This is a genomic window from Moorena sp. SIO4A5 (assembly GCF_010672005.1).
Classification (GTDB): Bacteria; Cyanobacteriota; Cyanobacteriia; order Cyanobacteriales; family Coleofasciculaceae; genus Moorena.
In genome coordinates, this window is record NZ_JAAHHZ010000002.1 from 115,343 (window position 1) to 202,445 (window position 87,103).

Here is an 87,103-nt window from a genome sequence, read left to right on the forward strand (position 1 = left end):
ACAACAAAAAATCCCCCACCGGAAGGCAGGAGATTTCAATTAATTACCTACAATTCAAATACCTAAAAAGCTAGTTTCAGCAACCATTAGCCAAACGCACCAGCTGTCGAGGCAATCAAGAATGCCGCGTAGGTAAGTATATAACCAACCGTGAAGTGGGTTAAACCAACCAGACGAGCTTGAACGATGGACAGCGCAACAGGCTTATCCTTCCAGCTAACCAAGTTAGCCAGAGGAGTACGCTCGTGTGCCCAGACCAAAGTTTCAATTAGCTCTTGCCAGTAACCACGCCACGAGATCAGGAACATGAAACCAGTTGCCCAAACTAGGTGTGCCAATAGGAACATCCAAGCCCAGACAGAAAGGTTGTTCGTTCCAAACGGGCTGTAACCATTGATCAACGGAGCAGAGTTAGCCCACAGGTAATCCCGGAACCAGCCCATGAGATAAGTAGAGTTCTCATTGAACTGAGCCAAGTTACCTTGCCAGACGCACAGATGCTTCCAGTGCCAGTAGAAGGTCAACCAGCCTAGGGTATTGAGCATCCAGAACATGGCGAGGTAGAAGGCATCCCAAGCAGAGATGTCGCAAGTACCGCCACGACCAGGACCATCACAAGGGAAGGCATAACCGAAGTCCTTCTTATCGGGCATTAGCTTGGAACCACGGGCATCCAGCGCACCCTTGACTAGAATCAGGGTGGTGGTGTGCAAACCTAAAGCGATCGCATGGTGTACCAAGAAATCGCCAGGACCAATGGTCAGGAACAGGGAGTTAGTTCCGCTGTTGATGGCATCCATCCAGCCAGGTAGGTAAGCTGCACCAGCGCCAGAAGCTAAGCTATCGGGATTGGACAGCAGAGTATCAAAGCCGTATAGCAGTTTACCGTGAGCCGCTTGGATGAACTGAGCAAATACTGGCTCAACCAGGATTTGCTTCTCGGGGGTGCCGAAAGCAACCACGACGTCGTTGTGGACATAGAGTCCTAAGGTGTGGAAACCTAAGAACAGAGTTACCCAGCTCAAGTGAGAAATCAGAGCTTCTTTGTGTTCCAGCATCCGGGCTAACACATTATTCTTATTAGCCTCTGGGTCATAATCCCGCACAAAGAAGATGGCACCATGAGCGAATGCTCCAACCATCAGGAAACCAGCAATGTACTCATGGTGAGTAAACAGTGCTGCCATGGTGGTGTGATCCTTGGCTATGAAAACATAGGACGGCAGCGCATACATATGATGGGCTACCAAGGAACAGACCACAGCCAAACAGGACAGAGCTAACCCTAACTGGAAGTGGAGAGAGTTGTTGATGGTGTCATATAGACCCTTGTGACCCTCACCTAACATGCCCCCAAAGGGAGTACCTGCCGGAGGATTGTGGGCACTATGAATCTCCTTGATGCTGTGACCAATACCCCAGTTGGTGCGGTACATATGACCGGCAATGATGAAGATCACTGCGATCGCCAAGTGGTGATGGGCGATATCGGTCAGCCACAAGGACTCAGTCTGGGGATGGAAGCCACCCAAGAAGGTCAGAATCGCTGTCCCTGCACCCTCAGAGGTACCAAAGATGTGTCCAGCGGTATCTGGGTTCTGGGCATAGACTCCCCAATTCCCGGTAAAGAAAGGTCCTAATCCAGCTGCATGGGGTTTGACACTCAGGAAGTTATCCCAACCAACGTGCTGTCCGCGAGATGCGGGGATAGCCACGTGAATCAAGTGACCTGCCCAAGCTAAGGAGCTAACACCCAACAAACCTGCCAAGTGGTGATTCAGCCTAGACTCTGCATTCTTGAACCAGCTCAAGCTGGGGCGGAACTTAGGCTGTAAGTGCAACCAACCTGCAAACAGTAATAGGGATGACAACAATAACAAGAACATGGCACCACCATGCAGTTGGTTATTGGTTGTCATGCCAATGGTGTAAAACCAGTGGTAAACACCAGAGTAGGCGATATTTACGGGGTTAGAAGCACCAGCTTGGGTGAAGGCATCAATTGCCCCTGAGCCAAATTGGGGATCCCAAATCGCGTGGGCGATGGGCTTGACAGTTTCAGGATCTTTAATCCACTCTTCAAAGTTACCTTGCCAGGCGACGTGGAACAGGGTGCCAGAAGTCCACAAGAAAATGATTGCAAGATGGCCGAAGTGAGAAGCAAAAATCTTTTGATATAGATTCTCCTCGGTCATGCCATCATGGCTTTCAAAGTCATGGGCTGTGGCAATCCCGTACCAGATTCGACGTGTTGTCGGATCTTGAGCGAGGTCCTGGCTAAATTTTGGAAATTTTGTTGCCATATGCTTTAAGGAAATTCTCCTCGCTGACCTATGAGACTTATGCAATCATGCTGCTCATTGTTTTTTGTTAATTAACTCCCTGGAACCGAAGTTCCAGGTTGCTTAGGGTATCGACAGGCGAGACACAGGTTATGGTATCCCACTCAAGGTTTGGCATCGATTCCTGGTAACCAGTTATCCCACTGACAGGATTCGTGCCAGGAAGAATGACCAGGTAACGACGATTCCTCCCAGGAGGTAGTGAGCTACCCCCACAGCCCGACCCTGAGTGATGCTCAGAGCACGAGGCTGAATCGATGGGGCTACTTTCAATTTATTATGGGCCCAAACGATGGATTCGATCAGTTCTTGCCAGTACCCACGACCACTAAATAGGAACATCAGGCTAAAGGCAAAGACGAAGTGACCAGCTAGGAACATTATGCCGTATGCCGACAGAGCTGAGCCGTAAGATGTGATTACATTTGAGGCTTGTGCCCACAAAAAGTCCCGTAACCAGCCATTGATGGTGATCGCACTTTGGGCAAAGTTGCCATTGGCAATGTGAGACACAGTCCCATCCGGGAATACTGTTCCCCAGACATCAGATTGCATCTTCCAGCTGAAGTGGAAAATAACCACAGAGATGCAGTTATACATCCAGAACAAGCCTAGGAACACATGATCCCAACCAGATACTTGGCAGGTACCGCCACGACCTGGACCATCGCAGGGGAAGCGGAAGCCTAGCTCAGCTTTATCGGGGATCAGACGTGACGAACGGGCAAACAGTACCCCTTTGAGCAGAATTAGTACAGTGACATGGATGGTGAAGGCATGGATATGGTGAACCATAAAGTCCGCAGTACCCAGCTCAATCGGCATCATTGCCACTTTACCGCCTACTGCTACAACGCCTCCGCCAAAGGCATAGCTAACGGTTTCCAAAGCATTGGGAGCAGTTCCTCCCGGCGCTAGGTTGTGGATGTTTTGAATCCACTGGGCAAAGATTGGCTGTAGCTGAATCGCCGTATCAGAGAACATATCCTGAGGGCGACCCAAAGCCCGCATCGTATCGTTGTGAACGTACAGACCAAAGGCATGGAAACCCAACCAGATACACACCCAGTTCAGGTGAGAAATAATTGCATCCCGGTGACGGATAGCCCTGTCTAATAGGTTGTTCACATTCTTGGCTGGGTCATAGTCCCGCACCATGAAAATAGCACCATGGGCTGCACCTCCCACAATACAGAAGGCACCAATCCACATATGGTGGGTGAATAGGGACAGCTGAGTACCATAGTCTGTGGCAATGTACGGATACGGAGGCATCGCGTACATATGATGAGCCACAATGATGCTCAGAGAGCCTACCATGGCTAGGTTAATCGCTAGCTGGGCATGCCAAGACGTAGTCAGGATTTCATAAAGACCTTTGTGTCCTTCGCCAGTGAACGGACCCTTATGAGCCTCTAGAATTTCCTTCATGCTATGACCAACACCGTAGGTATTACGGTACATGTGGCCAGCAATGATGAATAGGACTCCTAGAGCTAAGTGATGGTGAGCGGTATCTGACAACCACAATCCACCGGTTACTGGATTGAGACCACCATGGAAGGTGAGGAAGTCAGAGTAGACGCCCCAGTTCAGGGTGAAGAAGGGGGTTATGCCCTGAGCAAAACTGGGATAAAGATCTGCCATCAAGCTCTGATTGAATAAGAACTCATGGGGCAGTGGAATCTCACTAGGAGCCACCCCAGAATCCAAGAGCTTGTTGATGGGCAAAGACACATGGATCTGGTGAGCTGCCCAACTTAGGCAGCCGCAGCCCAGCAGCACAGATAAGTGGTGGTTCATCATCGACTCCACGCTCTGGAACCATGACAGTTTCGGAGCTTTCTTGTGGTAGTGGAACCAGCCAGCAAATAGCATCAGGGCTGCCATTACCAGACCACCAATAGCTGTTGCGTACAGTTGGGTGCTATTGGTGATACCGGAAGCACGCCACAGCTGGAAGAAACCAGAGGTGATTTGGATGCCGTGGAAGCCCCCACCAACATCGCCATTTAAAATGCCTTGACCAACCACAGGCCAAACCACTTGAGCACTGGGCTTAATAGTAGTGGGATCACTCAGCCATGCTTCGTAGTTGGAAAAACGAGCACCATGGAAGTACATGCCGCTCAACCACACAAAGACAACGGCTAGGTGACCGAAGTGTGCACTAAAAATTTTGCGAGAAACGTCTTCTAAGTCACTGGTATGACTATCGAAATCATGAGCGTTAGCGTGAAGGTTCCAAATCCAAGTGGTGGTTTTGGGACCTCTCGCTAGGGTTCGATCAAAATGACCTGGCTTACCCCACTTCTCAAAGGAAGCTGGTACCGGGTCTTTATCGACCTCGAGTGGCATGAGGAATCTCCTCTCTAGACAAGGAACGACTAATACCCCTAGGGGAGTTTTATTTTTATGGATAAGAAAGCACTTTTCTAATCACTGCTTTCTAACGGCAGCAAGGACCTGTTCTGAATTTACGTCAAAACGGATACCTCCCTTAGAAGATAATAGGTCTTGCTTCAGGGGATTTTTGAATTTAGTTAAAAATAGTTAACAATTTTTTTGGCAATTGTCAATTATTCTCAATTAGCGGTATTACTATATATACCACTGTTTGTGTCTAAGCCCTCATCAGAAAAAATCAAAATTAACTATAGAAGAATTCAATGATATTTTTTTCACAATGTTACAAATTGCAAAGAAATGCTAAATATTTTTTGAAAAGAGTGTCCCCGATCTATAAAGAGGACCCTCAAAGGTTAAACGTCTAGGGATATGGTTAATACAGAAGCGGAATATTTATAAAAAAGCGGAAGACTTGAAACAGGGGTTCGACCCCGGGGAGATCCCCTAACCAAGGGAACGGGCACCAAGAGGGAAAAAGTGAGAACACACTTGATCATCCTGCCAATAGGCAACCCCAACGCTCATAGACCAACACCATTAGACAAGCAGCAAGACTAGAGGTCAACCTGTAAGTTAAGATTAAAGGCTGGTGATCAAAGGAGATGGCTTGTTGGGTAGGAACAGCCAGATAATCATGGTGAAAAGACTTTTTTTCTTCCTAATCACAACGATTTTAGTTTGGGGTCTGGTGGCCTGTGGAAGCGATCGCATCAAGACATCGAAGGGGTTTGGCATCGATGGCAGCTCCCAAACCAAGCAAGTTAATCAGTTATCAGAAGTAGGGCCACCCCTAGCTATTCAAGAACTTAGTCAGAGCCTAGAGGCTTACCGGCCTCAAGTCATCATTGTCAGACCTGGTGATGACATGGTGCTCGAAGATACAACAGTATCAGTGAAATTTCAGGTTCAGGACTTGCCAATTTTCCAAGATCCCGATCTAGGTATAGGTCCTCATCTGAACCTCATCCTGGACAACCAACCTTTCCAAGCCATCTATGACCTAGACCAACCTCTAATCCTAGAGGATTTATCCCCTGGCACCCATACCTTGCGGGCATTTGCCTCTCGCCCCTGGGATGAGAGCTTCAAAAATAAAGGTGCCTATGCCCAGACCACATTTCATATCTTTACTAAAACTGACGACAACAACCCAGATCCAGCCCTGCCACTGCTAACTTACAGCGTTCCAAAAGGCGACTACGGAGCCGAGCCCATTATGCTGGACTTCTATTTGACGAATACGCCCTTGAGTAATACCCCTCTGCAGCTAGTGGCTCAAGACAATCTAGATGATGATAGTGTTGATTGGCATATTCGGGTTACTGTCAACGGTCAAAGTTTCCTACTCGACCGTTGGGAATCGATTTATCTGACAGGGTTTAAAGAGGGCAAAAACTGGGTAGAGTTAGAGTTTCTGGATGAACAGGGCAACCCAGTCAAGAATGTTTTCAACAACACAGTAGAGGTGATTAACTACCAGCCTAACGGTGAAGACACCCTTTCCCAGCTAGTACTAGGTCAACTCTCGGCTGAGCAAGCTGGTGGTATTGTAGACCCGAACTATCAGCCACCGCCAACCCCAATACCTGTACCAGAAGTCACACCAGCTCCGAGTCCATCACTGACTACTTCACCTACAGTAGAGCCAACACCAGAGCCAACACCAATACCCTCGGTTGTTCCTATAGTTGAAGAACCTCTAACCTCTGAACCGACTTCCCTAGAACAAGAAACTACAGAAGAAGACACTACACCACCAGGGGAATTAGACACTACTGAAACAGAGCAAATACCAGAACTAGAGGAATCTGTAACACCCAGTGAACTGCCAATAACTCTGGAGGAAGCAACCCCTGGCGTTGAGCCCAACCTACCTGAGGTGGAAACAACTTTGGAAGCAGAAGAGCTGGTTCCTGCCACTGAAACCCCAGTACCAGTTGAGGAAGCAACTACTGGCGCTGAATCAGTAACCCCTCTACCTGAACCGTCAGAAAAGCCAAAATTAAACATCTGGAGTCGCTTTGGCAGTTTCTTCGGACGTTCCGCTGTCACCCCTAGCCCCTCACCTGAAGCGCTAGAGGAACTGGACATTACATCAGAGGAACCTGTGGTAGCTCCGAGGGAATCTGAGTCCACTAGTGTGGTTGAGGAGATATCGGCAGAACCGGCAGTAGAGACAGGGGAGGATGAGTCCACTACTGTGGTAGAAGATAGTTATGAACAACCGGCGGTAGCTCCAAAGGAATCTAATTCAACTAGTGTGGTTGAGGAGATATCGGCAGAAATGGGAGTAGAGACAGGGGAGGATGAGTCCACTACTGTGGTAGAAGATAGTTATGAACAACCGGCGGTAGCTCCAAAGGAATCTAATTCAACTAGTGTGGTTGAGGAGATAGCGGCAAAAGCGGCAGTAGAGACCAGGGAGGATGAGTCCACTACTGTGGTAGAAGATAGTTATGAACAACCGGCGGTAACTCCAAAAGAATCTCAGTCCACTGCTGTGGTTGAGGAGATATCGGCAGAAGCGGCAGTAGAGACCAGGGAGGATGAGTCCACTACTGTGGTAGAAGATAGTTCTGAACAACCGGCGGTAGCTCAAAGGGAATCTAAATCCACTAGTGTGGTCGAGGAGATATCGGCAGAAGCGGCAGTAGAGACCGGGGAGTATGAGTCCAACACCAAAGTCGAAGATAGTTCTGAACAACCGGCAGTAGAGACAAGGGAATCTGAGTCCACTACTGTGGTTGAGGAGATATCGGCAGAACCGGCAGTAGGGAATGGGCAGTCTGAGTCCAACACCAAAGTCGAAGATAGTTCTGAATAACCGATAGTGGCAACACTTGAGTGCGATCGCACTATCACAATAGACAGTTAGCCCATTGCTAGATCAACTGTTTGAGCACCAAAGGCGATCGCTTTTAGCGTGGCCTACGGCCAATCGCGTAGCGTGCGCCAATGCGCAATCCCTGAACCAGTGGGGATGGCTGGTCGATGCTCGATGTGCAGCTGGCGGTGGCTCCCCAAGCCGCCCTGCATCGATTTCAGTACTCAAAGTCGATTGTTATGACTTTCTTTATTAAGTTTTTTTGTAATAGTGCCAGCTATCAGCATAACTCCCCAAACTTTTCCCGATAACGAGCCAACAACGATTCCCTATCTGCTAATTGATTTATTACCGATTAGCTATTATTAAAGTGTATCTATAAACTCTGTCTAAGAGTAGTGTTGGTTTAAAAGTTTCCCTGGGTAATCTAGGATTAGGCGATAAGTGCCGATTCATCCTTCAGCCTTAATCCTTCCTAAAAGTTTGTACTAATCAAAAATTATGGAGTAGATAAATCAGGTGAAACCCTATTTACCAATCCAACTATTAACAACATTATTTGTAATCACAACCAGCACCCTCACTCCTGCTGTTTCTAACGCTCAAATCGATTTAGCCTGTTTCATGCGGGATGCCAATGGCAATCTGATTGACCTTGGCAAACTTTGCGGCATATCAAAGCAAAACAGTTCAGGGGTGATTACAATCCCGATCAAACGCCGAGTCTATAACACTCCTGTGATTGATGTCACCTTTAATGGTAAACGAACCTTTGAAATGGTGGTTGATACAGGAGCATCCGTCGTGACAATTACCCCAAAAATGGCAAAAGCTTTGGCATTGAAACCAGAAGGAACTGCCACGATGGATACAGCTAATGGTACAGTAGATGTACCCCTGGGTCGCTTGGCCTCCGCTGCCGCAGGAGGTATTGTGGCTAACAACCTATTGGTTGCTGTGAGTCCATCCCTGTCAATTGGACTGCTAGGACACAATTTCTATCAAGATTATGATCTGACGATTAAGCAAGATGTCATTGAGTTGCACCTTCGTTAATCCGTAAGGTTAAACACACGCTCTTTACACAGGTTTGGGGAACTCGCCAACAAGAAAGCGATCGCTTAATCAAATCAATCATTTGGGATTCCGTCAGGGTAGAGGCTGCTTCATCCCACATCACCCTGATCACGCGACCTCTACGCACTAGGAACTCGAAGACAATTTCACCAGCTACCCCTAGGGGTAGGTTCAACCGTTGCAGATGTTGGGTTAAACAGGTTGTCCCTATTTCATCTAATCCCTTAACTCTGACCAACTGTAACCTGTGATGGCTGATTGCCGCTGAGCTTAATATCTCTGACTTCACCTTTTGAATCAATCTAGGACAGACCAAGGTCAATTCAAAATTATCTGGTGATTGAGTACCGAAATAGTCCTCAGTGATTATTTCTGATTCCTGATCGCCAGAATATGGATTATCATTATCATTGTTCCTATCCTGAAGTGTCTTAGAAGTAATATACTCCTGAGGGATAATTTCTGATGCCTTACCGGGAGCATATGGATTATCATTATCATTACTTAGCTTAGATTCCTTGGACCTGTTTTGCCTATACTCTGACTGTTGAATCCAAGCTTTGGTTTTAACCCCTAATTTCCTATATTCACTTATTGGTAGGACAGACCTTGGGATAGGAGAAGACCAGGCGGTGGGAGAAGACAAGGCAGAGAGGGAAAACAGTAAAGATCGGTTAATCTTAGAGTTCTTAGGTGTCCCCTTTTTCCCCTGGTCATGAGGAAATGGTTTTGAATTGATGTCAATTCCTGCTTGTCTGCGGCTCCCCTTATCCCCTGCTCTCAACCCTGAACGCCACTTCTGTAGCCTGAGTCTATCCTGAATTGCACTAGCAAAAGTACTTTTGATCATGCCTTCCCAGTTAACTCCTTCTGGTATTGTTACTGGTACTTGCATCGATATCAGGTGGCTTTCTCCTGCAACCGTTACCTGATCACTGACAGCAACAAAAGCGGTGTACTGGCACAATAGTTGATAACTCAACGCTGTTGCGGTCACTGCCTCTACCCCAGCTTTGGTTTCACAGCTCAACATTTGCTGCATCAGGTGTTTAATCCTTGCTCTACCCCACAGCTGGGCAATGGCTGGATTGTCGGCTTGATCAAAATTGAGGTTAAATCTTTTCTCGTAGTAACTACCATCCGCCCTAGTACCGGTAATCCTGAGAGTACCAGTAGGGATTGTTCGGGTAGCGTAGCCTTTTGGCCAAGGTTGGTTTGGGGTTAGGGTTGAATGTTGTTTGGTTGAAAGTTCTAAGGCCGTAGGCCACGCTACGCGATCAGCTGTAGCATTCGAGTCGGGTTGGTTATTCTCCAAACCTTTAACCTTCAACTTACTAACCTGCAACTGTTCTGCCTGGAACTCTGGACTCAGAGAAATGCGTCCACAGATAACCAAAGGCTGCTGGGTAAATAGATCCGGAGTGGGATTGGGATAAATTATCGCTTCCCCTGGGCCTTCCCAAGTAACGTGAATATTGGTTAGCACTGGGTTATTAATTTGACGGAAAAACTGTTCCGCTACTGCTTCAGTTGGTTCATCCTGACGCACCATTCTAGCTATTCCCCGTCCAATTTCAGCTAAGCGATTGAGCAGAAAGCGGTTCGGAGAACTGCCGACACCAAAGCTATAGATGCGATTTCCAGGTTTAAGCTGTTGCTGTACTTCTGCTAGTACCTGATTCTCATTGCTAATGTAGCCATCACTTAGCAGTACAATACTCCGTAGTCGTCCCTCTGGTGCAGCCGGTAAATTCAGCAAGTTACGAATACCTTTGAGTAAATAAGTACCACCGTTGGCTTTTAATTGATTGATGTAGTTAATCGCCTTTCTACAGTTTTGGGGGGTATTCGATAAGGGTTTGGTAGATAGCTGGGTAGCAGTATCTGAAATATCAATAATGGTAAAGGTATCCTTCGGATTGAGTCCATTAATAAACCGACGCATCAATTCCTGAGACTTTAGCAGAGGATCCCCCATTTGAGAACCAGAGGTATCGATCAGGAACACCACATCCTTTGGCACAATCTCATCGGTGCTATAGTCCAACGCGGGGATAAGATACACAGCAAAATGATTGCCCCGTTGATCTGCGTGGGTAAGTACTGTTGTCTGAGTTTGCTCCTTGGCAATCCCATAGCGTAGAATCAGGTCTTTGTTGGGAATCGTGTCTTCCTGACTCAGTTTTACCCGCAGGATTTGCCCCTGTTGTTCAATGTTAATCTGATGGGAGGTAGAATAAACCTCTGTAATTGCTACTCCAGCGTCAATCTCGACGGTTACCCCAATGTCATGACCTGAGCGCATGTCTGGCGGAATCAAGGGTGGAGTGATCCGGGAAGCATCGGGAACGAAGTCAGTATCCCCACTCTCATCAATGGGAGTACCAGGTATGAAACGGGGGCCAACTACCATTGGGAAGACAAATTCATAATTACCCCCCTGGAACTGTAGCTGATCGGTATAGCGAATGGTGACCTCAATTTGCTCCCCTGGTTTAATGTGAGCTAGAGATTGAGTAAAAATATTATCCCGTTCTTGCTCTAAGAGTCCCGCAGTCCGCCCCTGACTGCAAGCTTGCTCGTAGATAGTTTGAGCCTCTTCCCGTTTTTTGATATTGCCCTCAATTATGCGATCGCTTAATTTAATCTCCATCTCATCCACCGCCGCTTCATCCGGTAGTGGAAAGATATAGACCGCTTCTAAGGGTTCGCTAAATGGATTGTCAAAGGTCTGTGTCACCTCTACCCGTGACAGGTGACCGGTGATTTTGGCGTAAACGTCTGTATGTTTCAGAGGAAATACCGAATGTTGCTCCTCTTCGTTAACGTATAGTCCCCCTAGCAACTGCTTGGAGCATAATAGTGCATGAGTGGGCATGGGCATTTACCTTAAGATTGAGCAAATGGGTGAGCTTCGCCACTGTCCCTATCAGTAGCAAGGTCTTGGGTAGACGCACCATGCTAGCCACAAATCTAATGATAAATCCTTACCAAGAGTGAACTTGGGTCAATCTGCCTTTTAGTTAGCCATCATAATCGCTGTCAATCTCAATATCGAGAGTTTCTTGATCTACCCTTACATACAAAATGTTTGGACGACAGCACACTTGACAATCTTCGATATAGGATTGCTGTTCACCAGCGCTTAGATCAACAAAGGTCAAATTGGTTTCACCACAATAGGCACAGGAATATTGAGCAGTCTCTTGCATTCACTCAGAATTTTCTTTGAGTGTAGCAATAATTTTATTGGGTCAGGGCTGACGGAGATCACAACTGACCTATGAAATTGGTAACTGATAAATTTACAGGCTGACGGTCTGTTGTGGAGTCGTTTTTTGTGGAGTCGTTTTTTGTTGAGATTTGACGGTTGACGGTTGACGGTTGACGGTTGATGGTCAACCATAAACAAAAATTCAATTTACAACAGCTGATGACTAAACCATCTCCATCGTTACCACCAGGATGCATTTTCCGCCCTGCCTGTGCTAAGGATACCTGGGCAATTCTGAAATTAATTCTGATTGCTAAACTAGAGCCTACCCAGTTACGTTGGACCCAGTTTCGGGTGATTGAATTTGAGGGGCGTGTGGTGGCTTGTGGACAATTGCGCAACTTTCCCGATGCCCAAGAATTGGGGAGTTTGGTTGTGGCACCTAAGTGGCGCAATCGGGGCTTGGGGAGTTATCTGATGGAAAATCTAATCAAAGAGGCAACTCAGCCTCTTTATCTCGAATGTATGGGTTGGCTGACGGCATTTTACAACCGTTTCGGTTTTGTGTCAGTATCCTGGCAAGACTTACCCAAATCCCTTAAAGTTAAGTTTGGCTTGTCCAAACTAGCAACTACAGTATTGGGTATTCCTCTATCCATCATGACCTACCAACGAAAGGATGAAGGATGAAGTATGTTCCCGTAGCGTGGCCATTCGCGTACCGTGGCCTTTTGGCCTTGGCCTTGGCCAAGGCTGAATTTTTTGGGATCCATGCTTTTTGTCTTCAGACTTTATACTTGGTATCGAGCTATTGTATGGAGCTATAAAATAAGCAGTATTGGAAGCAGCCAGCCGCCTATGGCAACCGCCGCATTTTTTCAAGGTATATTAGGAGCTTCGAGTTTGGCATTGGGAGCCTTAGTTGGGGTTTTCTGGCAGCCAAACCGCACTGTTTCTGCTGCCATCATGGCATTTGGTAGTGGGACCTTAATTTGTGCGATCGCATTTGAAATCACCATCATTCAACTCCAATTACCCAACGGGCGCGTTGCTGAATTTCGGTATTGATTGGTTTTGTATTTTGCCTTCAACCTTGGCCTTTCGGCCACGCTACGCGAACAACCTTCAACCTTCAACCTTGGCCTTTCGGCCACGCTACGCGAACAACCTTCAACCTTTAACCTTGGCCTTTCGGCCACGCTACGCGAACAACCTTCAACCTTCTGGACTTGGTGATGAATCACTAGATTTGACATCCAACCAAGCTCGGATTTCTTCAACTAACCAATTCAATTCAGCTTCTGGTAATTGTTCGCCAAAGATGTAAGTTTGGGATTTTTGACCAAAGGGTGATGGTCGTTCTACCTGAGTAGTGATCGCAATCCCCCGATGGTATCTGCCTTGTGCATCCCGATAGGCAGTAATATAAACTTCTTTAATTTGTGAGTTTTCTCCTCGATCCCATTTTTTGCGGCTCAAGGATGCCTTAATAATTTCAAATTTTTTGTTATCAAAACAAATACGAACTGCCTCAGAAAAGTCTTTTTCAGAGTTTAATGATGTTATCCACATCACTAAAAAAATTGGGATAGCTAAAGGCAGTAATGATACTGGAATTGCTAATAAAATTACTAATATTTGAAGAATAAGGTGCTTAAATAAGTCAAGTAAAATTGCTACGACTACTCCCAACCCAACACCAACTAATATCCGGTTTTGCCTAGACTTTTCTAAGGTCTTGAATCGCTGTAGGGAGTAAGAAAATACCCCCTTTACCACCCCTCTAGCTTGTTTTAGGGCATGTTTGAAGGGTTTCATCACTATCATTTCCCAGTGAGAGGGGATATCAATGATCAGTTGTTCTGCTGATTTATGAATACGGACAACAGTGTCTGGCAGACCAGTTGGGGAGGTGTTGTTTGATGGAACCACTGGGTTAGTGTATAGGGCTTCAGTAGCTTGTTTAGCATCACTGAAGCGGCGCTCCACAGCTGGTTCTGTAATTTTTTCTAGCCAGGTCACCAAGCCAGGCTCAACAGTAGAACCGAGTAGTTGACGAAATTGAATCCGCAAATTTTCCTGAGGTAACTCAGCAGGTGCCACTCCAGTCAGCAGTTCAATCAAGGTCACCCCTAAGGCATACAAATCAGAAGCAGGCACAGCTTGACCCCCAAACTGTTCCATGGGAGTATAACCATAGGTTCCCACCACTGTAAATGTGGCACCCGCAGTAGTTGGTTGAGCCTGCACTGCTCCAAAATCGATTAAATATACCTGCTCGTCCTCACCCCAAATTAGATTGCTTGGCTTGATATCTCGGTGTAAGACTGGGGGGTTGAGCTGATGTAAGTACTGAAGAATTTCTAAAATATCAGCTGCGATAGTATTTACCTGCTGCTGAGAGAATCTAAACCCTTGAGACTGTTGCTGTTTCAGGGATAGACCAGGGATATACTCCTGAACCAGTCCAAACCATAGGATACTCTCATCGAGGGAAAAATAATCCCGATACTTGGGAATCCGAGGATGATCCAGTTGTTTGAGAACTTGCGCTTCCCGCTCAAATAGTTTCAAATCGTCCCATTGTACGGGACCACCTAAAGCCAAAAGCTTGACTACGACTTGTGTGTCAGACTCGGAATCCAGTGCTAGCCAAGTCTGGCGCACTGGATTGTCATTCAGCTGCTGCTGGAGGTAATAGCGATTTTGGAGGACTTTTCCAGATTCTAGCATAGTGTAGTAGGCGTTGAAGCCAGTTCTTTTACTATAGCTTTTGGTGAATACAACATAGTATAAAGAAGGATCCTTGTGAATAAGAGCAATCAACCATGTCCTGTAGTAGTTACAGAAGTATTGGGGTTGTTGCTAATAGATTGTTTGTCAAAAAATTATGATTACCCTAAATCCCTCTGGTAAGCTATCAGCTATCAGCTATCAGCTATCAGCTATCAGCTATCAGCTATCAGCTAAAGGCCTGTGGCCACGCTACTTGAGATGCTTAGGTGCGCTTTCCGCATCTAATTATTAAATTCGCCACGGGTCGCACTTGAATAAAATAAGCTGACCGCTGAGCGCTGACCGCTGAATGCTTACTCCCTCTGCCTAATTAACCCCCTTCCATCCCCCTTAAAAAAGCCGAGTTGTTTCAAGGGGTGCTAGGAAGGAAATCAAAGACACGAAGCTCTTAGTTTTTAAAATTTGTTTTATACACAGTACAGTCTATATTCAATAGAATAGTAATTACATTTTAGGTAATTTTATTGATTGTTTAAATTGAACTTGAAATTATAACGAAGTGAAGAATTAAACTAGATAAAAATTAAATTATTGCTCCAGAAAAGATTCCTAAATACCTATTTTAATTGATAACTACAGATGATAAATCATAAGTTTTACCCTGGCTACTTTTTTGACAAGGACATTGAATTAGCTTTAATAAAGCAAGTTTAAATTATGGATTATATATTTCTATAAACAACTAGTATTGAAGATAAGTATAACAATGATAATTACATAAACATAAATCCCTGGTTTCAAGCGGGAAGTGATTACAATATCGATAAAAAATTGGTTATGGTAAAACTAAGTTGATTACAATTTTTACCAATCATGATCTGGAATGTTCAAGTTTTAACTATTTGCCAGAGTAGCTTTTTGGTTAGATTTATCTAACTATAAACTCTGTCAATGAGATGTAGCAACTCTTGTGGAGCATCATCCTTTCCCAGACCGATAAGATAGTTATAGTCTCAAGGAGTTTAATTCAGTAGGTGTTGCAATTGCTGTTGTTGTAGTTGCCCAATCCCAGTGGTTGCCCAATCCCAACTTGAACCTTTTCTGTAATCCAGGCAGACTACCACCAGCCTGTGATGGGATAAAGTCTCTCCCCATCCCTGTTTTTGGCGGAACGGTTTTTGAGCTGGTGGAGCTGTTGCTTGAATAGTTCTATCTGTTGCGTTCTATCGGTTGCGGCTGGGCGGAGATTTGTCAATCTAATTTATTTAGATGTGTTTGCCCTGGGGGGAAAGCCAAACACACAAACAACCACCGTCACGGTTATTCAGTTTTTAAGGCGCGAAACTTTGACACTTGTCCCTAAGTGTGATACTTTCATTGAGTGCTTATCGATACTGATTTAAAGCCAGCAAATCCCACACCATTTACCCCAGCATAACCTCTGGGGGGTGTTGTAATTTGTTTTTACCTGGTAGTCGGTGTCGCACCGCTATCTTCAATGGCCTAAGACTTGGTTTCTTAGGAACCGATTCTTGTCGGGGTCGAGAAGACAAAGATACTGAAGACAATGTGAAATTATTCTTATGATTACTCAGTCACCACCAAGTAACTGGCGACTCAAGCCAGGTTATCTGAGCTATAGTGGCTCTCAGTTTGAGTCCGTTCACATTCTTTTGGGAGGGTTTTTGGCCGATCGCCATTCCTCTAATCCTCTATCGACTGGCTCTTTACTGTCCGACAATCCCAGCTGTGAATGGGGCAAGGGGCAGCCATTCGAAAAAGTGATCGACTCTCCAGAAGCTTTTGCGGCGTTGATAGCAAATCCTCAGTTGTTTCGACATGCGATCGCAATTATTGAACCCTGGAAACATGTGGGCTGTAACCCCCTAGGTGAGGAGGTCCGTGCCTCGGTTAATGTGGCTTATTTGGCGCAAAAAGTTGCTGACTGTGATTCAATTCTCTTTCCCTATTGGGCCTCAGGTCCGTTAGATTTGGAGCGACTGATCCCCGTCATCAGCTCAGGATTGGCAATTGTGGTAGAGGGGGGGGATCCATCTCTCCGGAATCCCTCTACCTTTGCAGGGGCAAGTTGCTCCCATCAGGATCTTCTCCGTCTATCTGAGCAAATTCTCCTGTCTCGGACTCCTGCAAGCGCACCTGCCATATTTATTTGTTTAGGGCACCAGCTTGCGGCTCAGGCTCACATCAGCCTGATTCGTCGGGCAGTCAGGGAAGTGTTAGCTCTAGATGTTTTGGAGGGGGATGGCAATGGCAAGGCTTTGAGGGCTTTACAACGTATCTGTCAAGAAATCCAGGCAGTAGGGCAATCCCTGGTCATCAAGAAGCGGGATGGCCGTGTGGTGGCAGACAATTGGGAGCATCAGGAGTTTGCGGTGGCTCACAACGAAGCAAAAGAGATTGGTGATCGCCAGCTGCGGCAGTATGAATCCCCTGACCATGAGACCTCCGGTGTTCCTGAGGCACTGATTGTTGCCCATGAGATTACCGCTGATGAGCACGAAGGGGTGATTGATACGTCGATTGCCTATGAGCATGAACTCAACATTGCAATGTTTCATTCGGACGAGGTGAACGAAGAGGCAATCTTATTTGCAAACTGGGCGTATCGGTTAATTCATGATGCTCTCATTCCCAGCCGTCACATTGTGGCGAATAGTGCTTTGTCTTGGCTTATCCAGCTCCCTGATGCTGTTGAAATTTTGTGCTCGACGGCGGATGATGATGATGAGGTGTTGACAGAGTGTTCTGCCACTTGCATCAATTACAGAGATTTTGAAAGTAAAACCGTTCGGCGATCGTTTACCTGTCAGTTTCATCCGGAATTGCTGGCAGATCTGCGGGTGGTGGGTTTGCGGCAGCCCCCTTCCTATGAAGAGCTGAAGCAGGATGATGGGGTACGGCTATTTGCACGTTTGTTGTATGCCGGGATGCAAGAATAGCGATCGCAATTTTACAGGCACAGAGTTAGATTGGTGTGTTAGAGGCAGCATAACGCGCCCTAAGGGAGGCCGATCGAGCTGAAAAAGGGGTGGCTGTTTAATTAGTAAAGTGTTAGGTTTCTTTTGATAGTGGCTAAAACGAACATGAACCAGGTAGCGGTACCTGGTTCATGGCTATACTTATTCAACAAAATATCTAGCTAGGGTTTACACAGTCTTACAGCCGACGCTCAACAAAAAAGTATATTCCTCCATTACTTACTTTCCTGAGTGGTTTGGCTTTTGATGTTTTAGCAGTTTGGCTAGCCTAAAGATACTGAACAAAGATGCTTCAGATCATTACCACTAGCTAGTTAAAACATCTACCAATTAGGGCTAGACATGGTTTCAGTTGTCTAGGGTAGGTGGTAATTAAACTCAATTACTCCCATTCATGCTGATTTAACGCCTACCTTACCCTACATGTCTTGTTAATCTCTACGACTAAGTTTTTAGGGCTGTAAGTTCTTCAGGACAGGAGGCACAGTCCTGAATTCCGATTGGTTTGTGTGCCTATGATTAATGTATCAACTTGGCTGAACTTTTGGTAGACTCTGTTCAGAGAAATTTGCTAAACTTAAAATTTGTTTAAAAAGCCTATGAATTCGTAACGTTCGAGAAATCCTATAGGACTTACGGCGCAAACCCGTTTATTGAGGGTCATTACACCGATTTCAGCCTTTGACTTATAAGAGAAACCTGGTTTTAAGGGTCTTGCTGTGTAAGCCCTGTACTAATTATTGATTCGAGAATATCCCACCCTCAGTAACTCTTCCGCAATCCAATTTGAGCCTAGGTATAGGGATAAATGGGTAAATTAGGGCATGGGATGATATGGATTTTTTTTTTGATTTATATGTTAAGCATTTTGTTAGCTTGCATTACTTGACAAATCCTTTAGATCTGATGTGCATTCTGTATTTTTTGCTACTATACTCGAAGAAAATCTTAGAGCTGACTTAGGGATTAAAAAGACTCTGATGAAGAAGTTGTTAATTACGCTATTGGTAGCACTGTGCTTGGTTACAACACTATTTCTAACCAGCCCTGCCACTGCACTAGCTAAAACTACACTTTACCCAGGTGAAGAACTCAAAAGAGGTGATTTCATAACCTCTCCGAATGGTCAATACAAGTTCATTCAGCAAGAAGATGGAAACCTCGTTCTCTACAACGGTTCTGGACTCCCTTTGTGGGCTAACGGGCAACATGGCAAAGCAGTGAGTAGAACCATCATGCAGGATGATGGCAATTTTGTTACCTATGGATACCCTGAGGCACTTTGGTCTTCTGGTACTAGTGGGAGTCTAGGTGCTTACCTCATGCTCCAGGATGATGGCAACATTGTAATTTATCAGCCCCATCCCGATCCAATATGGACTACTAATACTGTTGAGTAAATTACTGATTAATATGAGGGGTGACACCCCTCATATTAATGGCTATATTTTGATTATGTAGATGCACCCTGATGATCAAGAGAGCTTGAAGACGGCTCTCTTATTTTTTTTTAGGGAAAGGGATCGATGCAGGAGATCTCAAAAGCTGTGTGTACTCATTCAAAAACAACGGAAAACAAACAACGCAAAATAAACAACGCAAAATAAACAACGCAAAACTAGCGAATGCGATTGGCCTAAGGCCACGCTTCGCGATCGCATACTCTGTCGGACATGATCTTACCAGCAATATTAAATCAATACGTCTTCTACCATAATTTCATTTAAAGTTTTCAATAACTCCCGCTCATTGTAAGGCTTATAAAAATAGGCAGATGCCCCTAAAGTCATAGCTAGTTGGCGATGCTTAGAGCCACTCCGGGAGGTGAGCATAATAATGGGTAAAGTCTTTAAGCTCGGCTCTACTTTGACCCGAGTTAAAAAGCCGTAGCCATCCAGCCGGGGCATTTCGATGTCACAAATAATGGCTTTCACCTCTAATCCCCGAAGCAGTTTTTCTATCCCATCCTGACCATCTTTGGCATGTTCTACAATATACCCAGCTTTTTCTAACCCCAATGCCAACATCCGGCGCACGTTAATCGAGTCATCAATGATTAAGATGGTGTCTTTGGTACTTGGTTGTATACCGATTGAGGGAGGTTGTTGCTCCACAAATCCCTTTGAGGTGGGGCAATGTTGTGGGGATAAACTCTCTAGGTTAGTGGTGCGCTGACAACTGATTATCCAGCGTAGCATGGCGTTGGCGTCTACCAGAGGAACCACTCGACCGTTGCCGAGAATGGTACAGCCGCTAAATCCATCAGGTAACCCTAGGGTTCCTTCTACTTGACGCACGGTGACTTCTCGCTCTCCCCAGGAGCGGTCTACACACAGGCCGATTAATTGCTCGGCTTGATTGATAATTAGAATAGTAGGTTCGTTGATGCTCGGGGTTTCTTCTAGGGTGGTGACCCGACGGCGACAGTAAAATTTCAGCCACTTTTTCATGCGAATCAGGGACACCATTTTCCCTTGCCAGTTGATGACTTCGTTGCCTAGGGTGGTTATGATTTGCTGGGATTTGAGCATCAGCATCTCTTGAATCACATCGATGGGAAATGCCAAGAGCATGCCGTTACTTTCCACTAGCAGGATGCGTGCTACCGATAGGGTAAAGGGGACGGTGAGGGTAAAGGTGGTTCCCCAACCGGGTTGGGTATCGACTCGGATATTCCCCCGGATTTGCTTGAGGTTGTTGCGCACTACATCCATCCCCACACCACGACCAGATAGGTCGGTGACTTGATCAGCCGTACTAAATCCGGGTTCAAAAATCAGAGACAGCAATTCCTGGTCACTGGCGCTGGCGAGCAGCTCCTGGTCTAATCCCATTTCCTCTGCTCTGGCTCGGATTTTAGTTAAATTAATGCCTTTGCCATCATCACGGAGGGTAAGCTGGGTCTGGTTCCCCCTGTGGATGGCTTTGATTTCAATAGTTCCCTTTGGCGGTTTCCCCATAGCCTGACGGGTGCTAGGGTCTTCAATGCCGTGGTCGAAGGCATTGCGCAATAAATGCATGAGGGGGTCACTCAGGGTTTCCAGGATGGTGCGGTCAATCAGGGTACCTTTCCCCACTACCTTGAGTTCTACTTGTTTGCCATGCTCCACACACAAGTCCCGCAAAGCTCGGGAAAATCGTCCCACTAAATCAGATAAGGGACGCATCCGAACCTGAGTCAGATTGGTTTGCAGCTGCTTGGCAGTTTTGTTTAATTCATGGGCAATGCTATCAGTATCGTCTAGGGTCAATTCCAAGTCGCTGGTGACTTCTTCGATTTGAACAATGGTTTCCATCACCTCCCTTGATAGCAGGTGCAAGTCGCTGTAGGAATCCATCTCTAAGGCATCAAACCCTTGAACAGTAATAGCTAGGGAAGTAGAGGAAGCAGAGGAAGCGTCAGAAGCGGCGGGAGAAGATACGGAAGATGGCAGCAACAGTCCCTCGGATTTGCTGGTTTCCCCATCCCCCTGTCTTCCTGTCATTCCTCTTGGGGTGGCAATCTGGTCATAAGATGTGCGCAGCTTGTGATTGGAGGCTTCGAGAATCTTGACCCGGCGGCTGAGGTTGTATACTAGGGTGCGCAGTCGTCCCAGTTGCAGGGAAAGACCATTGCGCTCGATAGTCAGTTCTCCAAACAAGTCATTGAGTCGATCCAACTGTCGCACAGGAATGCGCACAGTATTTTCCTGGTGTGGGTCTTTTGAGGAGTCTTCCTGATTGTTCTCCCTCACGAAGATGGGTTCAGGGCAAGGGGGGGAAGACAAGGGAGGGGGAGAAGACAAGGGAGAGGGGGAAGAAATCTTGGGATTGCTATCCACCCATTGAAATACCTTTACTTCCCCTTGATCTGGCTGGTCTGGCTGGTCTGGCTGGTCTGGCTGGTCTGGCTGGTCTGGCTGGTCTGGCTGGTCTGGCTGGTCTTCCTGGTATGCCTCATCCCCTTGTCCGAGTAGTTCTGGCTGATCGGTTTCCAATTCCCCAACTAATATAGCTTCCTCTGGCACCCCTGGGTCTGTAGCTCCTCCTTCATTCTCCTGAAACTCCCTAGCTTCGAGGCGGCGGGGTAAATGAGTCAGTTGACCCACCAGTACCAACGCCTGGGATTGCCGCCACAGCATTAGAGCTTGTTGGGCGATCGCTTCCACTTGGTCTGGGGCAGCTTCTAGCTGGTGATTGATGTCTTCGCACAACTGGCTAAAAGCCTCAAGCTGCAGCATTTCTCCTAACCCGCCTAATTCTTGAGCCATGATGGACACTTCTTCTAGCAAGCAGGGCTTTTCGGGGTCTGCTAATACCCCTTCTAGGCGAGCTAGACACCCTTCCACTTCTGTTTCAAACAGCATGGCAGTCACATTAGTGCCATCCTCTGCTCCCAGCATAGTAGTTGCATCATCTGCGACCGGGTCCCCTAGAATATCGTGCAGTTGATCAAATACTGGGTTAGCTATGGTTTCTAGCCACTGGGAGTCTACCCGATTGCCCTGGCGGTTGATCTCGAGTACCTGGCGCAGACAGTCTACCCCCTGTAGGAGTAGACTTTCGAGTTGGTTTTCGATTGCGATCGCATTTTTCTTAGCCTTGAGAACTTTAAATGAATCCTCTAAACGGTGAGTTAGGTGACTCAAGGTGCCATATCCCATCATCCCAGCTCCCCCTTTGACAGAATGAACCGCTCGCAGAATCCCATCCATTTTCTGACTATCAATGGCAGCGCTGGCTAAACCCAGCAGCACCGATTCAATGGTATCTAAGTATTCCTTTGCCTCTTCGAGAAACTGTAGCTGAATTTCCAGTTCTTTGTCCTGTGACATGTGTAGTGGTTAGTGGTTAGTGGTTAGTGGTTAGTGGTTAGTGGTCATTAGTCATAATTCTGATCAACTTTAAACTTGCCAACCGATGTTTGTAATTCTTCAGCAATACTGACAGTGTCTTGGAGGGAGTGGGAGATATGTTCTGTTGACTCGTAGGTGCGTTCTGAGATTTGGGCAATGTCTTTCATTACGTTGGTCACAGCGCTTGAGGTTTCCGCTTGGGAAACGGTAGCTTGGAATATGGATTGAATGAATTGGTCGATTTGGGTGGAGACGTTGAGGATTTGACCAAAACTGTCTTTGGCTTCTTGAACTAGATAGGTGCCTTCGACCACTTGGGTAGTCCCCAGTTCCATGGCTTCCACCACTTCGGAGGTGCCTTGTTGGATGTTATCTACAATTTGTTCAATTTCTTTAGTGGCCGTGGCAGCGCGAGCAGCGAGTTCTCCAACTTCTTCGGCAACCACTGCAAATCCTTGCCCCTCTTCTCCAGCTCGGGCAGCTTCTATGCCAGCGTTGATCGACAATAGGTTGGTTTGCAGGGCAATTTGGTTAATAAATGCCACCACTTGGGAAATTTGCTGGGAGGATTCCCCGAGGCGCTTGACTTTTTTGGCAGTTTCTGCTATTGTATCTCTCAAGATTAGGATACTGGCAACAGAGCGCTCAATAGCGTAGGTGCCGCTTTGGGCGGTGTTGGCAGCGGTATGGGCGACAGCAGCGGCTTGGCGGGCATTAAAGGCTACCTCTTGAATAGAACCAGTCATTTGAGCCACAGAATCTAGGGTGTCGGTGATTTCCTGGGTTTGTTGGAGTGCGGCTTCAGACAGTTGATGAATAGCTCCAGCATTGTCCCCAACAGACTGGTGTACCTCAGTAGCAGCAGTTTTGACTTGGGTAACAATCCCTCTTAGACTTTCGATGACGGCATTGAAGAAATCAGCCACAGTGCCAATTTCCCCACTGAGGATCTCAGCCCTTACCGTGAGGTCACCTTGGGCAGCTCCTTCCACTTTATTAACCAGTTCTAACAGTTGCAACTGTAGGGCTTCCCGTTGTTGCTGTTGTTCCTGGGAAACTACTTCCGCAGCAATGCGGGCTTGTTTGAGCTGGTCCACTAGCTTGGCTTGCTCAAGGGCAAAGCCCAATTGAATCGCCATCTGCGTGAAAAAGTTGATGTCTGATTCTTGCCAATGCCGGGTACCGGAACACTGATGGGCGACCAACAGTCCCAGTAATTTGTCCTCCCCTAAGATGGGGGCGACTAGGTGAGCTTTGACTTTAAACGGTTCAAGTTGACCAAAGTAACACTCACTCAAGTCTGCCTGGTAAATGTTATCCAAGGCAGTAACTCTACCCTGCTGATACTTTTCCACATATTGGTGGGCAAAGCAGGGGTCAGCAATTTCTGCTCCTAGGGATTTCGGCCAGCCATGACCCACGGATTCGGCGACAATGGTTCCTTGCCAATTTTCGTCAAACAGATAGACTAGGACTCGGTCGGTTTTCAGAGCTTCTCGGATGCCACTGATGGCTGACTGGTAGATTTCCTCGACTGTGAAGGATTTCCGGATACCGGAGGTAATCTCAATGACTTGCCCAGCTCGGTCGGCTTCGGCGGTCTTCACTGTGGCGAGACTGGCACTGCTTAAGGCTAGTCCTAAGTGGGTGGCTAATTCCTGTAGAAAGTCAATCTCATCGGTGCGCCATACTCGAGTGTTAGAACACTGATGGGCTACCAATAAGCCAATTAGATTATCCACCCCCACAATCGGGACGACCAGGTTTGCCTTGACTTGCAGTCGGTTCAACAACTGCATATGGCCCGAGGAATATTTCTGTGCTTGGACATCACTGGTGGGCACAACCCTTCCCTTGCGATAGGCTTCCAGCAATTTTCTGGGAATACAAGCATCGGTGATTTCGTTGGCGATTGCTTTTGGCCAAGGGGAGTCTACCGCTTCAGCCACAATGGTTCCCCGATAGCCTGGGTCAAAATAATAGATCACCACCCGGTCGGCGGCTAACTTTTCCTTAGCAGCATTTACCACTAAATCAAAGGCATGGGCTTTCTGATCAGGTTTGGCAGCATGGGTGACAACATCAGCAAATAACCGAGCCTTGTCTAGGGAAGCTTGTTGCTTAGCAACTAGGGTCTGTAGCTGAGATGCCATACGGTTGATATTTGACCCAAGTACCCCCAGCTCATCGGTTCCCACCAGCTCCAAACGGGTATCCAGTTGCCCTTCCCCGAGGGCTTTCACTGCCTTGGTAGCTGCTAACAAGGGACTGGTCAACCGGTTAGCGAGATAGACAGCTACTGCAGCAACTAATAAGGTGGTCAGGGAGATTCCCAGGGTCAGGGTGAGGAGTAATTGTCGCTGGGGCAGAAATGCGATCGCATCTGGGGTGGCCATGACTGCTACCCAGGGAAGGTCGGGTAAGTCGTTGATTTTACGAAAGGGGGTATAGGATAGCAGATCCTGATGCTTTTTGACCCGATCAGACGTGACGAGACTATCAGGTTTGTCAGCAGTTTGCAGTTCCTTGGCGTCCGGGAATACCTTGGTTAGGGGCTGATTAACGATATTGCTTTGGTTGGAGAGAAAAATTTTACCGTTGCTGGTATTGATTAAGTAAAGTTCTTCGCGATCGCTGCCCATCAGGTTGATCGAATCTTGAAGGTGTTGGATGGGCATCCGGGATTGGATAACTGCGACCAGCTCTTTTGTATTTTCGTCAAGTACCGGTGCAGCTAAGTAAAGGGATAACTGACCAGACGCATCCGAGTTTATTGGTTGACTAATCACCGGTTGTTTGGTCTTGATCACCTGCTCAAAATAAGACCGGGAGCTGGGATTATCTACAGGAGTCTGATTAGATTTGGCAATGACTTTGCCGGTTAAGTCGAAAACAGCTATACTGTCGTAGACCTGGTAAATGTCTAGGTAGCGGTTTAATAATAGGGCTTGTCTTTCCGAAAGGGAGATGGTCTGCTGTTGACTGGAATTAGTAAAAACTGGGAGCGTAGCTAGAAATCGAATATCGGCATAGCGGTCTTGTATGAAGCCCTTGAGGTTGTCTTCTAGGCTAACTACCCTAGCAATGTTTTTTTGGTAAATTTCTTGGGTAATAGATTGGTTGGCTAAGTGATAGGCAATAGAGCCAATCAGCAGTACAGGAATAGTGCCTAGGGTGATGAATAATGATGTTACTTTAGTTTTTAAGCTGAGTTTAAGACCCCCAGAGCTTTTGGAACTGCTAGGTGGTTCAGTGGAGCCTATAAGCTCAACCCCATCCTGATCGGAGTTTTGGGTTGGTTCTGTGCTAGTCACATTTATAACTGAGTCCAATTCGGCATGGTGACGATACCTGTCTTTGGTTACCCCTTGACTATTTAAATCCTGATTAATTTCATTATTATATATTGATTTATCAAATTGTTTCACCATAAAAAAGCACCATTACCTGGCTACCAACTTATTTTTTATCAAAGCATTGATATATCTATTATCTAAAAAAAAAGTATCGTTTGAGGGTAGTTTTAAATTAACAATCAACAATTCCCAGCTGGCATTGAGTTTAAGTCAATTCCCGTTAAATTAGGTGTTGTGTAAAAGAGATGAAGCCATAATTGCCAAACCATCTAGTACTAACAAAATTTCTTGCTCTTGCAAAGCGCATCCCCGTAAGTAGGGAACCAAACCCGATGACACTTGTCCCAGTGGAGATTGAATACAATCGGGTGTGAGTCGCAACACCCCTTCAATGCTTTGGACTGCAACCCCTAAAGACGCTGACTGATTACGGAGCGTCACTATGTTGTACTGTTGAACATTAGTTTCTACGGTCGGTAAACCTAGCATTTGAGCTAGATCAATTACCCACAAAACACGAGAACGCCGATTCATCAACCCCTGTACGTACAGGGGCATATTTGGCATGGGGGTCAGACGCTCTTGGGGCAAGACTAGAACTTCCTGGGCTTGATGCATAGATATAACCGCAGGGGTTTGTTCATTTAACAAAAATTTAAGATAAGCATCCCCGATATTATTGTGTTCTTCAGATGGTTTGGTTATACTAGCTAACTGAGACCAGGTTTGGGGGGTATGGGCTAGTGCTGACGTATTCATTAATTCACAAGTAAACCTATGTTAGGAGACCGATCATTGGTGAGTTGATATATAATTGCTGAGTTTGCCAAGATATTGGTTAAGTAAAGTCTAACCAATAGACTAACCTATAATAGTAACCTATAACAGAGGGATATGTTTTTATAAAACCACCCTAAATGTCTGAATAAATCAACACCGAATTCAGCTTTTTATCCTTCATAGATATAAAGTAGATAGATACCCAATGATTAGTTGAGATGTTTAAACACTATCTTGAGGAGATCGGATTGGTTAAACGGTTTAGTCAAGTAACCAGATGCTCCAACAAGTTTAGCCTTAGCTCGGTCTAGGAAACCAGTATTGCCAGTTACCATAATAATTGGGGTATGTTTAAAAAGTGAATGCTTTCGTAACAGAGAACATAGCTCATAACCATCTAAGTTTGGCATGGCAACATCGAGTAAAATTAGGTCAGGCTTAATGCGGATAACTTGCATTAATGCCCTAACTGGGTCATTAATCATGACAACAGAGAAACTTTTATCTTCCAAGAAGGAGTTAATGGCATTTAAAACACTTGTACTATCATCAATGCAAGCAATCTTGTAAGTTTTACTGGTAGACGTTGGTTGTTGATTAACCGAGGTATGATGCTGAAATCTCTGCTCTAATGGAGCCGAGTTATTTAGAGAGGATTCGTGAATTGAGTTCAATGGTGTAGAATTTCCGATTGGGACTACAGAATGAGAGCTATAGGGATTATTCACTGGCTTTGATTGAGAAGAGGCCTGATTTTGTAACTGTTCGTAACAGTGTTCAACAATTGTGCGAAGGTCAAGCCTACAAAATTTAGGCAAATCCTCAGATGGGTTAGTCTCAAGTAATTGGTAAGTTCCTTCTTTCTCTGACAGCAGAGAACCTATTACCTCTTCAGCCAATTCTTCGATTAGACTTGCTGCCTGAACGGAATTCAGATAATGTTGATTGACCAACCAACAAATTGCTTGGTAATCTGAAGGATAACTTGAAGTACTGTTTAAGTTGGCTTCAAAGAGCAGACGAACCTGAACCCGAACGGCACTAACAAGGGTAGTAATTCTACGACTTAGACGAGATAAGTAATGGTCTAGGCGATCAAAGGGGTTGATGGAGTTTGAGGCATAGATTAATTTACCATTTTCTAGATAGATTGACCAAGAAACTGAACCACTAGATACTTGTAAACATCCATTGGCATGACGACTGGATAATTGAGCCAATAAGGAAAGGGGGTTTAGTTTTTTATCATGCCTGTAGCTATTGATGTAGGTGGAGTTCATTTTTCTCTAATCCGCTGTAAATCAATTGATGAAAAAAATCAATACTAATGATTGATTTCCTTGGCGTAATAGTTAGCTACATCCTAGCTAGGGTAGATTCCGTAAAGTTTTATTGAAGTGAAATTATTTTTTTAACTAAAAATCGATTTTCCAAACAAATAACAGCCATACCCTAACTAAAACTGTACAATAGGTTATGTGACTAGTAAAGATTACCTAATCAACTTAGGTAGTAGCTGCTTCCCTGAATTTGATATCTCAGAAATGAATGGGAGCTGAGATTCAAAAATTAAACGGTTTTAAGTTATTTGAAAAAAAATGAGGGGTGGATTCTCATTTGCATTGCACCATGACATCCAAGAGTGAAGGGTAACTATAGTCAGCTTGCATACACCCTCTAGGGACAGAAAAACTTTCCCAATACTAGATTAACCAAAAATTCACTCGTTGCCCATTATCTTAACAAGCTTGTCTATCATTATGTGTAAAGCTTACATAAATTAGTTTTCACAATGGATGAAGTTAGTGTAATTACTTAGTGACTATTTAGTGGCTGGGAGAGAATATTACCAAACAATGGGTCATGGGAAAAATTTCGTAATTTATCCTGATAGTCGGCAGTACTGGCCTAATAAATAAGAAGCTTAGCTAAAATTACTTTAAGATTTGGCTAATGACATTAACGACAAGTTAGTTAATATAACCAAAATTGCACTTGTCAATATCCTTATTTGAAAGTTATAATCGATGGAGCTCGAATAAGGTGTTACACACTTAACTTGCGCACTGAAGTCAGACTAGCCTACGGCAAGTCGAAGAAAGCGTCTACGTTTATATAGCCCCTATATAACCCTACTATGCACAGGTTTGGGGGGCTAGTGCAAGATATGAGGTATATTAGTATACTACTATAATAATTACTTTGTGTGATTGCTAGCAAAGAAGTGCTTTCCATCACCAGGGTGATTTGCTCAAAACGTTTCCCGCTCTACAGGGAGACGCCAAAAAATAGTTAGCTTAGATAAGACGTTACTTCGGCAATCTACCCTGGGAGAAATTGTCCCCTACTCTAGGAATAACGTTAGGAATAAACTCATCTGGATGCTAGCTACCATTAACAATTAACAATCAGCGCTAGTAATGCTGCGAAAGCAGTTCGTACAGCCATATTTTGTCGTTTTATCGATTGGTTAGACAAGTATCGGAAGCTATTCATCCCTTACAAAGCCAGTTAAGGTTACATTTGGGTTCAATTTTTTATCAAGTCCCATTAAATCGCGCTATAGCTATAAACTCCATTCAAAACGTCTTTTGCTGATCAAATATCATGACTCATTTTGGCATAATTTGTCCTGCTGCTTCTGGTCATCTTAATCCTATGACTACTTTAGGTTACGAACTGAAACAGCGTGGTCATCGCGTCACCGTATTAGGAATTGAAGACGTTCAAGCAAAAGTTCTAGCCGCAGGATTAGAATTTCAAGTGATTGGCAAGTCTGATTTTCCCAAAGGAACAACAAAAGACTTATTTATTAAACTAGCTAATCTGAGTGGATTTAAGGCATTCCAGTATACAATTAATAGGATTGTCAATGTAGCCAAAATATTTCTTCGAGATGCTCCAGAAGTAATTAAAGCAGAAGGTATAGAGCTATTGTTAGTCGATCAAGTTTCTCCAGAAGGAGGAACTATCGCTGAGTATCTAGACATTCCTTTTATTAGTGTATGCAGTGCCTTAATGCTGAATCGGGAAATAAGTGTTCCTCCCTGTATAACCTACTGGCATTATGACCCTTTATGGCGGGGAATTCTACGTAACCGATTGGGTTACGCACTGCTTTCTATTATGGTTATAAAATCTATGCAAAAAGTTCTTAATCAGTATCGTAAGCAGTGGAATTTATCTCCCTATAATAAGCCCAATCAAAACTATTCCCAGTTAGCTCAACTAAGTCAACAGCCTGCTGAATTTGAATTTCCTAGAAAAGAACTACCGTCTTGTTTTCATTTCACAGGGCCTTATAGTAATCCAGCGAGTCGAGAACCTGCCTCTTTTCCTTATGAAAAGTTGACTGGAAAACCATTAATTTATGCTTCTATGGGAACTTTACAAAATCGGCTCCTTTGGGTTTTTAAAATGATTGCAGAAGCTTGTGTGGGATTAGATGCTCAATTAGTGATTGCTTTAGGTGGGGGTGCTAGTCCAGAATCTTTGCCAGAATTGCCCGGAAATCCCATAGTTGTTGGCTATGCACCTCAATTAGAACTTTTACAAAAAGCCAGTCTTACCATCACTCACGCAGGAATGAATACTACCCTAGAATCCTTGAGTAATGGAGTACCAATGGTAGCTATTCCCATTACCAACGATCAACCTGGAGTGGCGGCGCGGATCGCTTGGACAGGAACAGGGGAGGTAATACCTTTGGGAAAAGTCAGGGTGGAGAAGTTACAAAAGGCTATCAAACGAGTCTTAACCGAAGATTCCTATAAAAAGAATGCTTTGAGGCTACAAGAGGGAATTAGACGAGCAGGGGGAGTGAGTCGAGCTGCTGATATTATCGAGCAGGTTGCTGCTACAGGTAAACCAGTTTTTGTTTCAACAAAACAATAATACAATTATTAAACGGAATAATTTTATGTCTAATCAGGATAACCCATCAGAAGTAATAATAAATCCTAATTACAATTCCAAAAGTGAGACAGACAGAGTATTTGGTGTTTTAGATAGTTTAAAAACAGATTATGATGACACTCAATCCTCTTTGGCTAACGAAGATTTATCTGATGCTAATAAGCCAGTGTTAAGTATGTCATCTCTTGGAAAATTTGGACGTTTTGGTAATCAATTTTTTCAATATGCTTTTTTAAAAATTTGTGCAGAAAAGAGTGGATCAAAAGTAGAATGCCCTGCTTGGATTGGTCAGACTATTTTTGGACATAACGATCCACCAATTTCTAAGCAATTACCTCCTGCCATTGAGTATGAATATATGGCAAAAAGTCTATGTGATGCAGTTCCAGAATTAATTCATTACCTGGAAAAGATAGGAGAGGCTAAGAGTTATTTATTTGGTTCAGAAGTATTAGAAATAGGTCTAAGTAATTTAGATATTTGGGGCGTTTTCCACTTCCACACTCGATGCCTAAAACCTTATCGGCAATATTTTCGCTCCTTGTTTGAACCCGTAAGCGATCTTAAATTTACTTTAGAGGATGGTTTAAATAGTCTTCGTTCCAAAGGCAAAACAATCGTTGGTATTCACATTCGACGAGGAGATTACATAACAGAAACACGGTTAGGTTCCACATTCGTGTTTCCCACAAAATGGTATTGTGAATGGCTCGAAGGGATATGGGAACAATTGGAAGATCCGGTTCTTTTGGTATGCAGTGACGATATTGATAGTATAATTTCCGGTTTTGAAAAATTTTCTCCTGTAACTACACGGGACTTAAATATTCGGTTGCCAGAAAGAATGAAAGACTTAGACTTAGACTTCTATATCGATTTCTTTATGTTAAGTAAATGTGATGTAGTTTGTACTAGTAATAGCACTTTTAGCTTTTCTGCTTGTATGCTTAACGATCGTGCCAAAATGTTTGTCCGTCCACATTGGGATTTCTCCACGAAATTTAAAGCATTCGATCCTTGGGATAGTGACCCAATTTTATGGATAGGAGATAAACAACCAAAAATGTACAAAAATTTCGCTTAAATTTTATACGTTACGTACTCTAACCAAGGCATTTGGGTGATGCTTAAGTCTATATTTATCTACTTACCTAAAAGCTTGATCAGAGCATGGGCAATCCGAGTTTATCTTGGTTACCAAATCGAAAGTATAATTGGTGTAGTTAAAACTCTATTGTCTATATTAAGTTGGCCTTATGCTTACATAGTAAGCACAAGAAAAAGAGAGTATTAAGATGGTAAGGGTAAAACAATCAAAAAAATCAAGTCAAATACAGCGGTTGCATCCCACTTTGAAATAAAAATACCGCAAATAACTGATCGTGATTATAACGCCCACATAAAAAGATATATTTGCAAAAATGAGATGCTCCCCATCGATAGGGTGCATCTCATTTTTGTAAAAAATAAAGGAAGTGTGGGTTGTGTTCGCGAGAGTTTTATTAAAATTTTTGCCTAATTTTAAAAGTGATATGCACCCCACGCTTAGTCCCATGACCTGATTTTGGCAGAGTTATGGTAAGATTTTCAATAGGTAGATATTGTTGCACATTAGAGACCTATTTTTTTCTAATACACAATGCTATTAGCTTTACATACCCAATATTTAAGCCTGTTTTTTTGCCTCTTTATAACCTTCCGCATATGAACCCGAAATTTCCCTCATGTAAGGTTCTAACTTATGGAAAAGTTTATCATATTTTTTGGTAACTTCTGGCAATAAGTTTATGGGACGTGGTTCGATGACGCTTTTATAATCAAAATTTGATTTTGATTTTAAGTTTAGAAAATCCAGACTCTTTAAAAGAGGAGTTTCAGGGGCATGACATAGTTCTTCGTATGTGATATAAATATAGTCTGTTTTTGGTAATGAAATAATATTATTGAAGTAGTAATCATGGAATTGAACAGTCTTTTGAGTAACTTGGCTTAATGCGAGGTTAAAGTAAGGTGAATATAAAATTCGAGAGATTAAACGTCGAACAGGTTGGTTTAATATATTTCTGTAATCTCTGGAAATTAGAGCAGTGTATTCGCACCTAGTAGATAACATCAGACGTATTGCTTTTAGTTTAGAATTGATTATATGAATCGGATTACGGTGAATGAAAATAAACTTAGCTGCCGGAAAAACACTCTTCACATACATATAATTTGGAAAATCCCATGGATTCTTCAGCAACAGAGGTTTATCTGGATCGGATACCAATTGAATTTTGCGGCATAACTCTTTTAAAATAGGTAAATTATTAGGGGTAAGACGTGCTCTTTTTCCGGTTTTATTATTAATAATAAAACCATACTCTTCTGGTAAATTTGGAGTTACAATTACTTTATCAATAGTGCGATTGATTATCCCCAATGATTTAAAAAGTTCCGCTAATTCTTGAATAGCCTGTTCCTCAGTTTGATTCATATGATTAAACAAAAGCTCATCATATTTCATGATATGATAAGCTTTGACAAAGTTAAAACACTCCGTCGCCACCAATAGTTTGTATAATAAAGTTGTACCAGACCGATGATCTCCCATAATAAAAATCGGATTAAAATCTACTTTTTGCAGTAAATTTAGGTAAGGTTTGTCAGAAACAGTATTATTAGTTTTAGATTGCATATTCTCTATCAGCCTTATTTCTATGTTTGATCAAAAACTGGGTTACCTGTAGATACCACAAATGTCTTTAAGGGTTTGTGGCTCCCGTTTATTGTTATTTATAGTTTATTGTTATTTATAGTTTATTGGTGATCTGGTCAAATTTGTACTCCTGATAAACAAATGAAAGGTCTTTCATAATCTGCTCTCTTGTTAAGTTAAATTCTTCAAGATTTCTGACACGATGTTTGCGTTTATAGTTTTTCTGTTGTTGCGCTTGTTCTTTGATAGAGTATTTTAATTGCTCGCTGGGATTAATTCCCGTAAAATCAACTATTTCTTCTAAGGCTTTATCTAAATCAGATATTAATAAATAATAATGCAGAATTCTGACGTTAGCTTCTGGTATTTCTTGATTTTTTTTAAGCTTATAAAAATAGCGATAAAGGTCTACATTATAGCGATATCGCCTTTGTTCATATCGTTTTATTTTATCTAGTGGTATATTTTTTATCCCCCATTGGTTATCGATAAAATTTCTATCCAGGGAAAGATGAGAAGGAATTGTTTCGTGAGGTGAACGAACTAAATAGATAAATTTGGCATCTGGAAATATTTCTAGCAATGTTTTAATACGGTGAGTAGAAAAATGAATTTGGGCAATTACTTGTTTTTTCCCTGTGTAATAGATATGCCGCTTTAAACAACTTTCAAAAAATTTTACTGAACTTCGACGACGAGATGCTGGTTGCTGATCATGGAAGCGAAGCTCGGGATGCTCCTGATCATCAAAGGCTAGGGGTGTTGTTAAAAGCACAAATTGAGTATCGGCTTCGTGAAGAAATAATAGTTCTTCTTCTTCTACTTTGTCAAGATAAATTCCATGTCCAATATCATCAGGTATCAGGGAGTTTAGATTGTGTTTAACTAAATAGTCAACCAGAGGTTTAACTAAAATACGAGCTGTAAGTGATGGCACAAAAATATGCCAAGCTTTGAATGTGCTAAATTCTTCTGTCTGGGTTAATACATGATGGAGGAAAGTAGTTCCACTCCGAGGGTGTCCAATGATAAATATCGGTTTCACCACTTTAATGTCACGATACTTAGAAAATAAAATTTCATCTAAAGCCAGGGTTAGTCTAACCAAAATAAAAGCTAAGGGTGGCAAAAATACCCATAAAAAAAACCAGTGGCTGATCCCAAAGGTTTTCCAACAGGAAATAATAATTCTGTAATAAACTTTTAACATGTTTTATGTCCCAATTATGGTAAATAATTTTTATTAAAAATAGACATATATAGCAGTTCTCAATATTTGAGAACTGCTATAATAACTAATTAGTGTGTCTGTGGAACAGGCTTAGGGCTTTACTGCCACCTGTTGACCACTGGCTGGTGTTCGCCGGAACTGAATCGGTTTGCGGGGAACTAAACCTGCCTTTTGTTGCCATTGAGCGATCTCAGAGAACGACCAGTTACTACCAGCAGTGGTCAAGGATAAAAACAAATTCCCCAATCCACCCAGTTGTCCATCTTGTTTGGAAGGAAGTATAGTTTTCTGAACGACGAGATGGCCTCCAGGTCGCAGAGCTTGAGCCAAACGCTGAAATAGCTCAATATTGGTTTGTTCATCAAACTGGTGTACTAGGTTAGCCATAAAGACTAAGTCATAGACATTGGTGCCTAGATCGTCTGTAAGAACATTGCCAGCTTTGTACACCACGCGATCGCCCATGCCTTCCTCGGCAAGAAGCGGTCGTGCATATTCAATCTGCTCAGGTAAATCGAGGATGACCGCTTCAAGGTCAGGGTAGCGGCGGCAGAGGGTTACTGAAAAATAGCCGTGAGAGCCACCAACATCTAGCATATTCTGAGCACGAGTTGGTACAGGTGTGTATTGAACTACCTCAGGAGCAGCTAGGCTAGCGATTGAGCGCAGACCCCGATGATAAAGTTGGCAGTGATGGGGGGTCATTTTATCCTGAGATTCCAGAGGCTCTCCAGTGCGGATGAACTCTTCTAAGTGGGTCAGCCATTCCCAGGCCAAAACCCGGCTAATGGTGAAATCGTAAAGTGACGACTCATTCTCACTTAGTAGCCATTTACGGGCAACTACAGCCAAGCTATAGGACTCCCCCTCTTTGGCAAGGTAATTTGTAGCAACAAGAGCATCTAAAAGCTGGCTTAAGGCATGCTTGTTGAGATTACACCGCTCAGCAATCTCTTGGGCGGAAAGTGAACTTGAGCCTATGGCTTCAAATACACCTAGCTCTGTTGCTGCTATGATAGATCGAGCTAGAATCAGGCAAGCTTGAGTTTCAATCGCAGGTTGGGGTACTTGCCCCAAGGCAAGGGCACTCTTTTCGAGCAAGTTTTCAGGATTAATACCAACTCTCATCTAGAACTATTAGCTCCTTTAATAAATCCAATGACTGGAATAAAACGGGGTCGATTGGCAAAGACATCAGCATAGTTGGTGTCTTCGCTTAAGGCTTGTTCTTCAGTGTGAATACGCCGACTCATTAATAGAGCATTAGCGATGCTGAAAACGATAGTGGTGAAATAAGCAGTATGGATCAGGGGTAAAGCGGCGATTTCCAGAATTACTCCTAGCCAATTGGGATGCTTTAGGTAAAGGTAAATTCCTGAGTTAACTACAGGGTTGTCTGGGAAGGTGATGATCGCAAGAGTCCAACGCTTTTTTAGCGATCGCATTGATAAATACCGCAAGCCTTGACCAGCTACAGTAAGCATCAGTGCGATCGCTGCCAATCCTGGCATAAAAGGGCGGTTGAACCACCAAACCTCGTTAATCATTGCTGCAAACCAGCTCACCTGCAATACTTTTACTATCCAAAGAGAATTTGAGCCATATTCTCGTCCTCCGTTAGTAAGCAAGTATGTTGCATTCTGTTTGCTGATACGAAGTTCAATCAGTCGCTGTAAAATCACCGCAACTACAATAAGCGTGAAGAGAACCTTAGTAATCATGGAGCGCTTCCTACCATTGCAATAGCAGAATTTCTTGGGAGAAACCTGGTCCCATTGCGACCATCAAGCCATAACTACCTGGACTCGGCTGCTCTTGAGATAAGACTTCATTAAGCATATAGAGCACAGTGGATGAAGACATATTGCCAATTTTTTCTAGGGTGTCCCAGCTAAGCTGTACTGCTTCCTGAGTCAGTCCAAATTCCTCTTGTATAGTTTTAATTACCTTCGGTCCACCTGGATGCACAATCCAGGTGGATATATCATCTGTTGATAAGTTATGCTTGTTCAGCAGTGGGTCAATCACCTCTCGCAGTCCTCCTTTGAGATGGTCAGACACTTCAGGTCTGAGAATATTCTTGAACCCGGTATCGGCAATATCCATTCCCATCAAGTGAGTGGTATTGGGAAGCAACATTGAGGCAATATCAATTACCCGAGGTTGACCTGGCTTGGCTAAGGGATGATCGCGACCTACCATTAAGACTGCTCCCATCCCATCAGCAAACAGTGCAGCAGTAACGATAGAGCAAATGATTTCGCTGTACAGAGAGGGGTCGTCTGGTAGTTTAGAAATCATTGTTTGCAATTCCATTTGCAACGAACCCTGCCACAGAGTAGAGGAGAGTTCACCAGCAAAGAAAATTGCAGCATCCTTGGGGTGTCCCTCTAGGTACTCTGTCACTCGCGCTATACCTGCTGCTCCACCCATACAGCCATAGCCAAACATTGGTAGTCGTTTAATGTACCGTGAGAAAGGAATGCGATTCATTAACCGAGCTTCCAGGGAGGGAACCGAAATGGTTAGTGTAGAGGAAGCGATTAATCCGATCTCCTCGGGGTCGATGCCGGTTGAAGATAACAATGACCCCACAGTTTTTTCAAAGTTATCGAGAGCAAGGTTTATAGACCGCTCAGCAGTGACTCCGGGAGTCGATGGGTCAAAGAAGAAATCTAGGGAGTGGGTGAAATAACGGCCTTTGATATTGACATTGGTGAAAAAGCGGTCGATGGTATCTAGATCAAAATCTAGATTCATCGCGATGCAAAACTTTTTGACCGCTGTGGCTAGCACTTCTTGAGGATAGTAGTGCTCGGGAAAGGTGAAGGCAGTACCAGCAATAACAGGCATGATAATTTTAGTCTTAAATAGCTTAAAAGTTAGTGGGTTTAAAGTTAGTTGTTTTAAGGTTGCAAGTTAGTCGGTTTTTCGCGTAGCGTGGCCTTTTTGCCAAGGTTGAAAGATTTTGCTGCTTTGTCAAAATAGTGGTTAGTGGTTAGTAATTAGTAGTGAGTAGTTAGTAGTTAGCACTTAGATTAGGAAGATTGTTATTCTTTGTTCTGAGGAATAGTATCTCGGTGGTAGCCTACTCTGGATCAGGGAGTAGGATTTGACACTATCCCATCAGCCCATCAGCCCATCAGCCCATCAGCCCATCACCCCATCACTCCATCACCTTGACAAGTTGGCTAAGTTGGGTAGCGATCGCTTCCAATAAAAGCTGGTCATGGCTCTTCAGGAAGAAGTGGTCGCCGGGAAACATTTGCATGGTGAAGTCTCTCTGGGTCTGCTTGCGCCAAGCCTCAAGTTGCGAATCACTGACTTTGGGGTCGGATTTGCCACCAAACACCGTGATTGGGCAATCGAGGGGATCTGCACTGGAGTAGAAGTAAGTTTCCAAAATCGCAAAGTCTGCTCGCAACACCGGGAGGAATAGGTCCATCAGCTCAGGGTTTTGTAATGTTTCCTCTGGTGTTCCATTTAAACGACCTAGTGAGTCGATAAACTCATCATCAGGCAGTCGATGGATGGGTAGATTCAGATCCGGTACCTGAGGAGCAGGGCTTGCAGAAACAAATAGGTGAACTGGGCTCGGTAAATTCTGTTTGCGTAACTCACGGGCAAGCTCAAAGCTGATTAACCCTCCTAAACTGTGACCGAAAAAGGCAAAAGGAATGTCTAAGTAAGAACGCAAAACAGGTGTGAGCGCCTTAATCAAAGCTGAGAGGCGAGTAAATGGCTCTTCTTCGAGTCGGTTCTCTCGCCCAGGCAGTTGAATTGAACAAACCTCAATGTCTGGTGGTAGAAATTCTAACCAAGAGCGGAAAATAGAAGCACCAGCTCCGGCATAGGGAAAGCAAAATAGACGTAGTTTTGCGTGAGGATTCAGCTTTGGACGGGTGACCCAAAGATTGGCTTGAGCTACTACCTTCTCGGAAGAGGTGATTGTCCCTGAAGACTCATTAGTTGAATCCATTGAGTCCGTACTGCTTGGTTTGCCTTCAGTTCCTTCATTAGGTGATGAGTTGGCTTCTTTAACAACCAGCAGAAGAACTTGGGTGATAAAATCTTCAATGCTCAAACCAATGAAGTATTCTAGAGGGACAAGCACCTCTAGATCAGTCTCAATTTGATTCCTGAGCTCAACACCCACTATGGAGTCAAGTCCTATGCTATGAAGGGGCTGCTGTAAGTCCAGTTGGCTGACACCAATTCCCATAACCCTGGCTAATAATTCTGTCAAGTAAGACCCCAACAGTCCGTGGCGTTCTTCTGGTTCTGCTGCCAGCAATTTAGCGCGGGTTAGACTTGGCTTAGCTTCTGGTGCGACACCATCATTAGGGGTCGATTTCCCATTAAGTTCTGATGGCATGCTCACGGTTAGGGTTACCCCTGAACTCTCCTGTTCAGTTGAGTTAGGAACTACATCCAACCAGTAACGCGATCGCTGCCAAGGATAAGAGGGCAAGGAAACACACTGACCCCCAGATGGATAGCGTCGGCTCCAGTCTACTGAGTAGCCCTGGGTGTAGAGAGTACCCAAAGAACCCAACATAACTGCTGTTTCCGGTTGCTGTCGCCGTAGAGAAGGCAATACTGTTCCGTTTTTGTCTGAGTTTTTCAGACACTGGGAGATATTTATCCCTAGGACTGGGTGGGGGCTAATCTCTACAAATAGATTATGCTTAGTCTTGATCAGTTTATCAATGGCAGCGGCAAAATGCACGGGCTCTCTGATATTGCGTCCCCAGTAGGCAGCATCAAAATTTTCACCCTCATGAGCTAGACCTGTAACGGTTGAGATGATTGGAATAGATGCAGTTTGAGGTGTAATTCCTTGAAGCGATCGCACTAATTGATCTTGATACGGCTCCATCTGGGGACTGTGGAAAGCATAATTCACCCGCATCATCTTACAGAAAATCTGTCGCTGCTCAAGGGACTCAAGCACTTCTTCCAGGGCTGCTGCTTCACCTGATAGAACCAGTGAGGTAGGACTATTGATGGCAGCAATAGACAGACGACCGGCATACTTAGCTAAGAGTTCTTCTGCCTCAGCTACGGACAACTCCACAGCTGCCATTTTCCCAAAACCTGTTCCCTGCTGCATTAAGCGAGCACGGTGGAAAACAACTTCTACTGCATCCTCCAAGCTAAGAGCTCCCGCAACATGAGCTGCTGCTACTTCTCCCACGCTATGCCCGATAATGGCATTGGGTTCTATTCCCCAAGACCGCCACAAAGTAGCTAAAGCGACTTGCAAGGCAAAAATAGCTGGCTGGGCAATCTCAGTTTCTGCCAAGCGGGATGTTGACTCATTAGCAGTCAGTTCTTCCAGCAGTGACCAGTTGGCATAAGAACGTAGCAGCTGATCGCACTTCTCTATAGTGGACGAAAAGACCGGTTCAGTAGATAATAATTCACGCCCCATCCCCCACCATTGGGGTCCTTGACCAGAAAAGACAAAAACTAGCTTAGGACGCCGGTTCCGTTGCTTACGACCCCAAGACAGACCAGAGTAAGTTTCTCCAGAGCAAAATGCTTTAAGGCCCTCAGTCAGTTCCTCACAGTTTTGAAATACCAGGGACAAACGGTGGTCATGATTAGAACGTCGTACACTAGCTGTATAACAAATGTCTGATAATGAGGCAGTGCTACCAGACGCTGCTGGTGTTACGAGTTTCTGATACTGCTGAGCTAAAGCTATGAGAGCTTCTGGACTGCGAGCAGATAAGGGAAGCAGATAAGGTGACGAGGAGATCTCAGGAGAAACAACTGTGTTTTTCTCCAACTCCTCATCCCCTTGGGCAGCTTGCTCTAGAATGATATGGGCGTTAGTTCCGCCAAAACCAAAGGAACTCAAGCCAGCCAAAGCTAGACCATCGGTTTCCGGCCAAGGGGTCAGGCTTTGCTGTACCTGAAGCAGAAGTTTGTCGAAGGCAATATAGGGATTCGCTGTTTGGAAATGCAGGCTCGGTGGTATCTTGCCATGATGTAACGATAGCGCTACCTTAATTAGACCAGCAATGCCAGCGGCAGATTCTAGATGACCGATATTGGTTTTAGCGGAACCGATAATACAGGGGTTGTCCGGAGAACGGTCTTGACTCAACACAGCCCCTAGTGCTTCCGCCTCAATTGGGTCTCCTAGGGGAGTGCCTGTACCGTGAGCTTCGACATAGTCAATTTGAGCTGGTGCCACTCCAGCATTTGCCAAGGCTTGGCGGATAACTGCTTCTTGAGACGGACCATTGGGAGCGGTAAGTCCGTTGCTACGGCCATCTTGGTTAAGGGCTGAACCCTTGATCAGAGCAATGATATTGTCATTGTCTCTAATCGCATCCTCCAGACGTTTGAGTACTACAACACCACAGCCTTCTCCCCGGACATAACCGTTGGCTCTAGCATCAAAAGTTTTACAACGCCCATCTGTAGCCATCATTTGTGCCTGAGAGAAAATGATGGTCAACTGTGGAGACAGCAGCAGATTAACTCCACCCGCCAAGGCTAAATTAGACTCTCCACTCTGCAGACTTTGACAGGCAAGATGTACAGCCACCAATGAAGAGGAACAGGCTGTGTCAATCGCCATACTCGGTCCTCGAAAATCAAATAAGTAGGAGAGGCGGTTAGCAGCAATACTTAAAGCATTGCCAGTCCCCATGTAGGCATTGATGGCATTATACCCTCCTTCCTGAAAGCGCTGGTGGTAATCACCGGCAGAAATACCAACAAAAACACCTGTGTTACTGTGGGCTAGTTTTTCTAATACCTGCCCAGAATTTTCCAGAGCTTCCCAAGCTACCTCTAGCAAAAGTCGCTGCTGCGGGTCGATATAAACTGTCTCTCTCGGAGTAATTCCAAAAAATTGGGGGTCAAATTGATCTACTTGTTCTAAAAAGCCACCCCACCGAGTACTCATTTTTCCTGGAGTACCAGGTTTAGGATCGTAGAACGCATCGATATCCCACCGATCGGCTGGTACTTCTGTAATGGCATCTACCCCGTTACATAGGAGCCGCCAATACTCCTCCGGGTTTCTGGCACCAGGAAAACGACAACCTAGACCAATAATTGCGATCGCATCCATTTCTTAACCTTCATCTGAACTTTGGTCATGATTACCACTACTGGCTGCTTGATGTTTAACTATTGGGATCTTCAGCTAAACGTTCTGCTAGGGCTTCGATGTTGGGATAGTTCCACAACAGGGTGGGAGATACCTCACGGCCAAGATAGTTTTCTAATCTACTTAAAAGAATCAAAGCATCCGCTGATTCTAGGTTGTAGCTTTCAAATGGTTCCTGGATATCTATCTCTTCAGGATCAACCTCCAGTCCTTCGGCGAGTTGAGAAACTAACCAGGCTTGAATAGCTTCTTCAGTATGACATTCTTGATCGATTTTATCAGGGATAGTTTCAAGCATTTTGTTTACTTTTTTAGTGATTTATAATTTGTAATTAGTCAAAAGTAAATTGCCAATTACTAATTGGTAATTGCAGTTAATTGATGTTAATGGCAATTGTCAATTTTCAATTTTCAATTTGTCTTTCGACTTTTGCATTTTCTACTTCGTCATTAGCTGGTGACTGTGGTGTGAGTAGATACCCGTCTTCCATACGAAGGATGCGATCAGCAACATCCAAAATTCTGTTATCGTGAGTCACCATCAAAATAGCGCATCCTTGCTCATGAGCTAGTCGTTGCATAAGATCAACCACATCTCGACCTGTCTTACTATCTAAGGCAGCAGTTGGTTCATCTGCTAAGACCAATTTGGGATTATTGACTAAAGCACGGGCAATGGCTACCCGTTGTTTTTGCCCCCCAGAAAGGTTTTGAGGGTAGTGATTAACTCGATCCCCCAGCTTAACCAGTTGGAGCATAGCTTCAGCTCTAGTGCGAGCTTCCCGGTGAGAGATGCCTCGATGCAGTTCAATCGCCATTTGAACATTTTCTCGGGCTGTCAAGAACTCTAGTAAGTTGTGAGCTTGAAAAATATAACCAATGTGGCTACGCACTGACACTAATTGTTCAGGACTAGCGCCATACAATTCTCGGTCTAGAATTTTTAGACTTCCCTCTTGTACAGAACGCAATCCTCCAATTAACGTCAACAACGTTGTTTTCCCTGACCCCGATGGCCCCGTTAGAATGACAATTTCTCCAGATTTTATTTCCAGATTAATGTCAAATAAAATTTGGCTCCTTAATGACCGTTGACCCAAGTAATGATTCAGTTTTTTTAGATCAATCAAAATTTCTTGGGACATCGGCTTCTTGGATTATAATCTAGTAATTATCAAGTTTCTGTCTAGTAACTATCAAACTTTTGATAAGAAAACTAGAAAATATCAGCTGGATCAGCAGACCGCATTTTGTTAACAGCCAAGACACCAGAAGCAAAACACATTAAAATGGTTACTATTAAAACTATAGAGGCTTGATTAAGTCTTATCTCCATTGGTAACCCAGTAGCATCCCTGACAACATTATACAGACCTATAGAGATTGTCAATCCTGGGATATACCCTAAAACAGCTAATATAACAGACTGTTGAAATACTACAGATAATAAGTATTGGTTTGGATAGCCAATTGCTTTTAGAGTCGCATAGGCAACTAAGTTAGTAGAAATATTACTATGAAGAATTTGATAGACAATAACTATACCAACAACTGCGGCCATAAATAGCATCATACCAAGGATAAATCCAACGGGAGTTCTTGTCTGCCAATACTTTTTTTCAAAGTCAATAAATTCTTGATAAGAAAAAACTAGAACATCTTTAGATAAGTGGTTTCTCAAATTTTTTAAAACCATTGCAGGATCTGCATCAGGTTTGAGGGTAATGACTCCTACATCAACCATCCCTGAATTGAGATCGAATATCCGGAACAATGTTGAGTCGCCAACTACTAAATTACCGTCCACCCCAAAGGAAGGTCCTAGACTAAACAAGCCTCCAACCTTAACTCGATAACCTTTTCTTGCTGCAAAACCAAATATTTCGATAGTTTGTTCCGTGTTTCCCTGCTCAAAGTTCTCAGCAATTGGACCAAAATCAGATCTAGACTTCCGGTCAAATAAAACTACATTAGGAAGTTTAAGCATATCCATATTTTGATTAACTTCCGGGGAATTAAGTACAGGCTTTCCCGGATCAAAGCCAATAACATAGATTGAGAACTTTTGATCAGTAATGGGATTTTTAAATTTCGCAAATCTTAGATATAAGGGACTAACTGATTCTACTCCATTAAATCCTAGAGCCTGATATAAACGCTCTCTAGGAAAGCTCTGCTTAGCTGTCAATGATTTATATTGGGAACTGATTAAAAACAAATCACCTTTGATAATCTGATGCACCTTGGTAGCACTAGTATAGAGAGAATCATTAAACCCAATTTGCATAAAAATAAGAACAACGATAAACGCAATACCAGCTAGAGCAACCAGAAAACGAACTCTTTGTCTCGCTAGTTGTAACCAGGCAATAGGAAGTTGGAGAATCATTATTCAAGCATTTTGCTAAATGAGATGTCTGGGGAATTTAATATAGTAGTTTTAAATGGGGTGAGGGACTTTCGTCCTGGGTTAATGGGAGTAGGGAGTAGCGATGCGGCGCTGCATCGCTTGACAACAACGATAGACAGACATCAGCCATTTTGATAAACGTTTATTGCCGATTCAACACTTCTGAATCTGGTTAACCGAGTTACAGGTGAATCCTCACCTCTACTTGTAAGTTCGTAAATGCTGCAACTCGTTGACTGTCTACGGAATCATCAAGGCGGATTTTAACGTCCACCACTTTACGATCTGTATCTGATCCAGGATTAACATCAAAAACCTGTTGTCTGTCAATTTGTAAACCAATCTCAGCGACTGTTCCCTGTATTTTCCCCTCAAAAGCAGCGCTACTAATAGTAGCTTTTTGACCCAGATGGACTTTGCTAATATCCGTTTCATGGACTTCTGCGATTACATACATCTGGTCGGTTTGACCTAGCTCAACAATCCCATTACTGCCAATAATTTCTCCAGATTTGGTGTGAACTTTCAGGACTTGTCCATCGATAGGAGAACGGATGTAGGTTAAATCTAGTTCAGCTTGAGCAAGCTTGACAGCAGCGATCGCACTCTCAATCTCTCCCTGAGATATTTGTACATCTACTGGACGAACCTCAGTAATACGGTCTAGAGTCGCTTTTGCTTGAGTGATCTGTTCTTGACCGGTGTCCATAGTCCGTCGCCGAGTCGCTTTTGCTTCATTAATTTGCTCTTGAATCGTTTCCACAGTTCGTTTCAGAGCAGCATTTGCTTCATTAATTTGCTCTTGAATCGTTTCCACTTGCAGACGTTTACTGTCAAAAAGAGAGGCAGAAATTACCCCTTCTTGATAGAGTTGTTGATTACGTCGATACTCGGCTTGAGCATTACGCAATTGGGCTTGTAAGCGAGCCAGGTTTGCTTTCTGTGTCGCCACTTCCCCTCGTAACTGAGCTTGTAAGCGAGCCAGGGTTGCTTCCTGTGCCGCCACTTCCCCTCGTAACTGAGCTTGTAAGCGAGCAATCGTTGCCTCTTGTGCCGAAATTTCTCCTGCCTGAGCCCCAGCTTTGACTTTCTTCAGACGAGCTTGGGAAATTTTAACCTTTTGCTTAGCTTGTTCTAAAGTAGCAAAACGAAGAGCATAACTGTCTAGCAGAGCGATGATTTGCCCTGCCTTAATCTTGTCTCCTTCCTTCACTAAAAGTTGGTCAACTCGGGTACCTCCTACAGAATTAGGGGCAGACAAACGAGTCACTCCTCCTTGAGGCTCTAGACGTCCAAGGGCAGTGACCCCAACCATGACCATGGTATTTTCTGGGGAATTTGATATAGAACCTTGACGTTTCGATTCAAATTGGGGCAAGCCATATAGATAAATCCCCCCAGTAGCTAAAGTCATAGCTGCTGAGAAAATCAGATACCATTGACTTACAGGGTTTGTAAATGATTGACTTTCTTTATGCACGATAATCCTTAGTTGGCAATAGTAGTGGAGAAGTGCATCGCAATGCCACTGGGTTCACTGTATAATAAATTCTGTTGTACATTAACCTCATCTAAGAACATGAGGCAGGAAACATGGATGGTTTTAAGTGGCTAAATTTGCTATTGATTCAGCAATAAAACCAAATCATACATATATAGCATTTATGAATTTGGTGAGGTACTTTCGTCCTGGGTTAATGGGAGCAGGAATCCCCCCTAACCACCCTGAGTAAGGGAGGAAGGGAGTAGGGAGTAGCGAGAATAAAATTGACTTTACCTCATAAGTACGATAAACCCTATAGGATCTTGACCATCACTAGATGGCACTAGTGTTTACAAAGTTTGGCAAGTTGGTAAAAATAAAATTATTTATGAATGTTGCCCGTACAGCACTGAACCTATTTAAAAAAAAACGGTTATTACCCTAAATTAAACTTGATTGATTTGAAAAGTAACCTATTTCTATACCTTGAAATATTCTGTCATGATCTCCAAGTTATGGCAAGGGAATTTTGGGAATATTTTTTAATTTTTTAAAAAACAGCATATCCAGGACCCTTAATTGAAGTGAATGATAAGTTGATAATTATTTTTTTGAATAATTTTTGTTCAACGTAATAGTTAAAACTTTTATATAAAAAATTTGTAACTGTCTTGATGCAATAGCGAGTGGGGTGGCCTCCTTTGAACGCACTGGCTCCCCTGTTCCCTTGCTCCATCGCTTTAAGAAAAGTCTTAGCAGTTAAGCAGTAAACCCAACAATCAATGTTCCAATTTTGCTCACTACACTCCACATCCTATAGCCCACTACCAGTCTAAATCAATAAGCTTCGAGCCTAAGTACTAAGTCTGATCAAGTGGTAGAAGACACCCTCAAGCAAGACCGCTCAGGTTTTAGCTATTGGGTTTTAGCTACTCTCAGTAGATCACTAAGTTAGGAAATCATAAGGTAAGCATTCAGGCGTCAGCGGTCAGTCGTCAGTGGTCAGGGGTGCATCTCAAAGTTGTAAATCTATCACTCAGGGAACTGTAGAAGTTTTTTAGCTTTCAATGGTCGTATTTTTGCATGCATTGAGATGCACCCGTGGTCAGTGTTCAGTTGTTGGCCTTTGGCACCCCAAGTAGCTTGCCCATAAGCTGATACGCGACACGCTGATACGCGACACGCTGAATACTTACATGATAAGGTTTTGCTGGTGTTAGCTTAATGGTTTTAGATTAAACGTGTTAAGTACTTTTTTTGGAGACAGTGGTGTGGAACTTCTTACCAAGTCTTTTCTTGAACCCAGCACCAAAAATCAGTGTGGCTAAGGAACCCAAAATGGTGGTGGGTTCAGGAGCTGAAGGCACAGATCCAGCAGAAAGGCTGGAACTAGCTACCCAGGCATCAAAGGATCCGGCATTAGCTCCTCCCAAAGACCCATCAGTAAATCCGGCTAAGTAAACCTGAGCAGCCTGCTGGGCATCAATACCAAATAAGGCAAAGTCATCTTCGGGGGTTCCAAACTGCTCAGTCATCAACAGGTTACCGTCACTGTCGAACTTGGCAATAAAGACATCATTGAGTCCGGCATTGGTTCCTCCTAAATCACCATCAGTGATTCCTGAAATATAAATAAAGCCGTCACTGTCGATGTCAATAGCAAAGGCGCTATCAGAACCAGAAGTCCCAATCTGTTGAGTCCATAGCTGGTTGCCATCGGTGTCATATTTAACCAAAAAGGCATCATAATACCCAGCATTCGGTCCCCCTAAAGAGCCCAAGGTAAATCCTGTGCTGTAGACATTACCAGAGCTATCAAGAGCAAGATCCCAGGCAAAATCATAATTAGAAGTACCAAACTGCTCAATCCACAACTGCTCACCGTTACTATCAAACTTCGTCAACCAGCCATCATACAAGCCAGCATGCTCTTCGCCTAATTTACCAGTAGTGAATCCTGTAGCAAAGACATTACCATTGTTGTCGGCGGCGACACCGTAAAGTTCGTCAAACTCAACAGTACCAAACTGTTTAGCCCACAACTGGTTACCATTGCTATCAAACTTGGCCACATAGGGATCATCAAACAGGGGAATGGGCTGATCTGATCCAGCATTTACTCCCCCTAAGTCACCTGTAGTATATCCCCCAGTGTAGATATTACCGTTATTATCAACATCAATGGCAAAGGCAGTGTCGAATTGGGAAGTTCCATACTGTTGACTCAACAGCGTGTTGCCATTACTGTCTAACTTAATAAAATAGGCATCATCTCCTCCAACCACAGACCCCCCTAAGTTACCCGTGGTGGTGCCTGCAATGTAAACATTGTCATTGCTGTCAAAGCTAATATCAAAGGAGCGGTCCTCACCAGAAGTCCCCAACTGTTTAACCCACTGTTGTTGACCCTGGCTATTGTATTTAGCTACATAGGCATCTTGAGATCCAGCATTGGATTGGCCCAAATCCCCTTGAGTCCATCCTGTAACGTATACATTACCAACGCTATCAGTACCAACGTTAAACGCGATATCAACACTGGCACTTCCCAACTGCTGAGCATTATCGAAAGCTGGTTGTTGGGATGGGGGAGTATTATCGTATTCAAAGTAGTCACCATCTACACTCAGACCAGAAGCTCCTGGCAAAACGGCGATCAGATCAGGTCTAGGATTATTCAGATATATGGCTGTGCCATTTTTTTTCGGTCCGATCGGTTTCAGAGTATAATTACTTGAGTCGCCGTGAAGCCGAATAGTATCTTGGTTGGGATCGAAGTCTCCAATTAAAGCATAGTCCTTCTTCCCTCGGAATCCGGTACCGCCAGCGTAGTAGGGATTATTTTCATCCCCCAACAAAAATCGGTCTCTGGTAGGGGCATTGGCGCTCGATCCGTCACTAGTACTATCAGGACCACCAATTAAGATATCAATTTCTCCTTGACCAGGTATAGGAGCACCAGGATCGACACCCAGTAAAATATCATTGCCAGTACGAGTGAAAATGATATTAGTCCCTGAATCCCCTACAAAAGGATCGGGACCTGGGGTGCCTACTTTCAGGACAGTAATAAATTCCGCTAGTATATTATCTGAGCTTTGACTACTACCTGATGTTCTGCTGTTGACTATGGGCAAAGGCAATAGTCTGTTCAAGAAGGAATTATTATTGGAAATAGTTGGATTATTTGACGATAGGCTGCTCAAAAAATTCCTGATATCAGATTGTTCCTGATCAGCCAAATTTAAGGACTGAGATGTAGCAGGTTTGACCTCAACTCCCAAAATTACCAAAGTAGCTAATAAAATATTAGCGGTAGCAAAAATGGAGGCTTTCACGAAAATTAAAACTCCCTATTCTTCCTTGTACTTGGTAGAAAAATTATGCTCCCAGGCGGCTTTGGTCAAAACAATGACCGTTTCTGAAGTCATATAGGGTGATTGAGGCTACAGTCTGTCATCCCTATTAGAGGTAACGGTAAGGTAGTGGTCAAGGCATTAGTTACAACCAAGACAAATATTTATCCTGAGATAATTAACTCAAGTTACCTAAGCAGCCGCTAGCTTCTCAACTAATTGTTGCATACCCCGAGCCTATCCAACCACAGATTTTGGAGATCTTTATTGAAACAACATAGTGAATGCTCAATCATACTAATTATTACCTGAAACTGTCAATGAATTGGCTCTGGGATTAACTCTAGATAAATTAAAATAAAAAATTGTATTTGGATAAAATCACTCTGTATAAAATATATATTTTTCGTCTATTCAAATACGGATTCAATTTATTAATAAGCTTGAGGAAAAGAGACTTTTTTATTTTTAGGTACTTTTTAACGTTATAGGCACGATATCGGCCTGTGCGGGTAAATTTTAGGTCTTTACCAATTTTTTACCATTACTTGATCTTGATTTTTCGGAATTTCATTCACAGTTTTTGAATGATTTAATAGAAGTTCTGTATAAATCAATTACGAATCAGGAATATGACTCATCTACGAGAGGCAGTTGTACTCATTACCGGTGCAGCGGGTGGTTTTGGACAGGAGTTAACCCAACAGTTATTAAAGGCTGGCAGCCGATTAATTCTATCTGATCTCGAAGAAGTCATTGTCCGTAAAAGGGGAGGTGATTTGGCGTGAAGTGGGTACAGGGGATTTGATGCCGTGGCTAGGAGCTAATTTTTCTTCCCGTGAGGGATGTAAAAGCCTAACACTTAACAGCTAACAGCTAACATCTAACACCTTGCCCTAAGCCTAAAAACTAAATTGACAGAGTCCTAGTGTTTGACGACTCAAAGCTCTACCTAACGCTATAATCGCCATTATCTTAATCAATAATTTATACAAAATTTATCAAATAGATATCTGATATTTGATAAATGGGATGATTATTGTATTTAAGTGATAGTTCAACCTGTAACTCTGGATTTATTTGTCAAACTACATGACTTATTGAAACTAATTTGACGATGCTAACCCTAGTTTAGCTCAACAGAAAAAAACGGTAACAGGCGACACTCCTGTGCTACTAGTTGAGGAAAAATTATTTTATTTCTTGAATGTTTATCTGATTCAAGGTGTCAACCCGTAGAGATTGACTAGGTTAAATTCAGATAATTTTTCTACGATTAATGTGGTCAATGTTATCATTTATACCAAGTATATTGCTGCTATCGGTCTAGATAGATAAACTTTGTCTGGAGAAAAAAGTTTGGTATTTTAGGGTAAGCATTCACCTATCAAATCCTGAGCTAAGGCGCTACAGGCATGCTGTGCAAACAGCTAATCTAATCCAACGTCTGATCAATAAAGAGAGTTCCCCCATAAGCTTGTTTTCGTGAGCGACGCGCTTCGTGATGGGTTGCTTCTGACTCAGTTCTGTTGCAGGAATCATCAATAGCTGATAGCTCGCAAGTACAGTAAGCATGTAGCGCCTTAGCTGATGGCTGAATACTTCAGGGGATGACAACTTGAAAGGGTATAGGGTCAAATTAAGCCGTAATTAAAACCTGTTAATCATAACTGAACCAGATATAGCAATCCTAAATCATTTGTAAAATTAGCAAAATCTGGAATCTTTGCTGGGCAAGGGTTACAGCGTTTGCTTTGGCCAATATATTTCACGAATCATTTAGGACTGCTATAGAGTAGTTTGCTGGAAATTCAGGGGCTAATTTATGCTAAATAAACCTGTCTAATAAGCGCCAATAGTGGTGAGGGTTAAAACACAATCACCCCTGCTCTTCTCCTACTTCCCTCTATTCCCACACGTCCCTCTCTTGGTAGTTTTTTATGTCTCTTTACAAACAGTCAAGAATAAACATTCAGCACATGAAATTTGTAAAAATATTATCCAAGTCATCCCCTAGGGCAATCCATACTATTTACAATAGCTTAAATAGCAGTGATAATTGGTAAACAATATATTTTTTAATACTATTAATTTTTATTTAAAAGCCGTAAAACTAAATAAATAAACTTGGCAATTCAGTTTATAACACTAGTTTGATTATCACAAAAAAATGAAACTATAAATTAAGTTAACTAGTTTACCGTGGTTAAGACTCAGTCTATGTCTAATTCTAAACTTGACATGGCATTGGCCCAGCTCCAAGAGGACTTGGATAGCTTTGAAAAGAATCTGATCCAACGTATCCAAGGGAAAGACACGATGTCGGATAAATTAACAGAATCAAGCAATATTAACCAAAAACTGCCACAAACTCCTATCGCCATTGTTGGGATGGCATCGCTTTTACCGAAAGCCAGAAATTTGCAAGAATACTGGACGAATATTATTGCAAAAATCGACTGCATTACTGATGTTCCTGCGTCCCACTGGAATGTAGACGACTACTACGATCCAGACCCCAGGGCACCGGACAAAACCTACTGTAAAAAAGGGGGATTTATCCCACATATCGATTTTAACCCCATGGAGTTTGGGCTCCCTCCGAATATCCTCGAAGTAACAGATGTTTCCCAGTTGTTAAGTCTAGTAGTGGCAAAGGAGGCGATGGAAGATGCGGGCTATGGCAAATCCCGGGAGTTTAATCGAGAGCGTACTGGGGTGATCCTAGGGTCGGCACTGGGAAAACAACTAGGTACACCACTTTCAGTGAGATTGCAGTATCCGATTTGGGAGAAAGTCCTAAAAAGTAGTGGGTTATCGGATCAGGATACTAAAAAAATTGTAGAAAAAATCAAGCTAGCCTATGTGCAGTGGAACGAAAATGCCTTTCCCGGGATGCTAGCTAATGTTATTGCTGGACGCATTGCCAACCGTCTAGATTTGGGGGGAACAAACTGTGTAGTGGATGCCGCCTGTGCCAGCTCATTAGGTGCTTTAAAAATGGCAATGAGTGAGCTGAGTGAGCATCGCGCTGACATGATGCTGACTGGAGGGGTTGATACGGATAACTCTCTGTTTGCCTATATTTGTTTCAGCAAAACCCCTGCCATCTCGCCAAGCCAGACTATTAAGCCTTTCGATGCTGAGTCGGATGGAATGATGCTGGGTGAAGGCATCGGGATGCTGGTACTCAAACGTCTGGAGGACGCTAAGCGAGATAATGACACAATCTATGCTGTGATCAAAGGCATTGGTACGTCCAGTGATGGTCGATATAAAAGCATTTACGCTCCTCGCCCAGAAGGACAAGCGAAAGCCTTGAAGCGGGCTTACGAAGATGCAGGTTTCTCTCCTACCAGTGTCAGCCTGATTGAAGCACACGGCACGGGGACTAGAGCTGGGGATCCCAGTGAATTCAAGGCTCTAAAGGACGTTTTTAGTGAAAACAACCCCAAAAAACAGTATGTTGCTCTCGGTACTGTTAAATCCCAGATTGGGCATACCAAAGCTGCGGCTGGTGCAGCTAGTCTAATCAAAACTGCCTTGGCTCTACACCACAAAATCTTGCCACCTACTATCAACATCACCAACCCCAACCCAACACTGGATATTGATAATTCACCATTTTATTTGAATACTGAAAGCCGACCCTGGATTCGGGCTCAAGGAGATGGGCCAAGGCGTGCTGGTGTGAGTTCTTTTGGCTTTGGTGGCACGAATTATCATGTTGTTCTAGAAGAATATGAACAGGAAAACAATCATGCCTATCGTTTACACCACACTTCCGAGTCCATTCTCCTGTCTGCGCCAACACCAGAGCAATTGTTAGCTCGTTGTGAAGATACCTTACAAAAATTACAATTTAAGACTGGAGAGGAGCACTACCAGGAACTGATTGATAGCTGTAAAGCTGAAGAAATTCCGGTCACTGAAGCCAGAGTGGGGTTTGTGGCGGATTCTCTAATACAAGCTTGCAGATGCTTACAAAAAACTATTAACTACCTGAAAAAGAAACCACAAGCACAATCGTGGAATCATCCCCAAGGGATCTACTATCGTGACAGTGGTATCAAGCTGGAAGGAAAAGTCGTTGCCCTGTTTTCAGGTCAAGGTTCCCAGTATCTAGAAATGGGGCGGGAACTGGTGATGAATTTCCCTTGTTTGCGCCAGACCTATGGTTATATGGATAGTCTGTTCCTCAAGGATAGTTTGAAGCCCGTTTCAGAAAAGGTTTTTCCTGCGCCTGTGTTTGATACAGCTCAACGGCATATCCAGGCTGAAGCACTGCAACGTACAGATTATGCTCAGCCAGCCATTGGAGCCTTCAGTGTTGGTCTTTATAAGATTCTACAACAGGCAGGATTTAAGCCTGATTTTATTGCTGGACACAGCTTTGGAGAACTCACTGCTCTCTGGGCTGCTGAAGTTTTGAGTGATGAGGATTACTTTTTCCTAGTTAAAGCTAGAGGCCAGGCAATGGCAACCCCAGATGATCCAAATTTTGATCCGGGAGCAATGCTGGCGGTGAACGGAGAAGTTAATCGAGTCAAAGCGGTTATTGATAGTTTTCCTCAAGTTACCATTGCCAATTTCAATTCCAATCACCAAGTGGTCTTAGCCGGTTCAACAGCAGAAATTGCGAAGGTAAAGGAACTGTTGACTGAAAAAGGGTATTCTGCTACTTTGCTGCCAGTTTCCGCTGCCTTCCATACTCCTCTGATTGGGCATGCCCAAAAAGTTTTTGCTCAAGCGAGTGAAGCAGTTAGGTTCAAAAAAGCAAAAATTCCGGTTTATACCAATGTGACTGGGGAGCGTTATCCCACTGAACCCCAAGACATTAAAAACATTTTGGGAGTACATTCAAGCAAGTCAGTACTGTTCAAGCAGGAAATCGAAACTATCTACAATGCAGGGGGGTATTGCTTTGTTGAGTTTGGACCTCGGAGCATCCTGACCCACTTAGTAAAGGATATTCTTGGTGATAAACCCCATGTCGCCGTAGCCTTAAATGCGAGTCGTCAACAGGATAGCGATCGCCAATTGCGTCAAGCGGTTATCCAGTTGCGCGTTGCTGGTTTGCCCTTGAAAAACCTCGACCCCTACCAAATTGAGCCTCCAGCACCCAAGACTGACAAAAAACGGCTCAATGTCCGGTTAAATTGCGCTAATTATGTGTCAGAAAAGACGAAAAAGGCTTTTGAAAAGGCTTTGCAGGATGGACATCAAGTGACATCTCTTGCTCAGGATAATGGGGCAACTCATGGGTCTACAGTGGAAACTTCACTGACACAAATGCTCACCAATGGAGATGGGTCTAGCCAGAGCAATGGTCACACAGCAAAGGCCAATCATCAGCAGAGTTCTTCAACTAAGGTTGTCAAGCCATCGACACCATCCCTGAGTAATGGACATCGGTCTAGCCAGAGCAATAGTTACACAGCAAAGGCCAATCATCAGCAGAGTTCTTCAACTAAGGTTGTCAAGCCATCGACACCATCCCTGAGTAATGGACATCGGTCTAGCCAGAGCAATAGTTACACAGCAAAGGCCAATCATCAGCGGAGTTCTTCAACTAAGGTTGTCACTCCACCGACACCATCCCAGAGTAATGGACATCGCTCTAGCCAGAGCAATAGTTACACAGCTAAGGCCAATCATCAGCGGAGTTCTTCAACTAAGGTTGTCACTCCACCGACACCATCCCTGAGTAATGAACATCGCTCTAGCCAGAGCAATGGTAAGACAGCTAAGGCCAATCATCAGCAGAGTTCTTCAACTAAGGTTGTTACTCCATCGACACCATCCCTGAGTAATGGACATCGCTCTAGCCAGAGCAATGGCAAGGGGGCTATGGCCCAGAACCCAAGAAACAGGATTGCACTCTCGCCATTCATCCAGCCCACATCTCGGTTACGTCCCATGGAGACTTCTCAGAGCAAACCCACATCAATTCCCACTCAACCTACTCAAAAGCCAAATGGGCATCTTGTGACCTCCTCTGGGAGTAGCACCAATGACAGGTCTGATGCCAAACCAGCACTAGCTCTTACTCAACCCGCTCTTGAATCGAACATGCCCTCAACACCAACCCTATCTGTAAATTCTCAACGTCTTTTAGAGAGCTTAGAGTACAGCTTGAAGTTATTTAGTCAGCATCAAGGTGAAACGTTACAGGTTCACGGACAATATCTGAACAATCAGCTGGAATATGCCAAAACCTTTTTTCAACTGATGCAGCAGCAGCATTCCTTGTTTGGCAACAGCAACGGAACTGATCAACAAGCGCAAACCAAGCAAGTTGTCCTACAGAGCTTAGAGCGCAGTATGATGCAGTTTCACCAGCAGCAAGCTCAAACTCTCAACGTCCATGAACAATATTTAAACCATCAGGTAGACTATACTAAAAACTTTTTCCAACTGGTAAAACAGCAGTATCAACAGCTTCTCACAGGTGAGGTTGTTGATCAACCAGTGCTAGAAACTGCTGTAGGGAATCAATTGGTGGGGAATCAGGAGTTAACCAAACAACCTACTCCTACAACGGTGACAACATCAGTTACTAGCGCTCAGGATAGTCTCAATAATTTGCCAGGCACTACCAAACTCACTACAGCGACTAAGCCAAAACATAAGTTAGTAGACCAGCAGGATAGCCAAACCTCTGACAATGGGGAGGTTGTAAAGCAAGAAGAAACAGTTAAACAGAATCTTTCTGATAGCTCAAGTAGCTCGAGAGCATTTATAACTGTTCCTAGGACTACCCTGGTTAAGGAGCCAGAAACACAGCCAGCTTTAAGCAATGTCTCAACATCCGTTGAGGAAAGTTTAGTAACTGAAGTCAAGGTTGAGCCAACAGCAAAAGTAGTATCTTCAGCATCAGCAGCTACGGCTATTAATGCCATTCGTCAAACTCTGCTCGATGTGGTTAGCGAGAAAACCGGCTATCCAGCGGAAATGTTAGAGCTGGATATGGACATGGAAGCGGATTTAGGCATTGACTCGATTAAACGGGTGGAAATTCTAGGTGCTTTGCAAGAGATGTATCCTGATTTGCCTCAAGCTAATCCAGAGCAACTTGGAGAACTGCGTACCCTTGGTCAAATCGTGGAGTACCTACAGTCCTATGGTTCCAAGGTTCTCCCTGTCGAACCTAAAGCAACAACTGATACTGACTTAGCTCAGATGCAAACAATCGAATCTGAGCCAGTGGAAAGCAATGAGGTTAAACCAGTTGGTGACAATATAGCGCTAGAAAATCCCACACCACTACCAGCTATAGATGTTAACGCCATCAGTCAAAATTTGCTCGATGTGGTTAGCGAGAAAACCGGTTATCCAGCAGAAATGTTAGAGCTGGATATGGACATGGAAGCGGATTTAGGCATTGACTCCATCAAACGGGTCGAAATTCTAGGTGCTTTGCAAGAGATGTATCCTGATTTGCCTCAAGCCAATCCAGAGCAACTTGGAGAACTGCGTACCCTTGGTCAAATCGTGGAATACCTACAGTCCTATGGTTCTAAGTTTCTCCCTGTCCAACCTGAAGCAACAACTGATACTGACTTAGCTCAGATGCAAATAATCGAATCTGAGCCAGTGGAAAGTAATGAGGTTAAACCAGTTGGTGACAATATAGCGCTAGAAAATCCCACACCACTACCAGCTATAGATGTTAACGCCATCGGTCAAACTCTGCTCGATGTGGTTAGCGAAAAAACCGGCTATCCAGCGGAAATGTTAGAGCTGGATATGGACATGGAAGCGGATTTAGGCATTGACTCCATCAAACGGGTCGAAATTCTAGGTGCTTTGCAAGAGATGTATCCTGATTTGCCTCAAGCGAATCCAGAGCAACTCGGAGAACTTCGCACTCTTGGTCAAATTGTTGAGTATCTTCAACAGCAGACAGCGACGACTGAAAAAAAAAAGTTCCAGCAGCAGCCTTCTAGTGAGCAACTTGAGCTAGATCATAATATTCCACGCTGTTTGGTAAAACTTAAAACTCTACCTGAGCCAGATAGTTTGGATTTCGCGTTACCTGACAAGCATATTGTTTTGTTAACCGATGATGGTTCACTAACTACATCCAAACTGGCTCAATCCCTAACAGACCGTGACTGGAAAGTGGTGGTCTTAAGTTTTCCCCAATCCCTGATTGCAGAACAACTACCTTTACCGAAAGGAGTTAGTCGTATTGTGTTGAACGATTTGAGTGAGGAGCATTTGAAACAACAATTGGCAGCAATTACTGCTAACTATGGTTCGGTTGCTGCATTCATTCATCTCAATCCTGCCCTTGAGACCGGGCCCAATCATGGGATTACCTTTCTTGACCTAGAAAAAGCTCTTCTTAAGCAGGTCTTTTTGATTGCCAAACATCTCAAACCATCACTGAATCAAGCAGCGCGTCAAGGACGCAGTTGTTTCATGACTGTTACTCGTCTTGATGGAGCGTTTGGATTAGCAAAAAACGTGAACTTTGGTGCAATTGGTGCGGGTCTATTTGGATTGACTAAAACCCTAAACATTGAATGGAAATCGGTATTTTGTCGGGGCATTGATCTGAGTCCTGAGCTGAATGCTGAGGGCTCGGCTCAGTACATCATGGCTGAACTTCACGATCCTAACCATTATATTACTGAAGTTGGATATAGTTCACTCGGACGAGTAACCCTGAGCACTGAGCCATCCATCTAAATATAGTGCTTGAGTGCTGAGTGTAACTAGTGGCAAAAAGCAGGGTGTAGTTTACTATATAGTGCTTGAGTAATGAGTGCTGAGTGCTGAGTGTAACGAGTAGCAAAAATTAGGGTCTACTTTAACAAACTGGAACAATCAAGCAAAACCTTGAATATGTTAACAATGTCGCAAATTTCCCCAGAAGAAACCCTAAACAGAAAGCTACTTCCTGTCGAGGAAGGGACGGAAATCTTAAATCGCCTTGCTACATCGAGTTATGTAGTAACGATGAGTCGCGTCAAAGGACCTCTGAGTGAAGAAATTCTTAGACAAGCTCTTGACCTGATTCAAGACCGTTACCCTTGTCTTAACTGTCGTATTGTTGGCTCGTTAGATAATCTCTGGTTTAAAACTGGAGGGGTGTCCAAGATTCCTTTGCGTGTGGTTGAAAATCTCTACAACGAACACTGGCAAGAGGTTGTTCTCGAAGAGCTGAATCAGGGAATTGAGAGTGATAAAGGTTTGATGCGGGCAGTACTAGTTCGTGCTGAGAGTGAAAATAGTGCGAGCTATCTGATTACATCAACCCACCACGCCATATCAGACGCCTTATCTTGTGTCCAATTGCACTCAGCAATTTTGACCTACTGCCAGAAAATTCACTGTGCGGAACCAATAAATTCAGTACTTCCCTTGCCGATACTCCCACCCATAGATAGGTTAATTCCTATATCAACGAGGGGATTCCAAGGGATTTGGCATAGATCATTTATATTATTACGAATAATTTTTAATCAGGTTTGGCATCGACCAAAAACTCTCAGCTTTGAAAAGTCCGTACCCATTAATTTACGCCGTTGTGGTATGGTGCAAAAATCCTTAGACAAAGGCTTAACCCAACAGTTAATCAATCATTGCAAAAAGGAAAAGACAACAGTACACGGTGCCCTGTGTGGGGCGATGCTGTTGAGTGCTGCGAAAAGCATCACAGCAAATAATAAAAAAAGGTTGTCTGTCAGTTGCCTATCCTATGTTGATTTGCGCAGACGCTTGGAACCAGTGGTCAGTGATGAGGTCATGGGGATGGTAGTTTCAGGTGTTACCTCATATCACACCTTACAAAGCAATTTATCATTTTGGGATTTAGCTCGGAATGTTAAAAAACAGATCGAATATCGTTTGAAGGGAGTGAATATATTTAGAGTTATTTTGATAATTACAGCCTTGACTAAGAAGTTATTTAGTAACGCTAATCGAGGCTCATAAACCGTATCTATAAGCAATATTGGTAAAGTTCATATACCTAATAAATATGGTTCATTTACACTAGAAGAAATAAGCTTTGCAGCAGCGAACAGAGCCCGTGGGGGAAGTGTATTGCTTGATGTTACAACCTTTAACGAAAAAATGATTTTAAATTTTATTTTTTCTGAGCCATCAATCAGTAAGGAGACGATAGAAATATTTACTAACAATTTCCTTTTGTGTCTTATTGAGGCTTGCTCAGCCAATGTAGCTTGACCCCTGACGGAGTGCCACAAAGGCTAGTTGGACACCCCTGACAATGAGAGTTAAATAATCATAACTATTTATCAATTAATTAATTCTAAAATTCTTGGCAGACTTTATGATCCAAACAATTCAAATCAGTCAATCATCAGTGTTTCTTGTCAGTGGGGGAGCAAAAGGCATTACCGCTGAGTGCGTGATTCGGATAGCACAGCACCAACCATGCAAATTTATCCTACTGGGTCGTTCATCAATCATGACAGATGAACCAGATTGGGCAAAGGATTGTTTTGATGAATCTGAATTGAAAAAACGGATTATGAACAATATCCTTGGCCAAGGACAGAAGCCTACCCCCATGGAAGTACAACGGGTATTTAAGACAATTGTTTCGAGTCGAGAAATTCACAAAACTCTCTTGGCAATTGAAGAAGCAGGCGGTCAGGCAGACTATATTGATGTTGATGTAACCGATGCTTTAGCCTTACAGCAAAAGCTCGCGACTGTGGTTGAGCGCATGGGTCCAATTACCGGTATTATCCACGGAGCAGGGGTTTTAGCGGATAAATTAATTGAAAAGAAATCGGAACAAGATTTTGAAAGGGTTTATGCTACCAAAGTAAAGGGTTTCCAAAATCTGCTGAGTTGTGTCAGCCCAGGTCAACTGGATTATTTAGTTCTATTTTCCTCTGTAGCTGGTTTTTACGGAAATATCGGTCAGTCGGATTATGCGATCGCAAATGAAATTCTCAACAAATCAGCTCATCTGGTCAAGCAACATCATCCCTCCTGCCATGTAGTTGCCATCAATTGGGGACCTTGGGACAGTGGTATGGTGACTTCCGGACTCAAGAAGGCGTTTGCTAAGCGCAACATTGAAATTATTCCGATCCCAGTGGGGACAAACATGCTAGTTAAAGAACTGGATAGTGCCAATCAGGACACGGCGCAAGTGGTGATTGGCACTCCACTGGAACCGGTGTTAGGGGAGTTAAACCCTGAGTTACGAAGCTATCGTATTCGCCGCAAGTTGACAGTGGACGCTAATCCCTTTTTACAAGATCACGTCATTGGCGGTTATCCAGTATTGCCAGCTACTTGTGCCGTAGGATGGATTATTAATGCCTGTGAACAACTCTATCCCGGTTACAAATTCTTCAGTTACACAAATTTCAAGTTCTTTAAAGGGATTATTTTCAATCATACTCTGGCAAGGGAATATATTCTGGATTTGAAAGAAATTGCTAAGACCAATGACGGTTCAATAGAATTTGAAGCAAAAATTCGGACGAAAAAACAAGAAAGTAAAATTCCTTATCATGAGCATTATCGGGTTCATATTAAGCTAGTCAGAGAAATTCCTAGTGCTCCCACTTATGAGAATGCTAACGTTGAGGAAGATTCTAAAATTACTGAAAAGATTCCATCATCATTATATCAAAGTGAAGAATCTTCCTTATTTCATGGCCCTTCCTTTTGGGGGGTGAAACGGGTCTTGAATCTAACTCCTACAAAAATTACGGCAGCCTGTGCTTGGTCATCTATTAGTGACCGACAACAAGGGCAGTTTCCCATTCAAAATTTCAATCCCTACATCGCTGATCTTAAGACACACGCGACTGGAATTTTGATTTATTATTTTCATCAAGAGGAATTGTTACCTGCCCAATCGGAAAAATTTGAACAATTTGCCATGATTCCAGCGGGAGAAACATTTTATGTATCTACGGAACTCAAATCTAAAGTCAATAAAAATGTCATTGTTGATATTATAACTCATAATCGTGAAGGACAAATCTACTCCCGTTGGCTTGGCTGGAAAGGAACTATTTATCCTATAGGATCAAAGGGCATCTAATTTTCTAATAGAAATTAATTGAATACCGTAACTATCATTTTTTTAAACTGATTATTTTCTTTCTTACAAATTATCTATGGATAAAATAGCAATAATTGGATTATCTTGCCTTTTCCCTGATGCCAAAACTCCAGAAGAATTCTGGCAGAATCTGATTACCCAAAAAGATTCCACTTCCTTATTAACTGAAGAGGATATGGGAATTGATCCGGAAAAATTTTTTAATCCATTAAAAAATAAACCGGATAAAACCTACTCCTTAATGGGAGGATATATCCGAGATTTTACGTTCGATGTCACTGGATACAACTTGCCGTCAGAACTTCTGGAAGGGTTAGATCCTCTCTTCCAAAGGTGCCTGTATGTTGCCAAACAAGCACTACAAGACAGTAATTATTTGAGCAATGACAGTGTGCTCTCAAAGTGTGGTGTAATTTTGGGTAATCTCTCAAGCCTTACTCCACTCTCGAATGAACTCTTTGGATCGATTTATCAGCACACTATCGAAGCTGCACTTAGGGAGCTTTTGCAGAATCAAAACTTTCAGTTGGCAAAATTACCGAAATCTGCCAAATTATCTCTGTATAATGGGATGAACTCTGGGGTGCTCTCAGCGTTAGTCGCCCAAGCTTTTTCTCTATCCGATATTAACTATACCCTAGACTCGGCCTGTTCCTCATCACTGTATGCTGTGAAATTGGCAAGTCATTACCTACTATCCCACAAAGCTGATTTGATGTTAGCGGGAGCCATTAGTCATGCCGATCCAATTTATGTTCGCATGCTATTTTCTGGTGTTCAGGGTTACCCTGAACATGATATCAGCCGACCCTTAGATCAATCTTCCAAAGGTCTAACCCCAGCCGATGGGATTGGTATGGTGGTGCTCAAGCGCTACAGTGACGCGATTCGAGATGGTGATCAAATTTATGCCACAATCTGTGGTAACGGATTATCCAATGATGGTCGGGGAAAGCACCTGCTGAGTCCGAACCCCCGAGGCCAAATTTTAGCTTATAAACGAGCTTATGCTGAGGCAAACATTAGTCCAAAGAGCATCGATTACTTAGAATGCCATGCTACTGGTACTTTCCTTGGTGATACCACTGAATTAGGCTCTGTAGATACCTTCTTTGGTCAGCATCAAGCATCTATGCTGGTGGGTTCTGTCAAATCTAATTTGGGTCACCTGCTAACTGCTGCTGGTATGGCTAGCATGATTAAAGTCATTTTGAGTATGTCTAAGGGTGTAATACCCCCGACCATTAATATAACGACTCCCCTCAGCTCTCCTAATAATGTGATTGCAGCGGAGCAAGTGGTTCGAGCTGCAACTCCCTGGCCGAACAATAAACCGCTTAAACGCGCAGCCATCAATGCCTTCGGTTTTGGCGGAAATAATGCTCATTTGATTCTTGAGCAATCCACTCAGGTCGAAGAAATTCCTGATTTTGAACCGGAAGCCTCTACACCGGTGCCGGCTACTAAGATGGCGATTGTGGGCATGGACAGCTTTTTTGGCTCTTGTGATGGCTTGGATGGGTTTGAGCGTAGTATTTATGATGGAACCCAGCATTTTATGCCCCTTCCTAAGCAACGCTGGAAGGGAATCGACGACCAAAAGCAATTGCTCAAGCACTATGGCTTGACAGATGGTAAAGCACCCTTAGGCGCTTACATCCAAGATTTTGACATTGATACATTACGGTTTAAGATACCGCCCAATGAAGCAGAGACACTCAACCCTCAACAACTGCTAATGCTTAAGGTAACCGAGCGTGCTATCAAAGATGCAGGACTAAGTGAGGGGGGAAATGTGGCAGTGATTATCGCTGCAGAAACCGAACTTTCTGGTCATCAGCTTCAGCAGCGATGGCATCTGTCTTGGCAACTCAAAGAAGGTTTTGTTGATACGAATCAATCCTCAACCTCCGAAGCTATCGATACCTTAGAAAGCATTGTTAAAGATAGCATCCACCACCAGGCAAAAACCAGTGACTATCTCGGTTACCTCGGTGTGATCACAGCCAGTCGTATTTCTGCTCTGTGGGATTTCAACGGGCTTTCCTTCACCCTCGGTGCTGGGGAAAATTCCACCTTCAAAGCTCTAGAAACGGCACAACTATTACTCGCTGCTGGGGAGGTAGATGCGGTGGTTGTGGGTGCTGTTGACCTAGCTGGCAGTGTGGAAAATGTTTTGTTGCGAAACCAATTGGCAAAGGTCAACACAGGAGTCAATACCCTCAGTTACGACCAAAACACTAATGGCTGGATGGTTGGTGAAGGGGCTGGCGCTGTGGTTTTAAAGCGTCTTGATACAGTCAAGCAGGAGCAAGACCGTATTTATGCAGTGATTGATGCTATGAGTTTGGTACAAGCCCGTGACGCATCAGACCAGGTCAATCCCTTCCCGCAACCGCCTCTGGCTGAAGCTGTCATACAAGCGTGTCAACAGGCTCATACTCAAGCAGACATCACACCTGGGGATATTGGCTATTTAGAGGTGTTTGGTAGTGGAGTAGCTCAGGAGGATGAGGCAGAGATTTGCGGATTAACCCAAGCCTATCAAACTGTTAAGGCTGATTTAAGTTGTGCCATAGGTAGTGTCAAGGCAAATATTGGTCATACCTATGCTGCTTCAGGAATTGCTAGCTTAATCAAAACGGCACTCTGTCTCTATCACCGATATATTCCAGCAACACCTCAATGGACTGGTCCTAAAATGCCTGAGGTTTGGCAAGGTAGTCCATTTTATGTGGCAAGTGCATCAAGAGCTTGGTTTTTAGAACCAGAGAGCACCAAACGAGTAGCAGCAATTAACGGTATGGGAATGGATGGGACTTATGCCCATATAATTTTGTCAGAGGAACAGAGTCAGTGCGATCGCAACAGCAACTATTTGGAGCAAACACCGTTTTATCTGTTTCCCATTGCTGCTGATGGTCAATCGGAGTTACTCGAGCAGCTCCATAATTTAGAACAAACTATCGAAAATAGTGTTTCTCTATCTACTGCTGCTCGCCAAACCTTTGCCACATTTAAAAAACGTTCTCAGGCCGCTTATACCCTGGCAATTCTTGGACACAACAACGATGAATTAAAACGAGAGATCCAGCGTGCAATTAAAGGGATTCCCAAAGCTTTTGATACAGGTAAAGACTGGCAAACCCCTATGGGAAGCTATTTTACAGCTAAACCACTGGCTAAACGGGGTACCGTTGCATTTGTTTATCCTGGTGCTTTTAATTCCTATATCGGACTAGGTCAGAATATTTTTCGACTGTTTCCCAAAGTCTACGAGGAGGTAGATAAACATATCGCCAGTATGGCTTCGATGCTCAGGGAAAGACTTTTTTATCCAAGGAGCTTAAATTCCCTATCCAGAAAGCAAGTCGAAGTCCTTGAAAAGCAACTGTTAGATGATTCCCATAGCATGCTCATCTCTGGAATGGGCTTTGTTAGACTCTTGACCATAATCATGAGGGATTATTTCCAAGTTCAGGCTCAATCTACCTTTGGGTACAGCCTAGGGGAACTTAGTATGATGATTGGTCAGTCGGTCTGGAGTAACTATGATCAAGCTATCGATGGCTTAAGCTCCTCTGAGATATTTCGCAGAAGACTGTCTGGTCCTAAAAACGCAGTTCGTGAGTATTGGGGATTACCCCAAGGCAACGATGATCAGCACGAACAAATTTGGAGTACCTATGTTCTGATGACTCCGGTATCCCAAGTTGTGGAATATCTCAAACATGAGAATCGCGTCTATCTTACTCATATCAATACGCCAAAAGAAGTGGTAATTGCTGGTGATCCTCAAGCTTGTCGGAGGATGATTGACACTCTCAAATGCGATGCCTTCCGTGCTCCTGCCGATGATGTACTTCATTGTGACGCCATGGCTTCTGAATACCATGAACTTGCTAGACTCACAAGTTTACCTATCTCCAGTCAACCAGATACTATTTTTTATTCCGCAGCCGACTACAAACCCATTACCCTTGAGAGTCATGCTATTGGTCACGCGATCGCCAAGGGTCTTTGTCAGCCCCTCGATTTTCGTCGGCTAATTAACCAAGTCTACGAGAATGGAGCCAAGATCTTTGTGGAGGTAGGCGCTGGCAGTACTTGTTCTAGATGGATTGGTGAAAACCTCAAGGATCAGGAACATGTCACAGTTTCCCTCAATAAAAGAGGTTCAAACGACCATACCTCTATTGTCAAAGCCTTGGCAAAACTAGTTAGTCATCACGTCTCTCTGGATTTGTCGCCACTGTATACTCAGGAACCAGAAAATTCCGGGAAACAGCGCTCAATGGTTAAAACTATAACCTTGGGTGGGAGCCCGATTAAGTCCACCATTTTGACCAATACTAACCAGGAAATAGCCGAAGCTCTATCATCAAAAGTCCTGATTCATCAGACTTCGGAACATCCACAAACTTTGCTCAATTTTAAACCATCTAAACCTGTAACTTCACCAACTCTTAAAAAGACTCTCATCAACCCTGAAAATAGTGCTAATATTTCTTTAAATTACAGCGTTATAACCTCCGAAGAAATTAACTCTGGTCAGCCGCCTCTTAAAATACCGCTGGAGAATAATCACAGTCTAGAGTTAGCCCAAAACAGTAACAATTTGATGCTGGGAGTAAACTTCAGCGAATTATACAAAAATCAGTATAAAAAACTGAGTTATAATACATCTCACATCACCAAAAACCATGCTGCTTTTTTAAGGAATCAACAAGAATCATTGAAGCAAATTGGCGACATTATTCAGCACCAAGTAACGTTTTCAAAGCAGTTGCTTGATTCTGAATCATAATACGGACAGTTCCGACTCCTGTCCAAGGGGCGTCCCTGAGTTAAATACCATGGACCAGTGGGCTCTTTTAACTACAGGACTTACGCAAGCACGCTATATATAGCGTGTAAAGCCGATAAAAAAGAAAATCAATCCCTAAACGGTAAAAACAGATAAAGTAAATGATAAGATCAAGGGAGAAACCAACTAAAAAAATAATGGTAATAAAGATTGGACAAGCTAGATTACTGTCAATATTTGTTGAGTAGCCAAAACAATTACACCATAACTAATTTGGCAGAGCATCTTCCCAAACTAAGTCATGCTCAAATTAACCGATATTTAAAAACCGAAAAAATTACTCCCAAAACCTTGTGGTTAAATGTCAAAGAATCTATTGAATTAGATGACGACGGCTATCTAGTATTTGACGATACAGTGTTGGATAAAAACCCTTCAAATAAAATAGAATTGGTGCGAAAACAATACAGTGGTAATACTCATAGTGTGGTTCGAGGAATAGGAGTAGTAACTTGTATATATGTTAATATTAAAACTGGGAAATTTTGGGTAATAGATTACCGTATATATGCTCCAGAAGAGGATGGAAAAACTAAACTAGACCATGTAGAAGATATACTCAGAAATGTTGTGTTTCATAAGAAACTCCCCTTTAAAAGGGTATTAATGGATAGTTGGTATGCCACTCAAAGACTAATGGCGTTAATTGATAACTGGAAAAAAATCTACTACTGTCCTTTAAAAAAGAATCGATTGGTGGATGAAACAGGAGGTAAAGAAAAATACAAAAGAATTGACTCATTGGAGTGGAGTGATTTAGATGTTAAACAAGGAAAATTGCTCAAAATAAAAAAGTTTCCTTCCCAGAAAAAGGTGAAGTTATTTCGGGTTACTATTTCTACCAATAGAACGGAATACATTGCCACAAATGAATTAACTGCCTCAGATATTGAACAGGTAAAATAAACTTGTTCTTATCGTTGGAAAATAGAGGAGTTTCACCGGGAACTTAAACAATTGACTGGCATACAATCTTGTCAGTGTCGTAAATCTCGAATCCAAAGAAACCATATTGCTTGTGCCATTTTGGTGTGGAATTTTATGAAAAAACTAGCTTACTTGAATCAATGTACAGTTTATAAAATTAAGCACCAAAGTTTATCTTCATATTTAACTAAAGAACTTCAAAAACCTTCTTTAGTTATGAATTTAGCCTGATCATACTATACTCCATATCTGGTGTCTTTACGTAAGTCCTGAACTAGCCTGATTTGATATCAAGTCTGGTAGCGTTAAAACCCAATTAAAATAAGCTATCGGACTTGATATTACCAAAGTTTTGACAGGTAACTGTAATGGACTTCTAATAATTAATTGAAAAAAGCTGTATTATAATGACTAAAACTAGCTCTAAAGCATTCATTTGTTTAGATAAACCTCTAAGCAAAAATAATAATCAAAAGGATCATAAAATCGGATTTTTTAATTGTTTTTATGGTCAAAATCAAGGTTGGAAAGGGTCTTTGGATGAGATAGCATTTGATGATCGAGGAATTAAGGCTAAACTGCTAGATTTAGAGAAGTCCTGTTATATCGTTAGATCCCAAGGACAGATTGGCATAACCCAAGAAGGCTACTGGTATCCTTCGGAAAATGGCAAGAGCTCTCAAGTAGAACTGCTGATGGCAGTTCCACCAATACAAATTCAACAGTTAGGCGATCCCAGTTTTTTATCCTTTCATGGGGTGAAATCTGCCTATGTTACTGGAGCGATGGCTGGTGGAATTGCATCTGAGGAGATGGTCATTGCTCTCGGCAAAGAGAAAATTTTGAGTTCATTTGGTGCTGGCGGATTAAGTCCTTCCCGCCTGGAAGCAGCTATTAAGCGTATTCAACAGGCCTTACCCCAAGGTCCCTACGCCTTTAATTTAATTCATAGTCCCAGTGAACCTGCGATTGAACGCCATGCTGTTGATCTATTCCTCAATTATGGTGTTAAAACTGTAGAAGCCTCTGCATTTCTAGATTTAACTCCCAACATTGTTTATTATCGAGCTGCTGGATTGGGACTCAATACAGCTAATCAAATCGAAATCAAAAATAAAGTTATTGCTAAAATCTCCAGAAGAGAAGTTGCTGCCAAATTTCTCCAACCTGCTCCAAGACAAATTCTTAAAAAACTCGTTGAACAGGGATTAATCAGTGAGTTACAGGCAACTTTGGCAGAAAAAGTTCCCATGGCAGACGATATCACCGTAGAAGCTGATTCAGGTGGTCATACAGATAATCGATCTTTGGTTTGTCTGTTACCTTCTATCTTGGACTTGAGGGATGAAATTCAGGAAAAATATGGTTATGAAAACCCCATTAGAGTTGGAGCTGCTGGTGGGATTGGTACGCCACAATCAGCCTTAGCTGCTTTTATGATGGGTGCGGCTTATGTTGTGACTGGCTCTATTAATCAGTCTTGCCTTGAAGCTGGAACCTCTCAACATACTAAGGAAGTGTTGGCTAAAGCTGATATGACTGATGTCACCATGGCTCCAGCAGCAGATATGTTTGAAATGGGGGTAAAACTTCAAGTCCTCAAAAAAGGTACCCTCTTCCCCCTACGGGCGCAGAAACTCTTTGAGTTATATAGAAGCTATGACTCGATTGAAGCGATTCCTATCCAGGAAAGAGAAAAACTGGAAAAACAAATTTTCAAGAGAAAAATCGAAGCTATCTGGGAGGATACAATAGCTTATATATCCCAACGAAATCCTGATAAAATAAAACAAGCTGCCAATAATCCTAAGGTAAAAATGGCTCTGATTTTTCGCTGGTACCTAGGATTGTCATCGCGTTGGTCGAAGTCAGGGGAGAAAGGCAGAGAAATCGATTATCAGATTTGGTGCGGACCTGCAATGGGCAGCTTTAATAACTGGGTGCAAGGGTCTTACCTCGCTGCTCCAAATAATCGCAGTGTGGTTGATGTGGCTCACCACATCATGAATGGGGCTGCATTTTTACACCGAATACAAAGTTTGAAAATTCAAGGACTCCAAATGCCAGATTACTACAGTCAGTATCGCCCAGTTCCTCTTTCCTAAATTGGTAATTTTTAATTATTGATATTGTCAAGCTTAGTAATTGGTAATTAGTAATTGGTAATTGTAATTACTATTGATCCATTACCCATTACCAATTGCCACGTTTACTATGAACACTACTGCAGGGTACTGGAGACCATCTAACTTATAGATTACGTAGATTACGTAAATTTTGTCCTAAGGATAATAGTATGCTAAAAACCCATAAAGCACCAGAAAAAGGAAGTCAATTTTCAACTCCATCAGAAAAAGTTGTCCATGGTCGCAAGAATCTTAAGCTGATGGATGTTAATTATCGGCGTAACACTGAGTCGGATTACACCGAAAAAATAGAGCAGTTGTATAAAAACTTCGACTATAGCAGCAATAGCGATTATTACTGGGGTGAACCTGAGCTTTCACTGCTGTACGGTACCCCCCTCTATGAAGCGGCTTCACCCTCACAACAAAAAGCTCTAAACCATCTCTATTAGGCTTTGAATTACTATTTAATTGCTGCTACTGAAACTAATACAATCTTATTCAATGAAGTGACAGCAAATGCCTTCTTACCCCAGGGCAATCGCATCTAAATCAGGAAAACCAACGAAGCTAAAGTGATTGGACTTGTTTTCCACAATATTTCTCATTTTTGGTTGGTTAAAGGAGCATGCCAACGGGGTCGGAACAATCTGGCGGCATGTAGTTATGCAAACCGCCGTAAGCTGATACGCGACACGCTGATAGCTATCTTAAGAGTTACTTTATTAACAGTCTCTGAGAGTTAAATAAGCCATGAGAAAAATAGTGGTTGGGGTAATGGGGCCTGGAGACAAGGCCACTGCTACTGACATTAATCGTGCGTATCGTCTCGGTCAACTGATTGCTGAGAATGGCTGGGTACTGCTGACCGGTGGCAGAAATGTGGGAGTGATGGATGCGGCCAGTCGGGGAGCCAAAATGGTTGGTGGCTTAACGATTGGTATCTTACCCACCAAGGACACTAGGGCCATGTCTGAAGCCGTGGATATTGCCATCGTTACGGATATGGGCAATGCTCGCAATACGATTAATGTACTCTCTAGTGATGTGGTGATTGCCTGTGGTATGGGCATAGGAACAGCCTCGGAAATTGCTCTGGCTCTCAAAAGTTGGAAAAAAGTAGTTTTGTTGAGTGACCATCGAGAGAGTCAAGAGTTTTTCTGTAGTCTGTCCCAGGAGAATGTATTTCTGGCAACAAGTCCAGATGCTGCTATTGAGTTGGTTAAAACTATTTTAAGTCAGGCTTAGATTTGTTTCAGACTTAGGCCGGATCGCAAGTAGTGTGTCAGTGCAACAGTTTTTGAGTGACTAAAAACAGCAGGGGGAAAATGCGTTCGCGTAGCGGCTCCATTCGCGTAGCGTGGCCCATTCGCGTAGCGTGGCCAATAGGCCAAGGCCAAGGAGCATCGCACTATTTCATGATCTGAAGTTTCCTGTTCTGTCTTCCCTAAATTTTGTTAGTTGAATACCATAATTTTCCTGTCTTGATGCAAAGCGCGAGTGGGTGAAACCTCCTTTGGCAGACTGAATCCCTTGTGTAGTAAGCTTTCCGAGTTTTTTAACTGGAACTAATGCACAAAAGGTACTGAAGACACCCTATAGGAAAGGAAGACTAAAGAAAGAAGTGTAACGATTTCGGACAATGCTCAAATTTCAATCTCTAGGCTTATCAATTATTTCCGCCTCGGTTGTTTTCCATAGTCAAGCACTTGCGTGTGTTCCCGAGTCTGTACTAGACCGGTTTACTAACTTTTATTTTTGGCAGGCTAATCCAGAAATGTCAGACAAGAGTATCAAGTCTCACCAAACACAGTACAAAAAAGAGTGGTTGGCTATTAAAGAGGTTTTGAAAGACAGGATTGTTTGGATGGAAATACCTAGCTGTTATGCTGATCATGGAGACTATGGTTATGAGGTGAAGGATTACGGGGAGACAATTACAGCATTAATCGATGCGGTATTCTATGCTAGTCACCCTGAGTTAAAGGGGCGTAAGTTAAGGCCAAGTGAAACCCACTTAATTCGAGAGTGGAACTTGATAAAACAGAGTTTTTTATATGATCCGTGCTAGTCAGCTTGGCATCCCAAGTACACAATAATTGACACAACACTTTTAATTATTATAGCGGTTTATAGTCTAATCAGGTACACAGGATTTTTTCTCTGTTCCCTGTTCCCTAAAGGCGTTGCTTAATCATGGAATGAATTAAAGAGCTTTGTGGAATAGGCATCTTGCCTGTTTCTAATCTTTTTCGGCATCTTGCTTCTAATCTTTTTCGGCATCTTGCTTCTAATCTTTTTCGGCATCTTGCCTGTTTCTAATTTTTTCCGGCGGGCAGGATGCCCACTCTACTCCTATTGATTTTAAAATTTAGCAACGCCAAAAATTTGTAACAAAAGTTTTTAAAATATGTTATAATATAAAAGTTTGTATGCTATAAGAAAACCATGCCATGAACGCTAAAACGTTCCATGACAAGAGCCAGCCGACAGATTCTCCACGGTCCAGAGGCTGGCTCTAGATCCCCCATCAAAGGAGACAAGATTCATTATGACTTATTACCAACGCCTACACCCGTGGGCTATTGTTCGCCTATTGCCGCAAATGCAACGGGTGGTTGTTGCTCGCTTCCGCAATCGGTCTAACGCCGTTCGCGTAGCGTGACCTTTGGTCAAAGGGGATTTAAAGGCTCTGAAACGGTTGATGCCGGATGCTGAATTTGTGATTGTGTTTGATGTTGGCTTTGATATTGGCAATGATTCTATGGGTGAAGAATCTAGGGATGACCGGGAATAGGGAATAGTTGGAGGTTGTGGCAGGAAACGGGCAAGATGCCCGTTCCACCCCTGATGCCGATGTCACAAGACTCTTAAAATTATTCGATTCTTAAACGCCCAATTTGTTGACAAGATGCTTTTACTCTGGTACTATAAAGGGAGCAAAAAAATAAAACTAATTTTATAAATTAGTGAGGTTTTCGTGAGTTTCCATATAAAATAGATCTTCAGGTTCAGTGCATCTTATTTCTAAAATCCCTACCTGATTTGAAACTCATACTATAAGTAACTTTGCGGAACTATTTCGCAAAGTTATCTGAGTAAGGCGTCTATAACTCAGATCAACTACCCCTGTCTGAGTTTCTATAATTTGGAATTATCAAAATCTTATCCTTCTGTATGAGCAAAACTGGAAGGTCGATTTTGAGTGAATTGAAGCGGATCAGGAGTCTTTTTTGGCAATTATTATCCAGAGCCCACAGAATGCGTGTGCTCTAGAGTTAGTCAAGTGTCTACCATTTATTAAAAGTAAAGTTCATGAACACCAAAAATATTATTAGGGTGATTTGTATTGCCTTGTTGACTTTTTTGTTAGTTATCCATGACTCGATTTTTATTAGTATTCCTGTTTTTAAAATCAAATTAGGCTTGACACAAGAAAAACCTGTTGCGTATGAAAATCAATTATTTGATATTCGTAAGATGCTGGAAACTGCAGGAGTTGAAAGAAACTCTCCAGAACACAAAGAACTTATTTGTTTATACAAACAATTACTAGGTATAAGAGATAAATTAAAGGATTATGCACAAAAATTCAGAGATGACAATAGTGATTATATCAATCTTTTTCCTCTAGCCTACTATCATGTGACAACTGAAGAATTATTGGCATTAAAAAATGGAACCTATAAGCATCCCAAAGAAAAAATGGAGCAAATGAATTTATTTTTTTATGATTATAAATTAAATAGAGATAATTGGGACTATAATCGAAAACAATTAGTTGAGCCACACTGGAAATATCATTTTAAAACTGCTGATAGAGAAACGAAAGGTACAATAGATTTTGCATGGGATGATGAGGATGTTCTTAAGACTGGCATTGACGCTCATATAAAATATGATCTTCCAAGAGCATTATATACATCATTTAAAATGATTGACGAAAATAGTCTAGATAACAAGCTATGGGATGATTTATCAGAAGATTTCAAAAAAACAGAAGATACCCTTAAAAAAGCATTCGACAAGGTTAAAGAAGAGCTAGACTACAACGGATTAATTAATCTACTTGATTTTTTATCCAATACAAGTGGAGCACAGCTTGAAGATGTTATAATCCTTAGAAACGAAGCCTGGAATGAAGCTCGAGATATTTATGTTGATACTACACGTACAGTTATACTAAATGATCATTCAAAGTATGAAGAAGATGCCAAACAAAAATATTGTCAGATTAGTAAGCCAGTAGAAAGAACTGGAAACAAAAAGAGAGGCAGAAATTTTGGTGATCCTCATCTATTTACGTTTGATGGTTATAGATATAGTTTTCAGTTAGTAGGAGAATTTATTCTAGCAAAATCTAATGATAATCTTTTTGAAGTACAGGTTAGACAGTCTCCTCTCAACAACTCTGTTGCAGTTGATTCTGCCATCGCTATGAAAATAGGTAATAATCGTGTTGGTCTTTACGCTGATGAGCTTCCTGATACTAATACTAATACACGGTTATGGGTTAACGGTGTTCCTACAACAATTGAGAAAGAACTGACCTTAAGTGATGGCGGAAAAATTTATCATCGGGGAAATAACTATGTATTTGAATGGCCAACAGGAGAAGAATTAATTGCTCAAATTAACAAAGGTGCAAGTACCCCATTTATCAATATCACTGTCTACGTCTTTGAGTCCCAAGCTAATCAGATATCTGGCTTACTAGGAAATGTCAACGGTGATCCTAATGATGACCTTCGGTTTAGGAACGGAGAAACTTTGCCATCTCGTGATACTTATGGTGATGTAGAAAATCTGCTTACCCGTGTATCTCCAGTGCGCCTTCCTTTAAAACCAGCCCTTAACCGTTACCTTGAACAATTGACCAAAGACTATGGTAATGATTGGCGTATCAGTCAAGAAGAGTCCTTATTCGACTACGCTTCTGGTCAATCTACTCAAACCTTTACCTTGAATAACTTTCCTGATGAGTATCTTTCTCTTGAGCAACTTTCTTCCACTGAATTGAGAGATGCTAGGAAAATCTGTACAGATAGAAAAGTAGAACCAGAGCTTATGGAAGGTTGTATATTTGATGTAGCTTTTTCTGGATATAGTGATTTTGCTCGCGCCGCTGCAAGACTATCTGAAGTTGCTAACCTTTTACGTGATATTGGTATTGATATTCCTGGTATAAAACCAAAGCCCCCAATACCAACAACACTTCCAGGGGGTATTAGAATACCAAAATTACCATTTTAATCATCATAGTGTGATATTGTTGCTTGACTCCATCGGTTTTACGGGATTAGCGTCCCGTTTTTTTTATGAGTCTATTAAACAGCTTTTTAAAGGACGCACTAGCTTAGTGATTGCTCATCGACTGTCTACTATTGCTGATGTTTAGTTGCCCACCTCTCCATAAATGCTATAATTGCCATACCCGATCAAGCTTTAATGGCTATGAGTTCTATCCAGATTACGATACCGGATGAGCGTTTGCAACAACTCCAAGACATTGCAGCTAACCTAAATGTTTCTATAGAAGAGTTAGTGTTGATGAGTGTTGAGCAATATTTAACTCAGTCAGAACTATCTTTTAATGATGCTACAGCATACGTTTTGCATAAAAATGCTGAACTTTATCGCCGACTGGCTTAATGCGTTATCTCACCGTCAGTGAAGTTTTAGAACTCTACTATCGAATTATTCACACCACCAGCGCTGGGACTTTACTCCCATAAACACCTTCAGTAGCGTGAGCCTAGGGAGTGTTTTCTTGCCTCGGAGATCCCCCATTATCCCCCTTAAAAAAGGGGGACGAGCGAGTATGGCTCCCCCCTTTTTTAAGGGGGGCTGGGGGGGATCATAATCTTGCGGAAAACTTTGAAAACACGCCCTAGCGCATTAGCTGATAGCTGACTGCTGATAGCTGAATTATTACTATGATAGATATGCTCCTAGAGACGATATCACACTACTCTAATCAATGCCCACGCTATTGAAATTGGCAATAATTGCCGCCCATCTATCGGTCTATCTGGTTGCTGCGGTTAACATCTGGATTTTTTCTTATTGGAGTCAATTCTATACTTCTGTAGTCAAGGTGCGATCGCTACCACTGATCTACTGTGGCTACGCTTGTTTTGCGATCGCTAACTCCTACGAAATTGCTGAACACATCGGGGATGACTGGGTTTATGTCAGCCAAATTTCTGATCTCAATCGGCTATTCTATACCTTCATTACTGCTGGCATGTGCTTGATTGCCCTAGGACTGAAAAAATCCCGCTTTCTGGATTTGATCTTAGTTGCCAGCACGGTTGCTGTTCCCCTACTTTATGGTGTTCAAGAGGGCAAAGAATTAATGCAGTTGGTGCAATTAGTTCCTTCGATAATTTTTGTCTATAACTGGTACGTAGTTATGAGGGACTGGCGAGTTTTTCTATTCCCATTATTCTCAAATGTGATCACTGTTGGTTTTGGTATTGCCCTGATTGTTACCGGACAGCAGGCGCTTCATCTGTTCGTTGGTTCTGCTTCAGCGATTGGCTTGCTAATTCTTGGGCGAGTGGCGTGGGTAAAACCAAAAAGGCATTCCAAGGGATAGCTTTGGGATGTTAAAGAAAATGACTAAAAAAAACGACTGGTTACTTTACCAATAATTTGTTGAGAATCCACTAAACCAAAAGAGCGGCTATCGGTACTTTCTAATCGGTTGTCTCCTTTCAGGAAACAACGTCCATCTTCGAGCACCAAAGTTACCCGTTTCACCAATCGCAAGTGGTTTTGGTAAGGGTGTCTAGCAACAACAATGTCACCAACTTTGGGCGGAATGTGCCGATAAGCTCTCGGATCAATTAAGATTTCCTCTCCTGGTTTGAGCAGGGGAGTCATGGATACTCCTGTAACTCGGAAGCGCAACCGTTTTCGCAATATCAACAGTGCTAGCTCAGGAATACTGTTTTTGGTAAAAAGCATTTGAATTAAGAATGTAGAATTAAGAATTAAGAATTAAGAATTAATAATTAAGAATTAAGAATTAAGAATTAAGAATTAAGAATTAAGAATTAAGAATTAAGAATTAAGAATTAAGAATTAAGAATTTTACATTCTGCTTTCTGCCTTCTACATTCTGCCTTCTACATTCTGCCTTCTACATTCTGCCTTCTACATTCTGCCTTCTACATTCTGCCTTCTACATTCTAAATTCTACATTCTTAATTCTACATTCTACATTCTGAGGTTTAGCTAGCTTTATACCAGACAATATCGCGATTCTTGGTTGCCCAGAAAATCTTGTGGATATTCTCTACTGCATCAAGTAGCTCATTGGCGTGCTCAAGGCTAACTTCCACCTTGCAGGCAGAGCATAACTTTGCGGCTTTCCAGAAGGTATCGTGTAGGTCTGGGAACTGCTCCAAGTGTACTGGCTTGAAATAGTCTGTCCACAGGATCAGTATTTCCTCTTTGGTCTTCTGAGCCTGCTCTTCCTTAATAGCAATGAACCGGGATAGGGTATTGTTGTAAGCAGCTAATGCTGGTTGATCATTACTCGCAGGTGGCTCAAGATCAAGGATCTTCTTGGTCATGGAGAGTACTGCCTCAGCGGTGATACGTGCAGCAGCTGGGTCATACACCCCGCAAGGTCCGTCGCAGTGGGCATGGACTTCTGGAGCAGGGAACCAGTCTTTGAGCTGGGCAATAACTTTTTTCAACATATTTTTTAGAGTTCGCTTGTGGTCAGAGCACATGGTAAATATCGGTAAGGGAGGAATAGCCCCAGGATAGCCAATGGCTAATTAGGGTTTTTGACAACCGACTAGACTAAGTTAGTTAACTAACTTAGTTAGCCCAATCTATTCCATCCCCCCCCTACCCATAGTAAGTTATAGCAAGTTGTGTTCTAAATGGATAGTAGATCTGAAGATATGGAATCGGGAATCGGGAATCGGGAGTCGGGAGTCGGGAAAGAGAGGGAAGTGTGGGGAGATGGGGAGATGGGGAGATGGGGACCCACCCCTAACCCCTCCCAGGAGGGGAATGGGGAGATGGGGAGATCTTAGGGACTTGCGTGTAAAAAAAATACCAATTCAAGTAGGGTGGGCAAAGTAATATTATCTAGAAGACTCATTTCAACCAAACTGTTTTTGCCCACCCTACAAGCTCAAAACTGGTATTTTATTTTTTTGCTACTCCCTTATATAGTTTTGCGATCGCGTAGCGGCTCTAAAGGAGCATCGCACCAGGAAACTCTCCTCATAGGCCACTTGACTCTGTGATCTGCTGTGGGTGGAGTTGCAACTGTTTTCAACTTTCAACTATGCTAAAATTTACGAAAGTAGCTCAGAGTATAAGTGTGGTAGCAGTCCAGCGCCATGATAATCGGGGATAAACCGAAGAAGCTTTCATAACTAATGTCTAGACGTGATGAGTTACATTTTTCCCTGCGCCGCACTCTCGAAAAAGACGGGTGGACGATTACTGATGACCCGTTCATATTAGTGTTAGGACAAACGCTCTTGAAAGCTGATTTAGGAGCCGAAAAGTTTTTCGCAGCTGAAAAAGAAGGACGTAAAATTGCAGTGGAAATTAAAGGCTTCGAGTCCCCTTCAGTCATTAATGAACTGTAAAAAACCATGGGACAGCTTCAGCTTTACCAATGGGCTTTGGAGATGCAAGAACCAGAACGGCAGTTGTTTCTCGCTATCAGTCAAGAAATTTATAGTAAACACTTCCAAAAAACTATTTTTCAGCTAGCCGTCGAGAGAAATAAAATTAACTTGTTAGTGTACGACCCAGAGCGGGAGGCTATTGTTCAATGGAGCAATCATTAAGCTATGCAGATATTTTGAAAAAAACGCTGCAAGAGGAAACTCGCGCCCAACCTCGCTTACAAGCGATTCGGATTTATCCTGTCTGCGATACTGATTCCGGTCACTTCTTGGTTCTGGCCACTGCCTGGGATAAGCAACGGTGGATTGACTCGATTCTGTTTCACGCTCGCTTGGTCGATAGCCAAGTCATTATTGAAGAAGATAACTTTGAGGAAGGGTTATCTTCTTCACTTATTGCCGCAGGTATTCCAGCAGAACATATTATTACTAGCCTGGATTATGAAGTTGATGCTAACCCAGTGATGGCGACCGCCTCCTCCGCCGGGGTAAGGTTTTAGGGATAGTAGATCTTAAGATAGGGAATCGGGAGTTGGGAATCGGGAGTCGGGAGCGGTGCGACCCCACGCTTTTTCAAAGCGAAGCCTGAACGCGCACCGTCGGGATAAGAAACTTGACTGTGGCTGAGTTGATCCAATCGGATTTTTATACTAGCGCTAGTTAATATCGTCCTATTGAATCTAGGGCGAGGGTTTTGCTTTCCCGTAGGGGCTCTTTTGGAGCATCGCACTGACTTCACTGAGTTGTAAAAGCAGTTTATTATACCAGATAACTATCCTAGCTAAAAATAAGTTTACAGTTATTAACATTACGTGTTACCTTAATTAAAAAATTAGACAAACTTCAACTTAGATTCATGAATAGTAAAGAGTTAGCGCAATATATAGAAGCTACTGACGGCATCTCCAAACCCTGGTTACTCGTGCAACTGCGTCTGAAGAAGCTTCAGGAGCGGCGCGCCACCCTATCATCGGAAGCTTATATCAGAGAACTAGAAGATATTCACCAGGATTTGATGAATTTAGGTCAGTGGTGGGTAGGTATAGAAGACGAAGTGTTCAATCCTTGAGGTTCGCTTAACGGTAGAATCTGGAAGACCATTCTCTCGTTGCGACAAAACAACCTGATCGAGTGGGTTAACTCTGAGGATCATGGGTAAAGCTAAAAAGAATAAGTCTGAATTTGAACAGACCACAGTTGAGCTTCAAAAGAATACGCCTGAATTTGAACAGACCACAGAACAGACCACAGAACAAACCACAGTTGAGGTTAATCTGAGTGACACTGACTATTACTTCAATCGAGAACTGAGCTGGTTGGAGTTCAATAACCGAGTATTACATGAAGCAACGGACCCCCGAACACCTCTGTTAGAGCGTCTGAAGTTCATGGCCATCTTTAGCTCCAACCTCGATGAATTCTTTATGGTGCGGGTGGCTGGTTTGAAACAACAGGTGCTAGCACAAGTTAGTAAACGGACACCTGATGGTCGGACACCCAGTGAACAACTCGATGCCATCAGAGTGCGCTTGTTACCGATGGTAACTCAACAGCATCAACACTTTGAACAGGAACTGCGACCGCTGCTAGCCAAAGCAGGGATTTACATTCTGGACTATGTGGACTTGAACCAGAAACAGCGGAATTACCTGGAAAACTACTATTCCGAGCAAATTTTTCCAGTTCTGACTCCCCTGGCTGTGGACCCCAGCCATCCCTTTCCTTACATGTCCAATCTCAGTCTGAATCTGGCGGTAGTGGTCAAAGACCCGGAAACGGGAGCAGAATTGTTTGCTCGGGTGAAAGTTCCTAGAGTCTTAAAGCGCTTTGTTCCCCTCCCGGAAAAATTGCAGCAACAACAGAATGGAAAAACGACTAGTTGGACTGGTGTTCCTCTCGAACAAATCATTGCCCATAATTTGGAGTCTCTGTTTCCAGGGATGAAGATTCAGGAGTGTCATCCCTTCCGCATTACCCGCAATGCTGATTTGACAGTAGAGGAGTACGAAGCAGATGACCTGCTGATAGCGATTGAAGAGGAACTACGGAAACGACGGTTTGGACGTTCTGCCGTGCGCATGGAAATTCCTGTGACTACCTCCAAGTTAGTCAGGCACACGCTGATGCGAGAGCTGGAACTTGAAGAAACCGATGTGTATGAATTTGAAGGTCTGTTGGCACTGGGTGACTTGATGTCGTTGATGGCATTGCCACGGCCAGAATTGAAAGACCCTGTGTGGGAACCAGTGGTGCCCCGACGCCTGCGCTTCCCTATAGGGGAAGAGAATGTGGAAGATATTTTCAGCGTGATTCGCAGTAGGGATTTGCTGGTACACCATCCTTATCATTCCTTTGGCGCAACGGTAGAACGCTTCATTACCCAGGCCGCTCAAGATCCAGATGTCTTAGCCATCAAAATGACCTTATATCGCACATCTGGTGACTCACCCATTATCGATGCCTTGATTAGAGCAGCAGAAAATGGTGACCAAGTGTCGGTGCTCATAGAACTAAAGGCTCGTTTTGATGAAGAAAATAATATCGTCTGGGCACGGAAGTTAGAACAGGCTGGAGTCCATGTGGTCTATGGTTTGGTGGGTTTAAAAACTCACACCAAAATTGTGCTGGTGGTGCGTCGGGAGGGAGATACAATTCGTCGGTATGTTCACATTGGGACGGGGAATTATAATTCTAAGACTGCCAAACTATATACTGATTTAGGACTATTGAGTTGTCGTGATGATTTAGGAGCAGATTTGACAGATTTGTTTAATTCTTTGACCGGTTACTCACGGCAAAAGTCTTATCGAAAGTTGTTGGTCGCACCATTTAGTTTACGCGATCGCATGATCGAAATGATTCAGCGGGAGATTGAACATTGCCGCAACGGGGCAACAGGTCGTATTGTGGCCAAAATGAATTCCCTACTAGACCCCAAGATGATTGCGGCTCTCTACAACGCCTCACAAGCTGGTGTAAAAATTGACTTGATTGTACGGGGAATTTGTGGTCTGCGTCCTGGTCTTAAAGGAGTCAGTGAAAATATCCGTGTGGTAAGTGTCGTCGGTCGTTTTTTAGAACACTCACGGATTTTTTACTTCCAAAATCAGGGTCAAGAGGAAGTCTATATTGGCAGTGCGGACTGGATGCGTCGTAATTTGGATCGACGGGTAGAAGCAGTGACACCAGTGGAAGACCCAGAGATTACCAAAGATTTGGAAGAAATCCTGGCAATTATGTTAGCAGATAACCGGCAAGCTTGGGATTTACAGCCTGATGGCACCTATATCCAACGACAGCCAGCTCAAGGGGTTAAAGAAGAATCGGCTCATCAGATTTTGATGGACATGGCGTTGCAATCGTCAGGGATTGGATAGTGGGATAATTAAGAATGTAGAATTGAGAATTAAGAATTGAGAATTAAGAATTGAGAATTAATAATCTAGAATCTAGAATTATGCCTTCTGCCTTCTACATTCTACATTCTGCATTCTTAATTCTAAATTTTCAATCCAATCTTTTCCATAAATACTGTTGATGATGGCAAGGATGGTATAGTCCACCAGGGCTGATGTTCTTCTAGGGACTCCTGGTCATATTTACCAGTGGCAACTGCAATCACACGAGCACCAATGGCTTTGCCACAGTGAATGTCATGGGGAGTATCGCCAATCACGTAAGTTTTTTCCGATGGAATCACGCCATACTTTTCCGATGCGATCGCTAAAGCTTGTTGGGCAATATCAACTCTAGTTTCAGTTTTATCGGAAAATCCACCACCACTAAAGTAATCAGCCAAGCCATAATAGCTTAATTTTGCAAATGCTCCTGCTTCGATATTTCCTGTCAGCAACATGGAAACCACATCAGTTCGATCGTGCAAAGCATCTAGAATTTCGATTACCCCCTCCAGGACATATCCTTCTCGGCGGGGCAAACTTTGAGGCAAGTAGTTAACGTAGTATTTCAGTAGTTGATCCACCAATTTAGGTTCTGGGGACAAACCGTACTGCTTGATAATATTAGCGGCAATTATTGGGTCTGTCATGCCTGCAGTTTCTATATTTGTCAGTGAAACCGTTTCACCAATTACTTCACTGGCAGCCTCTTCTAGGGCAAATATCCCGGCTCGTTTTGTGGTTAATAAAGTGCCGTCAATGTCCCAAAATAAAACGGTAGTCATTACACTTCTATGGTACTAGAACTTGAGGCAATAGTTGTTAGTTAATTGCCGTTATTATTATAACATTTATTAATTAGTTTAGGTACATTCTTGATTTTAGGGAGCAGGGAGTAGGGAGTAGGGAGTAGGGAAGTCAGAAGTGGTATAGCGCTACGCGCAAGTTAGAAGTCAGAAGTCAGAAGTCAGAAGTCAGAAGTAAGCTAGGACTAGGTTTCGGAGTTTACAAATGTCCTAATCTTAATGGGTAGTGCTATAAAAAGATTTGTGTACCTTATAGGTATAACTCTTAATAAACAACGCTATACTTTATACTTCCTAGGTCATCCTTGAAATCCTATATAATTTATAATTATATCATGAAAACTAATCCTAATTTAGGAGAACATCAAAAACTACTCGGATATCTTGATACTGTTCCCTATTCCCTATTCCCTGTTCCCTTTTTATCTGAATCTTACGCAATTTAAATAACAAGGCTACATCATACTTTTATGAATCTCAAATGCTAAACTTTCAGCATCTAGCCGATGAGCACGAAGCACTTCCTGATTTTGACCGCATTTCGGAATATCAAATACTCCAAATTGCCTTACCTGTATTTGCCCAGACAATCCTAATTCTGCCAAACCACTTACAATCCGATCCCCCTGTCCTCCTATTACATAATGGTTATCTAGGGTAAAGACCCAGGAGTAACCTTGGAGGATTTGCTCCAACCAGTCTAAATCCACAAAATTTAGCCAAGGTAAATTCACCACTTTTAAGGTTATACCGTGATTCTGAGCCAATAACTGGGCAGCTTGATAGGCTTGTGGCAGCAGCACGGGACCGTAACCAAATAAAATAGCGTCTTGCCCCTCAGTTAAGGCAATCCCCTGACCCAACTCCAACTGATAATCCTCTGGCAATTGATAGGGAATCTGACAGGGTATCGAGACTAGCCTTATATAGCAACTACTGATAGTTCGATGCAAACAGTAGTCTAGAGCTAGGGATACTTCTGCTTCATTAGCTGGTTCAATCATCACCATATTCGGTATTGCTCCTAGGGCAGAAATATCCCTTACCGATTGGTGAGAATGACCAGGACCACCAGGTAGCAACCCAGCTAGGGAGCCAACATAAATAATCTTAGTCCGTTCGGTAGCATTATTATAGATTTGCTCATTGGGTCTGGTGGATAGGAAACAAGCAAAGGAATGCACAATGGGCAGTAACCCTTTCAGTGCCATCCCCCCGGCCTGGGATACCATATCTTGTTCGGCAATACCACACTCAAAGAACCGTTTCGGGAATTTGTCTTTAAAGGGAATCAACCCACAATCGAGCATTAAATCCGCATCGAGTACCACCAGGTCTTGATTCCGTTCTGCTTGGGCAACCAAAGCTTTGGAATAGGCACTAACCAGTCGTTGCGCTCCATCAACTACAGCAGGTTTGGCATAGGATAGCATCTCTACCCCTACGGGGGATGCTCCAATTTGTTCCAATTGGGTATTGGCAGCAGCAATTAGTTCTGCCACTCCCTTAGTATAGGCTTCATCATCCGGTGCGCCACTATGGAAGCGATATAAGTTGTCTTCTGGGTTGTCTTCTGGTTTGATGGCCGTATGTTCCATAAAGGAGATTCCTTTTCCCTTAATGGTGTCAGCAATCAGGATTTTGGGCCCTTTTGTGACTGCTTTCAATTTTGCGATCGCATTCCCTAAAGCCTTGACATTATTGCCATCACAGCGGTCCACATACCAGCCATAGGCCGCAAACTTCCGTTCCAAGTCCCCTAAGTCACTCACTTGGGACACCCAAGTATCGGACTGGATTTTATTATGATCCACAATCACAGTCATCTCATGGAGTCCCAGATTTGCTGCTGGTTGGAGAGACTCCCAAAACTGACCCTCCTGCAACTCCCCATCCCCAGTTAAGAGATAAACATTTCCCCCAGGGCCCATTAGCCGATTTGCTAGGATCATCCCCTTAGCCTTAGAAACCCCCATTCCCAAAGAACCAGTATTGGTTTCCAAGAACGGAATAGAAATATCTGGATGACCAGGAAGTCCATCTAGCCGCCTCAAGCTATGGATACGCTCAAACTCCAGCAAACCATGGCCAATCAAAACCGAGTACAAACCTGGTACATCGTGACCTTTAGAGGAAAAATAAATATCCCGTGGTTGATTAGAGTTAGTTTTCCTAACCCGTAATTCATTTAAAAACAGCCAACAAACAATATCTAAACTACTAAAACTACTACCAATATGCCCTGAACCCGCCTGTTTTATCATATATAAGGTATTGATTCGACAGTAGGTAGCAAAAAGCTCAGTATGAGTTTCGGGAGTAATGTCTAAATCCTTGAGGCGTTCAAACTCCCGAAACGGGACTAGAGATAGATTTGTCATTGGTTATTGGTTATTGGTTATTGGTCAGGTTTTGGGTTTTAGGGAGCAGGGAGTAGGGAGTAGGGAGCAGGGAATAGGTAACAGGCAAAAAATCCTGTGTACCTGATAGTTATGAAAAACGCTGTATACTATTATCTTAATTTTCAATGGATAACATTACAGCTTAATCTTTACCTTGGTTACTTGCTGATTTGATTATCCGCCATTTTTAACGTTAATTTTTAAAGTTAATCCAAAATAATTATAATCATTATTTAGCTATTATTTTTATTAATTCAAACTCCTAATTAAACTACTATAACTAATAGTATAGCGTTTCTGATAGTAATGAGGTACACAGTATTTTTACCCTGTTCCCTACTCCCTACTCCCTACTCCCTACTCCCTACCAAATTGAAAAAACTAAATTGGTTTCTGGGAGACGAGAGGTAAGTGAGCGTCTCCCTGTTCTATTAAATATTCCAGATACCACCAATCTTTCAAGTCATTAATATCTAATCCCTCATGATCATGGGTAATAAATGGCATAATCACCTTTCCAGCAATTGTATACTCTTCCAGCACTACTCTTGACCAAGCAATTTCCAAGCTAGCATTTTGCACATAGACCTCTGGCAACGCCTGATAGGGAGTACTATGCCAGGGGGTATGGGGGGTTGAAGGTTCAAGGTTGAAGGTTGAAGGTTGGGGGGTTGTTCGCGTAGTGTGGCCTTTTGGCCAAGGTTGGAGGTTGGGGGGTTGGGGGGTTGGGGGGTTGGGGGGTTGGAGGTTATGGTTAACCTGAGAATTGCCTAATTTAAGGGTGTTCTGCTCAAGCAACGGTTTCATCAGGTTGCCTTTGAGTACCCACATTTTTCCAGGATGCTGTTGGCATTTCTCTACTGCCCGTAAGGAGTCTACTTGATCAGCTTGAGCCAAAAACGCCTGCCAAGCTCGTTGAATGGTCTGTGGTTGGCGACAAGGACTGGTTGGTCGCAGGATGCTGAAGCAATCAAATTCTCGCCCAAGATCACTCAAATGCCTCAGGGTGTAATCAATCCACTCAATATCTGGTGACTTGTCGGTAGCATACTCTGGCGATCGCAAAAATGGTACCTCAGCGCTATAGTAACGAGCAATTTCCGCCACCTCCTCTGAGTCAGTGGAAACAATCACTGCTGAAAACACTTGGCTTTGGGTTGCAGCAGCAATAGTATAAGCAATTAACGGATGCCCTTTTAAACGACGAATATTTTTACCAGGTACTCGTTTGGAACCAGCTCGGGCTGGAATCAGGGCAACTACTGTCGGAGTTTTAGAATCTACCAATTTTCCTGATCTTAGACAATAATCTTGCTGGCAAATTTTTGATCACCACTTTATAGTTTACAGAAATAGGGAATAGGGAGTCGGGAGTCGGGAGTCGGGAGTCGGGAGTCGGGAGTCGGGAGTCGGGAGTCGGGAGTCGGGAGTCGGGAGTCGGGAATCGGGAGTAGTAGGAAAGAAATAGGAGTAATTTTTGGTTTTATAATAAATCACCATTGCAGTTAATTAGCTATTAGTAAATAATATATTTAATTCTTGTCAATATTGATATTATTCTTGTATAATTATTGTAGCAGTAATCAAATATTTTAGGTACAATTTACTAGGGTTTATGGAGTAGTAATTAGGGCATAATAATTGCCCCTGACTACCGTGAAGTAAATCCCACATGACTTCCTTAATAAGGGAAGAAACTTGTTCGCGTAGCGTGGCCTTTTGGCCAAGGTAAATCATCTGGTAAATCATAAGTAGTAAAAAAACGTTCTAATAGAGCAATGGTAAAAATTAACAGTCATAGCTTGTAATCGCAAATCACACCATAAAAATCACACAATAAACAGAATCTGCACTAGCTACCTGTAGGGTGGGCAAAACCTTGCCCACCCTACAAATGGAGTCTGTGCGTAAGTCCTGAATCAGAAGGATAGCGGTGATACTACTTATGATTTACACAGAATTTTGACCCTATTCCCTGTTCCCTATTACCTAAAATCCAAAACGTACTTCAAGCAATTGATAACTGCAATCGTAAACATTATCTTGCAGCAAAGCAAATGACAAACTCAGACCAGTTTGATACCCGTTTCAACCTTTTACTAACTGCCTTCGAGCGCACCAACCAACAGATTGAACAGCTTGGTCACAGGATTGATGCTGTCACCCAACAGATTGAACAGCTTGGTCACAGAACCGATTCTAATGCTCGTGCTATCGAGCAGACCAACCAAAAGATTGAACAACTTGGTCACAGGATCGATTCTAATGCTCGTGCCATTGAAGCTCTAACCAATACTGTCCATGAGTTCAAACGCGATCGCGCTCAAGCATACTCTTTGATGGCAGATTTAGCTCAAAATCAATCCCGAATGTATGGCATGATGGCCAACTTAGATGAGCGACAGGAACAACTGTCTAACCGACAGGGTGAGATTGTGGAAATTCTGAAGTTATTGACTAAATCTAATTAGGATGCGCGAACCACTAGCGTAAGCATTTAGCTATCAGCTAAAGGCCTTTGGCCACGCTACGCGAACAGCTATCAGCTAAAGGCCTTTGGCCACGCTACGCGAACAGCTATCAGCTAAAGGCCTTTGGCCACGCTACGCGAACAGCTATCAGCCTATGGGCTACAGATGGTGCTACTATTCGCGCAGCATGCCCGTAGCGCAATTGGTGCTTTTGAAGAAAATAAGCTGACCGCTGACCGCTGACCGCTGACTGCTGACCGCTGACTGCTGATAGCTGTTGAGAAAACACTAAACACTATTGCAGCAAATGACAAACTCAGACCAGTTTGATACCCGTTTCAACCTTTTACTAACTGCGATCGAGCAGATTAGCCAACAGATTGAACAGCTTCGTCAAAGAACCGATTCGAATGCTCGTGCTATTGAAGCCCTAACCGATACTGTTCATGAGTTCAAACGGGATCGCTCTCAACTGTATTCTGTGATGGCTAATTTAGCACAATCTCAGTCTAATTTATTTCAATCTCAGGCTAATTTAGCGGACAGTCAATCCCGAATGTATGGCGTGATGGAAAA

60 protein-coding genes and 3 pseudogenes (1 of these 63 only partly in view) are annotated in these 87,103 nt (G+C 43.1%); 33 read left to right on the forward strand and 30 right to left on the reverse strand.

Translation table 11 applies throughout. The annotated features are described in order from the left end of the window. A protein-coding gene (locus F6K57_RS02015) for a hypothetical protein (RefSeq protein WP_293017521.1) crosses the window boundary here: on the forward strand, positions 1-74 show its final stretch. The gene continues 229 nt to the left of window position 1, outside the view; the window shows 74 of its 303 coding nt (coding positions 230-303); its start codon lies beyond the left edge, outside the window; the stop codon is at positions 72-74. A 12-nt stretch (positions 75-86) separates the two neighbouring features. Here the strand turns inward: F6K57_RS02015 and psaB are convergent, their stop codons facing one another. Continuing rightward, positions 87-2,303, reverse strand: coding sequence for a photosystem I core protein PsaB (psaB, locus tag F6K57_RS02020; protein ID WP_293017522.1), 2,217 nt, complete (start codon positions 2,301-2,303; stop codon positions 87-89). 174 nt (positions 2,304-2,477) lie between these two features. Continuing rightward, positions 2,478-4,700 carry a photosystem I core protein PsaA gene (psaA, locus tag F6K57_RS02025; RefSeq protein ID WP_293017523.1) on the reverse strand — a complete coding sequence of 741 codons (2,223 nt, stop codon included), beginning with the start codon at positions 4,698-4,700 and terminating at the stop codon, positions 2,478-2,480. A 685-nt stretch (positions 4,701-5,385) separates the two neighbouring features. Here psaA and F6K57_RS02030 point away from each other — a divergent pair. The 3 genes from F6K57_RS02030 (at position 5,386) to F6K57_RS02040 (ending at position 8,631) form a co-directional block, all read left to right on the forward strand. Next, on the forward strand, positions 5,386-7,575 hold the full coding sequence (locus F6K57_RS02030) for a hypothetical protein (protein ID WP_293064346.1): 2,190 nt from the start codon (positions 5,386-5,388) through the stop codon (positions 7,573-7,575). Positions 7,576-7,630: 55 nt separating this feature from the next. Continuing rightward, on the forward strand, positions 7,631-7,831 hold the full coding sequence (locus F6K57_RS02035; protein ID WP_293017525.1) for a hypothetical protein: 201 nt from the start codon (positions 7,631-7,633) through the stop codon (positions 7,829-7,831). Positions 7,832-8,094: 263 nt separating this feature from the next. Beyond that, on the forward strand, positions 8,095-8,631 hold the full coding sequence (locus F6K57_RS02040; protein ID WP_293017526.1) for a retropepsin-like aspartic protease: 537 nt from the start codon (positions 8,095-8,097) through the stop codon (positions 8,629-8,631). Here the strand turns inward: F6K57_RS02040 and F6K57_RS02045 are convergent. Both F6K57_RS02045 and F6K57_RS02050 read right to left on the reverse strand, forming a co-directional pair. Beyond that, positions 8,609-11,530 (reverse strand): VIT domain-containing protein, encoded by a 2,922-nt coding sequence (locus F6K57_RS02045; protein WP_364300837.1) that lies wholly within the window; start codon positions 11,528-11,530, stop codon positions 8,609-8,611. The genes F6K57_RS02040 and F6K57_RS02045 overlap by 23 nt on opposite strands. A gap of 145 nt (positions 11,531-11,675) precedes the next feature. Beyond that, positions 11,676-11,864, reverse strand: coding sequence for a CPXCG motif-containing cysteine-rich protein (locus F6K57_RS02050; RefSeq protein WP_071103615.1), 189 nt, complete (start codon positions 11,862-11,864; stop codon positions 11,676-11,678). A gap of 221 nt (positions 11,865-12,085) precedes the next feature. Here F6K57_RS02050 and F6K57_RS02055 point away from each other — a divergent pair, with 221 nt between their 5' ends. The 3 genes from F6K57_RS02055 (at position 12,086) to F6K57_RS02065 (ending at position 13,102) form a co-directional block, all read left to right on the forward strand. Further along, positions 12,086-12,556: a GNAT family N-acetyltransferase gene (locus F6K57_RS02055; protein ID WP_293017528.1), complete on the forward strand. Its 471-nt coding sequence runs from the start codon at positions 12,086-12,088 to the stop codon at positions 12,554-12,556. A gap of 168 nt (positions 12,557-12,724) precedes the next feature. Continuing rightward, complete coding sequence (locus F6K57_RS02060; RefSeq protein WP_293017529.1) at positions 12,725-12,934, forward strand: hypothetical protein; 210 nt, start codon at positions 12,725-12,727, stop codon at positions 12,932-12,934. Further along, positions 12,935-13,102 carry a hypothetical protein gene (locus F6K57_RS02065; protein WP_293064355.1) on the forward strand — a complete coding sequence of 56 codons (168 nt, stop codon included), beginning with the start codon at positions 12,935-12,937 and terminating at the stop codon, positions 13,100-13,102. Here F6K57_RS02065 and F6K57_RS02070 read toward each other — a convergent pair. Then, positions 13,082-14,599, reverse strand: coding sequence for a serine/threonine-protein kinase (locus tag F6K57_RS02070; protein ID WP_293064358.1), 1,518 nt, complete (start codon positions 14,597-14,599; stop codon positions 13,082-13,084). The genes F6K57_RS02065 and F6K57_RS02070 overlap by 21 nt on opposite strands. Positions 14,600-15,607: 1,008 nt before the next feature. Then, positions 15,608-15,757, reverse strand: a complete 150-nt coding sequence (locus F6K57_RS02075) for a hypothetical protein (protein WP_158069500.1) — start codon at positions 15,755-15,757, stop codon at positions 15,608-15,610. 428 nt (positions 15,758-16,185) lie between these two features. Here F6K57_RS02075 and F6K57_RS02080 point away from each other — a divergent pair, with 428 nt between their 5' ends. Together F6K57_RS02080 and F6K57_RS02085 are read left to right on the forward strand one after the other, a co-directional pair. Beyond that, positions 16,186-17,562 carry a hypothetical protein gene (locus F6K57_RS02080; protein ID WP_293064362.1) on the forward strand — a complete coding sequence of 459 codons (1,377 nt, stop codon included), beginning with the start codon at positions 16,186-16,188 and terminating at the stop codon, positions 17,560-17,562. Between the two features lie 947 nt (positions 17,563-18,509). Next, the gene (locus F6K57_RS02085) at positions 18,510-19,001 is read left to right on the forward strand and encodes a hypothetical protein (protein WP_293064365.1); all 492 of its coding nucleotides are present in this window, start codon (positions 18,510-18,512) and stop codon (positions 18,999-19,001) included. Between the two features lie 291 nt (positions 19,002-19,292). Here F6K57_RS02085 and F6K57_RS02090 read toward each other — a convergent pair whose 3' ends face one another. The 4 genes from F6K57_RS02090 to F6K57_RS02105 all read right to left on the reverse strand — a co-directional run bounded on the left by F6K57_RS02090 (position 19,293) and on the right by F6K57_RS02105 (position 27,852). After that, a complete protein-coding gene (locus F6K57_RS02090) occupies positions 19,293-22,415 on the reverse strand; it encodes a response regulator (RefSeq protein ID WP_293064368.1) in 3,123 nt (1,040 codons plus the stop codon). Positions 22,416-22,462: 47 nt separating this feature from the next. Next, on the reverse strand, positions 22,463-25,867 hold the full coding sequence (locus F6K57_RS02095; RefSeq protein WP_293064371.1) for a GAF domain-containing protein: 3,405 nt from the start codon (positions 25,865-25,867) through the stop codon (positions 22,463-22,465). Positions 25,868-26,017: 150 nt separating this feature from the next. Next, positions 26,018-26,551: a chemotaxis protein CheW gene (locus tag F6K57_RS02100; RefSeq protein WP_293064374.1), complete on the reverse strand. Its 534-nt coding sequence runs from the start codon at positions 26,549-26,551 to the stop codon at positions 26,018-26,020. Between the two features lie 230 nt (positions 26,552-26,781). Next, complete coding sequence (locus F6K57_RS02105; protein ID WP_293047221.1) at positions 26,782-27,852, reverse strand: response regulator; 1,071 nt, start codon at positions 27,850-27,852, stop codon at positions 26,782-26,784. 1,327 nt (positions 27,853-29,179) lie between these two features. Between F6K57_RS02105 and F6K57_RS02110 the strand changes: the two genes are divergently transcribed. Continuing rightward, positions 29,180-30,466 (forward strand): glycosyltransferase, encoded by a 1,287-nt coding sequence (locus F6K57_RS02110; RefSeq protein WP_293064377.1) that lies wholly within the window; start codon positions 29,180-29,182, stop codon positions 30,464-30,466. 25 nt (positions 30,467-30,491) lie between these two features. After that, the gene (locus F6K57_RS02115) at positions 30,492-31,571 is read left to right on the forward strand and encodes an alpha-1,2-fucosyltransferase (protein WP_293064379.1); all 1,080 of its coding nucleotides are present in this window, start codon (positions 30,492-30,494) and stop codon (positions 31,569-31,571) included. Positions 31,572-32,153: 582 nt separating this feature from the next. Here the strand turns inward: F6K57_RS02115 and F6K57_RS02120 are convergent. The 11 genes from F6K57_RS02120 to F6K57_RS02175 all read right to left on the reverse strand — a co-directional run bounded on the left by F6K57_RS02120 (position 32,154) and on the right by F6K57_RS02175 (position 48,779). Beyond that, positions 32,154-33,164, reverse strand: a complete 1,011-nt coding sequence (locus F6K57_RS02120) for a sulfotransferase (protein ID WP_293064382.1) — start codon at positions 33,162-33,164, stop codon at positions 32,154-32,156. A gap of 115 nt (positions 33,165-33,279) precedes the next feature. Next, entirely contained in the window at positions 33,280-34,395 is a 1,116-nt protein-coding gene (locus F6K57_RS02125; RefSeq protein ID WP_293064383.1) for a sulfotransferase, read from the reverse strand. A 111-nt stretch (positions 34,396-34,506) separates the two neighbouring features. Beyond that, complete coding sequence (locus tag F6K57_RS02130) at positions 34,507-35,544, reverse strand: class I SAM-dependent methyltransferase (protein WP_293064386.1); 1,038 nt, start codon at positions 35,542-35,544, stop codon at positions 34,507-34,509. Beyond that, a complete protein-coding gene (locus F6K57_RS02135) occupies positions 35,541-36,137 on the reverse strand; it encodes an isoprenylcysteine carboxylmethyltransferase family protein (RefSeq protein ID WP_293064388.1) in 597 nt (198 codons plus the stop codon). Before F6K57_RS02135 ends, F6K57_RS02130 begins: the two co-directional genes overlap by 4 nt. Before the next feature lie 10 nt (positions 36,138-36,147). Next, positions 36,148-37,269, reverse strand: a complete 1,122-nt coding sequence (locus tag F6K57_RS02140) for a 3-oxoacyl-[acyl-carrier-protein] synthase III C-terminal domain-containing protein (RefSeq protein ID WP_293064391.1) — start codon at positions 37,267-37,269, stop codon at positions 36,148-36,150. Between the two features lie 313 nt (positions 37,270-37,582). Beyond that, complete coding sequence (locus tag F6K57_RS02150) at positions 37,583-41,509, reverse strand: alpha/beta fold hydrolase (protein WP_364300855.1); 3,927 nt, start codon at positions 41,507-41,509, stop codon at positions 37,583-37,585. A 55-nt stretch (positions 41,510-41,564) separates the two neighbouring features. Then, positions 41,565-41,846 carry an acyl carrier protein gene (locus F6K57_RS02155; protein WP_293064394.1) on the reverse strand — a complete coding sequence of 94 codons (282 nt, stop codon included), beginning with the start codon at positions 41,844-41,846 and terminating at the stop codon, positions 41,565-41,567. 106 nt (positions 41,847-41,952) lie between these two features. Next, positions 41,953-42,693 (reverse strand): DevA family ABC transporter ATP-binding protein, encoded by a 741-nt coding sequence (locus F6K57_RS02160; protein WP_293064397.1) that lies wholly within the window; start codon positions 42,691-42,693, stop codon positions 41,953-41,955. A gap of 71 nt (positions 42,694-42,764) precedes the next feature. Then, positions 42,765-43,937 carry an ABC transporter permease DevC gene (gene devC / locus F6K57_RS02165; RefSeq protein ID WP_293064400.1) on the reverse strand — a complete coding sequence of 391 codons (1,173 nt, stop codon included), beginning with the start codon at positions 43,935-43,937 and terminating at the stop codon, positions 42,765-42,767. Positions 43,938-44,139: 202 nt separating this feature from the next. Further along, positions 44,140-45,372 (reverse strand): ABC exporter membrane fusion protein, encoded by a 1,233-nt coding sequence (locus F6K57_RS02170; RefSeq protein ID WP_293064403.1) that lies wholly within the window; start codon positions 45,370-45,372, stop codon positions 44,140-44,142. 1,313 nt (positions 45,373-46,685) lie between these two features. Then, entirely contained in the window at positions 46,686-48,779 is a 2,094-nt protein-coding gene (locus tag F6K57_RS02175) for a PEP-CTERM sorting domain-containing protein (RefSeq protein ID WP_293064406.1), read from the reverse strand. A 650-nt stretch (positions 48,780-49,429) separates the two neighbouring features. Here F6K57_RS02175 and F6K57_RS02180 point away from each other — a divergent pair. The 9 genes and pseudogenes from F6K57_RS02180 to F6K57_RS02220 all read left to right on the forward strand — a co-directional run bounded on the left by F6K57_RS02180 (position 49,430) and on the right by F6K57_RS02220 (position 70,032). Further along, a complete protein-coding gene (locus tag F6K57_RS02180; protein WP_293064409.1) occupies positions 49,430-49,585 on the forward strand; it encodes a hypothetical protein in 156 nt (51 codons plus the stop codon). A gap of 1,432 nt (positions 49,586-51,017) precedes the next feature. Continuing rightward, positions 51,018-57,494 carry a type I polyketide synthase gene (locus F6K57_RS02185; RefSeq protein ID WP_293064412.1) on the forward strand — a complete coding sequence of 2,159 codons (6,477 nt, stop codon included), beginning with the start codon at positions 51,018-51,020 and terminating at the stop codon, positions 57,492-57,494. Positions 57,495-57,659: 165 nt separating this feature from the next. Beyond that, positions 57,660-58,742 (forward strand): condensation domain-containing protein, encoded by a 1,083-nt coding sequence (locus F6K57_RS02190; protein WP_293064414.1) that lies wholly within the window; start codon positions 57,660-57,662, stop codon positions 58,740-58,742. Between the two features lie 361 nt (positions 58,743-59,103). Further along, positions 59,104-60,843, forward strand: a complete 1,740-nt coding sequence (locus F6K57_RS02195; protein ID WP_293064416.1) for an SDR family NAD(P)-dependent oxidoreductase — start codon at positions 59,104-59,106, stop codon at positions 60,841-60,843. A 76-nt stretch (positions 60,844-60,919) separates the two neighbouring features. Continuing rightward, positions 60,920-65,671, forward strand: a complete 4,752-nt coding sequence (locus F6K57_RS02200) for a PfaB family protein (protein WP_293064419.1) — start codon at positions 60,920-60,922, stop codon at positions 65,669-65,671. Between the two features lie 210 nt (positions 65,672-65,881). Next, positions 65,882-66,889: pseudogene (locus F6K57_RS02205) on the forward strand (transposase). 176 nt (positions 66,890-67,065) lie between these two features. Continuing rightward, positions 67,066-68,763, forward strand: coding sequence for a PfaD family polyunsaturated fatty acid/polyketide biosynthesis protein (locus F6K57_RS02210; protein WP_293064422.1), 1,698 nt, complete (start codon positions 67,066-67,068; stop codon positions 68,761-68,763). 191 nt (positions 68,764-68,954) lie between these two features. After that, complete coding sequence (locus F6K57_RS02215) at positions 68,955-69,236, forward strand: hypothetical protein (RefSeq protein WP_293064425.1); 282 nt, start codon at positions 68,955-68,957, stop codon at positions 69,234-69,236. Positions 69,237-69,537: 301 nt separating this feature from the next. Continuing rightward, a complete protein-coding gene (locus tag F6K57_RS02220; protein WP_075903022.1) occupies positions 69,538-70,032 on the forward strand; it encodes a TIGR00725 family protein in 495 nt (164 codons plus the stop codon). Here F6K57_RS02220 and F6K57_RS02225 read toward each other — a convergent pair. Then, complete coding sequence (locus F6K57_RS02225) at positions 70,029-70,196, reverse strand: hypothetical protein (protein ID WP_293020520.1); 168 nt, start codon at positions 70,194-70,196, stop codon at positions 70,029-70,031. The genes F6K57_RS02220 and F6K57_RS02225 overlap by 4 nt on opposite strands. A 230-nt stretch (positions 70,197-70,426) precedes the next feature. On the opposite strand from F6K57_RS02225, the gene F6K57_RS02230 reads away from it, so the two are divergent. The 5 genes and pseudogenes from F6K57_RS02230 to F6K57_RS02250 all read left to right on the forward strand — a co-directional run bounded on the left by F6K57_RS02230 (position 70,427) and on the right by F6K57_RS02250 (position 75,385). Beyond that, complete coding sequence (locus F6K57_RS02230) at positions 70,427-70,855, forward strand: hypothetical protein (protein ID WP_293064429.1); 429 nt, start codon at positions 70,427-70,429, stop codon at positions 70,853-70,855. A 480-nt stretch (positions 70,856-71,335) separates the two neighbouring features. After that, positions 71,336-71,581 (forward strand): annotated as a pseudogene (locus F6K57_RS02235) (hypothetical protein). Between the two features lie 518 nt (positions 71,582-72,099). After that, positions 72,100-74,037: a DUF5995 family protein gene (locus F6K57_RS02240; RefSeq protein ID WP_293064431.1), complete on the forward strand. Its 1,938-nt coding sequence runs from the start codon at positions 72,100-72,102 to the stop codon at positions 74,035-74,037. Positions 74,038-74,238: 201 nt separating this feature from the next. Continuing rightward, the gene (locus F6K57_RS02245; RefSeq protein WP_075906455.1) at positions 74,239-74,436 is read left to right on the forward strand and encodes a DNA-binding protein; all 198 of its coding nucleotides are present in this window, start codon (positions 74,239-74,241) and stop codon (positions 74,434-74,436) included. Between the two features lie 328 nt (positions 74,437-74,764). Beyond that, entirely contained in the window at positions 74,765-75,385 is a 621-nt protein-coding gene (locus tag F6K57_RS02250) for a hypothetical protein (protein ID WP_293020506.1), read from the forward strand. Positions 75,386-75,408: 23 nt separating this feature from the next. On the opposite strand, the gene sodX is transcribed toward F6K57_RS02250, so the two are convergent. Both sodX and sodN read right to left on the reverse strand, forming a co-directional pair. Further along, on the reverse strand, positions 75,409-75,756 hold the full coding sequence (gene sodX / locus F6K57_RS02255; RefSeq protein ID WP_075903030.1) for a nickel-type superoxide dismutase maturation protease: 348 nt from the start codon (positions 75,754-75,756) through the stop codon (positions 75,409-75,411). 266 nt (positions 75,757-76,022) lie between these two features. Further along, positions 76,023-76,496: a superoxide dismutase, Ni gene (sodN, locus tag F6K57_RS02260; protein WP_075903032.1), complete on the reverse strand. Its 474-nt coding sequence runs from the start codon at positions 76,494-76,496 to the stop codon at positions 76,023-76,025. Positions 76,497-76,685: 189 nt separating this feature from the next. Here sodN and F6K57_RS02265 point away from each other — a divergent pair, with 189 nt between their 5' ends. The 3 genes and pseudogenes from F6K57_RS02265 to F6K57_RS02275 all read left to right on the forward strand — a co-directional run bounded on the left by F6K57_RS02265 (position 76,686) and on the right by F6K57_RS02275 (position 77,950). Beyond that, positions 76,686-76,841, forward strand: a complete 156-nt coding sequence (locus F6K57_RS02265) for a hypothetical protein (protein ID WP_293064437.1) — start codon at positions 76,686-76,688, stop codon at positions 76,839-76,841. Positions 76,842-77,192: 351 nt separating this feature from the next. Next, positions 77,193-77,612, forward strand: a pseudogene (locus F6K57_RS02270) (XisH family protein). Beyond that, the gene (locus tag F6K57_RS02275) at positions 77,597-77,950 is read left to right on the forward strand and encodes an element excision factor XisI family protein (RefSeq protein WP_293064439.1); all 354 of its coding nucleotides are present in this window, start codon (positions 77,597-77,599) and stop codon (positions 77,948-77,950) included. Before F6K57_RS02270 ends, F6K57_RS02275 begins: the two are co-directional and overlap by 16 nt. On the opposite strand, the gene F6K57_RS02280 is transcribed toward F6K57_RS02275, so the two are convergent. Continuing rightward, on the reverse strand, positions 77,947-78,087 hold the full coding sequence (locus F6K57_RS02280) for a hypothetical protein (RefSeq protein WP_293064441.1): 141 nt from the start codon (positions 78,085-78,087) through the stop codon (positions 77,947-77,949). The two genes, F6K57_RS02275 and F6K57_RS02280, sit on opposite strands and share 4 nt — an antisense overlap. 219 nt (positions 78,088-78,306) lie before the next feature. Between F6K57_RS02280 and F6K57_RS02285 the strand changes: the two genes are divergently transcribed. Together F6K57_RS02285 and F6K57_RS02290 are read left to right on the forward strand one after the other, a co-directional pair. Then, positions 78,307-78,519 carry a hypothetical protein gene (locus F6K57_RS02285; protein ID WP_293064443.1) on the forward strand — a complete coding sequence of 71 codons (213 nt, stop codon included), beginning with the start codon at positions 78,307-78,309 and terminating at the stop codon, positions 78,517-78,519. 82 nt (positions 78,520-78,601) lie between these two features. Further along, the gene (locus F6K57_RS02290; RefSeq protein WP_293064445.1) at positions 78,602-80,827 is read left to right on the forward strand and encodes an RNA degradosome polyphosphate kinase; all 2,226 of its coding nucleotides are present in this window, start codon (positions 78,602-78,604) and stop codon (positions 80,825-80,827) included. 122 nt (positions 80,828-80,949) lie between these two features. Here the strand turns inward: F6K57_RS02290 and F6K57_RS02295 are convergent, their stop codons facing one another. From F6K57_RS02295 to F6K57_RS02315, 5 genes are all read right to left on the reverse strand, one after another. Continuing rightward, positions 80,950-81,633 (reverse strand): HAD hydrolase-like protein, encoded by a 684-nt coding sequence (locus F6K57_RS02295; protein WP_293064447.1) that lies wholly within the window; start codon positions 81,631-81,633, stop codon positions 80,950-80,952. 476 nt (positions 81,634-82,109) lie between these two features. Beyond that, positions 82,110-84,035 (reverse strand): transketolase C-terminal domain-containing protein, encoded by a 1,926-nt coding sequence (locus F6K57_RS02300; protein WP_293064449.1) that lies wholly within the window; start codon positions 84,033-84,035, stop codon positions 82,110-82,112. 24 nt (positions 84,036-84,059) lie between these two features. Then, on the reverse strand, positions 84,060-84,182 hold the full coding sequence (locus F6K57_RS02305) for a hypothetical protein (protein ID WP_293064452.1): 123 nt from the start codon (positions 84,180-84,182) through the stop codon (positions 84,060-84,062). 255 nt (positions 84,183-84,437) lie between these two features. Continuing rightward, positions 84,438-85,343 (reverse strand): acylneuraminate cytidylyltransferase family protein, encoded by a 906-nt coding sequence (locus F6K57_RS02310; RefSeq protein WP_293039277.1) that lies wholly within the window; start codon positions 85,341-85,343, stop codon positions 84,438-84,440. Positions 85,344-85,400: 57 nt separating this feature from the next. Then, positions 85,401-85,556, reverse strand: coding sequence for a hypothetical protein (locus F6K57_RS02315; RefSeq protein ID WP_293039275.1), 156 nt, complete (start codon positions 85,554-85,556; stop codon positions 85,401-85,403). 557 nt (positions 85,557-86,113) lie between these two features. Here F6K57_RS02315 and F6K57_RS02320 point away from each other — a divergent pair. The 3 genes from F6K57_RS02320 to F6K57_RS02330 form a co-directional block, all read left to right on the forward strand. After that, positions 86,114-86,527, forward strand: a complete 414-nt coding sequence (locus tag F6K57_RS02320; RefSeq protein ID WP_293020485.1) for a hypothetical protein — start codon at positions 86,114-86,116, stop codon at positions 86,525-86,527. A gap of 47 nt (positions 86,528-86,574) precedes the next feature. Then, positions 86,575-86,724 carry a hypothetical protein gene (locus F6K57_RS02325; protein ID WP_293064457.1) on the forward strand — a complete coding sequence of 50 codons (150 nt, stop codon included), beginning with the start codon at positions 86,575-86,577 and terminating at the stop codon, positions 86,722-86,724. Positions 86,725-86,834: 110 nt separating this feature from the next. After that, a partial coding sequence (locus F6K57_RS02330) for a hypothetical protein (protein WP_293064459.1) occupies positions 86,835-87,103 on the forward strand: 269 nt, incomplete at its 3' end.

What these genes read in the sequence shown, in the direction of transcription:
- F6K57_RS02185 (WP_293064412.1), top strand. Translation starts at nt 51,018, where the DNA reads ATGTCTAATTCTAAACTTGACATGGCATTGGCCCAGCTCCAAGAGGAC.
- F6K57_RS02300 (WP_293064449.1), bottom strand. Translation starts at nt 84,035, where the DNA reads ATGACAAATCTATCTCTAGTCCCGTTTCGGGAGTTTGAACGCCTCAAG.
- F6K57_RS02295 (WP_293064447.1), bottom strand. Translation starts at nt 81,633, where the DNA reads ATGACTACCGTTTTATTTTGGGACATTGACGGCACTTTATTAACCACA.
- F6K57_RS02315 (WP_293039275.1), bottom strand. Translation starts at nt 85,556, where the DNA reads ATGGTGATTTATTATAAAACCAAAAATTACTCCTATTTCTTTCCTACT.
- F6K57_RS02140 (WP_293064391.1), bottom strand. Translation starts at nt 37,269, where the DNA reads ATGCCTGTTATTGCTGGTACTGCCTTCACCTTTCCCGAGCACTACTAT.
- F6K57_RS02150 (WP_364300855.1), bottom strand. Translation starts at nt 41,509, where the DNA reads ATGGATGCGATCGCAATTATTGGTCTAGGTTGTCGTTTTCCTGGTGCC.
- F6K57_RS02240 (WP_293064431.1), top strand. Translation starts at nt 72,100, where the DNA reads ATGAACACCAAAAATATTATTAGGGTGATTTGTATTGCCTTGTTGACT.
- F6K57_RS02030 (WP_293064346.1), top strand. Translation starts at nt 5,386, where the DNA reads ATGGTGAAAAGACTTTTTTTCTTCCTAATCACAACGATTTTAGTTTGG.
- F6K57_RS02135 (WP_293064388.1), bottom strand. Translation starts at nt 36,137, where the DNA reads ATGATTACTAAGGTTCTCTTCACGCTTATTGTAGTTGCGGTGATTTTA.
- psaB (WP_293017522.1), bottom strand. Translation starts at nt 2,303, where the DNA reads ATGGCAACAAAATTTCCAAAATTTAGCCAGGACCTCGCTCAAGATCCG.
- F6K57_RS02265 (WP_293064437.1), top strand. Translation starts at nt 76,686, where the DNA reads ATGGATAGTAGATCTGAAGATATGGAATCGGGAATCGGGAATCGGGAG.
- F6K57_RS02215 (WP_293064425.1), top strand. Translation starts at nt 68,955, where the DNA reads ATGCTAAAAACCCATAAAGCACCAGAAAAAGGAAGTCAATTTTCAACT.
- F6K57_RS02125 (WP_293064383.1), bottom strand. Translation starts at nt 34,395, where the DNA reads ATGTTAAAAGTTTATTACAGAATTATTATTTCCTGTTGGAAAACCTTT.
- F6K57_RS02130 (WP_293064386.1), bottom strand. Translation starts at nt 35,544, where the DNA reads ATGAGAGTTGGTATTAATCCTGAAAACTTGCTCGAAAAGAGTGCCCTT.
- F6K57_RS02245 (WP_075906455.1), top strand. Translation starts at nt 74,239, where the DNA reads ATGAGTTCTATCCAGATTACGATACCGGATGAGCGTTTGCAACAACTC.
- sodN (WP_075903032.1), bottom strand. Translation starts at nt 76,496, where the DNA reads ATGTTGAAAAAAGTTATTGCCCAGCTCAAAGACTGGTTCCCTGCTCCA.
- F6K57_RS02275 (WP_293064439.1), top strand. Translation starts at nt 77,597, where the DNA reads ATGGAGCAATCATTAAGCTATGCAGATATTTTGAAAAAAACGCTGCAA.
- F6K57_RS02250 (WP_293020506.1), top strand. Translation starts at nt 74,765, where the DNA reads ATGCCCACGCTATTGAAATTGGCAATAATTGCCGCCCATCTATCGGTC.
- F6K57_RS02110 (WP_293064377.1), top strand. Translation starts at nt 29,180, where the DNA reads ATGACTCATTTTGGCATAATTTGTCCTGCTGCTTCTGGTCATCTTAAT.
- sodX (WP_075903030.1), bottom strand. Translation starts at nt 75,756, where the DNA reads ATGCTTTTTACCAAAAACAGTATTCCTGAGCTAGCACTGTTGATATTG.
- F6K57_RS02220 (WP_075903022.1), top strand. Translation starts at nt 69,538, where the DNA reads ATGAGAAAAATAGTGGTTGGGGTAATGGGGCCTGGAGACAAGGCCACT.
- F6K57_RS02070 (WP_293064358.1), bottom strand. Translation starts at nt 14,599, where the DNA reads ATGCTAGAATCTGGAAAAGTCCTCCAAAATCGCTATTACCTCCAGCAG.
- F6K57_RS02105 (WP_293047221.1), bottom strand. Translation starts at nt 27,852, where the DNA reads ATGAACTCCACCTACATCAATAGCTACAGGCATGATAAAAAACTAAAC.
- F6K57_RS02195 (WP_293064416.1), top strand. Translation starts at nt 59,104, where the DNA reads ATGATCCAAACAATTCAAATCAGTCAATCATCAGTGTTTCTTGTCAGT.
- F6K57_RS02120 (WP_293064382.1), bottom strand. Translation starts at nt 33,164, where the DNA reads ATGCAATCTAAAACTAATAATACTGTTTCTGACAAACCTTACCTAAAT.
- F6K57_RS02075 (WP_158069500.1), bottom strand. Translation starts at nt 15,757, where the DNA reads ATGGGGAGAGACTTTATCCCATCACAGGCTGGTGGTAGTCTGCCTGGA.
- F6K57_RS02155 (WP_293064394.1), bottom strand. Translation starts at nt 41,846, where the DNA reads ATGCTTGAAACTATCCCTGATAAAATCGATCAAGAATGTCATACTGAA.
- F6K57_RS02055 (WP_293017528.1), top strand. Translation starts at nt 12,086, where the DNA reads ATGACTAAACCATCTCCATCGTTACCACCAGGATGCATTTTCCGCCCT.
- F6K57_RS02285 (WP_293064443.1), top strand. Translation starts at nt 78,307, where the DNA reads ATGAATAGTAAAGAGTTAGCGCAATATATAGAAGCTACTGACGGCATC.
- devC (WP_293064400.1), bottom strand. Translation starts at nt 43,937, where the DNA reads ATGATTCTCCAACTTCCTATTGCCTGGTTACAACTAGCGAGACAAAGA.
- F6K57_RS02095 (WP_293064371.1), bottom strand. Translation starts at nt 25,867, where the DNA reads ATGGTGAAACAATTTGATAAATCAATATATAATAATGAAATTAATCAG.
- F6K57_RS02320 (WP_293020485.1), top strand. Translation starts at nt 86,114, where the DNA reads ATGACAAACTCAGACCAGTTTGATACCCGTTTCAACCTTTTACTAACT.
- F6K57_RS02090 (WP_293064368.1), bottom strand. Translation starts at nt 22,415, where the DNA reads ATGTCACAGGACAAAGAACTGGAAATTCAGCTACAGTTTCTCGAAGAG.
- F6K57_RS02170 (WP_293064403.1), bottom strand. Translation starts at nt 45,372, where the DNA reads ATGACTTTAGCTACTGGGGGGATTTATCTATATGGCTTGCCCCAATTT.
- F6K57_RS02100 (WP_293064374.1), bottom strand. Translation starts at nt 26,551, where the DNA reads ATGAATACGTCAGCACTAGCCCATACCCCCCAAACCTGGTCTCAGTTA.
- F6K57_RS02180 (WP_293064409.1), top strand. Translation starts at nt 49,430, where the DNA reads ATGACTCATCTACGAGAGGCAGTTGTACTCATTACCGGTGCAGCGGGT.
- F6K57_RS02060 (WP_293017529.1), top strand. Translation starts at nt 12,725, where the DNA reads ATGGCAACCGCCGCATTTTTTCAAGGTATATTAGGAGCTTCGAGTTTG.
- F6K57_RS02290 (WP_293064445.1), top strand. Translation starts at nt 78,602, where the DNA reads ATGGGTAAAGCTAAAAAGAATAAGTCTGAATTTGAACAGACCACAGTT.
- F6K57_RS02210 (WP_293064422.1), top strand. Translation starts at nt 67,066, where the DNA reads ATGACTAAAACTAGCTCTAAAGCATTCATTTGTTTAGATAAACCTCTA.
- F6K57_RS02200 (WP_293064419.1), top strand. Translation starts at nt 60,920, where the DNA reads ATGGATAAAATAGCAATAATTGGATTATCTTGCCTTTTCCCTGATGCC.
- F6K57_RS02050 (WP_071103615.1), bottom strand. Translation starts at nt 11,864, where the DNA reads ATGCAAGAGACTGCTCAATATTCCTGTGCCTATTGTGGTGAAACCAAT.
- F6K57_RS02080 (WP_293064362.1), top strand. Translation starts at nt 16,186, where the DNA reads ATGATTACTCAGTCACCACCAAGTAACTGGCGACTCAAGCCAGGTTAT.
- F6K57_RS02160 (WP_293064397.1), bottom strand. Translation starts at nt 42,693, where the DNA reads ATGTCCCAAGAAATTTTGATTGATCTAAAAAAACTGAATCATTACTTG.
- F6K57_RS02230 (WP_293064429.1), top strand. Translation starts at nt 70,427, where the DNA reads ATGCTCAAATTTCAATCTCTAGGCTTATCAATTATTTCCGCCTCGGTT.
- F6K57_RS02190 (WP_293064414.1), top strand. Translation starts at nt 57,660, where the DNA reads ATGTCGCAAATTTCCCCAGAAGAAACCCTAAACAGAAAGCTACTTCCT.
- F6K57_RS02045 (WP_364300837.1), bottom strand. Translation starts at nt 11,530, where the DNA reads ATGCCCACTCATGCACTATTATGCTCCAAGCAGTTGCTAGGGGGACTA.
- F6K57_RS02115 (WP_293064379.1), top strand. Translation starts at nt 30,492, where the DNA reads ATGTCTAATCAGGATAACCCATCAGAAGTAATAATAAATCCTAATTAC.
- psaA (WP_293017523.1), bottom strand. Translation starts at nt 4,700, where the DNA reads ATGCCACTCGAGGTCGATAAAGACCCGGTACCAGCTTCCTTTGAGAAG.